109 protein-coding genes and 1 tRNA gene (1 of these 110 only partly in view) are annotated in these 113397 nt (G+C 67.6%); 65 read left to right on the top strand and 45 right to left on the bottom strand.

What is annotated here, in order from left to right; genetic code table 11:
• Positions 1-457: the 5' portion of a DUF4188 domain-containing protein gene (locus OXR00_RS14155; RefSeq protein WP_267388926.1), read on the bottom strand. The gene continues 11 nt to the left of window position 1, outside the view; only the first 457 of its 468 coding nucleotides appear in the window; the start codon lies at positions 455-457; its stop codon lies beyond the left edge, outside the window.
• 56 nt (positions 458-513) lie between these two features.
• On the opposite strand from OXR00_RS14155, the gene OXR00_RS14150 reads away from it, so the two are divergent.
• The 5 genes from OXR00_RS14150 (at position 514) to OXR00_RS14130 (ending at position 4233) form a co-directional block, all read left to right on the top strand.
• The gene (locus OXR00_RS14150; protein WP_267388924.1) at positions 514-1077 is read left to right on the top strand and encodes a TetR/AcrR family transcriptional regulator; all 564 of its coding nucleotides are present in this window, start codon (positions 514-516) and stop codon (positions 1075-1077) included.
• Between the two features lie 18 nt (positions 1078-1095).
• A complete protein-coding gene (gene recQ / locus OXR00_RS14145) occupies positions 1096-2853 on the top strand; it encodes a DNA helicase RecQ (protein ID WP_267388922.1) in 1758 nt (585 codons plus the stop codon).
• A gap of 14 nt (positions 2854-2867) precedes the next feature.
• Positions 2868-3296: a TIGR01244 family sulfur transferase gene (locus OXR00_RS14140; protein ID WP_267388921.1), complete on the top strand. Its 429-nt coding sequence runs from the start codon at positions 2868-2870 to the stop codon at positions 3294-3296.
• Entirely contained in the window at positions 3293-3736 is a 444-nt protein-coding gene (locus OXR00_RS14135; RefSeq protein WP_242148119.1) for a hypothetical protein, read from the top strand. The genes OXR00_RS14140 and OXR00_RS14135 overlap by 4 nt, the downstream gene beginning before the upstream one ends.
• A gap of 98 nt (positions 3737-3834) precedes the next feature.
• Positions 3835-4233, top strand: a complete 399-nt coding sequence (locus OXR00_RS14130) for a hypothetical protein (protein ID WP_242148117.1) — start codon at positions 3835-3837, stop codon at positions 4231-4233.
• A gap of 36 nt (positions 4234-4269) precedes the next feature.
• Here OXR00_RS14130 and OXR00_RS14125 read toward each other — a convergent pair whose 3' ends face one another.
• Positions 4270-4644, bottom strand: coding sequence for a hypothetical protein (locus tag OXR00_RS14125; protein ID WP_242148115.1), 375 nt, complete (start codon positions 4642-4644; stop codon positions 4270-4272).
• Positions 4641-5318 (bottom strand): EI24 domain-containing protein, encoded by a 678-nt coding sequence (locus OXR00_RS14120; RefSeq protein ID WP_267388918.1) that lies wholly within the window; start codon positions 5316-5318, stop codon positions 4641-4643. Before OXR00_RS14120 ends, OXR00_RS14125 begins: the two co-directional genes overlap by 4 nt.
• A gap of 102 nt (positions 5319-5420) precedes the next feature.
• Between OXR00_RS14120 and OXR00_RS14115 the strand changes: the two genes are divergently transcribed.
• Entirely contained in the window at positions 5421-6419 is a 999-nt protein-coding gene (locus OXR00_RS14115) for an adenosine kinase (protein ID WP_267388916.1), read from the top strand.
• 102 nt (positions 6420-6521) lie between these two features.
• Positions 6522-7610, top strand: a complete 1089-nt coding sequence (locus OXR00_RS14110) for an FUSC family protein (protein WP_267388914.1) — start codon at positions 6522-6524, stop codon at positions 7608-7610.
• Between the two features lie 111 nt (positions 7611-7721).
• Here the strand turns inward: OXR00_RS14110 and pyk are convergent, their stop codons facing one another.
• Positions 7722-9179, bottom strand: coding sequence for a pyruvate kinase (pyk, locus tag OXR00_RS14105; protein WP_267388912.1), 1458 nt, complete (start codon positions 9177-9179; stop codon positions 7722-7724).
• A gap of 71 nt (positions 9180-9250) precedes the next feature.
• On the opposite strand from pyk, the gene OXR00_RS14100 reads away from it, so the two are divergent.
• The 5 genes from OXR00_RS14100 to ruvA all read left to right on the top strand — a co-directional run bounded on the left by OXR00_RS14100 (position 9251) and on the right by ruvA (position 11812).
• Positions 9251-9547 (top strand): DUF1244 domain-containing protein, encoded by a 297-nt coding sequence (locus OXR00_RS14100; RefSeq protein WP_267388910.1) that lies wholly within the window; start codon positions 9251-9253, stop codon positions 9545-9547.
• Between the two features lie 90 nt (positions 9548-9637).
• The gene (locus tag OXR00_RS14095; protein WP_242148102.1) at positions 9638-9877 is read left to right on the top strand and encodes a DUF2312 domain-containing protein; all 240 of its coding nucleotides are present in this window, start codon (positions 9638-9640) and stop codon (positions 9875-9877) included.
• A gap of 60 nt (positions 9878-9937) precedes the next feature.
• The gene (locus tag OXR00_RS14090) at positions 9938-10681 is read left to right on the top strand and encodes a YebC/PmpR family DNA-binding transcriptional regulator (protein ID WP_242148100.1); all 744 of its coding nucleotides are present in this window, start codon (positions 9938-9940) and stop codon (positions 10679-10681) included.
• Complete coding sequence (gene ruvC, locus OXR00_RS14085; protein ID WP_242148311.1) at positions 10678-11184, top strand: crossover junction endodeoxyribonuclease RuvC; 507 nt, start codon at positions 10678-10680, stop codon at positions 11182-11184. The genes OXR00_RS14090 and ruvC overlap by 4 nt, the downstream gene beginning before the upstream one ends.
• A 31-nt stretch (positions 11185-11215) precedes the next feature.
• Positions 11216-11812, top strand: a complete 597-nt coding sequence (ruvA, locus tag OXR00_RS14080; RefSeq protein ID WP_267388908.1) for a Holliday junction branch migration protein RuvA — start codon at positions 11216-11218, stop codon at positions 11810-11812.
• A 44-nt stretch (positions 11813-11856) separates the two neighbouring features.
• Here the strand turns inward: ruvA and OXR00_RS14075 are convergent, their stop codons facing one another.
• Positions 11857-12189: a UrcA family protein gene (locus OXR00_RS14075; RefSeq protein WP_267388906.1), complete on the bottom strand. Its 333-nt coding sequence runs from the start codon at positions 12187-12189 to the stop codon at positions 11857-11859.
• Between the two features lie 462 nt (positions 12190-12651).
• Here OXR00_RS14075 and ruvB point away from each other — a divergent pair, with 462 nt between their 5' ends.
• The 6 genes from ruvB (at position 12652) to ftsH (ending at position 21219) form a co-directional block, all read left to right on the top strand.
• Positions 12652-13674: a Holliday junction branch migration DNA helicase RuvB gene (gene ruvB / locus OXR00_RS14070; protein ID WP_267388904.1), complete on the top strand. Its 1023-nt coding sequence runs from the start codon at positions 12652-12654 to the stop codon at positions 13672-13674.
• Between the two features lie 73 nt (positions 13675-13747).
• Positions 13748-16015, top strand: a complete 2268-nt coding sequence (gene ptsP / locus OXR00_RS14065) for a phosphoenolpyruvate--protein phosphotransferase (RefSeq protein WP_267388903.1) — start codon at positions 13748-13750, stop codon at positions 16013-16015.
• A gap of 115 nt (positions 16016-16130) precedes the next feature.
• A complete protein-coding gene (locus OXR00_RS14060; protein ID WP_267388901.1) occupies positions 16131-17075 on the top strand; it encodes a helix-turn-helix domain-containing protein in 945 nt (314 codons plus the stop codon).
• 62 nt (positions 17076-17137) lie between these two features.
• The gene (locus OXR00_RS14055; protein WP_267388900.1) at positions 17138-18121 is read left to right on the top strand and encodes a hypothetical protein; all 984 of its coding nucleotides are present in this window, start codon (positions 17138-17140) and stop codon (positions 18119-18121) included.
• Between the two features lies 1 nt (position 18122).
• Positions 18123-19184 (top strand): tRNA lysidine(34) synthetase TilS, encoded by a 1062-nt coding sequence (gene tilS, locus OXR00_RS14050; protein WP_267388898.1) that lies wholly within the window; start codon positions 18123-18125, stop codon positions 19182-19184.
• Positions 19185-19254: 70 nt separating this feature from the next.
• Complete coding sequence (ftsH, locus tag OXR00_RS14045; protein WP_242148084.1) at positions 19255-21219, top strand: ATP-dependent zinc metalloprotease FtsH; 1965 nt, start codon at positions 19255-19257, stop codon at positions 21217-21219.
• 92 nt (positions 21220-21311) lie between these two features.
• On the opposite strand, the gene OXR00_RS14040 is transcribed toward ftsH, so the two are convergent.
• Positions 21312-21887: a helix-turn-helix transcriptional regulator gene (locus tag OXR00_RS14040; RefSeq protein ID WP_267388896.1), complete on the bottom strand. Its 576-nt coding sequence runs from the start codon at positions 21885-21887 to the stop codon at positions 21312-21314.
• Positions 21888-22002: 115 nt separating this feature from the next.
• Positions 22003-24858: a DUF2339 domain-containing protein gene (locus tag OXR00_RS14035; protein ID WP_267388894.1), complete on the bottom strand. Its 2856-nt coding sequence runs from the start codon at positions 24856-24858 to the stop codon at positions 22003-22005.
• A gap of 92 nt (positions 24859-24950) precedes the next feature.
• Between OXR00_RS14035 and dapF the strand changes: the two genes are divergently transcribed.
• From dapF to OXR00_RS14015, 4 genes are all read left to right on the top strand, one after another.
• Positions 24951-25895 (top strand): diaminopimelate epimerase, encoded by a 945-nt coding sequence (gene dapF / locus OXR00_RS14030; RefSeq protein WP_267388981.1) that lies wholly within the window; start codon positions 24951-24953, stop codon positions 25893-25895.
• A gap of 85 nt (positions 25896-25980) precedes the next feature.
• Positions 25981-26538 (top strand): glycine zipper 2TM domain-containing protein, encoded by a 558-nt coding sequence (locus OXR00_RS14025; protein ID WP_267388980.1) that lies wholly within the window; start codon positions 25981-25983, stop codon positions 26536-26538.
• The gene (locus OXR00_RS14020; protein ID WP_267388892.1) at positions 26529-27425 is read left to right on the top strand and encodes an ROK family protein; all 897 of its coding nucleotides are present in this window, start codon (positions 26529-26531) and stop codon (positions 27423-27425) included. Before OXR00_RS14025 ends, OXR00_RS14020 begins: the two co-directional genes overlap by 10 nt.
• A gap of 4 nt (positions 27426-27429) precedes the next feature.
• Complete coding sequence (locus OXR00_RS14015) at positions 27430-28233, top strand: DUF72 domain-containing protein (protein WP_267388891.1); 804 nt, start codon at positions 27430-27432, stop codon at positions 28231-28233.
• A gap of 542 nt (positions 28234-28775) precedes the next feature.
• Here OXR00_RS14015 and OXR00_RS14010 read toward each other — a convergent pair.
• Genes OXR00_RS14010 through hemC form a run of 3 tightly spaced genes read right to left on the bottom strand, consistent with a single transcriptional unit; the run spans position 28776 to position 31322 of the window.
• Positions 28776-29765: a hypothetical protein gene (locus tag OXR00_RS14010; protein ID WP_267388890.1), complete on the bottom strand. Its 990-nt coding sequence runs from the start codon at positions 29763-29765 to the stop codon at positions 28776-28778.
• Positions 29749-30417, bottom strand: a complete 669-nt coding sequence (locus OXR00_RS14005) for a uroporphyrinogen-III synthase (protein WP_267388888.1) — start codon at positions 30415-30417, stop codon at positions 29749-29751. Before OXR00_RS14005 ends, OXR00_RS14010 begins: the two co-directional genes overlap by 17 nt.
• Positions 30414-31322, bottom strand: a complete 909-nt coding sequence (gene hemC, locus OXR00_RS14000; RefSeq protein ID WP_267388886.1) for a hydroxymethylbilane synthase — start codon at positions 31320-31322, stop codon at positions 30414-30416. The genes OXR00_RS14005 and hemC overlap by 4 nt, the downstream gene beginning before the upstream one ends.
• Before the next feature lie 64 nt (positions 31323-31386).
• Here hemC and tsaD point away from each other — a divergent pair, with 64 nt between their 5' ends.
• Together tsaD and OXR00_RS13990 are read left to right on the top strand one after the other, a co-directional pair.
• On the top strand, positions 31387-32427 hold the full coding sequence (tsaD, locus tag OXR00_RS13995) for a tRNA (adenosine(37)-N6)-threonylcarbamoyltransferase complex transferase subunit TsaD (RefSeq protein ID WP_267388885.1): 1041 nt from the start codon (positions 31387-31389) through the stop codon (positions 32425-32427).
• Entirely contained in the window at positions 32424-33401 is a 978-nt protein-coding gene (locus OXR00_RS13990; RefSeq protein ID WP_267388884.1) for an NAD(P)H-dependent glycerol-3-phosphate dehydrogenase, read from the top strand. Before tsaD ends, OXR00_RS13990 begins: the two co-directional genes overlap by 4 nt.
• Positions 33402-33406: 5 nt before the next feature.
• Here OXR00_RS13990 and OXR00_RS13985 read toward each other — a convergent pair whose 3' ends face one another.
• The gene (locus tag OXR00_RS13985) at positions 33407-33565 is read right to left on the bottom strand and encodes a DUF1674 domain-containing protein (RefSeq protein ID WP_242148064.1); all 159 of its coding nucleotides are present in this window, start codon (positions 33563-33565) and stop codon (positions 33407-33409) included.
• A 69-nt stretch (positions 33566-33634) separates the two neighbouring features.
• On the opposite strand from OXR00_RS13985, the gene OXR00_RS13980 reads away from it, so the two are divergent.
• The 4 genes from OXR00_RS13980 (at position 33635) to purH (ending at position 39023) form a co-directional block, all read left to right on the top strand.
• Complete coding sequence (locus OXR00_RS13980; protein ID WP_267388883.1) at positions 33635-34915, top strand: transcription antitermination factor NusB; 1281 nt, start codon at positions 33635-33637, stop codon at positions 34913-34915.
• Positions 34916-34972: 57 nt separating this feature from the next.
• Positions 34973-35635 (top strand): ribulose-phosphate 3-epimerase, encoded by a 663-nt coding sequence (gene rpe, locus OXR00_RS13975; protein ID WP_267388882.1) that lies wholly within the window; start codon positions 34973-34975, stop codon positions 35633-35635.
• Positions 35632-37380, top strand: a complete 1749-nt coding sequence (locus OXR00_RS13970; RefSeq protein WP_267388880.1) for a heparinase II/III family protein — start codon at positions 35632-35634, stop codon at positions 37378-37380. The genes rpe and OXR00_RS13970 overlap by 4 nt, the downstream gene beginning before the upstream one ends.
• A gap of 77 nt (positions 37381-37457) precedes the next feature.
• Positions 37458-39023 (top strand): bifunctional phosphoribosylaminoimidazolecarboxamide formyltransferase/IMP cyclohydrolase, encoded by a 1566-nt coding sequence (gene purH, locus OXR00_RS13965; protein WP_267388879.1) that lies wholly within the window; start codon positions 37458-37460, stop codon positions 39021-39023.
• A 230-nt stretch (positions 39024-39253) separates the two neighbouring features.
• On the opposite strand, the gene OXR00_RS13960 is transcribed toward purH, so the two are convergent.
• On the bottom strand, positions 39254-40762 hold the full coding sequence (locus OXR00_RS13960) for an oligosaccharide flippase family protein (protein WP_267388878.1): 1509 nt from the start codon (positions 40760-40762) through the stop codon (positions 39254-39256).
• Positions 40759-43518: a DNA polymerase I gene (gene polA / locus OXR00_RS13955; protein ID WP_267388877.1), complete on the bottom strand. Its 2760-nt coding sequence runs from the start codon at positions 43516-43518 to the stop codon at positions 40759-40761. The genes OXR00_RS13960 and polA overlap by 4 nt, the downstream gene beginning before the upstream one ends.
• 171 nt (positions 43519-43689) lie before the next feature.
• Between polA and OXR00_RS13950 the strand changes: the two genes are divergently transcribed.
• Positions 43690-43902 carry a hypothetical protein gene (locus OXR00_RS13950; RefSeq protein ID WP_267388876.1) on the top strand — a complete coding sequence of 71 codons (213 nt, stop codon included), beginning with the start codon at positions 43690-43692 and terminating at the stop codon, positions 43900-43902.
• A 3-nt stretch (positions 43903-43905) separates the two neighbouring features.
• Here the strand turns inward: OXR00_RS13950 and OXR00_RS13945 are convergent, their stop codons facing one another.
• Positions 43906-44271 carry a hypothetical protein gene (locus tag OXR00_RS13945; RefSeq protein WP_267388875.1) on the bottom strand — a complete coding sequence of 122 codons (366 nt, stop codon included), beginning with the start codon at positions 44269-44271 and terminating at the stop codon, positions 43906-43908.
• A gap of 108 nt (positions 44272-44379) precedes the next feature.
• Positions 44380-46437 (bottom strand): S9 family peptidase, encoded by a 2058-nt coding sequence (locus OXR00_RS13940; RefSeq protein ID WP_267388874.1) that lies wholly within the window; start codon positions 46435-46437, stop codon positions 44380-44382.
• 118 nt (positions 46438-46555) lie between these two features.
• Between OXR00_RS13940 and OXR00_RS13935 the strand changes: the two genes are divergently transcribed.
• Entirely contained in the window at positions 46556-48352 is a 1797-nt protein-coding gene (locus OXR00_RS13935) for an aminopeptidase P family protein (RefSeq protein WP_267388873.1), read from the top strand.
• A 111-nt stretch (positions 48353-48463) separates the two neighbouring features.
• On the opposite strand, the gene OXR00_RS13930 is transcribed toward OXR00_RS13935, so the two are convergent.
• Positions 48464-48616, bottom strand: a complete 153-nt coding sequence (locus OXR00_RS13930) for a hypothetical protein (protein ID WP_267388872.1) — start codon at positions 48614-48616, stop codon at positions 48464-48466.
• A gap of 65 nt (positions 48617-48681) precedes the next feature.
• On the opposite strand from OXR00_RS13930, the gene OXR00_RS13925 reads away from it, so the two are divergent.
• Both OXR00_RS13925 and OXR00_RS13920 read left to right on the top strand, forming a co-directional pair.
• Positions 48682-48756: transfer RNA gene (locus OXR00_RS13925), tRNA-Thr, on the top strand.
• Positions 48757-48978: 222 nt separating this feature from the next.
• Complete coding sequence (locus tag OXR00_RS13920) at positions 48979-50421, top strand: DUF2029 domain-containing protein (RefSeq protein WP_267388978.1); 1443 nt, start codon at positions 48979-48981, stop codon at positions 50419-50421.
• Here the strand turns inward: OXR00_RS13920 and OXR00_RS13915 are convergent.
• From OXR00_RS13915 to OXR00_RS13905, 3 genes are read right to left on the bottom strand one after another with little or no spacing between them, the layout of a single operon-like run.
• Positions 50408-51598 carry a glycosyltransferase gene (locus OXR00_RS13915; RefSeq protein WP_267388871.1) on the bottom strand — a complete coding sequence of 397 codons (1191 nt, stop codon included), beginning with the start codon at positions 51596-51598 and terminating at the stop codon, positions 50408-50410. The genes OXR00_RS13920 and OXR00_RS13915 overlap by 14 nt on opposite strands.
• Before the next feature lie 6 nt (positions 51599-51604).
• Positions 51605-52156, bottom strand: coding sequence for a DUF2141 domain-containing protein (locus tag OXR00_RS13910; RefSeq protein ID WP_242148041.1), 552 nt, complete (start codon positions 52154-52156; stop codon positions 51605-51607).
• The gene (locus tag OXR00_RS13905; RefSeq protein ID WP_242148039.1) at positions 52143-53096 is read right to left on the bottom strand and encodes a hypothetical protein; all 954 of its coding nucleotides are present in this window, start codon (positions 53094-53096) and stop codon (positions 52143-52145) included. The genes OXR00_RS13910 and OXR00_RS13905 overlap by 14 nt, the downstream gene beginning before the upstream one ends.
• A gap of 202 nt (positions 53097-53298) precedes the next feature.
• On the opposite strand from OXR00_RS13905, the gene OXR00_RS13900 reads away from it, so the two are divergent.
• The gene (locus OXR00_RS13900; RefSeq protein WP_267388868.1) at positions 53299-54462 is read left to right on the top strand and encodes a glycosyltransferase; all 1164 of its coding nucleotides are present in this window, start codon (positions 53299-53301) and stop codon (positions 54460-54462) included.
• Here OXR00_RS13900 and OXR00_RS13895 read toward each other — a convergent pair.
• Genes OXR00_RS13895 through pyrE form a run of 5 tightly spaced genes read right to left on the bottom strand, consistent with a single transcriptional unit; the run spans position 54389 to position 58145 of the window.
• Positions 54389-55480 (bottom strand): AI-2E family transporter, encoded by a 1092-nt coding sequence (locus tag OXR00_RS13895; RefSeq protein WP_242148035.1) that lies wholly within the window; start codon positions 55478-55480, stop codon positions 54389-54391. The genes OXR00_RS13900 and OXR00_RS13895 overlap by 74 nt on opposite strands.
• Positions 55477-56361 (bottom strand): signal peptidase I, encoded by an 885-nt coding sequence (lepB, locus tag OXR00_RS13890; RefSeq protein WP_267388866.1) that lies wholly within the window; start codon positions 56359-56361, stop codon positions 55477-55479. The genes OXR00_RS13895 and lepB overlap by 4 nt, the downstream gene beginning before the upstream one ends.
• Complete coding sequence (acpS, locus tag OXR00_RS13885; RefSeq protein ID WP_267388864.1) at positions 56358-56774, bottom strand: holo-ACP synthase; 417 nt, start codon at positions 56772-56774, stop codon at positions 56358-56360. Before acpS ends, lepB begins: the two co-directional genes overlap by 4 nt.
• 37 nt (positions 56775-56811) lie before the next feature.
• Positions 56812-57564: a pyridoxine 5'-phosphate synthase gene (locus OXR00_RS13880; protein ID WP_267388863.1), complete on the bottom strand. Its 753-nt coding sequence runs from the start codon at positions 57562-57564 to the stop codon at positions 56812-56814.
• Positions 57561-58145 (bottom strand): orotate phosphoribosyltransferase, encoded by a 585-nt coding sequence (gene pyrE / locus OXR00_RS13875; protein WP_267388862.1) that lies wholly within the window; start codon positions 58143-58145, stop codon positions 57561-57563. The genes OXR00_RS13880 and pyrE overlap by 4 nt, the downstream gene beginning before the upstream one ends.
• Positions 58146-58336: 191 nt before the next feature.
• Here pyrE and coxB point away from each other — a divergent pair, with 191 nt between their 5' ends.
• The 11 genes from coxB to OXR00_RS13820 all read left to right on the top strand — a co-directional run bounded on the left by coxB (position 58337) and on the right by OXR00_RS13820 (position 67959).
• The gene (gene coxB / locus OXR00_RS13870; protein WP_267388861.1) at positions 58337-59443 is read left to right on the top strand and encodes a cytochrome c oxidase subunit II; all 1107 of its coding nucleotides are present in this window, start codon (positions 58337-58339) and stop codon (positions 59441-59443) included.
• A gap of 3 nt (positions 59444-59446) precedes the next feature.
• Complete coding sequence (gene ctaD, locus OXR00_RS13865) at positions 59447-61138, top strand: cytochrome c oxidase subunit I (protein WP_242148024.1); 1692 nt, start codon at positions 59447-59449, stop codon at positions 61136-61138.
• Between the two features lie 78 nt (positions 61139-61216).
• Positions 61217-62122, top strand: coding sequence for a heme o synthase (locus OXR00_RS13860; RefSeq protein ID WP_267388859.1), 906 nt, complete (start codon positions 61217-61219; stop codon positions 62120-62122).
• Positions 62122-62256, top strand: coding sequence for a hypothetical protein (locus tag OXR00_RS13855; protein ID WP_267388858.1), 135 nt, complete (start codon positions 62122-62124; stop codon positions 62254-62256). Before OXR00_RS13860 ends, OXR00_RS13855 begins: the two co-directional genes overlap by 1 nt.
• Positions 62253-62786 carry a cytochrome c oxidase assembly protein gene (locus tag OXR00_RS13850; protein WP_267388857.1) on the top strand — a complete coding sequence of 178 codons (534 nt, stop codon included), beginning with the start codon at positions 62253-62255 and terminating at the stop codon, positions 62784-62786. Before OXR00_RS13855 ends, OXR00_RS13850 begins: the two co-directional genes overlap by 4 nt.
• Before the next feature lie 34 nt (positions 62787-62820).
• The gene (locus OXR00_RS13845; protein ID WP_242148020.1) at positions 62821-63735 is read left to right on the top strand and encodes a cytochrome c oxidase subunit 3; all 915 of its coding nucleotides are present in this window, start codon (positions 62821-62823) and stop codon (positions 63733-63735) included.
• A 70-nt stretch (positions 63736-63805) separates the two neighbouring features.
• Positions 63806-64135 (top strand): DUF983 domain-containing protein, encoded by a 330-nt coding sequence (locus OXR00_RS13840; protein WP_267388976.1) that lies wholly within the window; start codon positions 63806-63808, stop codon positions 64133-64135.
• Positions 64132-64755, top strand: coding sequence for an SURF1 family protein (locus OXR00_RS13835; RefSeq protein WP_267388854.1), 624 nt, complete (start codon positions 64132-64134; stop codon positions 64753-64755). Before OXR00_RS13840 ends, OXR00_RS13835 begins: the two co-directional genes overlap by 4 nt.
• 91 nt (positions 64756-64846) lie before the next feature.
• On the top strand, positions 64847-66250 hold the full coding sequence (gene thrC / locus OXR00_RS13830; protein WP_267388853.1) for a threonine synthase: 1404 nt from the start codon (positions 64847-64849) through the stop codon (positions 66248-66250).
• Positions 66241-67122 carry a class I SAM-dependent methyltransferase gene (locus OXR00_RS13825; RefSeq protein WP_267388852.1) on the top strand — a complete coding sequence of 294 codons (882 nt, stop codon included), beginning with the start codon at positions 66241-66243 and terminating at the stop codon, positions 67120-67122. Before thrC ends, OXR00_RS13825 begins: the two co-directional genes overlap by 10 nt.
• Before the next feature lie 195 nt (positions 67123-67317).
• Entirely contained in the window at positions 67318-67959 is a 642-nt protein-coding gene (locus OXR00_RS13820; RefSeq protein WP_267388851.1) for an outer membrane beta-barrel protein, read from the top strand.
• A 30-nt stretch (positions 67960-67989) separates the two neighbouring features.
• Here the strand turns inward: OXR00_RS13820 and OXR00_RS13815 are convergent, their stop codons facing one another.
• Both OXR00_RS13815 and ccmA read right to left on the bottom strand, forming a co-directional pair.
• Positions 67990-68640 (bottom strand): heme exporter protein CcmB, encoded by a 651-nt coding sequence (locus OXR00_RS13815; protein WP_267388850.1) that lies wholly within the window; start codon positions 68638-68640, stop codon positions 67990-67992.
• Positions 68637-69230 carry a heme ABC exporter ATP-binding protein CcmA gene (ccmA, locus tag OXR00_RS13810; RefSeq protein ID WP_267388848.1) on the bottom strand — a complete coding sequence of 198 codons (594 nt, stop codon included), beginning with the start codon at positions 69228-69230 and terminating at the stop codon, positions 68637-68639. Before ccmA ends, OXR00_RS13815 begins: the two co-directional genes overlap by 4 nt.
• A gap of 56 nt (positions 69231-69286) precedes the next feature.
• Between ccmA and OXR00_RS13805 the strand changes: the two genes are divergently transcribed.
• Entirely contained in the window at positions 69287-69577 is a 291-nt protein-coding gene (locus OXR00_RS13805; RefSeq protein WP_242148005.1) for a 4a-hydroxytetrahydrobiopterin dehydratase, read from the top strand.
• A gap of 408 nt (positions 69578-69985) precedes the next feature.
• On the opposite strand, the gene OXR00_RS13800 is transcribed toward OXR00_RS13805, so the two are convergent.
• Both OXR00_RS13800 and OXR00_RS13795 read right to left on the bottom strand, forming a co-directional pair.
• The gene (locus OXR00_RS13800; RefSeq protein ID WP_267388846.1) at positions 69986-71056 is read right to left on the bottom strand and encodes a GGDEF domain-containing protein; all 1071 of its coding nucleotides are present in this window, start codon (positions 71054-71056) and stop codon (positions 69986-69988) included.
• A gap of 100 nt (positions 71057-71156) precedes the next feature.
• The gene (locus tag OXR00_RS13795) at positions 71157-72278 is read right to left on the bottom strand and encodes a phospholipase A (protein ID WP_267388845.1); all 1122 of its coding nucleotides are present in this window, start codon (positions 72276-72278) and stop codon (positions 71157-71159) included.
• Positions 72279-72352: 74 nt separating this feature from the next.
• On the opposite strand from OXR00_RS13795, the gene hisN reads away from it, so the two are divergent.
• On the top strand, positions 72353-73135 hold the full coding sequence (gene hisN / locus OXR00_RS13790) for a histidinol-phosphatase (RefSeq protein WP_267388844.1): 783 nt from the start codon (positions 72353-72355) through the stop codon (positions 73133-73135).
• A 58-nt stretch (positions 73136-73193) separates the two neighbouring features.
• Here hisN and OXR00_RS13785 read toward each other — a convergent pair whose 3' ends face one another.
• A complete protein-coding gene (locus OXR00_RS13785) occupies positions 73194-75335 on the bottom strand; it encodes an AsmA family protein (RefSeq protein WP_267388843.1) in 2142 nt (713 codons plus the stop codon).
• Between the two features lie 147 nt (positions 75336-75482).
• On the opposite strand from OXR00_RS13785, the gene rpmI reads away from it, so the two are divergent.
• From rpmI to OXR00_RS13745, 8 genes are all read left to right on the top strand, one after another.
• Positions 75483-75686, top strand: a complete 204-nt coding sequence (gene rpmI, locus OXR00_RS13780; protein ID WP_069203665.1) for a 50S ribosomal protein L35 — start codon at positions 75483-75485, stop codon at positions 75684-75686.
• An 18-nt stretch (positions 75687-75704) separates the two neighbouring features.
• The gene (rplT, locus tag OXR00_RS13775; protein WP_242147995.1) at positions 75705-76070 is read left to right on the top strand and encodes a 50S ribosomal protein L20; all 366 of its coding nucleotides are present in this window, start codon (positions 75705-75707) and stop codon (positions 76068-76070) included.
• A 100-nt stretch (positions 76071-76170) separates the two neighbouring features.
• A complete protein-coding gene (locus tag OXR00_RS13770; RefSeq protein ID WP_267388839.1) occupies positions 76171-76791 on the top strand; it encodes a LysE family translocator in 621 nt (206 codons plus the stop codon).
• Positions 76792-76849: 58 nt separating this feature from the next.
• A complete protein-coding gene (pheS, locus tag OXR00_RS13765) occupies positions 76850-77932 on the top strand; it encodes a phenylalanine--tRNA ligase subunit alpha (RefSeq protein ID WP_267388837.1) in 1083 nt (360 codons plus the stop codon).
• Positions 77929-80304: a phenylalanine--tRNA ligase subunit beta gene (pheT, locus tag OXR00_RS13760; RefSeq protein WP_267388836.1), complete on the top strand. Its 2376-nt coding sequence runs from the start codon at positions 77929-77931 to the stop codon at positions 80302-80304. Before pheS ends, pheT begins: the two co-directional genes overlap by 4 nt.
• 12 nt (positions 80305-80316) lie before the next feature.
• Complete coding sequence (locus tag OXR00_RS13755) at positions 80317-81189, top strand: aldose 1-epimerase family protein (RefSeq protein WP_267388835.1); 873 nt, start codon at positions 80317-80319, stop codon at positions 81187-81189.
• 76 nt (positions 81190-81265) lie between these two features.
• Positions 81266-81682: a hypothetical protein gene (locus tag OXR00_RS13750; protein WP_267388833.1), complete on the top strand. Its 417-nt coding sequence runs from the start codon at positions 81266-81268 to the stop codon at positions 81680-81682.
• 35 nt (positions 81683-81717) lie between these two features.
• Positions 81718-83289: a peptide chain release factor 3 gene (locus tag OXR00_RS13745; RefSeq protein ID WP_267388832.1), complete on the top strand. Its 1572-nt coding sequence runs from the start codon at positions 81718-81720 to the stop codon at positions 83287-83289.
• A gap of 254 nt (positions 83290-83543) precedes the next feature.
• Here the strand turns inward: OXR00_RS13745 and OXR00_RS13740 are convergent, their stop codons facing one another.
• The 5 genes from OXR00_RS13740 to rpmF form a co-directional block, all read right to left on the bottom strand.
• Positions 83544-83918 carry a MerR family transcriptional regulator gene (locus tag OXR00_RS13740; RefSeq protein ID WP_267388975.1) on the bottom strand — a complete coding sequence of 125 codons (375 nt, stop codon included), beginning with the start codon at positions 83916-83918 and terminating at the stop codon, positions 83544-83546.
• Positions 83919-83959: 41 nt separating this feature from the next.
• Positions 83960-84256 carry an integration host factor subunit alpha gene (locus OXR00_RS13735; protein ID WP_313931914.1) on the bottom strand — a complete coding sequence of 99 codons (297 nt, stop codon included), beginning with the start codon at positions 84254-84256 and terminating at the stop codon, positions 83960-83962.
• 140 nt (positions 84257-84396) lie between these two features.
• Entirely contained in the window at positions 84397-85368 is a 972-nt protein-coding gene (locus OXR00_RS13730) for a beta-ketoacyl-ACP synthase III (protein WP_276593103.1), read from the bottom strand.
• 21 nt (positions 85369-85389) lie between these two features.
• Positions 85390-86421 carry a phosphate acyltransferase PlsX gene (gene plsX / locus OXR00_RS13725; protein WP_267388831.1) on the bottom strand — a complete coding sequence of 344 codons (1032 nt, stop codon included), beginning with the start codon at positions 86419-86421 and terminating at the stop codon, positions 85390-85392.
• A gap of 23 nt (positions 86422-86444) precedes the next feature.
• Positions 86445-86624, bottom strand: a complete 180-nt coding sequence (gene rpmF / locus OXR00_RS13720; protein ID WP_267388972.1) for a 50S ribosomal protein L32 — start codon at positions 86622-86624, stop codon at positions 86445-86447.
• Between the two features lie 201 nt (positions 86625-86825).
• On the opposite strand from rpmF, the gene OXR00_RS13715 reads away from it, so the two are divergent.
• Positions 86826-87257, top strand: coding sequence for an MAPEG family protein (locus OXR00_RS13715; protein ID WP_267388830.1), 432 nt, complete (start codon positions 86826-86828; stop codon positions 87255-87257).
• Here OXR00_RS13715 and OXR00_RS13710 read toward each other — a convergent pair whose 3' ends face one another.
• Positions 87258-87917, bottom strand: coding sequence for an MBL fold metallo-hydrolase (locus OXR00_RS13710; protein ID WP_267388829.1), 660 nt, complete (start codon positions 87915-87917; stop codon positions 87258-87260). It abuts the gene before it with no gap.
• 109 nt (positions 87918-88026) lie between these two features.
• Between OXR00_RS13710 and pabB the strand changes: the two genes are divergently transcribed.
• The gene (gene pabB, locus OXR00_RS13705; RefSeq protein ID WP_267388828.1) at positions 88027-89793 is read left to right on the top strand and encodes an aminodeoxychorismate synthase component I; all 1767 of its coding nucleotides are present in this window, start codon (positions 88027-88029) and stop codon (positions 89791-89793) included.
• A 34-nt stretch (positions 89794-89827) separates the two neighbouring features.
• Entirely contained in the window at positions 89828-91027 is a 1200-nt protein-coding gene (locus OXR00_RS13700; RefSeq protein WP_267388826.1) for a pyridoxal phosphate-dependent aminotransferase, read from the top strand.
• Positions 91028-91280: 253 nt separating this feature from the next.
• On the opposite strand, the gene OXR00_RS13695 is transcribed toward OXR00_RS13700, so the two are convergent.
• Entirely contained in the window at positions 91281-92942 is a 1662-nt protein-coding gene (locus tag OXR00_RS13695; RefSeq protein WP_267388824.1) for a formate--tetrahydrofolate ligase, read from the bottom strand.
• Positions 92943-92966: 24 nt separating this feature from the next.
• Positions 92967-94250, bottom strand: coding sequence for a UDP-N-acetylglucosamine 1-carboxyvinyltransferase (gene murA / locus OXR00_RS13690; RefSeq protein ID WP_267388822.1), 1284 nt, complete (start codon positions 94248-94250; stop codon positions 92967-92969).
• A 186-nt stretch (positions 94251-94436) separates the two neighbouring features.
• Between murA and OXR00_RS13685 the strand changes: the two genes are divergently transcribed.
• Complete coding sequence (locus OXR00_RS13685; protein WP_267388971.1) at positions 94437-95138, top strand: Crp/Fnr family transcriptional regulator; 702 nt, start codon at positions 94437-94439, stop codon at positions 95136-95138.
• 87 nt (positions 95139-95225) lie between these two features.
• Here OXR00_RS13685 and clpS read toward each other — a convergent pair whose 3' ends face one another.
• The 3 genes from clpS to phaC all read right to left on the bottom strand — a co-directional run bounded on the left by clpS (position 95226) and on the right by phaC (position 98399).
• Entirely contained in the window at positions 95226-95552 is a 327-nt protein-coding gene (gene clpS / locus OXR00_RS13680; protein ID WP_242148293.1) for an ATP-dependent Clp protease adapter ClpS, read from the bottom strand.
• A 176-nt stretch (positions 95553-95728) separates the two neighbouring features.
• Positions 95729-96559, bottom strand: coding sequence for a phasin family protein (locus OXR00_RS13675; RefSeq protein WP_267388821.1), 831 nt, complete (start codon positions 96557-96559; stop codon positions 95729-95731).
• Between the two features lie 133 nt (positions 96560-96692).
• On the bottom strand, positions 96693-98399 hold the full coding sequence (gene phaC, locus OXR00_RS13670) for a class I poly(R)-hydroxyalkanoic acid synthase (protein WP_267388968.1): 1707 nt from the start codon (positions 98397-98399) through the stop codon (positions 96693-96695).
• 151 nt (positions 98400-98550) lie between these two features.
• On the opposite strand from phaC, the gene OXR00_RS13665 reads away from it, so the two are divergent.
• The gene (locus OXR00_RS13665) at positions 98551-99756 is read left to right on the top strand and encodes an LL-diaminopimelate aminotransferase (protein ID WP_267388820.1); all 1206 of its coding nucleotides are present in this window, start codon (positions 98551-98553) and stop codon (positions 99754-99756) included.
• A gap of 68 nt (positions 99757-99824) precedes the next feature.
• Entirely contained in the window at positions 99825-101597 is a 1773-nt protein-coding gene (locus OXR00_RS13660; RefSeq protein WP_267388819.1) for a diguanylate cyclase, read from the top strand.
• 48 nt (positions 101598-101645) lie between these two features.
• On the opposite strand, the gene hisC is transcribed toward OXR00_RS13660, so the two are convergent.
• The 5 genes from hisC to OXR00_RS13635 form a co-directional block, all read right to left on the bottom strand.
• On the bottom strand, positions 101646-102743 hold the full coding sequence (gene hisC, locus OXR00_RS13655) for a histidinol-phosphate transaminase (RefSeq protein WP_242147959.1): 1098 nt from the start codon (positions 102741-102743) through the stop codon (positions 101646-101648).
• A 98-nt stretch (positions 102744-102841) separates the two neighbouring features.
• Positions 102842-104554 carry a DEAD/DEAH box helicase gene (locus OXR00_RS13650; RefSeq protein WP_267388818.1) on the bottom strand — a complete coding sequence of 571 codons (1713 nt, stop codon included), beginning with the start codon at positions 104552-104554 and terminating at the stop codon, positions 102842-102844.
• 152 nt (positions 104555-104706) lie between these two features.
• Positions 104707-105894 (bottom strand): NAD(P)/FAD-dependent oxidoreductase, encoded by a 1188-nt coding sequence (locus tag OXR00_RS13645; protein ID WP_267388817.1) that lies wholly within the window; start codon positions 105892-105894, stop codon positions 104707-104709.
• 43 nt (positions 105895-105937) lie between these two features.
• On the bottom strand, positions 105938-107668 hold the full coding sequence (locus tag OXR00_RS13640; protein ID WP_267388816.1) for a hypothetical protein: 1731 nt from the start codon (positions 107666-107668) through the stop codon (positions 105938-105940).
• A complete protein-coding gene (locus OXR00_RS13635; RefSeq protein ID WP_267388815.1) occupies positions 107665-109362 on the bottom strand; it encodes a molecular chaperone HscC in 1698 nt (565 codons plus the stop codon). The genes OXR00_RS13640 and OXR00_RS13635 overlap by 4 nt, the downstream gene beginning before the upstream one ends.
• Before the next feature lie 111 nt (positions 109363-109473).
• On the opposite strand from OXR00_RS13635, the gene OXR00_RS13630 reads away from it, so the two are divergent.
• From OXR00_RS13630 to OXR00_RS13610, 5 genes are all read left to right on the top strand, one after another.
• Positions 109474-110739, top strand: a complete 1266-nt coding sequence (locus OXR00_RS13630; RefSeq protein WP_267388814.1) for a glutamate-5-semialdehyde dehydrogenase — start codon at positions 109474-109476, stop codon at positions 110737-110739.
• Between the two features lie 95 nt (positions 110740-110834).
• Positions 110835-111872 (top strand): aldo/keto reductase, encoded by a 1038-nt coding sequence (locus OXR00_RS13625; protein WP_267388813.1) that lies wholly within the window; start codon positions 110835-110837, stop codon positions 111870-111872.
• Positions 111873-111878: 6 nt separating this feature from the next.
• The gene (locus OXR00_RS13620; protein ID WP_267388812.1) at positions 111879-112511 is read left to right on the top strand and encodes a nicotinate-nucleotide adenylyltransferase; all 633 of its coding nucleotides are present in this window, start codon (positions 111879-111881) and stop codon (positions 112509-112511) included.
• Between the two features lie 77 nt (positions 112512-112588).
• On the top strand, positions 112589-112936 hold the full coding sequence (gene rsfS, locus OXR00_RS13615; RefSeq protein ID WP_267388967.1) for a ribosome silencing factor: 348 nt from the start codon (positions 112589-112591) through the stop codon (positions 112934-112936).
• A gap of 68 nt (positions 112937-113004) precedes the next feature.
• Positions 113005-113397 (top strand): 23S rRNA (pseudouridine(1915)-N(3))-methyltransferase RlmH (locus OXR00_RS13610; RefSeq protein WP_267388811.1); only part of this gene is annotated, 393 nt, incomplete at its 3' end.

Here is a 113397-nt window from a genome sequence, read left to right as displayed (position 1 = left end):
CGGCTTTGGCTTCGATCCGCGCGCGTGCCGACAGGAACGGCCCCCGCGGATCGCGCGGTGCCGCGAAGTGGCCGAAGCCGACCGCGCCGGGCATGTCGACATACACGCCCTCCATCCCGCCGCGCATCCGGTATGCCTCGTGCCAGAAACCGGCGCCGCCACTGTCGCGCAGGAAGTCGCGCCACCAGGTCGCGTGCGGCTCGCTACGGGTGAAGCGTTCGAGGCTGTCGTAATCGCGCCAATATTGCCGCATCCCGACGTGGGTGAGCGAGAAGAAGAACTGCTCGTGGTGAAGCAACCCGTCTGGCCGATCACGCTGGATCTCACCGAGACCACGCCCGATCCGCAGCATCGACAGCACCCCGCGCCAGCGCCGGATGCGGAACCCCAGCATCACCACCACCAGATCCGGCGTGGCGGACAGATCGATCGATTCGCGTTTGACCGGCTTTTGCATGGTGTGGCTCCGATGTGTATGCCGTAAACATAAGATAGAAAGTGTACGATGTAAACATGGCAGAGACGTATCATCATGGCGCGCTGCGCGAGGCGCTGGTCACGGCCGCGCTGGGGCTGCTCGACGGCGGCGACACCGCGCCAAGCCTGCGCGAAGTCGCCCGTGCGGCAGGCGTGTCGGCGATGGCACCGTACCGGCATTTCGCCGATCGCGGCGCGCTGCTGCGGGCGGTTGCGGAACGCGGCTTCGCGCAACTGCGGGAGGTGCTGCTCGTCGCCGATGCCGCAGAAAATGCGCGCGCGGCGTTGATCGCGCAGGGCCGCGCCTATGTCGATTTCGCGCGCGCGCATCCGGCGTTGTTCCGGCTGATGTTCTCGGGCGAGAAGACCGGCGGCATGCCGGAGGGCGAAACCGCCTACACTGTGCTTGCCCGCCGCGTTGCCGGGATCGCGCCCCGACGCGCCGAGGTTGCCACGCTCGCGGCATGGGGGCTGGTGCACGGCCTCGCCACCCTGTTGCTGGATACGCGGGTCGGCACGCTGCCGCCGAGCGCGGTCGACGCGGCGCTCGACCTGTTGGTCGACGGCATGGCCGCGCAAGGCTCGACAGCGGCGGGGTAATCCGCGTAACCGGGCCTCGTGATCGACCCGCTTCCGATATTGCAGGATACGTTCGGCTTCCCCGGTTTCCGCGGCGTGCAGAAACAGGTGGTGAGCCGCGTGCTCGCCGCCGAAAATACGCTGGCAGTGATGCCGACCGGCGCGGGCAAGTCGTTGTGCTACCAGCTTCCCGCCGTCGCGCTGGAGGGGACGTGTATCGTCGTCTCACCGCTGATCGCGCTGATGCACGACCAGTTGCGTGCGGCCACCGCGATTGGCATCCGCGCCGCCACGCTCACCTCGGTCGATACCGATCAGATGGAGACGATCGCCCGCTTCCGGCGCGGCGAGCTCGATCTGCTGTACGTCGCGCCCGAGCGCGCCTCCAACGAGTCGTTCCGCAACCTGATCGGCCAGTCGCCGCTTGCCCTGTTCGCGATCGACGAGGCGCATTGCGTGTCGGAATGGGGGCATGATTTCCGGCCCGACTACCGGCTGCTGCGCACGATGCTTGATGCGTTCCCGCACGTGCCGCGCCTCGCGCTGACCGCGACCGCCGACGCGCACACCCGCGCCGACATCCTCGAACAGCTCGGTATTCCGCACGACGGGATGATCGTGGCGGGGTTCGACCGGCCCAACATCCAGTACCGGATCAGCCCGAAGGACAATATCACCCGCCAGATCGCCGACATCGTCGCCGAACAGCCGGGGCCGGGCATCGTCTACGCGCAAACCCGCAAGGGCGTGGAACAGCTCGCCGAGCGGCTGGCGGCGACCGGGCGCAAGGTGCGGCCCTATCACGCCGGGCTCGATCCGCATGTGCGAGCGCGTAACCAGGCCGATTTCGTGGCGAGCGAGGACATGGTGATCGTCGCCACCGTTGCGTTCGGCATGGGCATCGACAAGCCCGACGTGCGCTTCGTTGCCCACGCCGGCCTGCCCAAGTCGATCGAGGGATATTACCAGGAGACCGGCCGCGCCGGGCGCGACGGTGATCCGTCGATCGCGCATCTGTTCTGGGGGGCGGAGGACTTCGTCAAAGCGCGCCAGCGCATCGCCGAGGTCGAGCCGCACCGCCAGCCCGGCGAGCGTGCCCGCCTTACGGCTCTGGGTGCACTGGTCGAAACGCCGACCTGCCGCCGCCAGATCCTGCTGCGCCATTTCGGCGATCCCGCGCCGGACAATTGCGGTAACTGCGACAATTGCCTCAGCCCGCCGGGTGCGATCGATGCGACGGAGGTGGCGAGGAAATTCCTCTCCGCGGTGTTTCGCACGGGGCAAAGCTTTGGCGTCGGTTATATCGAAAGCATTCTGATCGGCCAGTCGACCGAGCGCAGCCTGATGAACGGGCACGAAGCACTCGGCGTCTTCGGTATCGCTTCCACCCCGGAGGAGGTCGCGCTCATCAAGCCGGTGAGCCGCGCGCTGCTGCTGCGCGATGCGCTCCGCGCCAACGATTTCGGCGGGCTGGAGTTCGGCCCTGGCGCGCGCGGTATCCTGAAGGGCGAGACTTCCGTCTCGTTGCTGGTTCCACCCAAGCGCGAACGCCGGCGGCGTGGCGGCGCGGCCGAGAACCCGGCGGGCGATCCGCTGTTCGAGGCGCTGCGCACGAGACGGCGCGAGCTGGCGGCGGCGGCAAGCGTGCCGCCCTATGTCATCTTCCACGATTCGGTGCTGCGCGAGATGGCGACGCTGAAACCGACCAGCCGCGCCGCGCTCGCCCACATCACCGGCATCGGCGCGCGCAAGCTGGAGACCTATGGCGACGCCTTTCTGGAGGTGTTACGCGGATGAACGAGAGGACTGCCATGCTACGCAAAATTGACGACTCGATCTCGGTCGCCCCGCAGATCACGCCGGAGCAAGTCGCGGAAATCGCCGCCGCCGGCTTCGTCGGCATCGTCAACAACCGCCCCGATGGCGAGGATGCCGGTCAGCCCGAAGGTGCCGCGATTCGCGCGGCGGCGGAGGCGGCGGGCCTGAGCTACACCGAGATCCCGGTCACGCAGGCAGGCTTTTCGCACCCGCAGATCGACGCGATGGTGACGGCACTCGAAGGCGCGGGCGGGCCGGTGCTGGCCTATTGTCGTTCGGGTACGCGGTCCTGCAACCTGTGGGCACTGGCGCAGGCCAAGCAGGGCCGCGATCCCGACGTGCTGATCGCCAAGGGACGCGAGGCGGGGTACGACCTGAACGGGTTGCGTCCGCTGCTTGAGGCACTGTCCGGTCGGGCATGATGCACTTGCCGCTCGATCTGCGCTGGTATCAGCTGATCGCGGGCGTGATCGCGCTGGTCGGGATCGGCCTGTTCGCGCGCAAGCTGCGGCGCGACGACAGCAAGATCACCAGCATCGACAAGGCGCGCGAGCAGGCGGAGGAGCGGCTTGCCGGCTTCATCGGCCGCGCCGGGCTGGTGAGCGGCGATGGCGGTGCGGCGGTGGTCGCGGGCAACGGCACGATCGCGGTGCTGCGTAGACAGGGTATCCGCGTCGACGCGCGTCGTCTGGTTGCCCCGCTGTCGCTCAGCACGTCGGTGGAGGGCGTCCGGATCGATACGGGCGAAAGCGTGCTCGGCAGCGTGACGTTGTTCGGCGTGCTGGAGGCCGACGTGCGCCGTATCGAGGCGATCGCGCAGGCCGGCAATGTCGTCGACATCCGACAGTTCCGCGCGAACTGAGCACGCCACTCAAGCTGAACGAACGTTGCACGACCGGTTCAGGACCGGTTCGGACGCGAATCGGTAAACCGTCTTCATCACCTGGAAGGAGACGTACGATGTTGAAGCAAAAGTTCGCCGCCGCTGCCCTCGCCGCCGCAGCGATCATGCCGATGGCCGTCGCGGCACCGGCACAGGCCCAGCGCTATGGTTATGATAATCGCGCTCAGTATCAGCGCAGCTATGACGACGGGCGCGGGTACAGCAATTATAACCGCGGCTACCGCGGTGACTACAGCCGCAGCTACCGTGGCAACGATCGCCGCTATTATCAGGATTGCCGCCGTTCCAGCGGCACCACCGGCCTGATCGCCGGCGGCGCGGGCGGGGCGGTGCTCGGCTCGGTGCTCGGCGGCGGTACGCTTGGCACGATCCTTGGCGCGGTCGGCGGTGGCCTGCTCGGCAAGAACCTCGACCAGAACCACGATCGTTCGCAGAACTACCGCAACGGTTGCTGATCCAGATGCGCAGGGCCGGTCACACGACCGGCCCTGTTATTTGCGTTTGCCGATCTGAAGCGCGCCGACGCAACTTGCCCGATCGATCGGACTGCCATCGGCCTGCCGCGCGTCGACATAACTGACGACCGGCTGGCCTTTGCCGTTGGGGTAGAGATAGGCATCCAGCACGCACGTCGCATTGCCATATTGCAGCTTCTGCGCGGTGCCTTCGCGCACATCGGCGATCGGCGCGCCGAACATCTGCGTCAGCGTCGGCCCGGTCTGCCCCATCACCCGCTCCAGCATCGGCCCGCCACGTGGCACCGGTACGAAGCTTGCCGGTCGGGCGGTCGGCGCTCCCGTGGCGGCGCAGCCGCCCAGCGTCGCCAGCCCCAGCAGAGTCGTAAGTTTTGGGGCGGTCCGTTTCATGCTTTCCTCCCGTGGAACAGATGCGTCGCCATTGCCGCGCCCAGCACGGGTGCTGCAAGGTTGAGGATCGGAACCATGAACAGCCCGGTGCCCGCAACCCCCAGCGTGAAGCGCTGCCACGCGGTCGCCTTGCGCCAGCCACGCATCGCCGCAGCGGGCAGGTGCCGCGCCGCCACCATCTCGGCGAGATCGCGCCCGAGCAGCCAGCCGTTGACGACGACGAACAGCGCGACTGTGCCCACCCCGGTCACCAGCAGCATGATGTAGAGCGGCAGGACCACCACGTTGACGAGGATCGCGCGCGCTGCCGACGCGAGCCCCATCAGCGCCGCCCGTCCCATGCCGACATGTCGCGCCTCCGCCAGCGCCTGCGGGTAATGCTTGCGCTCGACCGCGACGACGATCTCCTCGACGAACAGCATCAGCACGCCGACCGCGATCGCGCGAAACAGCAGCCACCCGGCCGCGAACACCGCCACCAGCGCGGCGAACCCGGCGAGTGCCGACAGCCACCCGTCCGCCCCTTGCGTCGCCGCCAGCCCCTGCGCCCACCACCACGCACCGCCGCCGAGCAGGATGAACAGCGCAAAGGTGATCGCCAGCGACTTTGCGAACACGATCAGGAAGGCGCGATCGCCGAACTGGCCGATCGACAGGAAGAAGGCGCGTAGCATCGCGCAACCGTTGCGGCGTGACGGCGGCCACGTCAACGCGGTTGCGTCACGTCGCGCGGCACCGTACCCGCCGAACTTTCAGTTTCCGCATGGAGAGAACCCTTGAGCGCCCCAACCTACGACGTCGTCGCGATCGGCAATGCCATCGTCGACGTGCTGGCCCAGTCCACCGACGCCTTCATCACCGAGGCCGGCATGAACAAGGGCTCGATGGCGCTGGTGTTCTCACCCGAGGAGGCCGACGCGCTCTACGCCAAGATGGGCCCGGGGATCGAGGCGAGCGGCGGTTCGGCGGCGAATACCGTCGCCGGCATTGCCGCGCTCGGCGGCAAGTGCGGCTTTATCGGTCAGGTCGCGAATGACGAACTCGGCCAGATCTTTGCGCACGATATCCGCTCGGTCGGGATCGACTTCACCACCGCCGCGCGCGATGGCGAGCCGACCACGGCGCGTTGCCTGATCTTCGTGACGCCGGATGGCCAGCGCACGATGAACACCTTCCTCGGCGCATCGCAGTTCCTGCCCGAAACCGCGCTCGACCGCGAGATGATCGCCGCCGGTGCGATCCTGTACCTCGAAGGGTATCTGTGGGACCCGGAGGAGCCGCGCGCCGCGATGCGTGCCGCCATCGAGATCGCGCGCAAAGCGGGCCGCAAGGTCGCCTTCACACTATCGGACACGTTCTGCATCGGCCGCCACGGTGGCGATTTCCGCGATCTGATGGCGAAGGGCCTGATCGACATCATGTTCGCCAACGAGGCCGAACTGCTCGCGCTGATGGACACGCAGGATTTCGAGGCAGCGGTATCGGCCGCCTCGGCGCAGGTGCCGACCCTGGTCGTCACGCGCGGCGCGGACGGTGCGATTGCAGTGTCGGCCGGGCAGCGCGTCAGCGTCGGCGCGGAGCCGATCGCGCGCGTGGTCGACACCACCGGCGCGGGCGATCTGTTCGCAGCCGGCTTCCTGCACGGACAGGCGCAGGGCATGGGGCTGGAGCGCTCGCTACGGCTCGGCGCGCTGTGCGCGGCGGAGATCATCTCGCATTACGGCGCGCGCGCGCAGACCGACCTGAAGGCGCTAACCACGCAAAAGCTGGGGTGAGCGCCGGGCGGGCGCTATATGTGGTCGTATGACGCGCCCGCCGGCTTCTTGCTTCCTCCCTCCGGCGTCCGCCGGGGGAGATAGAAGGTGGGGAGGCGTGCTGTGAAAGCGTTCGCCACCACCCTTCGCGGGCACATCACCGCGCGCACCATCGATGCTGTCGAATGCGTCGCCTCGGTGCTGCTCGCCATCCTCGTTGCGCATCTGCTCGGCGCGACCAACGTGTCCTGGGCGGCGTTCTCCGGCTACATGGTGATGCGCGGCCATGTCGGCGAAACGGTGCAGCGCGGTTTGCTGCGCATCGTCGGCACGCTCGTCGGTGGTGTGATGGCGCTCGCCGCGATTCCGCTGATCGCGCCGCACTGGCCGCTCGCCGCGCTTGGCATCTTCGCGGTCGGTACGGTGACGCTCTACCAAGCGATCACCGCGCGCCGCGCCTATGCGTGGCTGTTCGTCGGCCTCACCTTCGCGATGGTGCTGTTCGACAAGCTGCACGATCCCGAGATCCCGCTTGGTACCTTCGTGCAGACTCGCATCCTCGAAACCAGCGCCGGTACGCTCGCCTGCGTGGGCGTAAGCCTGATGTCGGCGGTGACGTTGCGTCGGCTGTGGCCGGGCGTGCGCAACGCCGCCACCGGCATCGACGGATGGAGTCGTCCTGCGGCGCGCCACGCCGTGCAGGGTGGCGTGGCGCTGGTGCTGCTGGTGGCGATCTCGGCATGGCTCGACGTGCCCGCGCTGTCCGGCGGCGCGATCACGATCATGGCGGTGATGCTGGTGCCGATCGCGGGGCTCGGCGCGAGCGGGTTCGTGCCGGTGAGCTGGCGGCTGTTCTACCGCTTCGTCGGTGGGCTGGCCGGGGCAGGGTTCGCCGCCGCATTCCTGTTCGCTGCGCACGGCAACGCGCCGATACTGATTTTCGGAACGATGATCGGTGTCGCGCTCGGCCGGCGGGTCGAGAACGGCGATCATGCCTACCGCTATGCCGGTACGCAATTCACGCTCGCGGTGCTGGTGACGCTGGTGCCGGACAGCTACGTGAGCGCTGCCATCGCGCCCGGGCTGGAGCGGCTGGTGGGGACTCTGGTGGGCATGGCGGTGATCGAGCCGGTGCTGCTCGCGTGGCATCTGCTCGCGCCTGCGCGCCGCGAGCGCGTCGAGACGGCACGCGGCGAGATCGGCGGAGTTTAGGCCGGAGCGAGATGCCCGCCACGGGCAAGCCCGTGGCGTCGGACGCGGCTTTGCCGCGCCGGCCGGCGCTGCGCGTCGCTGGCGCGAACGCGGCTTTGCCGCTCGCTTGCGCTAGCTCGCGTAACCCTTCAACTCGTCGCCGACGATCCGCACGACATGCAGCACGTTGGTCGAGCCCGGCGTCCCGAACGGCACGCCCGCCATGATGATGACCCGGTCGCCGGCGACCGCGAGGCCGTGCCGCAGCGCCATCCGCTTTGACTTGGACACCATCTCCTCGAACGAGCCGACATCCTTGGTGTGGACCGCGTAGGCACCCCACAACAGGCCGGAGCGGCGTGCCGTCTCGGGCTTCGGGGTCAACACCATCAGCGGCACGCCCGGCCGCTCGCGCGCGACCCGGCGCGCGGTCGATCCGGACGAGGTGAAGCAGATGATCGCAGAAGCGCCGGTCGTCTGGGCGATGTTCTTCGCCGCCTCGGCCAGCGCATCGGCGGTGGTCGGGTCGGGCCGCGTCACCGTGAAGTGGATGCGGTCGCCATGGGTTGGATCGCGCTCCACCGAAGTGCCGATCGCGTCCATCATCGCGACCGATTCGATCGGCCACATGCCCGAGGCGCTTTCCGCCGACAGCATGATCGCATCCGCGCCGTCATAGATCGCGGTCGCCACGTCGGACACTTCGGCGCGAGTCGGCGAGGGCGAGGTGATCATCGATTCGAGCATCTGCGTCGCCACCACAACCGGGCGGCCAAGCCGGCGCGACACCTCGATGATGCGCTTCTGGAGTGGCGGCACCGTTTCCGGCGGCAGTTCGACGCCGAGATCGCCGCGCGCGACCATCACGCCGTCGCACATCTCGACGATCTCCTCGAGCCGCTCGATCGCGCTCGGCTTCTCGATCTTGGCGAGCAGCGCGGCACGCCCCTCGATCAGCTTGCGCGCTTCGGCGAGATCCTCGGGGCGTTGCACGAACGACAGCGCGATCCAGTCGACACCCTGATCGCACGCAAAGGCGAGATCGCTGCGGTCTTTCTCGGTCAGCGCCGCCATCGGGATCACCACGTCGGGGACGTTGAGGCCCTTGTTGTTCGACAGCATCCCGCCGACGATCACTTGCGTGACGATGCGGTCGGCATCATGTTCGGTGACCTTCAGCACGAGCTTGCCGTCGTCCAGCAGCAGCCGCGCGCCGACCTCGATCGCCGCGAAGATCTCGCGGTGCGGCAGTTCGGCGCGGGTGGCGTCGCCCGGCTCGGACGATCGATCGAGGATGAAGGTCGATCCCGTCACCAGCTCGACCTTGCCGTCGGCGAACTTGCCGACACGCAGCTTCGGCCCCTGCAGATCGGCGAGGATCGTGGTGGGCCGACGATAGGTCTTCTCCATCGCGCGAATCGCGGCGATCACCGCGACCTTGGATTGCTGGTCACCGTGGCTCATGTTGATGCGGAACGCGTCGGCGCCCGCTTCGTACAGTGCGGCGATCTTCTCCGGCGTGCTGCTCGCCGGGCCGAGCGTGGCAAGGATGCGGACCTTGCGCGAGCGCGGAAGGATGGTCTTGGTCATGGCATATCCCGTCGGTTTGCGCGGGCCGCTCTAAACCCTATCTATCCTCGATCAACCTCGGAAAGACACGGATGAACACGATCGACCAACTTGACGACCAGATTGCCGCCGCCGCGTTCCGCCGCTTGGTGCATCATTTGCAGTACCGCAAGGATGCGCAGAACGTCGATCTGATGGGGCTGGCCGGCTTTTGCCGCAACTGCCTCGGCGATTGGGTGGCGGAGGCAAGCAACGGCACGCTCGACAAGGATGCCGGCCGCGCGGTCGTGTACGGCATGCCTTACAGCCAGTGGAAGGCCGAGCATCAGGCCCCGGCCACGCCCGAACAGATCGCGCGCATGAACGAAAGCGTTGCGAAGAACGGCTGATCGCACGACCATGATCTCGGGGGGTGACGGCGCGGGGCTGGTCGCCTAAAGGCGCTCGCTTTCAGCCATTCATACCCCCGGGGAAACACCATGAGCGAGTCCATCGCCGCCGACCAGCTTCGCCTTCTCATCGAGCGTATCGAGCGTCTCGAGGAAGAAAAGAAGGGCATCGCCGACGACATAAAGGACGTCTACGGCGAGGCCAAGTCGACCGGCTTCGACGTTAAGACGATTCGCACCATCGTCCGCCTGCGCAAGATGGAGAAGCACCACCGCGACGAGGCGGAGATGCTGCTGGAGACGTACAAGCAGGCGCTCGGGCTGGCGTAAGCCGGGCGCTTTCCCTATCCCCGGCCCGAACACGAACCGAACAAGCAGCGGACGCGACCCATGGCAGGCCATTCCAAGTTCAAGAACATCATGCACCGCAAGGGTGCGCAGGATAAGAAGCGTTCGGGCATGTTCTCGAAGCTCAGCCGCGAAATTACCGTCGCGGCGAAGATGGGCCTGCCCGATCCGGACATGAACCCGCGCCTGCGCGCCGCCGTCAACGCCGCCAAGGCGCAGTCGGTGCCCAAGGACAACATCCAGCGCGCGATCGACAAGGCGTCGCGCAGCGATGCCGAGACCTACGAGGAAATCCGCTACGAAGGGTTCGGCCCGGGTGGCGTGTCGCTGATCATCGAGGCGCTGTCGGACAATCGCAACCGTACCGCCACCAACGTCCGCGTCGCGGTGTCGCGCAACGGCGGCAACCTCGGCGCATCTGGGTCGGTCAGCCATGCGTTCGACCGGGTCGGCCTCATCACCTATCCGGCGGAAGTGGGTGATGCGGAAAAGGTGTTCGAGGCGGCGCTCGAGGCCGGCGCCGAGGACGTTTCGTCGAGCGAGGACGGCCACGAGATCTGGACCGCGCAGGGCGACCTGCACGAGGTCGTCAAGGCGATCACCCCCGTGCTGGGCGAGCCGGAAGGCGCCAAGCTCGCGTGGAAGCCGCAGACCATGGTCGAGGTCGGCGAAGAGGACGCCGCGTTGCTGTTCAAGCTGATCGACACGCTCGACGACGATGACGACGTGCAGACCGTGTGGGGCAATTACGAAGTGTCCGACGCCGTGATGGAAAAGCTCGCCTGATTATCCTCGGCCTCGATCCCGGTCTGGGCACGACGGGCTGGGGCGTGATCCGGGCTGAAGGCAACCGCTTGAGCCACATCGCCAACGGGCAGGTTCGTACCGATCCGTCGATGCCGCTGCCGCGCCGGCTGACCAACCTTCACGCCGCGCTATTGGACGTGATCCGGGCGGAGCGGCCCGACAGCGCGGCGGTGGAAGAGGTGCTCGGCAATACCAACGCGCAGTCGACGCTGAAGCTCGGGCAAGCGCGCGGCGTGGTGTTGCTCGCCGCGGCGGGGACCGGGCTGGTGATCGGCGAATATCATCCCAGCGTCGTAAAAAAGGCGGTGGTCGGCACCGGCGGCGCGGAGAAGCGCCAGATCCAGGCGATGATGGCGCACCTGCTGCCCGGTGCGAAACTTGCCGGCGCCGATGCGGCCGATGCGCTCGCCGTGGCGATCACGCACGCGCACCACATGGCGAGCGCGGCCGGGCTCGCGCGCCGGATCCGCGCGCAGGCGTGACGCGCGGCGGCAAATCGCCTAACGCCGCGCGATGATCGCGCATCTCAAAGGCAGGCTGGTGGACACCGGTATCGATTCCGCCGTCATCGACGTCGGCGGAGTCGGCTATCTGGTCGGTGCATCGGCTCGCACTCTGTCGGCGATCGGTCCGGTCGGCGAGGCCGTCATGCTTCATACCGAGATGCTGGTGGGGGAAGACTTCATCCGGCTCGTCGGCTTCGCGACCGGTGCCGAGCGGGACGCCTTCAGACTGCTGACCGGTGTGCAGGGTGTCGGCGCGCGCGTCGCGCTGGCGATCCTGTCGACGCTCGATCCCGGCGAACTGGCCCGCGCGATCGCGTCGCAGGACAAGGCCGCCGTGGCGCGCGCCAACGGCGTCGGCCCGAAGCTGGCCGAGCGGATCGTGCGGGAGTTGAAGGATCGCTTCGGCGGCATCCCGCTGGCGGCAGGCGTGGCGACGATGGCGGCGCCTAAGGGTACCGGCGCGGACGCGGTGTCGGCACTGCTCAACCTCGGCTTCCGCCCGGCCGAAGCGGCAAGCGCCGTCGGGGCGGCGGAGGAAGAGTTGGGTGCAGGCGCGACGCTCGACGCGCTGGTGCGTCTCGCATTACGCAAGGCGGCGAAATAACCGGTCGCCCGCCGCCGGGATAGGCAGCGGGCAAAGCGGATCAGTTATTGCCCGGCGCCGCTGCCCCAACGGCTGCTGAGCTGCTCCATCGCGGTCGCATAGCTATCGCGGAAGCATTGCGACCGCCGCACCGCCTGGCGATATTCGGACAGGCTGCGCTGGTCGGAGCCGCAGGCGGCCTCGGCCGCGTTGGCGATCTTGAACCGCACCACCGCCTGTTCCTGCGGAGTGGTCGGCTGGGCGAGGTTGCCGACGCGCACGGTGGTCAACACGTCGATAGGGTCGGCGAATGCGGGCGTGGTGAGCGCCGCTGCGCCGATGATCGCGCCGGTGAAAAGGGCTGAACGGGCGATCGTCGCCCCGAACTTGCCTGCCATTGTTCTGGTCTCCTGCGCGCCGCCTGCTATGCCAGTGCCGAAGGACGGTCCGGATCGCGCCGTTTTAAGCGCGCCCTCGCCCCCATGTCAGCCGCCAGCCCGCGGCGCGGGGGTCCGCAACTGTTCCATGGAACTGGAGCGGCCGCTGTACGCCTTCGGCCCATTTGGGGGCAAGTGCGTGAGGTTTCGCGCCAAAGCCGCGTAAACCCGTGTTAACGCGTCGTTCGCCGTCACCGCGTTGCAGCAACCGCAGGTGAATATCGCTCGGCGCGATCACCGCCGCGTCCGGACGATCGAGTCGATCTGCGCGCGTCGTGCATTCGCCGTGGCACCGCGCTGATCCGCACGCTCGCGCGCAGGATCACATGGCCGCGATCGGCTCGATGTCGGCCGACGCCTGATTGCGCCGACGCTACGTTGCCGGCTCGACAGCGATAGGGGTGAACAGGTAGGGAACGGCGGATGGACGATCCCGACCGCCTGCTTGCGCCCACCCGACGCCCCGAGGATGTCGACGCTGCGCTCCGCCCGAAGTCGCTCGACGACTTCGTCGGGCAGAGGGCGGCGCGTGAGAATCTGCGCGTGTTCATCGCGGCGGCGCGGGCGCGCGGCGATGCGCTCGACCATGTGCTTTTCTTTGGTCCGCCGGGTCTCGGCAAGACCACTCTCGCGCAGATCATCGCGCGCGAGATGGGGGTGGGCTTCCGCGCCACCTCCGGTCCGGTGATCGCCAAGTCGGGCGACCTCGCCGCGTTGCTCACCAACCTCGAAGACGGCGATGTCCTGTTCATCGACGAAATCCACCGCCTTCAGCCCGCCGTCGAGGAGGTGCTGTACCCGGCGATGGAGGACCGCGCGCTCGACCTGATGATCGGCGAGGGGCCGTCCGCGCGATCGGTGCGAATCGACCTGCCGCGCTTCACGCTGGTCGGCGCGACCACGCGCCAGGGCTTGCTGACCCAGCCGCTGCGCGATCGCTTCGGCATTCCGGTCCGGCTGACCTTCTATACGGTGGACGAACTGGAGCGGGTCGTGACGCGGGCGGCGGCGCTGCTCGGCCTGCCGGTGTCGCCCGATGGCGCGCGCGAGGTCGCGCGGCGCTCGCGCGGGACGCCGCGCATCGCCGGGCGGCTGCTGCGCCGGGTACGCGACTTCGCGCATGCCGCTGGGCACGACACGGTCGACGCACGTTCGGCGGACGGTGCGCTCAACCGGCTGGAGGTCGACTCGCTTGGGCTCGACGCGATGGACCGGCGTTACCTGATGATGATCGCCGACATCTATCGCGGCGGCCCGGTCGGCGTCGAGACGCTTGCGGCGGGCCTAAGCGAGCCGCGCGACACGATCGAGGAAGTGATCGAGCCCTATCTGATCCAGCTTGGTCTCGTCGCCCGCACCGCGCGCGGACGATGCCTCAACGCGGGCGGCTGGAAACATCTTGGCCTCAATCCGCCCGCCGGCAGCCAGGACGGGCTGTTCGACTGAGACAAGCGTTCTTTTACCGAAATGGTGCGCCGCAAGATGGATCGCACCCCGCCCTTCTGATAGCGAGTCGCCCATGCTCACGGCCGTCGCCTCCGCCCGCGAAATCCTGGTTCGCCTTCACGATGTGATGGCGTCGCGCAACCCCGCACAGGCCAAACTCAATTCGGTCGTCCAGATCGTCGGTGAGGCAATGGCGAGCGAGGTGTGTTCGATCTATCTGCTGCGCGACGGGGTGCTTGAACTGTTCGCGACACGCGGTCTCGCGCAGGAGGCGGTGCATGTCACCAAGCTGGCGCCGGGCGAGGGGCTGGTCGGCACGATCGCCAACAATGTCGAGACGCTCAACCTCGACGAGGCAGCGTCGCATCCCGATTTCGCATACCGGCCGGAGACTGGCGAGGACAAATATCACAGCTTTGCCGGCGTGCCGATCATCCGGCGCGAGCGCGCGGTCGGCGTGCTGTGCGTCCAACATGCCGATCCGCACCGCTATGACGATGTCGAGATCGAGGCGTTGCAGACGGTGGCGATGGTGTTGTCCGAGCTGATCGCCAACGCCGATCTGGTCGATGGCGCAGGTACCGCAGCGGCGAAGGTGCAATCGACCGCGCCGATCCGCATCGACGGACTTAAACTGGTCGACGGCATGGCGATTGGCTTTGCGGTTTATCACCAGCCGCGCATCACCGTCGAACACACCGTCGCCGAGGATGTCGAGGCTGAACGCCACCGCGTCTACGCCGCGTTCGACAAGATGCGCGAGCAGATCGACCGCATCGCGCGCGAGGCCGAGTTCGGTGTCGGCGGCGAGCATGAGGAGGTGCTCGCCACCTATAAGATGTTCGCCTATGACGAGGGCTGGGCACGACGCATCAACGAGGCGATCGACAGCGGCCTCACCGCCGAGGCTGCGATCGAGCGTGTGCAGCAACGCACGCGGATGCGGATGCGCCAGATCGACGATCCGCTGCTGGCCGACCGCATGCACGATCTCGAGGATCTGTCGAACCGGCTGCTGCGGATCGTTTCGGGCCAGCTTGGCACCGCCGCGCAGATGGGGTTGCGGCAAGACACGATTTTGATCGCGCGCAATCTCGGCCCGGCCGAGCTGCTCGAATACGACCGGCGGCGCCTGAAGGGTGTGGTGCTGGAGGAAGGCTCGCTGACCGCGCACGTCACCATCGTCGCACGGGCGATGGGCGTGCCGGTATTGGGCCGGGTGAAAAGCGTGCGGCGGCTCATCAGCGAAGGCGATGCGCTGCTGCTCGACGTGACGGCAGGGCATGTGTTCGCGCGGCCGTCGAGTTCGATGGAAGAGGCGTTCGAGGCCAAACTGCAGGCGCGTCAGAAGCGCCGCGCCGCGTTCGCCTCGTTGAAGAACGAGTTGCCGGTGACGAAAGACGGACACCGTGTGACGGTGATGGTGAACGCAGGGCTACGTGACGACGTGGCGGCGCTGGACGTCACCGGGGCAGACGGCATCGGCTTGTTCCGCACGGAATTCCAGTTCCTGATCTCCTCGACGCTGCCCGCGCGGGAGCGGCAGCAACGGCTGTACCGCGACGTGCTGGACGCGGCGGGCGAGCGCCCGGTGATCTTTCGTACGGTCGATATCGGCGGCGACAAGGCGCTGCCGTATCTCGCCGAGGACGAGGACGAGGAGAATCCGGCGATGGGCTGGCGCGCGCTTCGGCTCGCGCTGGAACGGCCCGGGCTGATGAAGGCGCAAGCGCGCGCGCTGCTCGAGGCGACCGCCGGGCGCACGCTCAACGTGATGTTCCCGATGGTGTCCGAACCGTGGGAGTTCGACGAGGCGCGTGCGTTGTTCGAGCAGCAGCGCGCATGGCTGGCGGGACGCGGCAAGATGCTGCCGACCACGATCCGCTATGGCGCGATGCTGGAGGTGCCGGCGCTGGCCGAGCAGCTCGATCTGTTGCTTCCCAATGTGGACTTCCTTTCGGTCGGCACCAACGACCTGACGCAATTCCTGTTCGCCGCCGATCGCGCCAACCCGAAGCTTGCCGAACGCTACGACTGGCTGAGCGCGGCGATCCTGCGCTTCCTCAGCCGGCTGGTCGCACCGTGCCGGGCGGCAGGCGTGCAACTTGGCGTGTGCGGCGAAATGGGCGGCCGCACGCTGGAGGCGATGGCGCTGATCGGCCTGGGGATCGACCGGCTGTCGATCACGCCGGCGGCGGTCGGCCCGGTCAAGGCGATGGTGCGGTCGCTCGATCACGGCGCGCTGACGGAGAAAATGGCCGAGCTGCTGGCGGCGCCGCCACGTGACATGCGCGCGGCCTTGCTCGATTGGGCGAGTGTGAGCGGCGTCGAACTGGCGTAATTGCGTGATCTGGCGACAGGCGGGGGCGTTGCGCTGGCGCGTGTGCTGGTGCAACAGGCAGATCGTTACGCGCAGGTTGACCATCAGCCGCAACCGCCTGCGCCGGAGGATGTGAATGACCGACACCGATCCTACGGTCGAACCGGCCAAGCCGATCCCGACGACGCCCGGAGCGCGCCTGCGAGAGGCACGCGAGGCGCAAGGCCTCTCGCTTGACGAGATCGCGGCGCGCACGCGCGTCCCGTTGCGCCAGCTCGAAGCGATCGAGGAGAGCAATTACGCGGCGCTCCCGTCGATCACCTATTCGATTGGCTTTGCGAAAGCATATGCGCGTGCGGTGGGGATAGACGAGGTCGCGATCGCACGCGACGTTCGCAGCCAGAACAGCCTACAACCGGCAGTCCGGCGGACCGAATACGTCGCGTACGAACCCGATGAACCACGGCGTGACCCAAGCGGCCTAGTCGCGGTGATTGGCGTGGCGGTCGCGCTGCTGTTGCTGGTCGCGGCCGGTTTGTGGTTCGGCACGACCTGGTTTCGCGGCGAGGGGGGCAGTTCAGCCGCCGCACCGGCGGTCACGGCAGCGCAGGACGCGGTGCCCACTGCGCCCGTCGCACCGGCGCCGGCTGCTGGCGGACAGGTCGTATTGACCGCCACCGACGACGTGTGGCTACGGATCTATGATGCCAGTGGCACGGTGTACGAGCACACCATGAAGTCCGGCGATACCTATTCGGTGCCGCAGGACAAGCCGAACCTGATGATCAACATCGGGCGCCCCGACAAGCTGAAGGTGACGATCAACGGGAGTGCGGTGCCGGCGCTCGGCGATGGCCATGTCGCAATCAAGGACGTGCCGATCACCGCCGCCGCATTGCTGGCGCGCGGAACGCCCGCAGCCACGGCCACCCCGTCGGTAGCCGCGCCGCATGCCGCGCGGCAGGCGACGCGCGCACCGTCGCATCGCCGTGAGAGTACGGACGCTGGTGCCGCCACGCTCAACATCGCCGCGCCCGCCACGTCGAACGTGCCGGCGCCGGCTGCGACGCCGGCGCCTTAACGCTGGAGACAGGCGGCGCGGCTTAGCTATACCGGCTTGAAAAGGTTTGCGGGGAAGTGACGATGCGGAAGCACATGGTGGCGTTGGTCCTGCTGGCGAGCAGCGCGATGGGGGCGGTACCGGCGGTTGCCCAGTCGGGCGTGGAAGGTCGCGTCAGCCGGCTGGAGAGTGAGATGCGCGCGGTGCAGCGCAAGGTTTTCCCCGGTGGAGCGGGCCAGTACATCGAACCGGACATCAAGCCGACCGATCCTAATGTAATTCCGGGCACTCCGGCGAACAGCCCCGTCGCGGACCTCAGTACGCGCGTAAACGCGCTGGAAAACCAGCTCAGCAACGTCACCGGCTCGATCGAGACGACGCAGCACCGTGTGCAGGTGCTCGAGGACGCGTTCAACGCCTATAAGCGCAGCACCGACGCGCGGTTGAAGGCTTTGGAGGATACTGCGTCGTCCACCGGCGGCGGTTCCAACGGCGGCAGCGGCGCGCCTGCGCCGACCATGGGCGACGACGGCTCGGCACCGCCATCCCGCTCGGGAAGCGGGGCGGTGAAGCAGCCCGCGCGCTCCGGCGCGAATGGCGATGACGCGACGTCTTCGGGTGGCGATACGGATCGTCAAGCGCGCATCGCGGCACTTCAGCGGCCGCCGTCTGGCGACAAGGCGGAGGACGCCTATCTTTACGGTTACCGGCTGTGGCAGGCGAAACTGTATCCGGAAGCCGAGGCGCAACTGAAGCTCGTCACCACGACGTACCCCAAGCACAAACGCGCCAGCTATGCGCAGAACCTGCTCGGCCGCTCGTATCTGGAAGACGGCAAGCCTTCGCTCGCTAGCCTCGCTTTCTACGACAATTACAAGAAATGGCCGGATGGCGAACGCGCGCCCGACAGCCTCTATTATCTCGGCCAGTCTCTGGTGAAGCTCGGCAAGCCCAGTGCCGACGTGTGCAAGGTCTACCGCGAGCTAGAGGACGTGTACGGCACGAAACTGAGCGAGACGATGAAGGCCGATGTCGCGCGCGCCAAGACGCAGTCGAAATGCGCTTGATGTGACACCTGAGCCAGCGCTGATCGCGCGGTTTCGGGACGATTGCGCGCGGTTGTTCGGCGCCGCGCCGCGTGAGCAGCGAATCGCCCTGGCGGTATCGGGCGGGCCGGACAGCATGGCGATGCTCGCGCTGGCAACGGCGGCATTTCCGGGTCAGGTGGTCGCGGCGACGGTGGATCATGGCCTGCGCGCGGACAGCGCGGCCGAGGCGGCGATGGTCGCGCGCTGTTGTGCGGCGCTGGGCGTATCGCACGCTACCCTGCCGGTCACCGTGGCGCCCGGTACGACGGGAAATCTGCATAGCTGGGCGCGACAGCAACGCTACCGCCTGCTGTATCGCTGGTGTGTCGCCGAAAGCGCCGGTTGCCTCGCCACCGCGCACCACGCCGACGATCAGGCCGAGACCTTCCTGATGCGCGCGGCGCGGGGCTCCGGTGTGGCCGGGTTGGCGGCGGTGCGGGCGCGGCGCGAGATCGCCGTGCCTCGTGAGGACCAGCACGACGGCACGGCGGTCGACGTCGGCACCTCTGTCGAAGACGCCCCCCTCCTGCTGTTGCGCCCGCTGCTCGGCTGGCGGCGCGGGGCGTTGCGGGGAGTCGCGGTCGCTGCGGGGCTGCCGTTCGTTGATGATCCCAGCAACACCGCCGAGCGGTTCGATCGGGCGCGCTTCCGACGGTGGGTCGAGGATGCGGACTGGATCGACCCGCTCAATATCGCGCGCGCTGCCGGCTATGTCGCCGAGGCGGAGGCAGACCTTGCCACCATCAGCGGGTGGTTCTGGTCGGACCGCGCCCGCCCGGCGGAACCGGGCGAGGTCCGGATCGATATGGCCGGCCTGCCGCGCGAAATCCGACGCCGGCTTGTCAGGATCGCGATCGAATCGGTGCGCACGGCGCAGGGACTTGGCGGTCCGTGGACGGCAGCGTCCAACGTCGAGTCGTTGCTCGACGCGCTCGGTGCGGGGGGCAGATCGGCTACACAAGCCGGTGTCATGGCGTCTGCCGCCGGCGACATTTGGCACTTTCGCGAGGCGCCGGCTCGCCGATCACACTCATCGGCGTAAGTAGTGTTCCTGTTCCATTGCCATTAACCTCGGGCTGCTTATCTTGTAGGTTCGAAAGGTAACGTAATCCATGAACGACAACGAGAAGCGGCCGGCTCCCGATAATGGCGGTGGCAACCCCTGGATGAAGAGCCTGCTGATCTGGGTCGGCATTCTGGTGGCGTTGGCGCTGTTCGTGATGATGCTCGATACGCGCGATGTCGCGACCGGCAACAACACGATCGCCTATTCGCAGTTCCTCGACAAGGTCGAGGCGCATGGCGTCAAGGATGTGAACGTCGCGGGTGAAGTCATCACCGGTACGCAGACCGATGGCACCAAGTTCCGCACCTATGCGATGCAGGATCCGCAATTGACCGACCGCCTGCGCAAGGCTGGCGTCGAGATCAACGCGAAGCCGGAAGAAGGCGCGCCGATCTGGCAGTATCTGCTCGTTCAGTCGCTGCCGTTCCTGCTTTTCCTCGGCATTGCGTATTTCGTTCTGCGCCAGATGCAGAAGGGTTCCGGCTCAGGCGCGATGGGCTTTGGCAAGAGCCGCGCGAAGATGCTGACGCAGCGCGAGGGCAAGGTGACGTTCGACGACGTTGCCGGCATCGACGAGGCGCGCGAGGAGTTGGAGGAGATCGTCGAGTTCCTCAAGGATCCGACGAAGTTCGCCCGCCTGGGCGGCAAGATCCCCAAGGGCGCGCTGCTGGTCGGGTCGCCCGGTACCGGCAAGACGCTGCTCGCCCGCGCGATCGCGGGGGAGGCGGGCGTGCCGTTCTTCACCATCTCGGGCTCCGACTTTGTGGAAATGTTCGTCGGCGTCGGCGCGAGCCGCGTGCGCGACATGTTCGAACAGGCCAAGAAGTCCGCTCCGTGCATCGTCTTCATCGACGAGATCGACGCGGTTGGCCGCCATCGTGGTGCGGGCCTCGGCAATGGCAATGACGAGCGTGAGCAGACGCTCAACCAGTTGCTCGTCGAGATGGACGGTTTCGAGGCGAACGAAGGCATCATCATCATCGCGGCGACGAACCGCCCCGACGTGCTCGATCCCGCGCTGCTGCGTCCGGGTCGTTTCGATCGGCAGGTGCAGGTGCCGCGCCCGGACATCGAGGGTCGCGTGAAGATCCTGCAGGTCCACATGAAGAAGGTGCCGCTCGCGCTCGATGTCGATCCGCGCACCATCGCGCGCGGCACGCCGGGCTTCTCGGGTGCGGATCTCGCCAACCTCGTCAACGAGGCGGCGTTGCTCGCCGCGCGACGCAGCAAGCGGCTGGTCGCGGCTGCCGAGTTCGACGATGCGCGCGACAAGGTGATGATGGGTGCCGAGCGTCGCTCGATGGTGATGACCGACGACGAGAAGCGGATGACCGCCTATCACGAAGCCGGCCACGCGCTGGTCTTCGCGCACGAACCGACCGCAGACCCGATCCACAAGGCGACGATCATCCCGCGCGGCTTCGCGCTCGGCATGGTGCAGCCGCTGCCGGAGCGGGACACTTACAGCTACCACCGCGACAAGATGCACGCCGATATTGCGGTGGCTTTCGGTGGCCGCATCGCCGAGGAACTGGTGTTCGGTTTCGACAAGGTGAGTTCGGGTGCGTCGAACGACATCATGCAGGCGACCCGTCTCGCCCGCGCGATGGTGACCAAGTGGGGCCTGTCCGATCGGCTTGGTCCGCTCGACTTCAGCGAGAGCGAGGATAGCCCGACCGGCTATTCGATGCAGCGCGGTAAGGCGATGTCGGACGAGACCGCCCGGATGATCGATAGCGAAGTGAAGCGCTTCGTCGAACAGGGCTTGGAGCGTGCGCGCCAGATCCTGACCGATCACGTCGACCAGCTTCACCTCATCGCCAATGCGCTGCTCGAACTCGAGACACTGACCGGTGAGGAGATCAAGCGGTTGATCGCGGGCGAGGATATCGACCGTCCTGACACGAGCGCCACCACTGCGGTGCTGCCGAGCAGTGGCACCTCGATCCCCAAGACGCGGCGGCCCAAGGGGCCGGGACCGTTCGGGAACCCGCTGCCGCAAGGCGCCTAAGCTACAGACCGGCGGGGCTCTACGGAGGTCCGCCGGTTCCGTATGGAGCGGAGGTAATCACAGGCCGCTCCTTTTCAGTCTGAGCAGCGGCGCTACAACCCGCGCGAGAGGCGGACCGCCTGTGCGATCCACGGCGGACTGATGACGGTCTGTTGGCGTGCACCGTGTTCCAACGACAGGATCTGTAACCGGCTTGTCTCTCCGGTCGTCTCTTGGCCGATCAACCGGCCGAACGAAAAGCGCCCGGCGGCAAGCGGCACCAACACGTCGCGATTGAGCGCGGAGGCAAAACACTCCGGCATCAGCCGCTCGCACCAGATCTCATCGCCCGCGCGGTAATCGCCGACGCCGACCCCGACCATCACCGCGATCAGACCTGGCGTGGGTGCTGGCGGCACCACCGTGGCGGGTCGGCGGGGCGCGACGGCGCCGCCGGATTCAAGCACCGCCGCCACCGATATGTCGGTACGCTCCGGCAATTGCACCAAATCCGCCGCTACCACGCCGAGCGCGGCAGCGATGCGGTTCAGCCAGGCGACCGAAACGGTGCGCGTGCCGGTCTCGAGCCGCCCGATCGTCTGTGCGGTGGTGGGAGGCAGGCAGGCGCGCGCCACGTCGTTGAGCGTCATCCCCTTGGCACGGCGAACCTCGCGGATGGCTGTAATCATGCACGTTTCCTAACCAGATCGGTTCTGGCCTGTCGTACAGAAGGCTCGCCGTGGCAACCGCTATCAGAACCTGCGGTACAGCTGCGGGCGTTCGTCGATGCCAGCCGGCGACGCGTTACGACGTGACGGGATCCGCCACCGCCGGTTCGGTGACGATCAGGCGGCGATAGGCCCAGCCGATGCCGATCAGGGCGAAGCCAAGCCCCATGAACGACAGGATGCGCAGCACACCTGCCAGCGCCGCGGCATCGATCAGAAACACCTTGAGCGTCACCGCCGTCAGCAGGCCTAGCCCGGCGACGCGCAGCTCGGCGGTGCGATTGCGCAGCCCGGTTCCCAGGCACAGGATCGCGAGCGCCAACAACGCCGCGGAGTACAGCCAGTTCTCGGTACGGCCGATCGCACCGGTGAGGATGGTGCCGTGCGTAACCTGCCGAATGCTGGCCGCAACGCTCAGGGTGACCGCGGCGAGGACCGCGAAGCGTCCGATCCGTGCACCCCGCCAGCGCCAAAGCCACGCCGCCACCAGAGCCGCGTCGAGTGTCGCCGCATTCAGCAGCGGGAGCGGCCCGACCGCCTGCGGCACGATCACCGGATCTAGAATGACGAGATCGAACCAGACAAAGCGCGCCATGCCGATGACCGTCAATGCGCGGCCAAGACCCGGCTGCCGCGCACGGAGCGCCCAGCCGCCGGCGAGCAGCGCCTGTGTGATGGCAACGCGTTCCGCCATGCCGAGCGCGGTGAAGCGCGTCACGTCCCCAATCGCGAGCGGCTGCTTGGCGACCGCGTAGAGCGTAACGATGCCGATCGCTGCCACTGCCAAGTTCGCGCGCTGTCGCCATGCCGGCGCAAGCGACGCGCGAAGCGCGAGCGCGGCTGCGATCAGCGCGGCGGGCAGGGTCAGCGTACGCAGTACGTCGGCGATCGGCGGGAGCAGCCGCCAAGGCAGACGATCGCCAAGGATCGCGCGGCCGGCGAGATACAGCAGATCACCGATCGGGTGCCATGCGAACGCGAGTGTCACCAGTGCCGCCGCCGCGCCTGCGCCGGGCAATGGCACGCGCCCGGCGATCACAAGTGCGGCTGCCAGTCCAAGTCCGGCCGCGTGCCACGGCGCGGGCAACACCGCCGGGACCAGCGACAGCGCGACGGCCAAGGCAATCCAGCCGAGCACGCGGCGACTGGTCGAGCTGGTCAGCAGCCAGCCGGTCGCGGCGATCAGCGCGGCGGGGAACAGTCCGATCGCGATCAGATCGGCGAGCGGCGGCGCCGCGTGGTCGGTGAGGACACTCAGCATATAGCCATGCGTCAGTCCGAAATTCGCGGCGATGGCGAGCGTGGTCACCACCAGCGGGACCAGCGCGAGCCGGTCCAGCGCGGCGTCGCCGGTGCGGCGGGACCAGCCGGCGATCGCGACGCCAATCGCAAGCCACGCGCTCCAGCGCCACGGTTCCGGCAGCGCCTGCGCCGCCGCCACGCCGGCAAGCAGCGCCGCCGCCGCCGCACCACCGACAACGCCGGGACCCAAACGCACCGCGGCGTTTGCCATGTCACGTGTGCGCCAACTGACCAGCGCACAGGCGGCGGACAGCGCCAGCAACAGCATCGTCCACGCAGAAGGCGTGAGCAGCGCGGAATCGGTAGCGATGCTGACCAGCACCGGGCCGGCGCTGCCGCCGACCGCGAGCGCGGCCCACAGCGGCCCACGGCGCAGCAGTGCCTGGCCGGCACCAGCGAATAGCACCGTGATGACGATGGCTGCCGCCGGTGCAGCGGGATGCAACGGTTGAAGCAATGCGGCCGCCAGCAGCACCAACACCAGAGCAAGCGCCGCGCCAGCGCCCGCAGCCAGCTTTGCGTCACGCCAGCCCAGCCATACGGTCGCCGCGCTCAGCAGCAGATACAGGCCCCATGACAATGCCGAAAAATCGAGCGCCGGGGCCAGGATCAGCAACTGCACCAAGCCGGCGATCAACGGCACCAGCCGCAACCACGGCCGCGCTGCGGTGCGGCCGGTGCCTGGCAGCGCCAGCGTCGCGCCGATCGCAAGCAGCAGCACGAATCCACCGACGCCCGCCAGCCCGCCGCCCGGCAGCATCACGATCAGCAGATTGGCCCAGGCGAACCCCCCGCCACACGCCGCCAATGCAAGCCACGCCCAGCCGCGCCGGATCGAGAGGCCGAACAAGGCTGCGATCAGAAGCGCCAGATACACCAGCAACGGGCCGACCCCGCTTTCGCCGAACCCCGCCAGCAGCGGCGCGACGAACCCGCCGATCAGCGCCAAGATCGCGGTCGGCGAACCGTGCCGCAACGCAAGTCCGAGTGCCGCCAGCGTCACCACGACCATCAACGAAAACGCGATGCTCACGCCAATAAGATGGTATAGCGCCGCCCCGACATACAGCGTCCCGTAGAGGCTGGCGGTGCCTGCGCCGGCAAGCGCCTGCCCGACACGCGCATCATCCCGCGTCGCCGGAATCCGCCGCGCCAATTCGCTGCCGGCGATCAGCACCAGAGCGAACAGCCCGGCGAGCAGCGTCCGCGCGAACGGCCCAAGCAGCCCGCTATCGATCGAGTAGCGCACCAGGAAAAAGCCCGACAGCACCAGTGCGGCCGCGCCGATCCAGATCGGCAGCTTGCCACCCACGATCGTTTCGAACGTCATGCGCGGCTTGGGGCTGCGTGGAGGTGGTGCTGGCTTCGGTTCCGAGGCTGTGGGTTCGGGACGTGACGGCACGACCGGCGTGACCGGAGGTGCTATGTCCTCCGGTGTTATCGTCGACACGTTCTCGGCCGGTACCGCCAGCGGTGTGGTCGTCGTGGTCGTCGTGGTCGGCGCCACCTCCGGTAGCGTCCGCTCCAGCCGCAAATCTCGGACCTGCGCCTCAAGCGTGCGCAGGCGGCGGAACAGCGTCCGCACCAGCACGCCGAGCGTGACGACGGCGATCAGCAACACTCCCGTCATCGTCACTCCGGCTTAAACCCCCGCGTACCATAGCATACCGAACGCGCCGCGCACGCTATCGGCGCGGATCGGCTTGGGCTATGTCCCTTGGCATGCAGATCGACTTCATCAAATGCCATGGTTCGGGCAATGATTTCCCGCTGATCGACGCGCGGGATGGAACGGTGGCGGAGCAGACATGGCCTGCGATCGCCCGTGCGCTCGCGGATCGGGCCGGGCCGGTCGGTGGCGACGGCGTGCTGTTGCTGACCGCGGGCCAGGCCGGCCACGCGTTCGGGATGCGGATGTTCAACAGTGATGGCAGCGAGGCGGAAACCTGCCTCAACGGTTTGCGTTGCGTCGCGCGTGCCGGGTTCGAGAGGCTTGGGCTGGACCATGCACGCGTGGCGCTCAAGACCTCGGCCGCGAGCGTCGCGCGCGATCCTGATCTCGCACCGGGCGTGGTGACGATCCGCGAGGTGGCAGGACCAGCGACGCGGGACGTCGCGACGTGGCCGCTTATCGGTGCGGGCGCCGAGATCACCGACGCGCCGATTTCCATGCTCCCCACCGACCGGGCCTTCACCGCGATCGCCATGCCCAATCCGCATCTCGTCAGCTTCGTCGATACCGTGGATGAGGCGGAACTGGTCGCGATCGGCACGGTCTGCGAGGCTGCGCCGACATGGCTTCCGAACCGCGCGAACGTCAGTTTTGTCGAGATCCGCGATACCGGGCTGTTCGTCCGGACGTTCGAACGCGGCATTGGTCTCACCAACAGTTGCGGCAGCGCGATGGCAGCGTCCACCTATGCCGCCTGCCTGACCGGCCGGCTCACGTTTGGCCGCGAAGTTACTGTGTTCAATCGTGGCGGGCTGGTGCGCGCGCAGGCCGAAGCGGACGGCATGGTGCGGTTGTCCGGCAATGCGACGTTCCAATGGGCTGGCACGGTTGTGGTGGATGTCGAACAGGCAGCGGCGCGCGACCTCGTCATCACCGACCGCTACGATGCGGAAACCCAAGCATGGGCGGACACGCTTGCGGCGATAGCTGGCTAGGCCACTCGCTCGTGGTTCAGAAGACGAATGCAACCAATCCGACCAAATCTCGTTACCCGGCCATAACGAAAGGATGGATGCCGTGATGAGAATTTCCCGTGCGACTCCACGCTGGTTCGCGTTGGCGGCGACCGTCTCGTTTGCGCTTTCGGCACCCGCTGTTGCGCAGACCCGCGATGACGATGCCCGCTTCCAGGCGGCGCAGCAGCGGTTCGATGACGAACTCAACATCTTCCGGCAGGAGTTCGACCGCTATCAGGCGGCGCGCGCGCGCGGCTATCGCGATCAGGGCTATTATGCCGGCCCGAGAAACGCGCCGCCGCCGCCCAATGCGCAGCCCTATGCCGACGACCGGGACGAAGGCAATTACGACCCGGCGCGCTACTACCGCGACGGAGCGAACTATCAGGAACGCACGCTTGGCAGCAACGACCGCGTCTATCGTGGCGATGACGGGCGCTATTACTGCAAGCGGAGCGACGGGACGACCGGCCTCATCATCGGTGCGGCGGGCGGCGGCATCCTCGGCAACGTGATCGACGGCGGTCATTCGCGGATTGTCGGCACGCTGATCGGCGGCGCGGCCGGCGCGCTGGCGGGCAAGGCGATCGACCAGAACAACAGTCAGGTCCGGTGCCGCTGAACGAGCAGCCCCGCGTCGCGGCGATCGAGCTGGGCGGCACCAAATGCATCGCGGCGATCGCGCGTGGACGCGAGATCATCGCCCGCGAACGCTGGTCCACGCGTGCGCCCGAGGAGACGCTGCCGGCGATGCTCGACTGGATCGCCGACGCCCCCGGTGGCCCGCTCGCCGCGATCGGCATCGCCGGGTTCGGGCCGCTGGTTGTCGATCCGCGCCATGCGAACTATGGGCGGATCGGCTCGACGCCGAAACCGCACTGGACCGGCTTTGATTTGCGCGGGTCCGTGGCGGCGCGGTTCGACATGCCGATCGGCTTCGATACCGATGTCGCCGGCGCCGCGCTCGCGGAAGGGCGGTGGGGCGCGTCGCAAGGCTGTGCAACCCACGTCTATGTCACGATCGGCACCGGAGTCGGCGCCGGCATCGTCGTTGACGGCAAACCGCTCCACGGGGCGGCACATCCCGAAGTTGGTCATATCCGCGTGCGGCGCGACCCTGGCGATACTTTCGCGGGTGCCTGCCCGTTCCACGGCGACTGTCTGGAGGGGCTGGTCGCCGGCCCTGCCATCGCCAAACGCGCTGGGATGCCTGCCGAGCAGCTCCCCGGCGACGACCCGTTGTGGGACCGTATCGCCGGGGAGATCGCCGAGCTGGTGATGACGCTGGTGCTGACCGTACCGCCGCAGCGTATCGTGATCGGCGGCGGTGTCGGCGGCGCGCCGGGCGACCTGCTCGGCAAGGTTCGCGCGCGCGCGACGGAACGGCTGGCGGGCTATGGTCCGGGCAGCGATGCGGGCGCGATCGACCGGTTGGTGGTGGCGCCCGGTCTCGGCGCCGATGCCGGGCCATTGGGTGCAGTCGCGCTCGCGCTCGACGCTTTGGAGTGACGGCATGAGCGAAACCCCTGCGATCCGCGTCGGCATCGGCGGCTGGACCTACGAACCGTGGCGCGGGAGCTTCTTCCCGGAGAAATGGCCGCACAAGCGCGAACTGGAATATGCCGCCGGCCAGCTCACCGCGATCGAGGTCAATGGCACTTATTACGGCAGTCAGAAACCGGCGACCTTCGCGAGTTGGGCAAAGGCGGTGCCGGACGGCTTCGTCTTTACACTGAAAGCGTCCCGCTATTGCACCAACCGCAAGGTGCTGGCCGAAGCCGGCGAATCGATCGCCCGGTTCGTCGGTCAGGGCATCGTCGAACTAGGCGATCGGCTCGGCCCGATCCTGTGGCAGTTCATGGCGACCAAACAATTTGACCCCGACGATTTCCGCGCCTTCCTCGCGCTGTTGCCCGCGCAGCAGGACGGCGTCGCGCTGCGCCATGCCGTGCAGGTGCGGCACGAGAGCTTCGCGGTGCCCGAGTTCGTCGCGATGGCGCGCGCGGCAGGTGTCGCGCTGGTATATGCCGATTCGGCGGACTACCCCGCGATCGCCGACGTAACCGGGGATTTTGTCTACGCACGGCTGGAGAATGCGGTGGAGGCGGAGGCAACGGGATACGCCTCGGCCGCGCTGGACGACTGGGCGGAAACGGCACGGGCGTGGGCGAAGGGCGAGCAGCCGGATGGCCTACCGTATGCCTCGACCGAAGCGCCCGCCAAACGACCGCGCGACACGTTCGTGTTCTTCATCAACGGTGCCAAGGTCCGCGCGCCGCACGGCGCGATGGCGTTGATCGAGCGCCTTCGGACTTGAGGCTGGTTCGTCTGCTGTCGCCCATAGCGGACGTGCAAGCCTCTTAAGTTTACGGCTCACAAACGCTCCCGATTACAGCCGACGAGGCACCTATGAATAGGCATTGGTTTCGATGGCGGCGGCCTGATGAGGGGCGAGGATATTCTGTCGCGAGCCGAGAGGGCTGGTTTGCCGTTGCCGCATTCATAACTGCGGTCACAGTCGCCATTGTTCTTCCTATACGGCTTGGAGGTTCGGCTAAACTCGATCACCGCTGGTGTGTTTCTGTTAGCGATCTCGACGGGTTAATTTGCGCGATCCGTGCGGCTTCATTGTGAGCGGTGAGGGTAAAGAGCTTCTGGTTTAGCCGTGCTCAGTCTCTAAGCGGGCGTTCCGCCTTCCACTATTCAAGATGTTCATTCTCACCCGGCAGGCCGACGCTCACTTGGCCAGCCCGATATGCATGTGTGCTCGTGTGCCCGACACCATCAACGGTACCAAGGTCCGTGCGCCACAGGGGGCGATGGCGCTGATCGGGTGCGCGGGCGGATAGCGCCCAGGCGTTACCGCGCGTCGGCAGCCGCAGTCGGTGTCGGGGTTGGTGTCGGCGCTGTTGCCGGAACATCCGGGCGCACTGCCGGCGGCGCGACGCTCCCCGCCGCTTGTCCCGCCAGCGCTGCCCATTCGAGGATGTCGAGCGCATGTCGCGAATCGACGTAGCGTCGCGCCGCCTCGGTCCAGCGGCCCGCGTCGGCCGCACCCGGTAACCGCGCGACCTCGCCCAGCGCGGCTTCGATCCGGCCGCTCTCCACCAGTCGACGCGCGCGCGCCAGCCGGTCTGCCGGCAGCGGCGAGGGCGATCCGGCGCGGTGCAGCGCAACGAGGTTGGCCAGCTCGCGCCGGAAACTGGCGACGATGCCGTCCTGCAATCCGCCCGTCACCAAATCCGGACCGATGGTATCGAGCCCGCCGCGCAGATCGTCCAGCGTCACCGGTTCACGCGCGGCCTGAACAATCATCGAAACCGCACCCGGCTGGCTCGCGCCGAACCGGTAGCGCAGCCGTTCCTCGAGATAGCCGAGGCCAACCCCACGATCCAGCGCGCGCCGCGCGGCGAACGCGACCAGCATGCCCTCCGCACGCGCCGCATTGCCAGCGGCCGCCTGCGCATCCGCACCGACGCCGGCGGTGCGCTCCTCCAGCGTATCCAGTTGCGCGGACAATGCGGCCTCGCGCGCGGACAAGGCGTCGAGATCGATCGTGGACCCTTGCGCATTCCCTTTGGCCGGCACGATCACCACCGGCGCCTGTGGCGTACCGGACGCATCGTTGCCGACCGGCAGCGTCAGCGTGGCCGTCTTCGGCGCTGGGCCGAGGCCGAAGGCACGAAACAGCAGGAACGCGCCGCCGGCACCCGCCAGCAGCAACAGGATCGCGACGAGGGTGATCGTCCGCCAGCCCGCTCGGCGTGCGGGAACCATCGGCATCGGCGGCATTTGATCCATGCCGGTCTTATCCGCGCCGAACGCGAAACGGTCAACGCCCAAGCGCATCGATCGCCGCGAACAGCGCGGCATCGCTCGGGGTGGGCGCGATCGCCAACGCCTGCCAGCCAGTCCCGGCGGCAGCGGCGATTGCCGGGCTGAACGCCGCGATCCTGATCCCGTCGCGCGCAATCGCCGCCGTATCGAGCAACGTCGCCAGCCGCCGCGCCGCGCGGGCCGAGTGCAGCAGGGCGGTCTGCCCGGCGATCCGCGCGAGAGCGCCGGGCGCCACTTCGACCGGCTCGCTTGCGTACACCGCCACCGCGCGTGACACGCCCGCTACCGCCGCGTGGTCCCGGCCGCCCAGATGCAGCGCCCGGGCGATGCCGCGTTCGGCAAGCAGCGTCGCCAGCGCACCCGCATCGCTCGTCCCGACCGCCGCCACCTCAAGCCCCGCACTCCGAGCGGCGGTGGCGGTCTGCTCGCCGACCGCGATAACCGGCAGCGCGCCAAACTGGTTGATCGGGGTACCGGCATGTCGCACCGTGTTGGCGCTGGTCAGCACCAGCCCGTCGTGGTTGCGCGGATCGGGCGGGGCCCACGCCACCGGCACGACCGTGAACAACGGTAGCCGCAGCACCGCGTAACCGGCGGCTTCGGCGCGCGCGGCGGTGGCGGCGTTGCCCGGTTCGGGCCGCAGCACCGCGAGCAGGCCGCTCACCCGCCGAACAGCCGCCGCACGTCGTCAGGCGCCCGCGCGAGCAGATCGCGTGCCAGCGCCTCGGCGAGCGCGGCGCCCGGCTCTCCGCGCACTTCACCGCCGACGTGCGCGCTGCCGTCGCCGGCGAGCAGTTCCGCGACGATGTGCATCACCCCGCCCTCGATCGTCGCGAGCGCCGCCACCGGCGAGTGGCAGTCCGCCGCCAGCCGCGCGAGCAGCGCACGTTCCGCCCCCACGCACGCCTGTGTCACACCGTCGCCGATCGCCTCCACCGCCAGCCCGGCAGCATCGTCCTCCGCGCGCACCTCGATGCCGACCGCGCCTTGCGCGGGTGCGGGCAACATCACAGCGGGATCGATCGCCACGCCGACATCGGCGCGTCCGAGCCGCTCCAGCCCCGCCGCCGCCAGCAGCGTCGCATCCGCCTCGCCCGCCGCCAGTTTGGCCAGCCGCGTCGCGACGTTGCCGCGAAACAGGATCGTCGTCACATCAGGCCGCAACCGCTTCACCTGCGCCGCGCGGCGCGGCGAACTGGTGCCGAGTACCGCGCCCGGCTTCAAGGCGGCGATGCTGTCCGCGCCGACCAGCCGGTCGCGCACGTCGGCGCGCGGCAGCATCGCGGCGATGCGGATCGCCTCCGGGCGGATCGTCTCGACATCCTTCATCGAATGCACCGCGCAGTCGATCTCGCGATCGAGCAGCGCGCGGTCGAGTTCCTTGGTCCACAGCGCTTTGCCGCCGATTTCGGCGAGCGCGCGATCCTGCACGCGGTCGCCGGTGGTGCGGATCGGCATGATCGAGACCTGTTCCGCCGTCCAGCCGTGCGCCGCGCACAGGGCGTCACGGACCAGCCCGGCCTGAACAAGCGCCAGCGGCGAACCGCGCGTACCGATACGAAACGTCATGCCCGCGCCCTAAGCCCAAGCGCCGCCCTTCGACAAGCGGCGGGTGATGCGATAGGGCGACACCATGACTGCCAAGCTTATCCTCGGCCTAGAATCCAGTTGCGACGAGACGGCCGCCGCGCTCGTCACCTCCGACCGGCGCGTGCTCGCGCACCGCGTGCTCGGGCAGGAGGCGGCGCATCGCCCGTTCGGCGGTGTCGTCCCCGAAATCGCCGCACGCGCGCATGTCGAGGCGCTGATCCCGCTGGTCGAGGGGGTGTTCGCCGATGCCGGCCTGACGCTCGCTGATGTCGATGCGGTCGCCGCGACGGCGGGGCCGGGGTTGATCGGCGGGGTGATGGTCGGCCTCGTCACCGGCAAGGCGCTGGCCCATGCGGGTGGCAAGCCGCTGGTGGCGGTCAATCATCTTGAAGGCCATGCGCTGTCGCCGCGATTGAGCGATCCCGATCTGGATTTCCCCTATCTGCTGCTGCTCGTGTCGGGCGGGCATTGCCAGGTGCTGCTGGTCGAGGGTGTCGGCCGCTACCGCAGGCTCGCCACCACGATCGACGATGCGGCGGGCGAGGCGTTCGACAAGACCGCCAAGATCCTCGGCCTGGGCTTCCCCGGCGGCCCGGCGGTGGAGCGTGCCGCCGCGCTCGGCAACCCGAAGGCGGTGCCGCTGCCGCGTCCGCTGAAGGGGTCGGCGGAACCGCATTTCTCGTTCGCCGGGCTGAAAAGCGCGGTGGTGCGCGCGCATGATTCGGGACGCTATTCGCCCGAGGACATCGCCGCCTCGTTTCAGGCGGCGGTTGTCGAGTGCCTGATCGACCGCACCACGCGCGCGCTGCACCGCGCCGAGGATGCGACCGCGCTTGTGGTTGCTGGCGGGGTCGCCGCCAATCAGGCGGTGCGCGCGAGCTTGCAGGATCTGGCGAGCGCCAACGCGCTGCGCTTCGTCGCGCCGCCGCTGTGGCTGTGTACCGATAATGCCGCGATGATCGGCTGGGCCGGCGCGGAACGCTTCGTCGCTGGCCTCACCGACCCGCTCGACATGCCGGCGCGCCCGCGCTGGCCGCTCGACCCGTCGGCTGAAACGGTACGCGGCGCAGGGGTAAAGGCATGAAGATCGGGGTTCTGGGTGGCGGCGCGTGGGGCACCGCGCTCGCGCAGGTGATGGCGGCCGGCGGTCACGGCGTGACGCTGTGGGCGCGCGAGGCGGAGGTGGTCGATGCGATCAACGATGCCCACGAAAACCCGCTGTTCCTCGCCGGGGTGCCGCTCTCGCCCGAGATCCACGCGACCGGCGACATCGCGTTATTGGCGCACGCCGATCTCACGCTGGTCGTCACGCCCGCGCAGCACGCCCGCGCGGTGCTGAGCGGGTTGGCGCAGACCGGCCGGCCGCTGCTGCTGTGTTCCAAGGGGATCGAGGCGGGCAGCCACAAACTGCTCAGCGAGGTCGCGGCAGAGGCGCACCCGGACTCGGCGATCGGCGTGCTGTCCGGCCCGACCTTTGCGGGCGAGGTCGCACGCGGCCTGCCCACCGCCGTGACGATCGCGATGGAGCACGCGCGAGACGCCGAGCGGATGGCCGAAGCGCTCGCGCTGCCGACGTTCCGCACCTATGCGTCGGACGACGTGATCGGCGCGGAGATTGGCGGCGCGGTCAAGAACGTGCTGGCGATCGCATGCGGCGTGGTGGAAGGGGCCGGCCTTGGCCAGAACGCCCGCGCGGCGCTGATCGCGCGCGGTTTCGCCGAGATGACGCGCTTCGGCCTGGCGCGGGGCAGCCGGGCCGAGACGCTCGCCGGGCTGTCTGGGCTGGGCGATCTGGTGCTGACCTGTTCCTCCACCAGCAGCCGCAATTTCTCGCTCGGTCTGGGGCTGGGGCAGGGCCGTTCGGCGGCGGAGCTGATGGCGGATCGTCGTACCGTTGCGGAGGGTGCGTTCACCGCGCCGGTGCTGTGCGCGGCGGCGGAGAGCGCCGGCGTCGACATGCCGGTCGCGCGTGCGGTGGCGGCGCTGCTCGATGGCGCCGAGGTCGGCGCGGAGATCGGCACCTTGCTCGCCCGTCCGCTGACGCGCGAACACGGTTGAGCGCGTCAGAAGTCGATCGCAATGCCCTTCAGCGTCCAGTCGCCATAGCGGGTCGGATCAAGGTCGAGCGGGTCTTTGGTCTTGTGCTGCGGCTCCGGTGCAGGAACCGGCGGATTGGGGGAAAGATAGGCGGGTGGCTTCACATGCGGCGGTCGGCGGCTCATGGAGGTTCCTTTAGACGGCGTCCGTGACGATATGACACAGATTGCCCGCCTGCTTTGCGAGTTCAAGCCTTGAAGACCCCATCCGCGACCAAACCCAATGATCCCCCCGGCGTTCCGGCCCGCCGTGCCGCGCTGAAACTGCTCGACGCGGTGCTGCGTCAGGGCCTGCCGCTGGAGGCGGCGCTCGGTCGCGCCACCGCCGGAATCGAACGCGCCGACGACCGTGCGCTCGCCCACGCCATCGCGGCCGAGGTGTTGCGCCGCCTGCCCGATCTCGACGCGCTGATCGACTCGGCGACGCCGCGCGCGCTGCCGGAGGATGCCAAGGCGCGCTTCGTGCTGCGCATCGCGCTGGTGCAGACGCTGTCGCTCGGCACACCCGCGCATGCCGCGATCGCGACGGTGCTGCCGCTGGTTGATGGTGGCCCCAAGAAGCTCGTCCACGGCGTGTTCGGTGCGCTCTCCCGCCGGGGTGACACGCTGCCCGAGATCCCCGCCTTGCCGGACCCGGTGGCGATCCGCTGGCATGCCGCCTGGGGTGACGACATGATCGAGGCGGCCGAACAGGCGATCTCGGCCCCGCCGCCGCTCGATCTCACGCTCGCCGACCCTGCCACCACGGCGGCTTGGGTCGAGCGACTCGGCGGCACGTCGCTGCTGCCCGGCCACGTCCGGCTTGAATCCGCGCACGTTCCCGAGTTGCCCGGTTTCGAGGAGGGCGCATGGTGGGTGCAGGACATCGCCGCTTCGCTGCCCGCGCGCCTTATCGGACGCGGTGAGGGGACTGCGCTCGACCTGTGCGCGGCGCCTGGTGGCAAGACGATGCAGCTCGCCCACGCCGGCTGGTCGGTGATCGCGGTCGATGCTTCCGAGGCACGCCTCACCCGGCTGCGCGCCAACATCGCGCGCACCGAGACGAAGGCGCGCGTCATCACCGGCGACGTGCTGCACTGGTCCCCGCAAGAGCCGGTCGATGCCGTGCTGCTCGATGCGCCGTGCAGCGCGACCGGCATCTTCCGCCGCCACCCGGATGTTTTGTATCGCACGCGCCCCTTGGTGATCGCGCAGATGGCGGTGACGCAGGCCAGATTGCTCACCCGCGCCGCCGCCTGGGTGAAGCCGGGCGGTACGCTCGTCTACGCCACGTGTTCACTCGAACGTGAGGAAGGTGAAAGCCGGATCGAGGCGTTCCTTGCGGAACAGGGCGACTTCACGCTCGACCCGGTCCGTGCGGACGAGCTTCCCGCTGGCGTTATGCCGCACGAACGCGGCTGGTTGCGGTTGCTGCCGGGGCAGGTGACGCCGGGTGGTAACGATGGCTTTTTCATCGCACGGTTACGGCGCGCTTAACCGTCGCGATTGATACGTAGCTTGCGGCTACTCCCGGCCATGCCTACAGATTCCGGCATGCCGAACCACGTCCGCATCGCCCCGTCGATCCTCTCGTCCGATTTCGCACGCTTGGGCGAGGAGGTCCGCGCGATCGACGCCGCCGGCGCCGACTGGATTCACATCGATGTGATGGACGGGCATTTCGTCCCCAACATCACGATCGGCCCGCAAGTGGTGAAGGCGCTGCGCCCGCATACGCCCAAACCATTCGACGTCCACCTGATGATCCAGCCGGTTGACGCGTTCCTCGACGCGTTTGCGGAGGCCGGTGCCGACACGATCAGCATCCACCTGGAGGCCGGGCCGCACACGCACCGCAGCCTCCAGCACATCCGTAACCTCGGTAAGCGCGCCGGTGTGGTACTGACCCCGCAGACGCCCGCGAAGGCGCTGGAATACCTTATCGACTCGGTCGATCTCGTCCTCATCATGAGCGTTAACCCGGGCTTCGGCGGGCAGAGCTTCATCCCGAGCGCGCTGCGCAAGATCGCGGCGGTCAGGTCGATGATCGACAAGGGCGGCTACCGCGTCGATCTCGAGGTCGACGGCGGCATCGACGTGGAGACCGCACGCGACGCGATCGAAGCGGGTGCCGACGCGCTCGTCGCCGGCACCGCCACCTTCCGCGGCGGACCCGACCAGTATGCCGCCAACATCCGGGCGCTGAGGGGCGCGTGAGCGACCGCTTGCCCGCCGACGACCTGCTCGAACTGGGCGCGCTTGAGCCGGTCGAGGGCAAGTGGCTGGTCCGTGCCGGCGGCGACAAGGGACTGTCGCTGGCGGAGCGACTGGCCGAACAGTTCCACCGCCTGACCTGGCGCACGCCGCTCCACGGCATGCGGCTGAAGGGTCGCTACCCGCTCAAGCTGCTGGCGGTGCCGGACGATCCCTTCCTTGGCGACTTCAAGCGCGGGCAGGCGCTGCTTGGCGGGCAGATGATGTTCCGTGGCGAAACCCGCGCGATCGAGTCGCTCAACCTCGCCAAGCCCGATTTCTCGGCAGACTTCGCCGAGTATTTGCACAGCGCTGCGTGGCTGCGCGATCTGTCGAGCGTAGCGACACGCGTGCAGGGCGTACCCGTTGCCGAGGCGATCATGCGGCAATGGCTCGTCGCGCATGCCGACACGATCAGCGAGCCGGCGTGGCGCGCGGATCTGTGCGGGCGGCGTATCCTTGCATGGTCGGCACATGCGCCGCTGATCCTGTCCTCGACCGATCTTGTCTATCGCAGCAAGGTGCTCAACACCTTCGCACGCGGTGCGCGCCATCTCGACCGCGGTGCCGACAAGATCGCGCCCGGCGCGGCGCGCGTCGCCACCGCCTGCGGCGTGGTGGCCGGCGGAATGCTGCTGCCCGGCGGCGATCCGCGCCGGCTCGCCAACGAGGCCGCGCTGACCCGCGCGCTGGCGGTGTCGGTGTTCGAGGACGGCGGGGTCGTCTCGCGCAGCCCGGCGACGCAGCTCGACGTCATCATGCTGCTCACCGCACTGCGCGAGGTGTATGAGGCGCGCCGAATCGAGCCGCCTGCGCTGATCGCGGACACGCTCGGTCGACTCGTGCCGGCGCTGCTCGGCGTGTGTCTCGGCGATGGCGGACTGTCGAGCTGGCAGGGCGGCGGCCCAGTGCCGGGCGAAACCGTCGCGGAGATCGTCGCCGCTACCGGCGTGCGCACCCGCCCGCTGCGGCAGGCACGCGAATGGGGGTATCAACGGCTTTCCGCCGCACAGGCGGTGGTGGTGTTCGATGCCGCACCGCCTCCGGTCGCGCGGGTGGTGAAGGGCGGCTGCGCCTCGACGCTGGCGTTCGAGTTTTCGGACGGGCCACACCGCATCGTCGTCAACTGCGGCGGCGCTCGGGCCGGCATCGCGCAACTGCCGGGCGCGCTGGTCGAGGGGCTGCGCACCACCGCCGCGCATTCGACGTTGGTGGTCGGCGACAGCAATTCCACCGCGGTTCAGCCCGACGGCACGCTTGGGCGCGGCGTCGGTGCGGTCGAACTCGCCCGGCAGGAGAGTGAAAACGCCAGCCGTGTCGAGGCGAGTCATGACGGCTACGCGCGCCGCTTTGGCTTCGTCCACCGCCGTCAGTTGATCCTTACCGGCGATGGTCGCGAACTGCGCGGCGACGACATGCTGCTGCCCGCGAGCAAGCGCGGGCGCGTGGTCGCGACCGGCTTCGTGCTGCGTTTCCACCTTGGTGACGGCGTCGAAGTCTCGCCCACGGCCGACGGCATGGCGGCGCTGCTGCGGCTGCCCGGCGGCACGCTCTGGCAATTCCGTTGCAAGGGCGGCGCGCTTACGGTCGAGCCGAGCCTGTGGGTCGACGGCGCGGGACGACCGCAATCGACCTTCCAGCTCGTCGTCACCGGCGAGACGCCGGCTGGCGGTACCAATGTCGGCTGGGTCTTGAAGCGCGCAGGCTAAGCGGGCAGGGAGCGCGCGACCGCACATTCCCGGTTCGTCCTGCGTCAGCTTACGACGAACGCTGCTAGGATCCTCGTATGACCGCCATCCCCATCCGCCGCGCCCTCCTGTCAGTGTCTGACAAGACCGGCATCGTCGATCTCGGCAAGGCGCTTGCCAAATTGAACGTCGAACTGGTCTCGACGGGCGGCACCGCCAAGGCATTGCGGGACGCCGGCCTCACCGTGCGCGACATCTCCGATCTCACCGGTTTCCCGGAAATGATGGACGGTCGTGTCAAGACGCTCCACCCCAAGGTGCACGGCGGTCTGCTCGCAGTGCGCGACGATAAAGCCCATGCCGCCTCGATGGCGGAACACGAGATCGGCGCGATCGATTTGGTGGTGGTCAACCTCTACCCGTTCGAGGAAACCGTCGCGCGCGGTGCCGAGCGTGACGAGGTGATCGAGAATATCGACATCGGCGGCCCGTCGATGGTGCGCTCCGCCGCGAAGAACCACGCCTATGTCGCCATCGTCACCGATCCCGCCGATTACGCGCTCGTCGCGGGCGGCAGCACCACGCTGGAAGACCGCAAGCGCCTCGCCGCGAAAGCCTATGCCGCCACCGCCGCCTATGATGGCGCGATTGCGCAGTGGTTCGCGTTCGTCGACCAGCGCGAGTCGTTCCCGCAGGTGCTGCCCGTTACGCTGACGCTCGGTTCGGCGCTGCGCTATGGCGAGAACCCGCATCAGCAGGCGGCGTTCTACGCGACGCACAAACCGTCCGCGAACGGCGTCGGCCAGGCGCGGCAGGTCCAGGGCAAGGAATTGTCGTACAACAATTTCAACGATGCCGACGCCGCACTCGACCTCATCAGCGAGTTCCGCGATGCCGACCCGAGCGTGGTGATCGTCAAGCACGCCAACCCCTGCGGCGTTGCCACCGCCAAGACGATCGAGCAGGCCTATGCCGACGCGTTCGCCTGCGACACAGTGTCGGCGTTTGGGGGCATCATCGCGCTTAACCGCAAGCTCGACGCGGCGACCGCGCGGGCGATCACCGGCATCTTCACCGAAGTGGTGATCGCGCCCGACGCCGATGACGAGGCGCTTGCGCTGTTCGCCGCCAAGAAGAACCTGCGCCTGCTGCTCACCGGCGATCTGCCCGATCCCGCACGCGGCGGGTTGCTGGCCAAGGCGATCACCGGCGGCTGGCTGGTGCAGGGCCGCGACAACGCCTCGGTGCCGGAGATGAAGGTCGTCACCAAGCGTGCACCGACCAAGGCCGAACTGGCCGATTGTCGCTTTGCGTGGACGGTGGCCAAGCACGTCAAGTCGAACGCGATCGTCTATGCCAAGGACGGCGCCACCGCCGGCATCGGCGCGGGTCAGATGAACCGGCTCGAATCGGCGCGCATCGCCGCGTGGAAGGCTAAGGACGCGGCGGACAAGGCGGGCTGGGCACAGCCGCGCACGATCGGCTCGGCCGTGGCGTCGGATGCGTTCTTCCCGTTTGCCGACGGCCTGCTGGCAGCGGTCGAGGCGGGTGCTACGGCGGTTATCCAGCCGGGCGGCTCGATCCGCGACGACGAGGTGATCGCCGCCGCAGACGCCGCCAACCTGGCGATGGTGTTCACGGGCGTGAGGCATTTCCGGCACTGAGGCCGATCGCTCCAAGCCGGAGCAAAGCTCCGGCGCGGGTCTCCGCGATCGACCAGGCCGGCGGCACTAAAGTGCCGTCCGACGAGTGACAGGTGCAGGATGCCCCGCATCCTGCAGGTCATGCCGTGGGCATGACCGACCTGTCACTGGCTTCGCCCATGACCGGCCGTGAGCACCTGCGACGTTTACCTAAGCCGCCTCGGCCGGAAGCCGACGTGCGCCGCGACCGTTCAGGCCGTCGCCGCCGCAGGCGTCTTACGCAACAGCGCGCGATCCTCCGGGCCGGTGGCGAACTTCCACAGCACGAACAGGTAGCTCGCGGCAATTGCCGGTTCGCCGAACACCAGTTCCGCCCATTCGTAGCGGTGCGGCAGCGAGGTGAAGATCGTCCCCACCGCGATCGCCGCCGCCGCCGCGCCCAGCATCTGCCAGCGCCAGCCGCGCACCGGCGCACCCAGCATCTTCGCGAGAACGCTCGACTTCACCAGCGATGACGCGCCCATCGCGAGGAGCAGCGCCACAGCCGGCCCGGCTGCCTGATAATTTTCCGGCCAGCCGATCCATCGCATCGCGAAAATCAATCCGAAACTCAGCGCCACCTGCAAGGTCAGCGCGCCGATCGACAGCATCAGGTTGAGGTGCCGTGCAATATAGACCAGCGCGCTTTCGCACACCGCGCCGGTCGACGCCGCCACCTCCGCGCAGAGCAGGAACGCCATCGCCGCCGTGCCGGCGACGAACTGCGGGCCGACGACGCCCATCACCGCCTTGCCGGGGATCGACCCCATCAGCGCAAGGCCCAGCTGTGCCGACATGATCCAGAACCCGACCTGTCGGACCTGCTGCGCCACCGCCTTGCGGTCGTTCTGCGCGAGGCTGGAGGTTATGACCGGGCTGAGGATCGGATCGAAGCTGGTTTTCAACTTGCCCGGCAGCGTGGCGATCTGCACCGCCATGTAATAGATGCCGACGATCTTCGGCTCGAACATATAGCCTAGGATCGCGCGATCGACATTGCGCGATCCCCATTCGATCGCGTCGGCGCCCGCCAGCGGCACGTTGTGCCGCGCGAGCGCGACCAGCCGCCCGGGCTCCGGGCGCCAGCCATAGGGCAGGCCGTAGCTTTTCAGGAACGGAACGAACGCCGCCAGCAGCGCCCCGACCATCGACAGCATGTACGACAGGACCAGCCCGTCCGGTTTCGCGATGAACGAGAAGACCAGCGCGGCGATGCTGATCGTCCACGGCTCGACGATCGCACGGGCGGTGACCGATGCACCGACGTTGCGGCGGTAGGCAAGCGCGGCGAGGCTGATCTCGGTCCACGCCCATGCCACGATGACGACCGGCAGATACCGTTCGAACCCGCCGGACAGCCCGCTGGGGAACATGATTTCGGGCAACGCGAACAGCACCACGCTGGCGATCGCCGAGGCGACGAACGCCACCGCCAGCGCGTCCCACGCGACATGCGTGTGCGACCGCTCTCCCGACTTGGCGAACGCCTGCGCAAGTCCGCGCTTCAGCCCGAGCGTGCAGAGCTGCGCGGCGAATTCCACCACCACCACCGCCAGCGCGAACCGCCCGACCAGATCCGGGCCATAGCTGCGACCGGCGATGAACAGGAACGGAATCCGCGCGGCGAGCCGCAGCAGAAAGCCGAAGATGTTGGTGCGCCCACCCTTGGCGAGCGCGTCGATGTCGTCTGGCGCCCCCGCCGACCCAGCGGCGTTGGTCAATGCGCCGCGCCCCAGCTCAGCCCCACGCCGATTTCGACGCCGAGCGGCACCGACAGCGTAATGGCGGGCTCGGCGGCGGCTGCCATTACGCGCTCGATCACCGGGCGTGCGGCGTCGACGTCGCCTGCGGGCAGTTCGAACACCAGTTCGTCGTGTACCTGCAGCAGCATGCGGACGTGGCCGAGACCAGCCTCCGCCAGCGCCGGCTCCATCCGCACCATCGCGCGCTTGATGATGTCGGCGCAGGTGCCCTGGATCGGCGCGTTGATCGCGGCGCGTTCCGCACCCTGCCGCTCGTGTTGGACCTTGGACTTGATGCGCGGGAAGTGGGTTTTCCGCCCGAACAACGTCTCGGTGAAGCCGCGCTCGCGGACGAACTCGGTGGTCGCGGCGATGTAGTTGCGGATGCCGGGGAAGCGCTCGAAATAGCGGTCGATCATCGCCTGCGCCTCGTCAGCGGTGACGTCGAGACGGCCCGCCAGCCCCCAGCGCGAGATGCCGTAGAGGATCGCGAAGTTGATCGTCTTGGCGCGTCCGCGCGTGTCGCGGTTGACCTCGCCGAACAGTTCCTGCGCGGTGAGGCTGTGGATGTCCGCGCCGCTCGCGAACGCCTCGCGCAGTTGCGGCACGTCGGCCATGTGCGCGGCGAGGCGAAGTTCGATCTGCGAATAATCCGCCGCGAGGATGACGTTGCCGTCCTCCGCCACGAACGCGTCGCGGATCTGGCGGCCGATCTCGGTGCGGATCGGGATGTTCTGGAGGTTGGGATCGGTCGAGGACAGCCGCCCGGTCTGCGCGCCGGTCAGGCTATAGCTGGTGTGGACGCGGCCGGTCGCCGGGTTGATCTGCGCCTGTAACGCATCGGTATAGGTGTTCTTCAGCTTGGTAAGCTGCCGCCATTCGAGCACCTTGGCGGCGATGCCGGAGCCGACCGAGTCCTTATCGGCGGCAATCCGTTCCAGTTCGTTGACGTCGGTGGAATAGACGCCGGACTTGCCCTTGCGCCCGCCCTTGATGCCCATCCGCTCGAACAGCACGTCGCCCAACTGCTTGGGACTGCCGATCGTGAACGGGCCGCCGGCGATCTCGTGGATTTCGATTTCCAGCGCGGCGATTTGCGTCGAGAATTCGCCCGACAGGCCGGCCAGCTTCTCGCGATCGACCTTGATGCCCTGCCGTTCCATCCGCGCGATCACGGGGGCGAGCGGGCGGTCGACCATTTCGTACACGCGCGTCGCAGCCTCGGCGGCGAGACGCGGTTTGAAACGGCGCCACAGCCGCAGCGTCACGTCGGCATCCTCGGCGGCGTAACGGGTCGCGGCGACGAGATCGACCTCGTTGAACTGGCGCTGCGTCTTGCCGACGCCGACCACGTCCTTGAAGGCGATGCAACTGTGCGACAGGTGCGTCGCGGCAAGCTCGTCCATGCCGTGCCCGTGCAGGCCGGCGTCGAGATCGAAGCTCATCAGTATGGTGTCGTCGAATGGCGCCACGGCGATGCCCAAACGCCCGAGCACGATCATGTCGTATTTGAGGTTATGACCGATCTTTAGGACGGAGGCGTCCTCGAACAGCGCCTTCAACTTGTCGAGCGCCAACGCCGTGTCGATCTGTACGGGCCGCTCCGCAAACAGGCCGGTGCCGCCGTGGCTGAGCGGAATGTAGCATGCGCGATTGGGTTGCAGCGCCATGCTGATGCCGACCAGTTCGGCGCGCGTCGCGTCGATGCCGGTGGTTTCGGTATCGACCGCTACCCAACCCTGGTGCCGCGCGGCCGCAATCCACGTATCGAGCGCGGCCTCATCCACCACCGTCTCGTAGCCGTCGTGATCGCACGCCGGTTCTTCGTCCGGCGTCAGTACGCTCTTGGGCGTTTCGACCGGCGCATCCGCCACCGCCGACAATTTGGTCAGCAGCGACTTGAAGCCGTGATGTTCGAGGAACGCGCGCAGCGGCGCATCGGGGATGCCCTGCAGCGCAAGATCGTCGAGCGGTTCGGGCAGGGTGCCGTCGCACTTCAGCGTGACCAGCACCTTGGATAGCCGGGCATTGTCGGCCTGCTCGATCAGATTATCGCGCAGCTTGCCCTTCTTCATCCCCTCGGCAGCGGCGAGCACGCCTTCGAGATCGCCATGTTCGAGGATCAGCTTGGCGGCGGTCTTGGGGCCGACCCCGGTGACGCCGGGCACGTTGTCGACGCTGTCGCCCATCAACGCGAGCACATCGCCGAGCCGCTCCGGGCCAACGCCGAACTTCTCGACGACATGATCCGCGCCCAATCGGCGGTTGTTCATCGTATCGTACATGTCGACCGACGGATCGGTCATCAGCTGCATGAGATCCTTGTCCGAGGACACGATCGTCACCGACCAGCCCTGCGCCAGCGCGGCCTGGGTGTAGCAGGCGATGATATCGTCCGCCTCCAGCCCCTCTTCCTCGATGCACGGCAGCGAGAAGGCGCGGGTAGCGTCGCGGATCATCGGGAATTGGGGCTTGAGATCCTCGGGCGGGGGCGGGCGATGCGCCTTGTACTGATCGTACAGGTCGTTGCGGAACGTCTTGGAGGACTTGTCGAGGATCACCGCCATGTGCGTCGGGCCATCGGCGGTGTTGAGTTCGTCGACCAGCCGCCACAACATGGTGGTATAGCCATAGACCGCGCCGACCGGCTCGCCATGCTTGTTGGTGAGCGGCGGAAGCCGGTGATAGGCGCGGAAGATGTATCCCGAGCCGTCGACAAGATAGAGATGTGGCATTGTGCGCGCGGGATAGCCCAGCGTGGCGGGCGACACAAAGGCTTAAGCGCGACACGCCAGCGGCATGTGGTTTTTGGGTAACGCAGCGGACGGTGAGCTGGCGAAAGCGCGCTGCGGCGTTAACCAGTTCCGCCAATCCTTGCTTGACCGACCGGCGCTAATCCCGGCGGCATGCCATATGCCAAACTCTTCCGCAGCCGCTGGGCGGCGTTGCTCTGGGCGGGCGGCATCCTGTGGACGGCGGTGGATTTCGTCGGTGTCGCGCCGCGCCACGATGCGGTCGCCGCCTCGAACGCGAGCGACCCCAGCACACAAGCCGATGCGAACGGCATGCCGGTCAACAGTGTCGATCTCGCCACGCTCGCCAACGCGATGGGCAATTGAGGTTCAGCGCGCTTTCGGCTTGATCGGCGCGCGCGGCCGGCGCGTCTCGACGGTGGGCGGCCCGGATTTCGAGCGCGGGCGCGGCGGCGGCGTCGGGCTGCGCGGCGCAGGCGGCGGCGTGGTGCCGCGACTCGGCGCGACGGTGTAGCCCTCCTTCAACAACCGCGAGAACGCATCGCGCACGCTCGCGGTGATCGCCGACTGCACCTCGGCCGGCAGATCGGCGAGGGTGGTGTTGGCGTGCACCGCGTTGAGATCGCGCACCAGCGCGTTGGGCAGCCCGCCCGACGATTTCTTGAGCGCCATGAACGCATCGAGCGTCGCGGCGACGAGGATATCCTGCATCAGGTCGGTTGCGGACTTTGCCATGCGCGCCCCAACGCACGAGGCGCGATTCGGTGCAAGTCCCTACGTCTTGCTAGGCGAGACTTTATCCACCTTTCCTGGTGCGATCCGCAGCGGAAGGGCGAGACTGGTCTATTCCTCGATCCCCAACTGCCACAACACAAAGGCATGTTCCTCCGCCGCCTCACGCAGCGATTCGAACCGGCCGGACTTGCCGCCATGCCCCGCGCCCATGTTGGTCTTGAGGAACAGAACATTGTCGTCGGTCTTGGTGGCGCGCAGCTTGGCCGCCCATTTCGCCGGCTCCCAATAGGTCACGCGCGGATCGTTGAGGCCGCCGCTGATGAACAACGGCGGATAGGCCTGCGCCTTCACCTGATCGTAGGGCGAGTACGACCGGATCAGCTCGAACGCCGCCTTGTCCTCGATCGGGTTGCCCCACTCCGGCCATTCGCCCGGCGTCAGCGGCAACTCGGCGTCGAGCATGGTGTTGAGCACGTCGACGAACGGCACGTCGGCGATCACCGCGCCCCATAAGTCGGGATCGGAGTTGACCACCGCGCCCATCAGCTCGCCACCCGCCGAGCGGCCCGCGATCGCGATTCTGCCCGCGCTGGTCCACCCCCCCGCGATCAGCCCCTTCGCCACGTCGACGAAATCGTTGAACGTGTTGGTACGCTTTTCGAGCTTGCCGTCGTGATACCATTGCTGGCCGAGATCGTCGCCGCCGCGAATATGCGCGATCGCATAGGCGAAGCCGCGATCGAGCAGCGATAGCCGCCCTGTCGAGAAGCCCGGCGGAATGGCGTGGCCATAGGCGCCGTAGGAGTAGAGGTAGAGCGGCGCGGAGCCGTCCTTCACGAAATCCTTGGGGTAGACGATCGACACCGGCACCTCTGTGCCGTCGCGCGCGGTAATCTTGAGCCGTTCGGTGCGATAGCCATCCGCGTCATAGCCGGACGGGATCTCCTGCACCTTCAGCACGGTCATTTCACCGGTGGCGACGTCATAGTCATAGGCGGTGCCCGGCGTGACCATCGATTCGTACCCCAAGCGGAGCACGTCCATCGCATATTCGGGATTGTCGCCGAGGCCCGCGTCATAGCTCGCCTCCGGGAACTTGATGCGCTGGGGAGCGCCACCCTCGTAGCGGTGGATCTCGACCTGATCCAACCCGTCCTCACGCCCGTCGACGATGAAGAAGTCGCGGAAGCACGACACGCCGGTCATGTAGAAATGCGCGGAGGGTGCGATCCGCTCGGACCACTCGCCCGGCGCGTTGGTCTGCGCGGTGCACAGCCGCCACATCGGATCGATGTCGTTGGTGTGGATGAACAAAGTACCGTCATGCTCGTCCACGTAATACTCGCGGCCCGGCTGCCGCGCCGACACCAGCAGCGGCTTGGCGAGCGGATCGTTCGCGGGCAGCAGATACACTTCGCTGGTGACATGATCGCCGGTAGCGATGATGATCCAGTTGCGCGCGCTCGTCTCTGAAATGCCGACGCGGTAGCCCTCGTCCGCCTCGCGGAACAGCTCCACATCGTCCTTGGGGTCGCTGCCCAGCCAGTGCAGCCGGGCGTTGTCGGTGCGCCACTGTTCGTTGGCGAGGCCGTAGAGGAAGCCTTTGTCGTCCGCCGTCCACACGATCTCGGACAGCGTGCCGGGGATCACATCCGCGAGATGCTCGCCGGTTTCGAGGTTCTTGACGCGCAGCTCGAACCGCTCCGAGCCGTTATCGTCGATCGCATAGGCGAGCAGTTTGCCATCGTTGCTCACCGACAGCGTACCGAGCCGGAAATATTCCTTGCCCGCCGCCAGCGCCGGCTCGTCCAGCATCAACTGGTCCTCCCCGCCCGCCACCGGCTTGCGCCACCATTGGCGATATTCGCCGCCGGTTTCGAACGCAGTCCAGTACAGCCAGTCGCCATCCTTCTGCGGCACCGACGATTCGTCTTCCTTGATGCGGCCCTTCATCTCCGCATACAGCCGGTCGACCAGGGCTTTGCGCGGCGCCATCAACGCCTCGAAATAGCTGTTCTCGGCTTCGAGGTACGCCAGCACGTCCGGGTCGGTCACGTCTGGGTAGTTCGGGTCCTTCAGCCAGGCATAGGGATCCTCAACGGTGATGCCGTGGCGCGTGAAGCTGTGCGGGCGGCGTTCGGCAATCGGCGGTGCAATATCGGTCATGTCCGCAGACCTAGGGTGCGTCGACGGCGGCGGCAATGCCCGGGCGAAACCCCTCGCGTGCGCGTGCCAGCGCCGATACAGTGGCCGACCTTCTCCGATCGCCCGCCAAGGATCCCGCATGTCGACCTACTCCGCCCGTCTCGCCGCGCTTCGCGAACACCTCGCCGGCGTGCCGCTCGACGGCTTCGTCGTGCCGCTCACCGACGAGCATATGAGCGAATATGTCGGCGCGTACGCGCAGCGCCTCGCCTGGCTGACCGGCTTCCAGGGCTCGGCCGGCACGGCGGTGGTGCTGCCGGAAGTGGCGGCGGTCTTCACCGATGGCCGCTATACGCTCCAGGTGCGCGAACAGGTTTCGGCCGACGACTGGCAGTATGTCGCCGTGCCCGCCACCAGTGTGTCGGCGTGGCTGGGTGCCAACGCGGGGCAGGGCGGGCGGATCGGCTATGATCCGTGGCTGCACACCCGCGCATGGGTGGCCGAAGCGTCGCGTGCACTCGCCGAGCGCGGCGCGACTCTGGTGCCGGTTGACACCAATCCGATCGACGCGGTGTGGTCCGATCGACCCGCCCCCTCACGCGCGCGGCTGGCCGTGCAGGACGATACCACCGCCGGTGCCTCCTCGGCGGAAAAACGTGGGGCGGTCGCCGACTGGCTGACGACGCGCAAGGCCGACGCGGTGGTGCTGACCGCGCTCGATTCGATCGCCTGGGTCCTCAACGTGCGCGGCACCGATGTCGCGCATACGCCCGTCGCGCTGGCTTACGCGATCATCGATGCCGACGGCACTGCCGAGCTGTTCGTCGCGCCTGAGAAGGTCGACGATGCCGTCCGCCAACATCTCGGCAATGCGGTGCGGGTGCGCGACCGCGCGGAGTTCGCTGCCGCGCTCGGCAGTTTCTCCGGCAAGCGCGTCGCCGCCGATCCCGAACGCGCGGTCGCCGCGATCTTCGACGTGCTCGAAGGCGGCGGGGCAAGCGTGTTGCCGCTGCGCGATCCCACCGTCCTTGCCAAGGCGATCAAGAACCCCGCCGAGATCGCCGGCCACCGTGCCGCCTCCGCGCGTGACGGCGCCGCGCTCGCGCGCTTCCTGCGCTGGGCGGAGACCACGCTGCCGGCTGGCGGCGAGACCGAACTCTCCGCCGCCGCCAAGCTACAGGCGTTCCGCGAAGCGACCGGTGTATGGCTCGACAGTTCCTTCGACACCATTTCCGCCACCGGCGCCCATGGCGCCAGTCCACATTACAAGGTGACCGAGGAGTCGAACGCCGCGATCCTGCCGGGCCAGCTCTACCTCGTCGATTCCGGGGGCCAGTACCGCGACGGCACCACCGATGTGACCCGCGTTATCCCGGTCGGCACGCCGAGCGAGGAGATGCGCGACCGCTTCACCCGCGTACTGCGCGGCCACATCGCATTGGCGACGGCGGTCTTCCCGACCGGGACCACCGGCGGCCAGCTCGATGGCTTCGCGAGGCGCCCGTTGTGGGAGGCTGGGCTGGACTATGGGCATGGCACCGGCCACGGCGTCGGCGCGTATCTGTCGGTGCATGAAGGGCCGCAGCGCATCGCTCAGCCGTTCTATCCCGGCGGCGGCCCGTCCGAGCCGCTGCGTACAGGCATGATCCTGTCCAACGAACCCGGCTATTACAAAGCCGGCGAATACGGCATCCGCATCGAGAACCTCATCCTGGTCGAGTCGCGCGGGATCGCCGGCGCCGAGCAGGCGATGCTCGGCTTCGAGACGTTGACCTTCGTGCCGATCGAACGCTCGCTGATCGTCGCGGACATGCTCACCCCGCCCGAGCGGGCGTGGCTCGACGCCTATCATGCGCAGGTGCTCGGGCTGCTCGGACCGCAGATGGACGATGCGGAGCGGATGTGGCTCGCCGCAAAGTGCGCGCCGATCGCGTAGCGAGGGCGTAGCGCCTGTTCGTTGGTGTCGATCGCGGTCGAGATCGCGGGCGCAGTGCTGGTAGCATGCGCCGCGACTGCGCACGACACGGACCAATCGCGGGCGGCGCCCTCAATCCGGCACCCCTTGTGTGTCGGGCGACGTGGAGGCGGCTTGCGCCGTGCTTGCCGCATCAGCCTCGCCCCGCGCCCGCGCCTTCCTGCGCCGCAGGTTCTCGCGCAGCGCCGCCGCCAGCCGCTCCTCGCGTGTTTCCTTGTCGTTCATTCGCTTACAGCCTTGACAATCCGGTCCGCCTCGTCTCTTACGCCGCTTCCGCGATAACCGGAAATGCTGCCGTAGCTCAGTGGTAGAGCGCATCCTTGGTAAGGCTGAGGTCGTGAGTTCAATCCTCACCGGCAGCACCATTTTTTCCGCGTTCGAGGCGGATCAGGCGAACGCCGCGTAAGTGCGGGTGATCGCTGCGGCGGCTGGGCCGGTGCGACGCGTGTTCACGCAGTCGCGGCCTTTCATCTGCCCACCTCCTGTCGCACCCCGATCAGGCGCGCGGCAGCGCCGGGAGGCATGTCGCGATCTCCCGTGCCATCGCCGTTGTTTCGCCGCGGTCACGGGGTAAGGCCGGATCTGTGATGAAGCTCTCCCTGCGTGGTGCCCCGGTGTGGTTCGGGCTGGCCGTCCTGTTCTGCGCGCTCGCGCTGCTGCGCCCGCTCGATCATGACGAGAGCCAGTATGTCGCCGCCGCCACGCTGACCGCGCGCGGCCACCTGCCGTATCTCGATTACCTCTATCTACAGGCGCCGCTTCAGCCGCTGCTGTTCGCACCGCTGGCCTGGGCGGCGGGCATGTGGGCATGGCCGGCGCTGCGTCTCGTCAACGCGCTGCTCGGCGTCCTCGCGCTCGCCGGCGTGTACCGCGCAGCCCGCGCCGCAGGGGCGGGGGAGCGTGCCGCCGCCAGCGCAACGGGGCTGTTCGCGTGCTGTGACATCCTGCTGTTCAGCATCGGCACCGCCCGCAACGACGCGCTGCCGCTCGCGCTGTTCGCTCTGGCGCTGCCGGCGCTGGTGCGCGGAAGCCTGGGGCGCACGACCACCGGGTCGGCGCTGCTCGCCGGGTTTCTGCTCGCGGCGGCGGCGGCGGCGAAAGTGTCCTATGCGGTGCCTGCGCTGGGCTATGGCGCGCTCGCGCTGGTCGACCGGCGGCACCGGCCAGCGCTGGTGGCGGCGGGTGCGGCGCCCGTGGCGGCGCTGGTCGCCGGGTTCTACGTCGCCGATCCGCCTGCGTTCCTGTTCGGTGTGCTCGGCTTTCCGACCCGCGCGCCGGTGGAATATTATCTCGGCGGCGCGCGTGCGTGGAAGCTGGGGTGGTTCGCCAAGCTGCTCGACACGCTCAAGTTCCTCGCGCTCGGCCCGGCGCTGCTGGCGATCGTCACGGTGCTGCGCGACCGGCGGCGTGATCCCGTACGGGTGCTGCTCGACCTGTTGGTGGTCGCCGCCTTCGTCGGTGCGCTGATGCCCGCGCCGACTTGGCGGCAATATCTCGCACCGGTGCTGCCGGTGGTGTTCGTGCGGGCGGCGATGGCGCTGGAGGTGCACCCGCCGGGGCGGACCGCGAAGCGGCTGGCGGCGGTGTTCGTCATCGCCGGCCTCGCGCCGAGCCTCGTCGCGCTGGCGGGGCTGGTGCGCGGCGTGCCGATGGTCGAAGCGATGCGCCAGTCGCTCGCGATTCGCGCGGCGCTCGATCACGCCGGCAGCACCGGGGCGGTCGTAACACTGTCGCCGCAGTTCCTGCCGGCCGCCGCCCGCGCGGTGGACCCGCGTTTCGCCGCCGGGCCGTTCTACTTCCGCAGCCACGCGCTGCTCACGCCCGCGCAGGAGCCGGCGCTGCACGCGGTGTCCGGTGATCGCCTCGTCACACTCGGCGCGCCGGCGGCGATCCTGCTGGGCGGGGAAGGCGAATGGACGAGCGGCGACCCGGCGCTGGAGCGCCCGCTGGAGGCGTGGGCACAGGGCCACGGCTACCGTGCGCGAGCGGTGCCCGGTGGTCGCTTCCGCCTTTACGTCAGGCCGCGTTGAGCCGCTTGCCGTCACGCTTGGCGCGCACCAGACCCTCGTAGTAATTCATCAGGTCGACGGTATGCTCGCGGTCGCTGCGTACCTTGCCGGCTGCCACCCGCGCCACGCGCCGCAGCATCGGCTGGTCACGCGCGAACAGCCGGGCGATCGCCAGCGCCGCCGCACCGGCATCACGCGCGGTGTAGAGTTCGGACGACAGCGGATCGGCCACCTCCGCGCAGCCGCCGGTATCCGGCACGATCAGCGGCAGGCCCGCCGCCACCGCCTCCGATGCGACCAGCCCGAACGGCTCGGCTTCGGACCCGTGGATCAGCGCATCGCAGCTTGCCATGATCCGCGCCAGCCGCTCGCGGTCGTAGACGGGTCTGAACATGCGGATGTGCGGGCTGCCCGCGACGCGCTTTTCGATCTTCTGCGTCTCCACGCCCGCGCCGAGCAGGATCAGCCCGACCGGCAGCCCCGCACCGGCACGCTCGACCGCGTCGATCACCAGCCGCCAGCGCTTCTCCGGGTGATGCCGCCCGAGCCCGAGCAGCAGATGCCCGTGCGGCGGCAATCCGCACTGCGCCAGCAAAGCGACACGCAGCCGCTCGTCACGCAGATCGGGCGAGAAATGGCCACGCTCGATCCCCAGCGGCATCGACGCGTCGATCCGCACGCCACGTGCGGTCAACCGTTTCTCGAGCGCCGGGCCATTGGTGACGACCGCATCGAACGCGCCGAGGAACTTGTCCATGTAGCGGCTGTACCACAGGAACGCGCGCTCGATCCGCTCGGTCGGCGCGAGGTTCTCGAACCAGCGCAGCGCGTAGGCCGAGACATTGTCGTTGTGCATGAAGAACGTCTTGACCGCGTCACTCTGCCACTGGCCGACCACCCACGGCGGCCGCCACGGCGAGGATGTCTCGACCAGGTCGGGCTGCAACCGGTCGAGCGCGTGCGTGATCGGCGCGGGATCCCAGAACAGCCCGTAATTGTGGTCGAACGGCAGCCGCCCGGCCTTGAGGTAGATGATCCGCCCCCCGCCGGGACGTTCCTCAATCGCATTTTCGCGGCCCGGCGCGATCACGATCAGTTCGTGGCCGAGGTCGGACATCGCACCCATCTTGCGGTCGATATAGGTGCGGACGCCGCCGCCCGTCGGTGAGTAGAACTCGTTGACGTCGACGATTCGCATCGCGGCTCAGCTCCCCTTGGGTGCCGGTGCGAAGCCGCCCAGCCCGCGCAGATACTGAGCGTGAATGTCGGTGGTGACCACCCCTTCGGGCACGTTGATCGTCGCCATTTCGAGCTTGGGGCGCGAGCGGCCGAGCCGCTCGTTGCTGGGGAAGCCCGCGCCGTCGGACCAGAAGTTGAACTTGTTCTTGCCGTCGCGGTTGTGCGTGAACAGCAAGGCGTAGCGCCCGGGCGTCGGCGCCTTGATGCACAGCGAGATCGGACCGGTCGCCGGGGTCGGCACCCGCACGCGGCGGAAGAACTTGCCTTCCTTGATGAGGTCGCGGTCGTCCTTCAGGAAATCGGCGTCATTGGCGGGGTAGAGTTCAAGCTTCAGCTCGCCCGCCCGGTCCTTCAGGCCATCGACGTTGACGCGGATCGCCGGCCCGCCGCCGCTCATGCAGGCGGCGCTGTCGCTGCCCAGCACGCCGGCCTGCGCCACCGCCGGCGTGACGAGGATCGCGACGCCAAAGATCGCAAGGGGAGTGGCGGCAAGCGCCGCGAGACTAGGAAACCGCATTTCTTTTCCTCAGCAGCCCATGCAGGCTGAACAGCGCGACCAGCACCACATGGACGACGAGCGTGAGGCCCGCGGTCAAGGCGATGAGGTTTCTCACATCATCACTCTGACCGATCAAAGGAGTGGATAAGGCGAAAAAAAGGTCTTTGTTTGGCACCAGCGGCAGCCGCGATACGATCATCCGGAGCGCGGCGAGGAGCAGCCACATGCCGACCGTCTGAGTCGGCATCCCGAAATGCCAGGTCAGCGCGACCAGCACCGAACCCGCGATCAACCGCACCAGATGCACGCCGAAGATCCACCACAAGGTGTGGCGATCAAGCGAGAAAACCCGTTTCGAGAAGATCAGGAACGGTACCGACATCAGGAACACGATGACGCTGGACCAGATCGCGATCTGTTGCTGGTGATGCGTGAGCAGACCGAGATACAGGGAGAGCGCAAGTACGGTGATGCCGAACGTCACCGCATTGCCCGCGATCGCGGAGAGGATGCTGACGTCCTTCACCGCCCCGAACGGCGCCGCCACCAGCGACGTGCGTTGCCGCGCCCAAGCATAGAAATATGCCTCGCCGGAGTAGTTGAGCATGTCGTTGGCGATCCGCTTCTTCGCCAGCGCGATGAAACCTTCCGGCGGGATTTTCCACAGTTTCCGGAAGATGACATAGTCGCCGGTGACCGGCGAGAAATACAGCAGCAGGAAGAACACGTAGAACCACGGGCTCGTCGGAAAGGCATGAGCAAGGCCGGCAAGGCCGGTGGACAGCAACTGCCGCGCGAGCAGCGCGACCATAACGATCGTCAGCGCGGCACCGAGATAGGACGGCCAGCGCCGTTTAAAGGTCTGCACCGGCTCGAGACCGGCAAGATCGGGAGCGAGGGATGCCGGAGCATCGACAGCACGTGTCGATGCCGCTGCCCCGGAGCGAAATTTGTCCACCGTGGGATCGTCCGTAACCGCTCGATCGCGTCGAGCACCCGGCGGCGCTTAGCTGGATATTGTGCGCTCGGCAAACCGGAACGGAGAACACGAAGTCGTCACATCGTGCCACATTACTGTCTAGTTCCAACGATATCGCAGTGCAACGATTTCCATCTCGCCTGCGAAACTTTTGCGACAATCGTTGGTTACGGATCAGCTTATGCTCAGCCCGCGCGCGCCTTCAGCACACATTCTGGCATATGCGCAGACGTTGAACGGTGGCGGGGTCGAACATGCGTTGATGCGGCTGATGCGCGGCTGGATCGCGCTTGGTCGGCGCGTCACCTTGGTGGTTGGCGACATCAGCGGCCCGCTCGCGGACGAGCTGCCGCGCGGCATCGACGTCATCGTGCTGGGCGACGCGCGATATACCGGGATGGTCTGCGTCGCCGAGATCGTCGAGCAGATCGCCCCCGATCTGATCTTCTGTCCGGGCAATCACTACACCGCCGTCGCCGCCTGGATCCGCTTGCGGCTGGGTGCGGCGTGCCCGCCGATCGTGGCCAAGGTCTCAAACGCGCTCGACCGCCGCGATCAGGGTTGGCTGTTGTCGCCGGCATACCGGGTGTGGCTCAACTGGCATCGTCATTTCGTCGATCATCTCGTCGCGATGACGCCGGCGATGCGAGACGAAGCGATCCGCACCACCGGTATCGACCCGTCGCAGATGAGCGTGATCGCAAATCCGCCGGTGCGCCGCGCGGACGGGCCGGCAATGACGTTGCCGCTACCGACCGGGCGTTTCCTGCTCGGCGTCGGCCGGCTTGCGCCGCAGAAACGGTGGGACCGCCTGATCGCATCCTTCGCGCGACTGGCCGATCGTGACGCAAGCCTGATGATCCTTGGCGAGGGTGCGGAACGCGGTGCGTTAGAGGCGCAGGTCGCGGCACTCGGCCTCGGCGGTCGGGTGACGATGCCCGGCCATGTCGCCGATCCGACGTTCGCGATCGAGCGGGCCACCGCTCTTGCGCTGACCTCCGACTTCGAGGGCGTGCCGGGCGTGCTGCGCGAGGCGCTGGCGGTCGGCACGCCGGTCGTTTCCACCGATTCGAGCGTGGCCGTGCGCGAGATCGTCGCATCGCCCGCGTTAGGGTCGGTGGTCGCGCCCGACGATAGTGCGGGTCTCGTTGCCGCGCTCGATCATTGGCTTGCCCCGCAGCAGCCACGCCCGGCGCCGGTGCCGCCGCCCGGCGCGGACTCTGCCGCCGCGTATCTCGACCTGTTCGATCAGGTCGTGCTGGCGCGTCGCGTCAGGCGGCAGGCGCCGCGTCGCTCGCGTCCCGCTTCGCGGCTCGCTCCGAGTTGCGTTCCAGCGCGACCTTGATCATCGCCGTCATCGGATCCGCGAGCGCAAGGCCCATCACCCCGAACAGCGTGCCGGTCAGGATCTGCGCCGACAACGTGAGCGCCGGCGGCAGGTCGACCGTCTTGCGCGCGACCATCGGGATGACGACGTAGCCGTCGAACGTCTGGATCACGCAGTAGATGATGATCGCCAGCACGCCGGTGTGAACGCCAGCACTGAACCCGACCGCGATCATCATCAGCCCGGACACGATCGCGCCGATGTTGGGGATGAAGGCGAGCGTGCCGGTGATGATGCCGAGCACCAGCGCCATCGGCACGCCGGCGAACATCAGCGCGACGCCGGTCATCACGCCTTCCAGCGCCATGCCGAGCAACCGCCCGGCGAGCAGGCTGCGCAGCGTCTTGGACATGCGCTCGATCGTGATGGCGAATTCGCGGCGTGAATCGGTCGGCAACATCCATTGCAGGCCGGCTTCGTACAGGCGCGGCTCCATCGCGATGAACAGCCCGATCACCAGGATCATCACGAGGCTGGTGAGCGCCCCGAGCGCGGTTCCGACGTAGGACGTGATCTTGCCGAACGAGCCCAGCGCCTGCTGGATCATGCTGTTGATGTCCGACTGTCCCGGCATCACGCCAAGGCTCGACAGCCACGCCATCAGACGCATCGCCTGCGCCATCAGGGTCGCGCGCAACTGCTCGAACTGCGCCGCCACCTGCACGCCGGTAAGATACGCAGTGCCGATCACGAACACCACGACGAGCAGCACCACGATCACCAGCCGCCAGATGCGCGGGATCGGCAGCACCTTGCCGAGCAGCCGCACCCCGCCGTCGAGCATTGCCGCGAACACGAGCCCGCCAAAGATAATCAGCAACGGCTGGATCAGCAGAACGACCAACGCGATCGCGCCGGCCATGCCAAGCCAGACGGCGGCCTTCTTCATCTCCTTGCGCACCATCGGGTCACGCATTTCGTTCGGGCCGGGTTCGGAGGAAATCTCGAACGGAACGTCGGCGGCGTGATCGGTCATTGCGGGTTCCGTGCGGGATGGAGGGAGGTGCCGGCGCGGCCGCCGCGGAACGACTGGCCCCAGGTCAGCGGATTCCAGGTGCCGTTACCGCTCTTGGAGAAGGTGATGAACTCCGCGCGTCCGCCGAGATATTCCCACGGCACCGGCCCGCCGAGGCCGAAATCCGGGGCTGCGAGCGGGAAGCGGCTGTCCGAGCTGCGATCGCGGTTGTCGCCCATCAGGAAGACGTGATTGGCCGGGATCTTGACCGGGCCGTAATCGTCGCCGCGGCTATAGCCCAGCTCGACCGTGTCGTAATGGCGGCCGTTGGGCAACGTCTCGGTGACAAGCGGCAGGCGGCAGTACATCTTGCCGTCCGTACCCGTCTCCAGCGCGCCGGGATAGACGTCCGGGCTGCACTTGGTGTTGGCGTCGACCGGGATCAGCACGTCGTGGATCGGCCCGCGCTTAATGGCGACGCCGTTGATGAACACCACGCCGCCCTTCACCTGCAATGTCTCGCCAGGCAGGCCGATCAGTCGCTTGATGTAATCGGTCTCGGTGCCCGGCGGCGTGACGATCACGACGTCGCCACGCTCGGGCATATGGCCGAACAGCCGGCCGTGGATGAACGGCAGCAGATGGAAGGTGGGCGAGATGAACGACCAGCCGTACGGGAACTTGCTCACCACGAGTTGATCGCCGATCTCGAGCCCGGGCAGCATGGATTCGGACGGGATGTAGAACGGCTTGGCGATGAAGGTGTGGAAACCGAGCACGGCGAGGATCAGCCAGAAGATGCCACGCACTTCCGCCCACCAGTCGGTCCGGCGCTTGGGCGTGGCCCCGTTTTGGGTTTCGACCGGGTCCTGTCCGGAGTCCAACGCTACGTCCTCACTCATGCACGCATTCCTGTAAGCGGTACTGCCTCGATGATGACGAACGCCTGTGCCCAAGGGTGATCATCGGTCAACGTCAGATGTATCGAGGCCGCGTGGCCGTCGGGGGTGATCGCGTCAAGCCTCGCCCATGCGCCCCCGGTCAGCGCCAGCGTCGGCGCGCCCGAAGGCGCATTCACGACGCCGATATCTTTCATGAACACGCCAGCGCCGAATCCCGTTCCGACCGCCTTGGAAAAAGCCTCCTTGGCGGCGAAGCGCTTGGCGAGCGTTCCCGCCTTGGTAAAGGGGCGCCGCGCCGCTTTTGCGCGTTCGAGATCGGTGAAGACGCGGCTCTCGAACCGCTCGCCGAACCGGTCGAGCGAGTTCTGGATGCGCTCGATATTGCACAGGTCTGAGCCGAGGCCGATAATCATGATAATCCTACCCGTTTCGGGCAGAACCGCCCGCCGATCACCGGGCCGCGTCCATCGCGTCGCGCATCCGCCGGACGCTTTCCGCGATGCCGATGAAGATTGCCTCGCCGATCAGGAAATGACCGATATTGAGTTCGCGGACCTGGCGGATCGCCGCGATCGGCGCGACATTGTCATAGGTCAGGCCGTGGCCGGCATGCACCTCGATGCCATTCTTGGCGGCAAGCGCAGCAGCATCGGTGAGGCGACGCAGCTCGTCCGCCTGCGCCGCGCCGAACAGTTCGCAATAGCGCCCGGTGTGCAGTTCGACCACCGGCGCGCCCATACGGATCGCCGCGTCGATCTGCCGGGCGGACGGTTCGATGAACAGCGATACGCGGATGCCGGCATCGCGCAGATCCGCCACCAGCGGGGCCAGCGCGGTGAACTGTCCGGCCGCATCCAGCCCACCTTCGGTCGTGCGCTCCTCGCGTTTTTCGGGCACGATGCAGGCGGCGTGCGGGCGGTGGCGCAGCGCAATGGCACGCATCTCGTCGGTCGCGGCCATCTCGAAATTGAGCGGGATGGTCAGCTCCGCCGCGAGCCGGGCGATATCGTCGTCGGTGATGTGGCGGCGGTCCTCGCGCAGATGCGCGGTGATGCCGTCCGCACCCGCCTCTGCGGCCATCAGACCGGCGCGCACCGGATCGGGGTAACCCGCGCCGCGCGCGTTCCGCACGGTCGCGACATGGTCGATGTTGACCCCAAGCCGGAGGCGACCTTCATCGGCGCGGCGGAGGCTGTCGCTCATGCCGCCGCCCGGCTGCCGGGCTTGATCGCCGGGATCGCCGCCAGTTCGGGCGGCAGCATATCGGCGGCGTAGGTTGGCACGTCGATCCGGACCAATGGGTAGAACGGCACGCCAAGATCGGCGGTGCCGCCCGAGCGATCGACCAGCGATGCCGCCGCCACCGTTTCGCCACCCGCGCGGCCGATCGCGGCGATCGCCTCGCGCGAGGAGAGGCCGGTCGTCACCACATCCTCCATCATCAGCACGCGCGTGCCGGGGGTAAGACGAAACCCGCGGCGCAGTTCGAACACGCCGTCGGGCCGTTCCAGAAACATCGCCTCGACACCCAGCGCACGACCCATCTCGTGACCCGCGATGACCCCGCCCATCGCCGGCGATACCACCGCCTGGATGCTGTCGCGCACCGCGTCGGGCAGGCTGGCGACCAGCGCCTCGGCCAGCCGCGCGCCGCGCCGCGGGTCCATCAACACGCGCGCGCATTGCAGGTAGCGCGGGCTGCGCAGGCCCGAGGACAGGATGAAATGCCCTTCCAGCAGCGCGTCGGCAGCGCGGAACTCGGCAAGGACTTGGTCTTCGGTCATACGCGGCAGGCCCGGTTAAGAATGCGCCTGATTAGGCACCGCGCCACGGCTAGGCAACGTGTGCGTCAAATAAACCCCGGCTTCGTGCTTGAGGGCGGCGAGCCGCCCGCGTATAGGTCAAGAAAATTGGGCGTAATCTCGCCCGACGTCGGAGCAGGATTTCGGCGTAGCTACAGGGGCGAGGATACGGGATGCGGATCATGCGCTTGAAGAGTATCTTGCTCGCGGCGTTTCTCGCAGTGGCGGGGTCAGCCCCCGTTTCGGCGCAGATCGTCCCGCCCGCCGCGCCGCAAACCACCCCCGCACCCGCGATCGTGCCGACCAAGGCCGACCCGATGCTCGCGCTCGACGGTGCCCCGCTCATGCTGCCGACCGCCGGCGTCGGCATGCCGGTCGACGGCAAAGTGACGATCCAGCCGCAGGTCACGCCCAATGGGCGTCGCGCCTTGTGGTTCCACAATGTCATCCTGTTTCCGCTCATCACCATCATTTGCCTGTTTGTGCTGGCGCTGCTGGTGTGGGTGGTGATCCGGTATCGCCGCGCTGCCCACCCGGTCGCCTCCAAGACCGCGCACAATACCGTGATCGAGGTGTTGTGGACGGCGCTGCCGGTGCTCATCCTCGCCTGTATCGCGTTGCCGTCGATCGGCCTGCTGCAGGCCCAGTTCAAGCCCGCGCCCGACAATGCGGTGACGCTGAAGGCGATCGGCAACCAATGGTATTGGTCGTATCAATATCCTGACAACGGCGGGTTCGAGATCACGTCCAACCTGCTCAAAGAGAAGGATCAGGTCGGCAAGGGCGAGCGTGCCCGCACCGATGCCGACGGTCCGCGCCTGCTCGCCACCGACAATCGCGTGGTGCTGCCCTACGGCGTGCCGATCCGGCTTATCACCACCTCAAACGACGTGATCCATAGCTGGGCGATCCCCGCGTTCTGGATCAAGCTCGACGCGGTGCCCGGGCGCCTCAACGAGACGAGCTTCACTATCGAGAAGCCGGGCGTCTATTACGGCGTGTGTTCGGAACTGTGCGGCGCGCGCCACGGCTACATGCCGATCACCGTCGAGGCGGTGTCGCCCGCCGTCTTCGCGCAGTGGGTGAAGGCGAAGGGCGGCACGATGCCGACCGGCAAGCCCGCCGCCGTCGTCGCCGCCGCGCAGCCGCTCCCGGAAACCGGCGCTGCGTTCGAAGCGGGCAATTCCTCCGCGCCGGTCGAGAACGCGACGGCGCAGGCACCGACCGTTACCCAAGGCGCGACGGGCAACCCCGCCGGCGCCGGCAATGTGGGACAATAAGGCATGACCGACACCGCGCTCCACCCGTCCGCCTTCGAGGCGCATGGCGATCACGGCCACGGCCATGCCGACCATGACGCGCACCACACGCCCGGTTTCTTCGCGCGCTGGTTCATGTCGACCAACCACAAGGATATCGGCACGCTGTACCTGATCTTCGCGATCTGCGCGGGGATCATCGGCGGCGGCATTTCCGGGCTGATGCGCGCCGAGCTTGCGCATCCCGGCATCCAATATTTGACGACATGGGCGGCCTATCTGCCGGGCGGCGAGCAGGGGCTCGACCATTCGCTCCACCTGTGGAACGTGCTCATCACCGCGCACGGCCTCATCATGGTGTTCTTCATGGTGATGCCGGCGATGATCGGCGGGTTCGGCAACTGGTTCGTGCCGATCATGATCGGTGCGCCCGACATGGCGTTCCCGCGCATGAACAATATCAGCTTCTGGCTGCTGATCCCGTCGTTCACGCTGCTGCTCGCCTCGCCGTTCTTTGGCGGCGCCGGCACCGGCTGGACGCTGTACGCGCCGCTCTCCACCTATGGCGAGCCAGGGCCGAGTGTCGACATGGCGATCCTGTCCCTCCACCTTGCCGGCGCGTCGTCGATCCTTGGCGCGATCAACTTCATCACTACCATCTTCAACATGCGCGCGCCGGGCATGACGCTGCACAAGATGCCGCTGTTCGTATGGTCGGTGCTGGTCACCGCGTTCCTGCTGCTGCTGTCGCTGCCGGTGCTCGCCGCCGCGATCACGATGCTGCTGACCGATCGCAACTTCGGCACGACCTTCTTCGATCCCGCCGGCGGCGGCGATCCGATCCTGTACCAGCATCTGTTCTGGTTCTTCGGCCACCCCGAAGTCTACATCATGATCCTGCCGGGCTTCGGCATCGTCAGCCACGTCATCTCGACCTTCTCGAAAAAGCCGATCTTCGGCTATCTCGGCATGGCCTATGCGATGGTGGCGATCGGCGTGGTCGGCTTCGTGGTGTGGGCGCACCATATGTTCACCACCGGGCTCAGCGTGAACACCAAGATGTACTTCACCGCCGCGACGATGGTGATCGCGGTGCCGACCGGCATCAAGATCTTCTCGTGGATCGCGACGATGTGGGGCGGGTCGCTGTCGTTCAAGACGCCAATGCTGTGGGCGATCGGCTTTATCTTCATGTTCACCGTCGGCGGCGTGACCGGCGTGGTGCTGGCGAACGGCGGCATCGACGATTACATGCAGGACAGTTACTACGTGGTGGCGCACTTCCACTACGTGCTGTCGCTCGGCGCGGTGTTCTCGCTGTTCGCCGGCTTCTATTACTGGTTCCCGAAGATGTCGGGGCGCATGTATAACGAGGTGCTTGGTCAGATCCATTACTGGATCTTCTTCCTCGGGGTGAACATGTTGTTCTTCCCGATGCATTTCCTCGGGCTGCAGAACATGCAGCGCCGCGTGCCGGATTACACCGATGGGCTGGAATATTGGAACCACTTCGCCTCGATCGGCTATATGATCATGGCGTTCTCGATGATCTTCTTCTTCGTCAACATCATCTGGTCGTTGTTCGCGGGCAAACCGGCGGGCGACAGCCCGTGGGGTGAAGGCGCGACGACGCTCGAATGGACGCTGTCGAGCCCCCCGCCGTACCATCAGTTCGAGACGCTGCCGGTGATCGATGGCGGTGATGGCCATCATTGAGCTGACCGGAAAGGCCGCGATCGTTTCACGTCGCGGCCTTTTCGCTTCCAAGGCAGGCGAGTATAGCGCCGGTCGATCATGAACACCGCAACCACCGCTTCGCCAGCCTTGCCCGCCCATTGGCGCGACTTCCTCGCGCTCACCAAACCGCGCGTGATGACACTCGTCGTCTTCACCGGCCTGTGCGGGATGCTCGCCGCGCCGACCCATATCGATCCGGTGCTTGGCTTCACCGCGATCCTGTGCATCGCGCTCGGCGCGGGTGCGGCGGGGGCGCTCAACCAATGGTATGAGTCCGATATCGACGGCAAGATGCGCCGCACCGAACGCCGCCCGCTCCCCGCCGGCCGCATGGACCGCGAGACTGCGCTCCAGTTTGGTGTCGGGCTGGCGAGCTTCTCGGTGATCCTGATGGGGCTGGCGATCAACCTCGCCGCCGCCGCGATTCTCACCGTGTCGATCCTGTTCTACGTGCTGATCTACACCGTCTGGCTGAAGCGCCGCACCCCGCAGAACATCGTCATCGGCGGGGCCGCCGGTGCGTTCCCGCCGCTGATCGGCTGGGCGGCGGCGACCGGCAGCGTCGCGCCGTTGCCGCTGCTGCTGTTCGCTTTGGTGTTCCTGTGGACGCCGCCGCATTTCTGGGCGCTCGCGCTGTTCATGAAGAGCGATTACGGCGCCGCCGGCGTCCCGATGCTGCCGGTGGTCGCGGGCGAGCGCACCACCCGCACGCAGATCGGTCTCTACACGATCCCGATGGCGATCGCCGCGCTCGCGCCTTGGGCGCTTGGGGTGTCGGGGATGTTCTACGGCGTCGTCGCAGCCGTCGCGACGACGGTGTTTGCCGTGCTTGCCGCGCGCGTAGCCATGCGCACCACGGGCGCAGCCGACACGATGAAGCCGGAAAAGCGCCTGTTCGCGTGGTCGATCCTATACCTCTTCATCGTGTTCGGCGCGGTCGTCGCCGACAAGTGGATCGCCTGATGGGCAAACATGACGACGAGATCCGCGCCCGCCAGCGGCAACGCGCGATGGTGCTCGGGCTGATCCTCGGCGCGTTCGTCGTCCTCGTGTTCGCGATCACCATCGCCAAGATCAAAGGCGGGATGCCGCATTGAGCCCGAAGATCCGCACCGCGCTGCTGGCGATGATCCCGCTGGTGTTCATGACCGGCCTCGCCAGCGCGAGCGTGCCGCTCTACCGGATGTTCTGTCAGGCGACCGGGCTGAACGGCACGACCCAGCGTGCCAAGCTCGCGCCGGGCGCGGTCGATCACAAGATCCGCATCGACTTCGACACCAACGTCGCGCCCCACATGGGGTGGAAGTTCGCACCCGAGTCGCCCAGCGACACAGTCGACGTGGGCGCGCGCGACATGGCGTTCTTCACCGCCACTAACACCACCGATCACACCATCACCGGCAGCGCAACCTTCAATGTAACGCCGTATCAGGTCGGCAAATATTTCACCAAGATCCAGTGCTTCTGCTTCACCCAGCAGACGCTCAAACCCGGCGAGACCGCGCGGATGCCGGTGATCTTCTTCGTCGACCCGAAGATCCTCGCCGATCCGGACGCGAACGACGTCCAGACGATCACCTTAAGCTATACGTTTTACCCGGTGGATTCCGCCAAACCGAAGAGCTAGGGTACCACAAACCGATAAACGGGGGATGAGAGAGATGGCCGGCGCGAAGAACCACGCATATCATATCCTGCCCCCCGACATCGCACCCATCATGGGCGCAATGGCCGGTGGCGTGATGGCGGTCGGAGGCATCATGTGGATGCACTCGGCGGCTTACGGCGGCGCGGTGTTCTTCCTTGGTGTCGCGCTCGTCATCGCCACCATGTTCCTGTGGTGGAGCAAGGTTCTGACCGAAGCACATGCCGGCGATCATACCCCCGTCGTTCAGCTGCATCTGCGCTACGGCATGGTGCTGTTCATCGCCTCCGAGGTGATGTTCTTCGTCGGATGGTTCTGGGCGTTCTTCGACTTCTCGCTGTTCCCCAAGCCGCTGATCTATGACGCGGTTAGCCACACCGTCAGCCTCGCCACTGATGCGGCGGCGGCGAATGCGGCATGGCCGCCCAAGGGCATGGAGGTGATCGACGCGTTCCGCTTCCCGTTGCTCAACACGCTGATCCTGTTGCTGTCGGGCACGACGCTTACCTGGTCGCACCACGCGCTGATCCACAACCAGCGTGGTGGCGCGTTGAAAGGCCTTTGGGGCCTCATTGGCGTCGGTGATCGCGACAGCGTGAAGAAAGGGCTGTGGCTGACGATCCTGCTCGGCATCACCTTCAGCTCGATCCAGGCGTATGAATATTCCGACGCGCCATTCCCGTTCAAGGGGATCAACTACACCTCGTCGTTCTTCATGGCGACCGGGTTCCACGGCTTTCACGTGATGATCGGCACGATCTTCCTGATCGTGAATCTGGTGCGCGTGTACCGGGGCGACTTCACCCCGCGCCAGCATTTCGGCTTCGAGGCGGCGGCGTGGTACTGGCACTTCGTCGACGTGGTGTGGCTGTTCCTGTTCGCCGCGATCTACGTGTGGGGCGGCTGGGGCGCGCCGGTTCACGCGGGCTGACGGCGATGCCGGCACGCGTTTGACCGACGATCTACCCTCGGGGTCGCAGCCAGGCGTCGTCGCGGTTTCGATGGGCGGTCTGTGCCCGCGCTGTGGGGCGCGCACGCTGTTCGTCGGTTGGACTGCGTTCGCCGGGCGGTGCCGTGCCTGCGGACTGGATCTCGCCGCCTTCAACGTCGGTGACGGGCCCGCGGCGTTCCTGATCCTGATCCTCGGCGCGATCGTGGTTGGGCTGGCGATCTGGCTGCAGCTCGCGTTGGCGCCGCCGTTCTGGTTACAAGCCGCGATCTGGGTTCCGGTCACGTTGGCCGGCACCGTCGGATCGCTGCGCGTGACCAAGGCCGCCTTGCTCGCGCTAGAATATCGCAATGCTGCGCGGGAAGGGCGGATCACATCGTGACGCGACGTGTGCCGGTGGTCGCCAGCATCCTCGTCGCGTTGGCGGTGGCGGCGATGATCGCGCTGGGCGTATGGCAGTTGCAGCGCCGCCACCAGAAGGATGCGCTGGTCGCGCGACTGTCGGCCAATCGCGACCTGCCGCCGATCGCGTTTCCGCGCGTGCCCATAGGCGACGACCTGCTGTTTCGCCGCGCGGTTGCGCACTGCCTGCAGCCGACCGGCTGGCAGAGCGAGGGCGGGCACGACGCAAGCGGCAAGCCCGGCTGGCGCCAGATCGCGCAGTGCCGCACCGGCGCGGAAGGGCCGGGGTTCGCGGTGCAGATCGGTATCGCGGGTGCGCCCAACACCAGGTCGGATTGGGCGGGGGGTGTGGTGCAGGGGTACATCGCGCGTGCGCCGGATCACCAGCCGCTGATCGCGGGACTGTTCGGTAAGGGCGCGCCCAAGACGCTGATGCTCGTCGCCGATCCGCCGCTCGCGCGACTGGCGCCGAACCCGCCGGCCGATCTGTCCTCGGTGCCCAACAACCATCTCGCCTATGCGGTGCAGTGGTTCGTGTTCGCCTTCATCGCGGCGGTGATTTATGCGCTGGCGTTGCGCAAGCGCGCGGCGCGGGAGTAGAGCGGGGGCCGCTCGCGTAAACCCAGCCTTGCCGCGCGTGAAGCACTTCGCCGCTTGTTCCGTCGGCAGCGCGCCGCTAACCCCGCCGTCCATGCGCTACATCAGCACGCGCGGGGATGCGCCCGCTCTTGATTTCGAACAGGTCACGCTCGCCGGCCTCGCCAGCGACGGCGGCCTGTATGTGCCGGAAACGTGGCCGACGCTCTCGCATGATGAGATCGCTGATCTACGCGGTGCGTCGTACGTCGATACCGCCGTCGCAGTGATGGCGCCGTTCGTCGCAGGCACGCTGTCACGCGACGATCTGCGGAGCTTGTGCGAGCAGGCCTATGGCCGCTTCGCCCACGTCGCCGTCACACCGCTCGTCCAGCTCGACCATCAGCACTGGCTGCTTGAGCTGTTCCATGGCCCGACGCTGGCGTTCAAGGATGTCGCGTTGCAACTGCTTGGGCTGTTGTTCGAACGGTTCCTCACCGGTTCGCAGCACCATGTCACCGTGGTCGGCGCGACCTCGGGCGATACCGGCTCGGCAGCGATCGACGCGTTGGCGGGCCGCGCCGGCGTCGACATCTTCATGCTGCATCCCAAGGGGCGCGTGTCCGACGTGCAGCGCCGCCAGATGACGACGGTGTTCGCGCCCAACGTCCACAACATCGCGCTGGAAGACGCCAGCTTCGACGATTGTCAGGCGCTGGTGAAGGCGATGTTCAACGATCCCCAATTCTCCGGCACGTTCGCGCTGTCGGCGGTCAATTCGATCAACTGGGCGCGGCTGATGGCGCAGGTGGTGTATTATTTCTACGCTGCGCTCCGGCTCGGCGCGCCGGAGCGGCCGGTCGCCTTCTCGGTGCCGACCGGCAATTTCGGCGATGTGTTCGCAGGATACGTTGCCGCCAAGATGGGGCTGCCGGTCGCGAAGCTGATTGTCGCCACCAATGTCAACGACATCCTCCACCGTGCGCTCAGCGCGGGTGATTATTCGCAAGGCACGGTGGTGCCGACGCCGAGCCCGTCGATGGACATCCAGGTTTCGAGTAATTTCGAGCGGCTGTTGTTCGATCTTGGCGGGCGTGACGGCACGGCGATGCGCACTCAGATGCACGGCTTTGAAGCGAGCAAGGCGATGCGGCTCACCAACGCACAGGCCGAAGGCGCGTCGGTCATGTTCACAAGCGATGCGGTCGATCTAGACGACATGACGCTGGCGATGCGCTGGGCGAGCGAGGATGCCGGGCAGGTGATCGACCCGCATACCGCGATCGCTCTTGCCGCCGCACGCCGCGCCGGGTTGCCGGCGGACGTGCCGGTGGTGACGCTCGCCACCGCACACCCCGCAAAATTCGGCGATGCGGTGGAGCGTGCGAACGGCATCCGCCCGAGCCTGCCGGCCCGCATGGGCGACCTGTTCGAGCGTGAGGAACGCTACGCCACCTTGCCCGGCACGTTCGAGGCGGTGACGGCGTATATCGCCGAACGCGCGGTGCCATGCGCGTGACGCCGTTGCAGACCCTCATCGCGGAACCGTGGGCCGATTACGGGCTGCTCGACTCCGGCAACGGCCGCAAGCTGGAACGCTACGGCCGTTTCCGCTTCATCCGCCCTGAGCCGCAGGCGATGTGGGCGCCCGCCTCCGATTCGTGGGAAGCCGATGGCGACTTCATCGGCGCTTCGGACGAGGAGGGCGGCGGTCGCTGGCACCTGTCGCGCGATGTGCCGCGTGGCGGCTGGCACGTGCGCTGGAACGAACTGCTGTTCATGGCGCAGAACACGCCGTTCCGCCATCTTGCGTTCTTCCCGGACATGGCGCCGCAATGGGCATGGATGCGCGGGGCGGTGGCGGAGGGCGATCAGGTGCTTAACCTGTTCGGCTATACTGGTGTCGGCTCGCTTGCGCTGGCGGCGAAGGGGGCGGCGGTGACGCACGTCGATGCATCAAAGAAATCGGTCGAGGCGGGCAAGGCCAACGCCTTCCTGTCGGATCTCGCCGATCGCCCGATCCGCTGGATGGTGGATGATGCCGCCAAGTTCGCCGCGCGCGAGGTGCGTCGCGAGAAGCGCTACGACGGCATCTTCCTCGATCCCCCCAAGTTCGGCCGTGGCCCGGATGGCGAGGTGTGGCGGCTGGAGGAGGGCTTGCCCGGGCTGATCGCGGATTGCCGCCGTCTGCTCGACAAGGACAGCAAGTTCCTGGTGCTGACGGTCTATGCGGTCCGCATGTCGGCGCTGGCGATCGGCGAGGTGGTGCGGCAGGCGCTCGGCGATCTTGGCGGCACGATCGAGGTTGGCGAGATGGCGGTGCGTGAGGAAGCGCGCGGGCTGTTGTTGCCGACGGCGATTTTCGCGCGGTGGAGCGCCGACCGGGCCTGAGCCCGACGACGCGCCACCCGCAATCGCCCGGCCGGCGGCGCTACAGCGCCGTCCGACGACGCGGCTTTGCCGCGGCGGGCTCGGAGCAAATAACCCACCAACACCGGAAGCATTCGCAATAGAACGTTGCGCGTGATTAACAGTCAATCAACCCATCTCCGTTAGTCCCCATCCAGACACTGTACCGGGGGGACTATGATGAAGATGCTTCTGTTCGCAGGCGCCGCCCTGCTTGCCGCCACACCTGCCGTCGCACAGGAAGTGGCACCGGCCGGCGGTGCGCGGATCGAATTGCGCGGCGGCTGGGACAATGTCGCGCCGGTCGTGACCTACACCGACCAGACCGGTAGCCAGCGCATCAGCGGCGGCCAGAGTGGTTTCACCTACGGCACCGAACTAGGCTATGACGCGGTGTTCGGTAACGGCGGTTTTGTCGGCGCCTATGCCGGGATCGCCGGGTCGACCACCAAATCGTGCGCTTCGGATGGCATCATCGATGAATGCCTCAGCGCCGGGCGCAACATCACCGCCGGCGTGCGGGTCGGCTTCGTGCTGCCCCATGCATCGATGGTGTATATCAAGGGCGGCTATTCCAACGGCAACCTGAAGATCCGCGAAAGCAGCCCGGTCTTCTCGCAGGATCTGGTCGAATCGCAGGATCTGAACGGCTTCCATGTCGGTGCCGGCGGCGAACTCGGCCTGACGCCGCATTTCTATACCAAGCTCGAATACGTCTACACGCATTACGAGATCGGCAGCATCGAGCTTGCCAATGCACGGTTGCGGACAACGCTGGATCGGCATCAGGTGGTCGGCGGCGTCGGCTACCGCTTCTGATTTGGGGAGGGGCGGGGCTGACGCTCCGCCCTATTCCATCGCAACCCGCATCGCAGCACCCGTTACGAACGGCGCACCGGCGACCAGCACCAGGCTAACCGCGCCAAGCAGTTTGAACGCGCCCGCGCCGCCGCCGGGATCGAGCGCGCCGGCACCGAAGATCAGCAGCGGCACCGCCAGCGGCAGCATCAGCAGCCCGGCGAGCGCACCCGCACCGCGCAAGCCGGCGATCAGCGCCGACACCGTCACCGCCAGCGCGGCCAGCCCCGGCGTGCCGATCAACAACCCCAGCTCCACCCGGCCAAGCGCCCCGCCCGACAGGCCGAGCAGCCCGGCCGCGATTAACGCCGCCAGCATCAGCGGCGGCGCGAACGCGAGCCAGTGCGCGATAATTTTGGCGGCGGCCACCCAGCTCATCGAGAAACCGCGCACGCTCAACTGATCGAACATGCCCGCCTCCGCATCTGGGCCGATCAGACGGTCCACCGGCAGCAGCGCCGCCAGCAGCGCAGCCGACCAGATCACGCCGCCGCCAACACGGGCGAGCAGCGCCGCATCCGGCCCGATCGCGAATGGAAACAAAATCGCGACGAGCAGGAAGAACGCGATCGGATTGCCCATGCCGCCGCCCGCCCACGCCAGCCGCAGATCGCGCGCGATCAGGCGAGCAAGCGCGCTCAAAGTGCGATGGTCCGGGCGTCTGGCACGGAGATCGCGGTATGTGTCGCCACGACCGCGACCCCGCCGCGCGTGCGGTGCGCGGCGATCAAGCTCTCCAGGAGAGCCAGGCTGGCTTTGTCCAAGCCGTTGGCCGGCTCGTCCAGCAGCCACAGCGGGGCGCCGCTGGCGACGACGCGCGCAAGCACCGCGCGACGGCGCTGCCCGGTGGAGAGCAGCCGGACCGGCACCGCCGCAAGCGCCGCCAGCCCGGTCGCGGCGAGCGCATCGGTCACGCGGCGCGCGGAGTCGGGCACGCCGTCGAGCGCCGCCCAGAACGCCAGCGCGTCGGACAGTCGAAGACCCCCATCGAGTGCGGCGGCGTCCGCCATCAGCGCGCACCGCGCCGCCTCCACCGCGCCCGAAGCGGGGGCGAGCAGTCCGGCGGCGATCCGCAACAGGCTCGATTTGCCGATACCGTTCGGGCCGGTCACCAGCGCCGCCTCGCCGGCTGCGAGCGTGAAGGTCAGCCCGGCGAACAATGCACGCCCGCCGCGTACGCACGTGACGTCGCGAAAGGCCAGGTGTGCAGGCGGTTGATCAAGCGCGGCCATCGGCTATGCCTTAGGCGAGAAGGCGGACCCCACGCCAGCCATGAGGATGCGCGAAGATGATCGAACAGCTCAGCGATGCGGACCGTGCGGACGCGCTCGATGAACTCGACGAATGGGATTATGACGAGGCGCGCGACGCGATCACGCGCAGCTTCACCTTTGCGGACTTTTCCGGCGCTTTCGGGTTCATGACGCGCGTGGCGTTGCTGGCGGAGCGCGCCGACCACCATCCGGAGTGGAGCAACGTATGGAACCGCGTCGATATCGCCTTGACGACGCATGATGCCGGCGGCCTCTCCCACCGCGACGTCGATCTCGCCCGAGCGATCGAGGCGTTGCTGGCGTAGTCGCCGGGCGTCAAATCAGCCCGGCGGGTTCGACGTGACCGAGCAGCATCACGCCGGTCAGCAGGAAGGATATGGCGGCTAGGGCGATCGGGCGAGCGATGTCGCCACGACCGATGAGGCGCATCGCCGTCACGCGATCGGCGCGGCAGTAACGGCGGTGCCGGCGAGCAGCACGGTGAAGACCAGCGCGCCGAGCAGTGAGGCGGCGATCTGCTGAAGCGAAGCGAAACGGTTGGTCATGGCAGTGGTCCCATTTAGCGGCGGCCGGACCATCCGGCTGCCGATGCAAAAAGGTTTGCAGGGAGTGTGCCAAGTCTAAAAACGGTTTCAAATGATAAGCTTAGGGAAATCCGCCGCGCGGTTCCTGGTATTTCGCTGGTGGAACGCACCACAGATTGGCGCAAACCGCTAACCGGCGCGAAGCTGGTCTCTCCCGGCATGCTTCGCCGCGTACAGCAGCGCGTCGGCACGGGCCAAAACGGCACTGAGATCCTCTGCGCGCGAAGTGCCGCTTATGCCGGCGGAGAAGGTCACCGCGCCGATCTGAGCGTCGGATTCGCGCACGCGGAAACGGCGTGCCGCAACCTGCGCACGCGCCGACTCCAGCGTTGCCACCGCCTCGTCGCGATCGACGCCGACGAACAACACCGCGAATTCCTCACCGCCGTGGCGCGCGACGAGGTGCCCCTCGCACGCGCTGCTCAGGGCCGCCGCGATCGCCTTCAGCACACGGTCGCCGACCGCATGACCGAAGCGGTCGTTCACCGACTTGAACCGATCGATATCGCACAACGCGACGTGGATCGGCCGACCGGCGCCTGCGCGAGCGAACGCCTCCTCGAAGGCGCGACGATTCGGCAAATCCGTCAGCGGGTCGCGCCGGGCATTCTCGCGCGCTTCCTCAAGCGCGACGCGCAGTTCGCTGGCCTCAACCGTTGCGTCGGCTAGCCGGCTTTCCGCGGCCTGCACATGCGCCAGCATCACGCTGGTCAGCCGCACGACCTCATCCACGTCGGATGTGGCATGGATCGCATCCGCGCTCGCGGCGAGATCGCGGCTGAAATCCTCTGTTTCGGTCCGGATCGCATGCACCATGTCGGAAAAGCCGGCGACCTGCGCCTGGGTGCGTGCGATCAGCCCATCGGCGAGCGCAGCCGCATCAGGCATGGCAGCGACCGACTCGTGGCGCTGTTCGGGCGCGCGGGGGGGCGGGGGCACCACTGACAAAGGCGGCGCGACAGCGGCTTCGCCGCCCAACTTTTCGATATCGCGCGCCGTCAGGCGAAATCCGCCCTCGGTCAACGTCTGCACCGAACGGGCGAGTACGCCATCGGTTTCGGTCATTATGCGGTATGCGAACTGGTAATGGCGCGGATCGGCGCTGAGCCGTTGATCCAGCAGAAAATCGCGGATCCGCTCGAACAATGCCGCCGAGCCCTCGTCAGTCGCTGTGGCGTGCCTGCGCGCTCCGGTCTTCACGGATCGTCCACCCCTTACCCATGCGGCCGCGCACGCGCGCGACCCTGTGGTCCCCGCCGGTTGTGTAGAGCGCAAACTGCTAACAAGGCGTGACCGCGGTTCAGCGGGTGAAGGCGATGCCGAGCCTGGCTCGCGTGGTGCGCCGGTTATAATCGTCGATCGCCTCGCCATAGCCGCTCCACGCCTGGCCAAAGAGGTAGATGTGCGGCCAGCCCTCGCCCAGCGCCGCGAGCGGATACGACAGGAACGCCTCGGCCGCGCCCTTGCCGGTCGCGGGATTGCCGCGCGCGGTAAGGGCGAGCTTGATGCCGTCCTGCCGCCCGATCGCGGCCGTGATCGCGCTATAGCCCCAATAGCGACCTATGTTGTCGGCGATGCCGCGGTTGCGGATAAACAACCACGCTTGCGGGGTGAGATCGAGCCGCCATCCGTCCCCCAGCGCCACGGTCTTGTTGAGCCGGAGATACGCGCGGTTGATGTCGATCGAGGTGGCCGGGCCGCCGCCGTTCGAATCGTGCCGGACACCGATCGCGGCGGCGGTGGTCGCATCGAGCGGCATTTCGACATAGAGTTCCGGGTTGTAGGTCGTCGAGCGGAACGGCACCGATGGTTGGTTGAGTGCCCAGAACATCGTCTGCGTGTACGCGAAATCGAGGTGCGGCCCGTCCTCGTGTCCGAGCCCCCGGAACGCGAAGCTGAACTGCAATTTGCCGCCTGCATCGTTCAGTCCGAAAGCGCCGTAGATCGGCGCGTAGGCATGGAAGCGGTCCAAGAACGCCCCCGATGTGCCCGCCGACGTCGTAACGACGTTTTCCGCAACCGCCGGCGCGGGTCGGTGGTCGAGCATCGCCGCCGCTTCGACCGGTGCGGCGGTCTGATCCTGCGGCGGCGCACTGGCGACCAACGTCGCAGGCGCGACGGCGGCGAGACGGTAATGTACGCGCGCGAAGCCACCCGGCGCGACCGGGCCCTCGCCATCGGGCGCGGCGACGAGGTGGAGATGCGACCCGTCGCGCGCGATCGTGTCGATCTCGGCCGGGCCTTGTGCGGGCGCGGCCTGCGCGCCTTCGTTGAGCAGGAATACCTCCACGCCATTTCGCGCCGCATCGGCGGAAGAGGGCGGCTCGACCAGCGGACGGAGTTGCGCGGCGGCCGGCAGCGCTACGGCGGCCGGCGCGATGCCCACGATCAACCAGAACTTCGGCCACCAGAACTTTGGCATGGCAGGCTCCCCCGGCGTCGGCTATCCAATTCTCAACGCTGGCGGTTTAGTGGCAGCGCGGCTAGGCGATGGCAATGCGCGTTTCCCCTGCCGATCTCGATCTCGCCGCCCAACTTGCCGACGCGGCGGGTGCGGCGATCCTCCCTTATTATCGCAAGCCCCACGGTCTGGAGGCGAAGGACGACGCGTCGCCGGTCACGCTCGCCGACCGCGCGGCGGAGGCGGCGATGCGGACGCTGATCGAGCGACGCTTCCCCGAGGATGCGATCATCGGCGAGGAATATGGCGTGCGCGAGGGCACCAGCGGCCGCGCCTGGGTGCTCGATCCGATCGACGGCACGCGCGCATTCATCTCCGGGCGGCCGATCTTCGGCACGCTGATCGCGCTGGTGGCGGAAGGGTGGCCGGTGCTCGGTGTGCTCGATCAGCCGATCCTGAAGGAGCGCTGGGTCGGCACGGTCGGGCGGCCGACCACGTTCAACGGCGCGCCCGCGCAGACGCGACGTTGCCCCGAACTCGCGAAGGCGCTGCTCGGCACGACGTCGCCCGCGTTGTTCGATGACAGCCAGTTGCACGCGTTCGAGCATCTCGACGGCGCGGTGATGAGCACGGTGCTGGGCGGCGACTGCTACAATTACGGCTGCGTGGCGAGCGGCTGGCTCGACGTGGTGGTCGAGGCCGGGCTGAAGTTGCACGATTTCGCCGCCTTGGTGCCGATCGTCGAGGGCGCGGGGGGGCGGATGTGCGACTGGCAGGGCGATCCGCTCACCGCCGACAGCATCGGCGAAGTGGTCGCGGCGGGAGACCCGGCGCGGATCGAGGAGATCCTCGAGGCGCTCGCCTGCAAGGGGCATTGAGGCTCGCCACAGACGCGGGCTTTTAAACCTGCCTCTCCTGCACAAAGGCAGCGGCGGTTCAGAACAGCCCGAAGAACTTCTTGTGCTGCTCCTTGCGCTCACCCGGCGCCTTCTTGCCATCCTCGGCCTTGGCGGTGGTGCCGTGGCCGACATCGTCGCGCGGTTTGCCCTTGGTGGTGCGTTGCGCCGTCGCGGTCGCCCCGGCCAGCACCGGGCCGCATTGCGCGGCCTTGGCATCGCCCACGTCGACGAACGCCAGCACCGCCGCCAGTGGCGTGCCGACCAGCCCGAGCGCGACACCCGCACCGGCGCGCGCGACCAGATCGGGGCTGATCGGGTTGATGCGGGGCTTGGCGAAGCTGCCTTCGATGCCGATCGGCGACTGGGCCGAGAACAGGCTGATCTTCTTGGCATCGGCGCGGAACGCCATGTCGATCGCCTCGGTGCCGAAGCCGAAGCCGCCGCGCCCGATCATCACGTTCTTGGTGGTGTCGATCAGGATCGGGTCCGCCGCCGCGACGCCGTGCCGTACGGTGAAGCCGATCAGCCCGCAGTTGATATGGACCGGCTCCTTGAGCTTGTCCTGGAACATCTTCTGCACGAACGTGCCGATATCGAGCTCGGCGAGCTGCACGTTGCGCGTCCAGAACGTGCCTTCGGGCAGGATGAACGCGATTCGACCATGCGAACTCGCCAGCGAATCGTGCAGCGTGTCACCATCGCCGGCCAGTGTTATATGGCCTTTGACGACGCCGCTCGTCCCCGCCTCGTCGACGCCATAGCCGGCGAGCAGCCTGCCCATCGGCGTCGGCGCGAGGCGGATGTCGTAATCGGTGTGCATCGGCGCGCGACGCTCGTCCATGATGATATCCGCGGCGACATTGCCGCGCGCCATCGAAAAGGTGAGCGGCGACAGCTTGAGCAACCGGTCGACCAGCGACACGGTGAGGTCGATATGCGAGATCGGCACGTTGCGCGATCGCACCACGCCGACTGTCCAGTGCGCATCGGCATCGAAGTTCTTGATCGATTCAACCCGCAGGTTTGCGTCCGGCAGGATGTGCGAGGCGCCCGCGCCGGTTTCCGCCGCGGCGGCGATCGCGCCTTTGGCGGCGACGGTATCGGGGTTGTAGCCGATGAACGGCGCGGCATCGACGATATCGAGCTTGCGCGTGGCGAGCTTGGCGTCGATCTTGAGGCGCGGCTTCACGTTGCGGATCGTGAAATTGCCCGACAGGTCGCTTGCACCGAATGTTCCGGCCAGATGCGTAAATGCATATTCCTCGCCGGTCTTCACCAGCGTCGCACGGGCGGTGTAGGTGCGGGTGCGCGGGATCACCACGCCGATGATGTCGAGCAGTTCGGCGGCATTTCGCCCACGCGCCTTCACGGCAAGCGGTACCCCCTCGATATCGGTCAGGCCCGGCAGCGTGCCTGACACGTCGACGATGTTGTGCGCGGCATTCGCCGTCAGTTGCAGTTCGTTCTTGCCGCGTGCGACCGTCGCATTGGGCGACAGCATCGCGCCCGACAGGGTGAATGGCGTATCGCGCACCACCCCGTTGCCGGTGAAGCGGATCGCATCGGTGATGCTGGTGCCCTGCGACCGGATCGGCTCGAACGACAGGTCGGTCACCAGCCGCATCTGCGGATCACGGTAGCGCAAGGTCGTCTGTGCGACGAGCGCGCGACGGATCAGCGGCAGCGTCAGCGGCTTGCCGCCCTTGCCGTCACCGAACGTCCAGCTGTTGTGCTTGTGCGCGGCATCCCATTCGAGATCGATCGCACCCTTGGTAAGATCGAGGAAGTGCAACCGCTTGCGCCCCCAGATCATCGAGAGCGGCGCGATGCGTGTGTCGATCCGCCCCGCCTCGAACAGGTTGGGCCTGGTCGCCCACGACGGATTCGAGATCGTGATCCCCTCGGCAAGAAACTTGATGTCGAGCGGATCGAAATAGAGCTGGAAATCGCCCCGCACTTTCAGGTCGCGGTGGAGCAGGCCGGCGGTGATCCGCTCGAACGGGTGCTTCAGGAATCGACCCTTGGTGATGTACAGCACCAGCCACACCAGGAAGATCGCCGCGACCAGCCCGATCGCGATGTTGCGGACGATCCGCCATGCGCGGCGGTGGCGACGGGGTGCAGGTTCGCCGTGATCGGCGATCCGGTCCTCGGGGGTGATGGGGCCGGCTGTGTCCATGGCGCCTCAATGCGCGCAAAGCGGTTCGGGTTGCAATCCCCGGCACGAATCGCTATGCGCCCCGCTTCCCGCGAGTAAGAGGAACTGCCCGGCCGGTATGGGCTGCCGTGGCCGTTCATAGATCGTCGCGATATAGAAAGGACGAAAATGCCCAAACTCAAGACGAAGAGCGGCGTTAAGAAGCGCTTCAAGTTCACCGCCACCGGCCTGTTGAAGCACGGCGTCGCCGGCAAGCGCCACCGCCTGTTGCATCACAACGGCAAGTACATCCGCCAGAACCGCGGCACCAAGGTTCTAGCCAAGGCGGATACCGCAGCGGTTAAGGCCTGGGCGCCTTACGGCCTGCGTTGAGCGGAAGGATATAGATAGATGGCACGCGTAAAACGGGGTGTTACCACCCGCGCCAAGCACAACCGGATTCTCGATCAGGCGAAGGGCTATTATGGCCGTCGCAAGAACACGATCCGCATCGCCCGTCAGGCCGTCGAGAAGGCCGGCCAGTACGCCTACCGCGATCGCAAGGTTAAGAAGCGCACGTTCCGCGCCCTGTGGATCCAGCGCATCAATGCGGCCGTCCGCGTCGAGGGCCTGACCTATGCGACGTTCATGCACGGCCTGAAGCTCGCCGGCGTCGAACTCGACCGGAAGGTCCTGGCCGACATCGCGATGCACGAGGGTGCGGCGTTCAGCGCGATCATCGCGCAGGCGAAGGCGGCTCTGCCCCAGGCCGCCTGAGCGATCTGTCGCGAGACGAGACAGGGGCGTCGGTGGCAACACCGGCGCCCTTTTCGTATTTGAAGCGGTGGCTTTGCCGGCGGAGCGAAGGGGAGATATCATGGCACTGCAAACCTGGTGGCTCTACGTCACCGTCGTCTTCCTGATCTCCGGCACGCCCGGCCCCAACATGCTGCACGTCATGGTGCAGAGCATCCAGCACGGCCCACGCCGAGCGCTTGCCTCAATGGCCGGGTTGATGAGCGCGGTGCTGCTGTGCCTGCTCGCCTCGGCGGCGGGGCTGGGGGCGCTGCTGAAGGCGTCGCCGCTGCTCTACACCGCGATCCGCTACGTCGGCGTGGCCTATCTGGTGTGGCTCGGCATCAAGGCATGGCGCGCGCCGGTCGGCATCGCCGAGGAGGAGGCGGCCACCCCGCAGCGGTCGCTGCGTGCGCTGTATCTCACCGGACTCGGCACCGGCCTGTCCAACCCAAAGCTCATCATCTTCGCCGCCGCGCTGTTCCCGCAGTTCGTCGATCTGCACCGCCCGCTCGCGCCGCAGCTCGGCGTGCTAGTGGCGAGCTTCGTTGCGATCGAAGGGGCGTGGTACAGCGTCTATGCGCTCGGCGGCCGCAGCCTCGCGGCGTGGCTGGCGCCCGCCAACCGGCGGCGGCTGTTCAACCGCGCGTCCGGTGTCCTCTTCATCGGTTTCGGTGCCGCGCTGCTCGGCGCGCGCGTCTGACCGCTTGACCTGAGCCGCGCGCTCGGCTTCGAGGCGTGGCGACCAAGGAAGTATTGCGATGGCTGATCTCGACCAACTTCACTCCGACCTGATCGCGCAGGTGCATGCCGCCGACAGCCTTGATGCGCTCGATGCGGTGCGCGTCGCCGCGCTCGGCAAGCAGGGCGCGGTGACGGCGCTGCTCAAGACGCTCGGCGGCATGTCGCCCGACGAGCGTCAGGTGCAAGGCCCGCGCATCCAGGCGGTGCGCGAGGGGCTGACCACCGCGATCGCCGACCGCAAGGCCGCGCTCGATCGTGCCGAACTCGACGCGAAACTGGCGCGCGAGACGCTCGACATGACGCTCCCCGCCGAAGCTGCGCCGCTCGGCAGCATCCACCCGGTTTCGCAGGTGATGGACGAACTGGCGGAAATCTTCGCGGACCTCGGCTTCGCGGTTGCGACCGGCCCGGAGATCGAGACGCAGTGGTACAACTTCACCGCGCTCAACATGCCCGAAACGCATCCCGCGCGGGCGATGCACGACACCTTTTATCTCAACGCGCACGACGGCGAGGAAGCGCGCGTGCTGCGCACCCACACGTCGCCGGTCCAGATCCGCGCGATGCAGGCGGCGGGCGGCACCAAGCCGATCCGCATCATCGCGCCCGGCCGCACCTATCGCAGCGATTCGGACGCGACCCACACGCCGATGTTCCATCAGGTCGAGGGGCTGGTGATCGACAAGGGGATCACGCTCGGCCACCTCAAATGGACGCTCGAAACCTTCCTCAAGGCGTTCTTCGAGCGCGACGATATCGTCCTGCGCCTGCGCCCGAGCTACTTCCCATTCACCGAACCCTCCGCGGAGGTCGACGTCGGCTTCTCGGTCGTGAACGGCAAGCGCGTGATCGGCGGATCGGATGGCTGGATGGAGGTGCTCGGCTCGGGCATGGTCCACCGCTCGGTCATCGCGGCGGGCGGGTACGATCCCGATGAATGGCAGGGCTTCGCGTTCGGCTGCGGGATCGACCGGCTGGCGATGCTCAAATACGGCATGGACGATCTGCGTGCCTTCTTCGACGGCGATGCGCGCTGGCTCAAGCATTACGGCTTCTCCGCACTCGACGTTCCCACTTTGTCCGGCGGAGTCGGCGCATGAAGTTCACGTTAAGCTGGCTGCACGAGCATCTCGACACGGCAGCGACCCTCACCGAGATTACCGATACGCTTACCCGCATCGGCCTCGAGCTTGAGAGCGTCGAGAACCCCGGCGCGAAGCTCGCCGCGTTCCGCGTGGCGAAGGTGCTCACCGCCGAACGCCACCCGCAGGCGGACAAGCTGCAAGTCCTCTCGGTCGATGCGGGTGACGGTCCGATGCAGGTCGTGTGCGGCGCCCCCAATGCGCGCGCCGGCCTTGTCGGCGTGTTCGGCACGCCCGGCGCGACCGTGCCCGCCAACGGCATGGTGCTCAAGGTCGCGGAGATTCGCGGCGTCGTGTCGAACGGCATGATGTGTTCGACGCGCGAGCTCGAGCTTGGCGACGATCACGACGGCATCATCGAACTGCCCGCCGATGCGCCGATCGGTACGCCCTATCCGGACTATGCCAGCCTCAACGATCCGGTGATCGACGTCGCGATCACCCCCAACAAGCAGGATTGCATGGGCGTGCGCGGCATCGCCCGCGATCTCGCCGCCGCCGGTCTGGGGCGCCTCAAGCCGCTGGTCGTACCCGGCACCGGCCAAACGCCCGCGCCGGTCGCGGGCGAGGGCGCGGGGCCAGCGATCCGCATCGAAGACACTGCGGGTTGTCCGGCATTCTACGGCCAGAGCGTGAGCGGCGTCGCCAACGGCACCGCGCCCGAGTGGATGGCGCGCCGGTTGAAGGCGATCGGCCAGAAGCCGATCTCGACGTTGGTCGATATCACCAACTACGTGTCGTTCGATCTCGGCCGCCCCTTGCACGTCTACGATCGCGCCAAGCTGTCCGGCGGTCTCATCGCACGCAAGGCCGCAGCCGGCGAGCAACTCCTCGCGCTCAACGGCAAGACCTACCCGCTCGACGAAACCATGACCGTGATCGCCGACGATAGCGGGGCGCTTGGTATCGCCGGCATCATCGGCGGCGAATCGTCGGGGTGTGGCGCCGACACCACCGACGTGGTGATCGAGTGCGCCTATTTCGATCCCGAAAGCATCGCCCGCACCGGCCAGAAGCTCAGCGTCACCAGTGACGCCCGCCAGCGGTTCGAGCGCGGCGTCGACCCGGCGTTCGTCGAGGACGGCCTCGCCATCGCCACAGCGCTGGTGGTCAGCCTGTGCGGCGGCAGCGCCAGTGGCATAACCCGCGCGGGTGAGCCGCCCGTGCCCGCCACCGTCATCAAGTACGATCCGGCGCGTGCGGAAACGCTCGGCGGCCTCGCCGTCGCGCCCGAGCGGCAGCAGGCGATCCTCGAAAGCCTAGGCTTCACCGTCTCGGCGGACTGGCATGTCGGCGTGCCGAGCTGGCGCCGCGATGTCGAGGGCGTGCCCGATCTGGTCGAGGAGGTGATCCGCATCGAGGGGATCGACCATGTCCCGCCGGTGCCGCTGCCGCGCATCCCCGGCGTCGCCACGCCGACCGCAACGCCCGAGCAGAAGATCGAACGCCGCGTCCGCCGCGCCGCCGCCGCGCGCGGCCTGAACGAGGCGGTGACGTGGAGCTTCCTGTCCGAGGCGGAGGCCGCGCCGTTTGGCGGCGGGGCGTGGAGCCTCGCCAATCCGATCAGCGAAGACCTCAAGATCATGCGCCCGTCGTTGCTGCCCGGCCTGCTGTCGGCTGCGGCGCGCAACCTCAAGCGCGGCGCGGACGGCGTGCGGCTGTTCGAACTCGGCCGCCGCTATCTGGCGGATGCCGAACGCGCGACGCTCGGGGTCGTGCTCGCCGGAGAGAAGCACCCGCGCGGCTGGCAGGGCGGCAAGGCGCAACCCTTCGACGCGTTCGACGCCAAGGCGGAGGCGATCGCGCTGCTCGCCGCGGCCGGCGCGCCCGTCGACAATCTCCAGATCTTCGGTGAAGCCGGCGACTCGTGGCACCCCGGCCGGTCCGGCACGCTGCGCCTCGGGCCGAAGACGGTGCTCGCCGCGTTCGGCATCGTTCACCCGCTGACGGCCCGCGCGTTCGATCTCGACGGGCCGATCGCGGCGGTCGAGCTGTTCCTCGATGCGATCCCGGCCAAGCGCGGCGGGGCGGGCTTCATGCGCCCGGCCTATGCCCCGCCCGCGCTCCAGCCGGTGCGGCGTGACTTCGCCTTCACCGTCCCCGCCGGGCTCGCCGCCGATGCGCTGGTGCGCGCGGTGAAGGGCGCGGACAAGGCGAGCATCACCGCGGCGCGGCTGTTCGACGTGTTCGAGCGCGAGGGTGTGCGTTCGGTCGCGATCGAGGTGACGCTGCAACCCGGTGACAAGAGCTTCACCGACGAGGCGCTCAAGGCGATCGCCGCAAAGGTGGTCGCGGCGGCGGCGAAACAGGGCGCGGTGCTGCGCGGCTGAGGGAGACGGCGAATGGCGGACCTGATCGAGATCGCAGGCGATGGGCTCAGCGCGGCGATCAACCCGTATGGCGCGGAATTGACCCACCTGCGCGACCCGGAGGGCCGCGAGTTGATGACCGACGCCGATCCGAAGTTCTGGACCGGTCACGCGCCGCTGCTGTTTCCCTTCGTCGGCCGCCTCAACGGCGATATGCTGCGCCTCGACGGTGCGGAATATCCGATGAAGCAGCACGGTTTCGCCCGCCGCCACAACTTCGCGCTGGTCAATCATGACGCGGCCAGCGCGCACTTCCGGCTGGTGGATGATGCGGAGACGCGCGCGGTCTACCCGTTCGCCTTCACGCTGGACGCCACCTACACGATCCATGGGGCCGCGCTGACCGTCGACATCGTCATCACCAATCGCGGCGATGTCGCCATGCCGGCCAGCTTCGGCTTTCACCCCGCGTTCGCCTGGCCGCTCCCCTATGGCGCGGCGCGCGAGGATCACCGTATCGTCTTCGCCGACGACGAACCCGCTACGCTGGTCGAACTCAAGGACGGCCTCGCCACCTCTGCCGATCGCGCCTCGCCGCTCGATGGGCGCGTGCTCCATCTGAAGGAGGGCCTGTTCGACGACGACGCGCTGATCTGGAATGGCCTCGCCTCGCGCAGCGTCCGCTACGGCGCGTCGACCGGCCCGCAACTGGAGGTCGCCTTCGACGCCGACAAGCTCGGCATCTGGAGCAAGCCCGGGGCGGCGCGCTTCGTCTGTATCGAGCCGTGGCACGGCATCGCCGACCCACAAGGCTACACCGGCGATTTCCGTGACAAGCCCGGCGTGTTCGAGATCGCGCCCGGCGGCACATGGTCGTGCCAGTTGCGCGTCACGCTCACCGCCTGATCTTTTCAGCGAGGGCGCGCCTTTATCGCAGCATCGATTGCAACCATCTCCACCCCGTAACAAAAAGGGGGCGGGAATGTTCGCAAGCTGGCTGACGGTGCTGTTGCTGATGCTATGGGCGCGTCGCGAGGTGAACGCCGGGCGCGCATTGTTCGCCGCCCCGCGCCGCCGGCTGGGGCGACTGGGGCGCGGGCATGTGCTGTTTGCCGTCGCAATGGCCGGAGTGATGATCGGTCTGGTGTGGCTGATGAAGGCGGACGGCGCGATGCTCGTTGCGTTCGGCTGGCCTGAGGTCGCCGCGCTTTCCACCATGATCGATCTGCCCGCGCTGATCGACATCGCGGTAATCGCCCTGGTTGCGGCGGGGCAGGCGGGGTTTGGTCGCGTTGCAAGAGCCGCGCGCCCACACCCGCGCCAGCGCCGCACGCTGCGCAGCCCGACGCGGCGGACACCCGTCAACGACGACGAGGGCAGACTGCGCCGAGCCGCTTAGTTGAGTTGCCGCGCCGCTGCCGCTAGGCCGCAGCGATGAATCACATCTCCGACCGCCGCACCTTCGCGATCATTTCGCACCCGGATGCCGGCAAAACCACACTCACTGAAAAACTGCTGCTGTTTGGCGGCGCGATCCATCTGGCCGGCGAGGTCAAGGCGCGCGGCGCCGCCCGGCGTGCCCGCTCCGACTGGATGAAGATCGAGCAGCAGCGCGGCATCTCGGTCACCTCCTCGGTGATGACGTTCGAGCGCAAGGGCACTACCTTCAACCTGCTCGACACGCCGGGCCACGAGGATTTCAGCGAAGATACCTACCGCACGCTCACCGCGGTCGATTCGGCGGTGATGGTGATCGACGTGGCAAAGGGTATCGAGAGCCAGACGCGCAAGCTGTTCGAGGTGTGTCGCCTGCGCAACGTGCCGATCATCACCTTCGTCAACAAGGTCGATCGCGAAGGCCGCGAGGTGTTCGCCATCCTCGACGAGGTGGCTGAGCTGCTCCAGCTCGACGTGACGCCGATGACCTGGCCGGTCGGGATGGGCAGCGACTTCGAGGGCATCTTCGATCTCGCCAGCAACCGCCTGCTGATGCCCGAGGGGCCCAGCCGCGAATTCCAGGGCAAGGTGATCGAGACCAGCGGACTCGACGATCCGCAGCTCGATTCGCTGCTGTCCGCGCAGACCCTTGCCAAGATGCGCGAGGATGTCGAACTCGCGCAGGTCGGTTACCCCGAGTTCGATGCCGAGGCGTATCGCGCGGGCAACCTTACGCCGGTGTATTTCGGCTCCGCGCTGAAGGAGTTCGGCGTCGATTCGCTGATCGAGGCGCTCGCCGCCTTCGCCCCGCCGCCGCGCGCACAGCCCGCCGAGCCCGCCGCCGTCGAGCCGACCCGCGACGAGGTCACCGGCTTCGTGTTTAAGGTGCAGGCCAACATGGACCCCAACCACCGCGACCGCATCGCCTTCATGCGGCTGTGTTCGGGCACGTTTAAACGCGGCATGAAGCTCACCCCCAGCGGCCACGGCAAGCCGATCGCGATCCATTCGCCGATCCTGTTTTTCGCGCAACAGCGTGAACTGGCGGACGAGGCGTATCCGGGGGACATCATCGGCATCCCCAACCACGGCACGCTGCGGGTCGGTGATACCTTGTCGGAGCGTGCGGACGTGCGCTTTACCGGGCTGCCCAATTTCGCGCCCGAAATCCTCCGCCGCGTCCAGTTGAAGGACCCGACCAAGACCAAGCAGCTCCGCAAGGCGCTCGACGATATGGCGGAGGAAGGGGTGACGCAGGTGTTCTACCCGGAGATTGGTTCGAACTGGATCATCGGCGTGGTCGGCCAGCTACAGCTCGAAGTGCTGCTGTCGCGGCTCGATGCCGAGTATAAGGTTGCCGCCGGGCTGGAGATGGCGCCGTTCGAAACCGCGCGCTGGGTATCGGCGGAGGATGCGGCCGACCTCAAGGCGTTCACCGATCTCAACCGCAGCGCGATGGCCAAGGATCGCGATGGCAACCCGGTATTCCTCGCCAAATCGGCGTGGGAGGTCGGCTACATCGCCGATCGCTATGCCAAAGTTAAGTTTGCGGCGACACGCGAGCGGTAAAAGTCTGGCTCGGCCACGGTGATCAGGCGCGGCCGTAGCCAGGCTTCGGGAACAAGGACCAAACGGCGGGGACACCGCGCGGCCCGGATCTTCCGTAATGCTTGGGGGCGTCGGAAGCTGAGGTGGTGCTACGCGATTCGCTCCCTTGACTCGATTCCGGTGCTTAACGAATCGTTAAACTACCTAGGTCACGCCGCAGCGGGAAAAATGAGCGTTCCCAAATCACTATCAGCCGACTCTGGCAAAGGGAGCGGCTATTGCGAAATCCGCTGGCTTTCGGTTGCCGCGTCATCGCTGGCGAGGGCTTCTGCCAACGCGTTTCGCACAGCACGCACCGCCTCCATGGTTGCGGCGCTGGATGGTGCACGCTTACGCTCATCGGCGAGGAGTTTCTGTACGCCACGAATCGTATAGCCTTCGTGGGTCAGCAGGCTATTGATGCGCTGCACCAACGCGACATCTTCCGGCCGGTAATAACGCCGATTGCCTGCGCGTTGCAGCGGCCGAAGCTGGGGGAAGCGCGTTTCCCAGTAGCGCAGGATATGCTGGGGCAGCCCGGTTTCACGGGATAATTCGCCGATCGTCCGATATGCGCCCGCGGCCTTGTCCCCCGCCTTTGCTCCCGCCATCCTCTCGCCCGCCGCCTGTTCCGGCGTGTCGGGGGCCGTCATCAGCCGGCGTCCACGATACGGTCGCGCATCATCTGGCTGGCGCGGAACGTCAGCACACGGCGGGGTGCGATTGGCACCTCGACACCGGTCTTCGGATTGCGCCCGACCCGCTCACCCTTGTCGCGCAGCACGAACGTGCCGAAGCCTGAAATCTTGACGTTGGCGCCCTGCGACAGCGCCTCGCACATATGTTCGAGAATTTGTTCGACCAGCTTGGACGAGTCCGCGCGCGACAACCCGACTTGATGATGCAAGGCTTCCGATAGATCGGCCCGCGTCAGTGTTCCTGTAGACACTTAGTCCTCCCCCTTTCCCCAAAGGTGACGGCCTGCGTATCACGCCGCGAAAGGTGCCGGAAGGGCTTAGTTCCTCAATGACAACGAAGAATTCCGAGACGGTACCGTGCTGTCGCAACCTCAAAACGCCGACAACGCTGTCAGAAGCGCACCACTGCCGCGCCCCAGGTGAAGCCGCCGCCCATCGCTTCGAGCACGATCAGGTCGCCGCGTGTGATTCGTCCGTCTCGAACGGCGGTGTCGAGTGCGAGCGGCACCGACGCGGCGGAGGTGTTGGCATGGCTGTCCACCGTCACCACCACCTTGTCGGGGGACAGGCCGAGCTTCTTGGCGGTGGCCTCGAGGATGCGCGCGTTGGCCTGATGCGGCACCAGCCAGTCGATCGCGGATGCGTCGAGCCCGGCGACTGCCATCGTCTCGCTCAACACTGCCGCCAGATTGGTGACGGCGTGGCGGAACACCTCGCGGCCCTTCATGCGCAGCTTGCCGACCGTACCGGTGGTGGAGGGGCCGCCATCGACGTAGAGCAGCCCGTTGTGGCGCCCGTCGGCGTGCAGCCGCACTGCGAGGATGCCGCGATCGTCAGGCGCGCCTGCGCTCTCCTGGCCTTCCAGCACGATCGCGCCCGCGCCGTCGCCGAACAGCACGCAGGTTGCGCGGTCCTCCCAGTCGAGGATGCGGCTGAACGTCTCCGACCCGATCACCAGCGCGCGGCGTGCCGAACCGGCGCGGATCATGCTGTCCGCCACCTGCACCGCGTAGAGGAAGCCCGAACATACCGCCGCCACGTCGAACGCGACGGCATCGTCGATGCCCAGCATCGCCTGCACCTTGGTCGCGCTCGACGGGAAGGTTTGGTCGGGCGTGGCGGTCGCCAGCACGATCAGGTCGATGTCCTGCGCGGTGCAGCCCGCCGCCGCGATTGCGGCGCGTGCGGCATCGGCGGCGAGCGTCGCGGTGGTCTCATCGGGGCCGGCGATGTGGCGGAACTTGATGCCGGTGCGTTCGACGATCCATTCGTCGGTGGTGTCGACGGTTTCGGCAAGCTGCGCGTTCGAAACCCGCCGCGCGGGGAGCGCGGAGCCGGTTCCGGTGATGACGGCGCGAATCATGGCTAGTTCCTTCGAGCCCGGTCAGGCTGCCTTTGCTTCGAAATTGCCGAGATCCTCGGCGATGCGGCGCGTCAGGTCGTCGCGCACCATTTTGGCGGCCACGCCGATCGCGGTGGCGACGCCGATCTCGTTGGCGCTGCCGTGGCTCTTCAACACGAGACCGTTGAGGCCGAGGAAGACTGCGCCATTGTGGTTGTTCGGATCGAGATGGTGACGCAGCAGGTCGGTCGCCGGCTTCGAGATCAGGAAGCCGATCTTCGAGCGGGTCGAGCTTTTGAACGCACGGCGCAGCAGGTCCGCCACGAACCGCGCGGTGCCCTCCGCCGTCTTGAGCGCGATGTTGCCGGAGAAGCCGTCGCACACCACCACGTCGACCTCGCCGCGCGACAGCCGGTCACCCTCGATAAAGCCGGTGAAGGTCATCGGCAGGTGCGTGGCGAGGCGAAGCGTCTGCGCGGCATCGCGGATCTCGTCAGTGCCCTTCTGGTCCTCGCTGCCGATGTTGAGCAGCGCGACGCGGGGACTCTCGACCTCCAGCGTGGTGCGGGCATAGGCGGCGCCCATCACCGCGAACTGCACGAGGTTGCGAGCATCGCATTCGGTATTGGCGCCGAGATCGAGCACCACCACGTCGTTATCGCCGAGCGAGGGCAGCATCGCCGCCAGCGCTGGCCGGTCGATACCGGGCATGGTGCGCAGGCTCAGCTTCGCCATCGCCATCAGCGCGCCGGTGTTGCCCGCCGATACGCAGGCCGAGGCACGACCCTTTTTCACCATATCGATGGCGATCCCCATCGACGTGGTCTTGGCGCGACGAATCGCCTGGCTCGGCTTGTCGGAGGAACCCACCACCTCGGGGGCGTGGACGATCTCCGAATGCGCGGTCAGGTTGGGGTGCTTCTTCAGCCCCTCGGTGATCGCCGCTTCATCCCCGACGAGGATGAAGCGCAGCTCCTCGAACTGGCGACGCGCGCGCGCGACGCCGGCGAGCATGACTGCCAGCCCCTCGTCGCCACCCATCGCATCCACGGCAATCCGGGAGCCGTTCATCACTGCACCCCCTTGTTCCGTGGAGATCAGGCTTCGACCGAGACGATCTCGCGGCCGTTATAATGGCCGCACGCGTTGCACAGGTTGTGCGGGCGCTTCAGTTCGCCGCAGTTCGGGCATTCCTGGAACGACGCGATGCTCAGCGCATCGTGCGCGCGACGCATGCCACGCTTGGACGGGGTGGTTTTTCTTTTGGGGACGGCCATTTCGGCGAAACCTTGTGCTTGTTGCGTATCGATGCGAGTCGATCCGCCCGGACCATGCCCAAGCGACCGACGGTAAGTCGGCCGCGGAAGGCACCAGCGGCCGAACGCATCGCGAAGCACCGCGCCTATAGCGATTTCGGCCGGCGTTGCAAGCGCCGCGCTCCGGTGCCACAGCCGCCACCTCTCTTGAAAGGAACGAAATTGGCGTCTGTCCTGCTGCCGATCACGCTTGCCGCCGCCGGTGGCGCCGGCATCATCAACTTCTGGCTGGCGGTGCGCACCGGGCTGATTCGCCGCGCCACCGGGGTGGAACTCGGCGATGGCGGCAGCGCGCCGCTGATTCGGCGGATGCGCGCGCACGCCAATTTCGTCGAATACACGCCCTTCGTATTGCTGCTGATCGCGCTGATCGAATTCAACATCGGCAGCCCGGCGTGGCTGTGGGTCGTCAGCGCCGCCTTCCTGCTCTCCCGCGTCGCACACGCGCTCGGCATGGACGGCATGCCCGCCGGACGCGCGATCGGTACCGCCGTCACCTTCGCGACGCTGGTCGGCCTGTCGGCCTATGCGGTGGCGCTGCCGTTCATCGGTGGCGCCCATACGGCTGCGGAGACGATGATCCGCATCCGGTAATCACGCCGCCAGCGCGCGATCGCTCACATACGGGTTGGTCGCGCGCTCCTGCGCGAAGGTGCCGGGCTGGCCGTGCCCGGGCAGGAAGGTGGTGTCGTCCCCCATCGGCCACAGCTTGGCGACGATCGCATCGAGCAGATCCTGATGGCTGCCGAGCGGAAAGTCGGTCCGCCCGATCGACCCTGCGAACAGCACGTCGCCGACGATTGCCAGTTTGGAGGCGGGGTGGTGGAACACGACGTGCCCCGGCGTGTGGCCGGGGGTGTGATACACGTCGAGCGTGAGGTTACCGACCGTGACGGTATCGCCCTCGACCAGCCAGCGGTCCGGCTCGAACGGGGTACCAGGGACGCCGTAGGCGCGACCGTCATCCTCCAGCCGCGCGATCCAGAAGCGGTCCGCCTCGTGCGGCCCCTCGATCGGCACGCCGAGTTCCTTGGCGAACGGCCCCGCCGCGCCGCAATGGTCGATATGGCCGTGGGTGAGGATGATCTTCTCCACGGTGACGCCGTGTTGCGCCGCCGCCGCGCGCAGCTTGGGCAGGTCGCCACCGGGATCGACGAACGCGCCGCGCATCGTCTGCGTACACCACAGCAAGGTGCAATTCTGCTGGAGCGGCGTCACCGGCACGATCGCCGCGCGGAGGGGTGGGTTGGCCATACCGGGACACCTAAGCCCGCCGTACCGGGCAGACAAGGGCGTGGGTGACGGCATGGGTCGCGGCAGGGCTTGCTCAACCGGGCATAAACGCTGCATCTGTCGCCCGGATATGCTGCCGGCCGCCCCCTTTGTCCTGCTCGACGATGCGAGCGATGCCGGTGAGGTCGCGCGGCTCTATTGCGATCCGGTGCAGATCGTCACGGCGCACAGCATCGCGGAGGTGTGGCCGGCGCTGGCGGCGATCCGGGCGGGGCAGCGCGAAGGGCTGCACGCCGCCGGCTACCTCGCCTACGAAGCCGGCGGCGCGTTCGAGCCGACGCTGGCGCCGCCACCGGCAACCGATGCGCCGCTGCTGTGGTTCGGCCTGTTCGCCGGCTGGGACACGGTGGCGGACGTGCCCGCGCTGCTGCCCGATCCCGCCGGCGCATGGATCGGCCCGAGCGAACCCGCAATCGACTATGCCACCTATGCGGAGCGGTTCGCGGCCGTGCGTGAGCTGATCGCGGCGGGTGACGTCTATCAGGCCAACCTGACCTATCCGGCGGCGGTGCCGGTGCAGGGCGATCCGTGTGCGCTATATGCGCAACTGCGCGGGCGGGCGCGGGCGGGGCATGGCGCGCTGATCCACGACGGCGCGCGCTGGCTGCTGTCGCTCTCGCCCGAGCGGTTCTTCGCGCTGTCGGGCCGCGATCTCGTCTGCACGCCGATGAAGGGTACCGCGCGGCGCGGCGCGACGGCGGCAGAGGATAGCGCGCTCGCTGACGCGCTCGCCGGCGATCCCAAGCAGCGCGCCGAGAATCTGATGATCGTCGATTTGATGCGCAACGATCTCGCCCGCGTTGCCGTGGCGGGCAGCGTCGCCGTGCCCGACCTGTTCGCGGTTGAACGCTACCCGAGCGTGCAGCAGATGGTCTCCACCGTCACCGCCACGCTCGCGCCCGAGCAGGACGCGATCGACGTGCTCGCCGCGCTGTTCCCATGCGGTTCGATCACCGGCGCGCCCAAGCTGCGCGCGATGGAGGTGATCGCCGAGGTCGAGGGTGCCCCACGCGGCCTCTACACTGGCGCGATCGGCCGGATCGACGCGGGCGGCGATGCCGCCTTCAACGTCGCGATCCGCACGCTGGTACTGGCGGACGGGCACGCCACGTTCGGCGTCGGCGGCGGCATCGTCGCCGATTCGCGAGCTGCCGAGGAATGGGCGGAGACGCAGGTGAAATCCGCCTTTCTCGCCACGCCCGGCCGGGGTTTCGACCTGATCGAGACGATGGCGTTCGATCCGGTCGCCGGGCTGGCGCAACTCGAACGCCACCTCGAACGATTGAAGGCGAGCGCCACCGCGTTCGACTTCGCGTTCGATCGCCACGATACGCGCAACGAACTCCAGGCGGCGACCTTCCGCTTGCGCGACGCCCGTCGCATCCGCCTGCTGCTCGCGCGCAGCGGCGCGATCGCCATCGAGGTATCGCCGCTGCCGTGCACCCCCGCCGGCCCGGTGCCGGTCGCGGTGGTGCCGCTGCCGGTCGATCCCAGCGATTTCCGCCTGCGCCACAAGACCACCGATCGCGGCTTCTACGACGCCGCCCGCACCGCCGCCGGTACGTTCGAGGTGGTGTTCGCGCGCCCGGACGGCCTGCTCACCGAAGGCAGCTTCGCCGCGCTGTTCGTGCCGCGCGGCGACCGGCTTGTCACCCCGCCGCTGGCGCGCGGGTTGCTGCCCGGCGTGCTGCGCGCCGCGCTGCTCGACAGCGGCGAAGCGGTCGAGGGCGATCTCACCGCCGCCGACCTTGCGGACGGCTTCTTCGTCGGCAATGCGGTGCGCGGGCTGATCCCGGCGGTGCTGGCGGTTGCGGAAGGCGCGGACGCCAGTCTATAGCCGCGCCGCTTGTCCCCGATAGAGGCGTTTCCCCATGCACCCATCCGCCGCGCTTGCCCGCATCAAGCCTTCGCCCACGCTCGCGATCACCTCGCGCGTGCAGGAGTTGAAGCGCGCCGGCGTCGACGTGATTGGTCTGGGCGCCGGCGAACCCGATTTCGACACGCCCGACTTCATCAAGGAAGCCGGCATCAAGGCGATCCGCGACGGGCAGACCAAATACACCAACGTCGACGGCACGCCCGAACTGAAGGACGCGGTCGTCGCCAAATATCTGCGCGACAACGGCCTCACCTACACGCGCGATCAGATTACCATCAACGCGGGCGGCAAGCACACCCTGTTCAACGCGATGGTCGCTACGCTCGACGCTGGCGACGAGGTGGTGATCCCCGCGCCCTACTGGGTGAGCTACCCGGACGTGGTGTTGTTCGCGGGCGGCACCCCGGTGTTCGTCGCGGCGGGCGCGGACCAGAACTACAAGATCACGCCCGAGCAGCTCGATGCGGCGATCACGCCGAAGACCAAATGGGTCATCATCAACTCGCCGTCGAACCCGACCGGCGCCGCGTACAGCGAATCGGAGCTGAAGGCCCTCGGCGAAGTGCTGGAGCGGCATCCGCATGTGTGGATCTTCGCCGACGATATGTACGAGCATATCCTGTTCGACGATTTCAAGTTCACCACCATCGCGCAGGTCTGCCCCTCGCTGTACGAACGCACGCTGACCGCCAACGGCTGTTCCAAGGCCTATGCGATGACCGGCTGGCGGATCGGTTTCGCCGGCGGCGCGCCGTGGCTGATCAAGGCGATGTCCAAGCTGCAATCGCAATCGACCAGCAACCCCTGCTCGATCGCGCAGGCCGCGAGCGTCGCCGCGCTGACCGGCGATCAGGGCTTCCTCAAGGACAATGCCGCGCTGTTCCAGCGCCGCCGCGATCTCGTCGTCGGCATGCTCAACCAAATCGAGGGCATGACCTGCCCGAACCCGGAGGGGGCGTTCTACGTCTACCCGGAATTCTCCGGCCTGATCGGCAAGAGCACCCCGAGCGGCAAGCGCATCGACACCGACGAGGATTTCGTCGGCTATCTGCTCGACGATGCCAAGGTCGCGGCGGTGCAGGGCGCGGCGTTCGGCCTCTCGCCGGCGATGCGGATCAGCTATGCGACCAGCGACGAGCTGCTGACCAAGGCGTGCGAGCGGATTCAGGCGGCCTGCGCGGCGCTGAAATAACGGGCGGGGCGCGGCGAGGGCGACGGACCCGCGCCCTTCTGCCTTTCTCGGCGCAGGCCGGGGTCCGGTTGCGGAGCGACGATAGGCTTGTGGCGCTGCGTTATGGTCGCGCTTTTAACTCGGCGCCGGGGGTTAAGGCGCTTCCCCCCACTTCGCGGGGTGGCGAAGCCACGCCTTCGGTCCTCGCTGGCGCGAGGCCGGCCGCGCTTCTCGCCGAGACGCGGATTAGCTTTTGCTAATCCGCTGCGAGAAGCTAGAACAACCCCTCTATCTCGCCCTCATCCCCAAACCGGATAGCCTCCGCCGCAGGCACGCGCGGCAGGCCCGGCATCGTCATCAGGTCCCCGCACACCGCCACCACGAAGCCAGCCCCCGCCGCCAGCCGCACCTCGCGGATCGGCACGACATGGCCGACCGGCGCGCCGAGCAGCGTCGGATCGGCGGAGAAGCTGTACTGCGTCTTCGCCATGCACACCGGCAGATGGCCGAACCCCGCCGCTTCCCAACGCGCAAGCTGCGCCACTACCTTGGCATCCGCCGCCACGTCGTCGGCGCGGTACAGCCGCGTCGCCACCGCACGCATCTTGTCGAGGAGCGGCAGGTCGTCGCCATAAAGCGGCCGGAACTTCGCACCGCCCGCGTCGATCCGCGCCACCACCGCCTCGGCGAGATCGACCGCGCCCGCGCCGCCGTCCGCCCAATGGCGGCACAGCACGCCCTCGGTACCGTGCGCGGTGGCGATCGCACGGATCGCGTCGATCTCGGCGTCGCTGTCGGTGGCGAAGTGGTTGATCGCCACCACCACCGGCACGCCGAATTGGCGCACGTTCTCGATATGCCGCGCGAGGTTCACCCCGCCACGCTGCACCGCCGCCACGTCCTCACGGCCGAGATCGGCCTTGGCGACGCCGCCGTTCATCTTCAGCGCGCGCACCGTCGCGACGATCACCGCTGCGTCCGGCGCCAGCCCCGCTTGACGGCACTTGATATCGAAGAACTTCTCCGCGCCGAGGTCCGCGCCGAACCCCGCCTCGGTCACCACGTAATCGCCGAGCGCCAAAGCCGCGCGCGTCGCGATCACCGAATTGCAGCCGTGCGCGATATTGGCGAACGGCCCGCCGTGCAGCAGCGCGGGGTTGCCCTCCAGCGTCTGCACGAGGTTGGGCTTGATCGCTTGGCCCAGCAGCACCGCCATCGCGCCATCCGCCTTGAGGTCGCGCGCCGTCACCGGGCGGCGGTCTCGCGTCTCCGCGACGATGATCCGCCCGAGTCGCGCTTCCAGATCGGCGGCATCCTCGGCGAGGCACAGCACCGCCATAACCTCCGACGCGACGGTAATGTCGAACCCCGACGCGCGGGGGAAGCCGTTGGCGACCCCGCCGAGCGACTGGGTGACCTCGCGCAACGCCCGGTCGTTCATGTCGAGCACCCGCTTCCACGTCACCCGCCGCACGTCGATATCGAGTGCATTGCCCCAATAGATGTGGTTGTCGATCATCGCCGCGAGCAAATTGTGCGCAGAGGTGATCGCGTGAAAATCGCCGGTGAAATGGAGGTTGATATCGACCATCGGGCCGACCTGCGCATAGCCGCCGCCGGTCGCACCGCCCTTGGTGCCGAAACACGGCCCCAGCGACGGCTCGCGCAACGCCAGCACGGTCTTGCGCCCGGTGCGGTTGAGCGCATCGGCGAGCCCGACTGAGGTGGTGGTCTTGCCCTCGCCAGCCGGCGTCGGGTTGATTGCGGTGACGAGGATCAGCTTGCCCGGGGTGCGCGGCGGCAGCACGGCGGGATCGAACTTCGCCTTGTCGCGGCCATAGGGCTCGATCTGCTCCGGCGTGAGCCCGAGATCGGCGGCCACGTCCACGATCGGGCGTAGCGTCACCCCCCGGCTGATGTCGATATCGCTCGGCATCGTCATTCCCCCCAAGCGCCGGCCTCAGCCGTCGCTCGCCCGCTCGATATCCGCGCCGACTGCGCTCAGCTTCTCCTCAAGCCGCTCGTAACCGCGATCGAGGTGATACACCCGCGCCACCTGCGTCTCGCCCTCCGCCGCAAGCCCCGCCAGGATCAGGCTCATCGACGCGCGCAGGTCGGTCGCCATCACCGGCGCGCCGACCAGCCGCTCGACCCCGCGCACCACTGCGGTGCGGCCCGAGACGTGGATGTCTGCGCCCATCCGCGCCAGTTCCGGCACGTGCATGTAGCGGTTCTCGAAGATCGTCTCAGTCAGCACGCTGGCGCCGTCGGCCTTGGTCAGCATCGCCATGAATTGCGCCTGCATATCGGTGGCGAAACCGGGGAACGGCGCAGTCGACAGCGTCAGTGGCTTCAGCCGCTCGGGCGCCGCGACGTGGAGCACGTTGTCGCGTTCCTCCACGGTCACGCCCGCCTCGATCAGCGCGGTGATCGTCGCGCGCATATCCTCCGCCACGACGCCGACGAGATCGAGCGTACCACCGGTGATCGCCGCCGCGCAGGCGTAGCTGCCCGCCTCGATCCGGTCGGGCATCACCGCATAGGTCGCGCCGTGCAGGCGGTCGACGCCGGTGATCTCCAGCGTCTCGCTGCCGATGCCGGTGATCTTCGCGCCCATCGCCACCAGGCAGTTGCAAAGGTCGACGATCTCCGGCTCGCGCGCGGCATTGCCGATCCGGGAGACCCCGCGCGCCAGCACCGCCGCCATCACCACATTCTCGGTCGCCCCGACCGATACGATCGGGAACACATAGTCGCCGCCCGGCAACCGCCCGCCCGGCGCGCTCGCCTTTACATAGCCCGCCGCCAACTCGATCTCCGCGCCGATCGCCTCGAGCGCCTTGAGGTGGAGGTCGATCGGCCGATTGCCGATCGCGCAGCCACCTGGCAGCGAAACGGTCGCCTCGCCCGCCCGCCCGACCAGTGGGCCGAGCACCAGAATCGACGCGCGCATCTTGCGTACGATATCGTACGGCGCCTCGGTCGAGGTGAGCTTGCCGGCACGGATTGTCATCACCCGGCCGAAGTCTTCCGGCCGCGCGCCCTCGATCTGCGTCGAGGCGCCGAGCTGGTTGAGCAGGTGGCCGAAACTGTCGACGTCCGCCAGCCGCGGCAGGTTGCGCAGCGTCAGCGGCTCCTCGGTCAGCAGCGCGCACGGCATCAGCGTGAGCGCAGCGTTCTTGGCACCGGAAATGGGGAGACGGCCCGACAGGCGCTTGCCGCCGCGAATGATGATACGATCCATCCTCCGGCTCTTATCGCTTCGTCCCGCGCGCGCAAGCGAACGCACGAGATTGAAAGGGGAATGTGACCGGTTTGAAGCCCTATTGATCGACTTTAATGCGCTGATCCCCCCGCGCTGCTTTGGATGGGCAACCAAGGGGGATTGTACCGAGTGTCAGGGAGTTGCTTCGCCGAACGTCTGAGCGAGATCGTTGTGCTGACCGAGGCCGAGCATCGTGCGCTGCAGCGGCTTGAAGACCGGGAACGGCATCTTCGCCGCGGCGCGACGCTCCAGCGCGAGAACGATCGGGTCGCCGAGATGTTCGTCCTGCGCAAAGGGCTGATGATGAGTTCGGTGCTGCTCGATGACGGCAGCCGCCAGATCCTGCGAATCCACTTTCCCGGCGATCTGCTCGCGGTGTCGAGCCTGATTTACAACGACGCGCCCGAGACGATCACGGCGCTGTCCGATTGTACCGTCGCACCGTTCGAACGTGCGGCGTTGAGCGCGCTGCTGGTCGATCATCCACGCCTCGCCGCGCTGGTGCTGGTCTACAGCCAGATCGAACGGGTGGCGCTGACCGACCGGCTCGCCGCGCTGGGGAGGACGTCAGCCAAGGCGCGAGTCGCCGCGATCCTCATCGAACTGCGCAATCGTATGCGGATGCTCGACAAGAGTATCGGCGAAAGCTTTGTGCTGGGACTGACGCAGGAGGAGATCGGCGACGCCACCGGTCTCACCGCCGTCCACGTCAACCGCATGTTGCGCCAGCTTGAGGAAGAGGGGCTGATCGCGCGCGAGGCGGGGCGTGTGCGTTTCCTCAACGAGCGCGCGCTCGCGCGTTCCGCGAACTTCGTGGATCGCTACGCCGGGCTAGACCTGGGATGGTTGCCGCCGTCGCGAGGATGAACCGGCCGATCGCCGCGTCGTCCGTGTGGCCCAGGCGGCAGCGGTGCGCGGGCAGGCGGCGTCAGGCCAATATAAAGCGACCTCGAATCAGGCTTTTTCCAGCATGCATTGCAGCGGGTGCTGGTTCTGACGGGCGAACTCGGTGACCTGCGCGACCTTGGTTTCCGCCACTTCGTAGCTGAAGATACCGCACACGCCGACGCCCTTCTGGTGGACGTGGAGCATCACCCGCGTCGCCGCTTCCATGTCCATGCGGAAGAAGCGTTGCAGCACGAGCACGACGAATTCCATCGGCGTGTAATCGTCGTTGAGCAGCAGCACGCGGTACGGCGTCGGCTGTTTGGTGCGCGAGCGGGTCCGCGTCGCAATGCCGAGGCCGGTGCCGTCGTCATCGCCGTCGGTATGCTCGGCCATCGTCGGGTTCATATATGTGTCGATCATGGCGAGACGAAAATATGGCATCGCGGGCAGCAAGGGCAAGGGGCGTTCGGCACGGCTCTTGGTTTTTGCGTCACAATGCTCAACACCAGGATGCAAAAAGGGGCCGCCCCATGCGGAGCGACCCCTCTGTTACCGAATCGGTAGACCGATCAGGCGGCGATCTTCGCCTTTTCTGCGGCAAGCGCGACGCGGTTCGACAGCGGCTGCGCGATCTCACCGACCAGCTTCAGCATCGCCTCGGTGTTCTTCGACGATTCGGCGACCATCGAGTCGAACGACTGACGGATGAAATCGCTCTGCATCTTGAACAGCTCGGTCGGCGACTTCACCGAAGCCATGCTCTTCATGATGGCGGTCGTGTTCTCGAACTGCTTGCGCGTGTATTCGGCAGCGTCCTGGCCGAGCGTCTCGAGGCCCTTGGCCGCGATCTTGCCCGATTCGACCATCGCCTCGACGTTGCCCTTGCCGAAGGCGTTCATCTCTTCGAACATCTTGCTGCTCTTTTCCATCGCCGACTTGGCGCGCTCGTTGACGTCGCCGAACATGGCCTGGGTCTTAGTGGTGGCGTCCTGCATCGTGGCTTCCATGGTCTCTTCCTTCTGGACATGCGCCACGGAGAAGACCGGGGCGGTGGGTTGCGGGTTGGTAAAGGCGGGGGCCGTAGCGACCGGTTCGGGCGCTGGCGACGGGGTGCTGACGGGTGCGGGTGCGACCGGCTCAGGAGCCGGCGCGGCAGCGACCGGTTCCGGAGCACTGGTGTGCGGCATCGGCTCGTGCGCAACGTCCAGTACCGCGGCGGCGACGACGGCGGGGGTGATCGCGTCCGGCAGACTCGGTGCCGGCATCTCGCTGGCAGCCGCCACCGGCAGCTTTGCCTTGGGACCGCGCTTGGCCGGGGTGGCGGCGCCGGGAAGGCCCGGCAACACATCCTTGGCGACCGGCTTGCCGCGCATCACGGGCTTTGGTCCATCGCTGGCCATATCACCATCTCCTACGGAATTGCTGCGTCGCAATATAGCGCAGGCGATGACATGCTGCAACAGATTTGTTGCAGTGCAACATAGACCATATCGGAGTGATCACCGGCGGCAATGCAGCCGTTTGGAGGCGGCGCTAGCGTTCCCGAACGTAGCGGCCCGGCGCCTCCTCGATCGCCGCGAGGGCGCCCGCGCCCGGCACCCGTGCACCCGCCGCCGGCACCGTTTCCGGGTCGATCGCGCGAAGCCATGCAGCCCAGTCGGGCCACCAACTGCCCTTAGTCTCGTGCGCGGCGGCGATGAAATCCTCCAGCGTGTCCTTCGGTTCCGTGTTCGTCCAATATTGGTATTTGTTCATACTCGGCGGGTTCACCACCCCGGCGATATGCCCCGATCCGGCCAGCACGAAGCGCACCGGCCCGGCGAGATGGCGGGTCAGTTTCCACACGCTGCCCGCCGGCGCGATATGATCTTCGCGCCCCGCCTGCACATAGGCGGGCGTCTTGACCTGGCTGATGTGGATCGGGGTGCCGTCCACGCTCAAGTCGCCGTCGGTGGCGAGCCGGTTGTCGCGGTACAGATCGGTCAGGTAGCTGATGTGCCACTTGGCGGGCAGGTTGGTGGTGTCGCTGTTCCAATGGAGCAGATCGAACGGCGCATAATCGTTGCCGAGCAGATAATTGTTGGTGACGTAGTTCCAGATCAGGTCGCGCCCGCGCAGCAGGTTGAACGTTGCCGCCATGTACCGCCCGTCGAGATAGCCGTCCGGGGTCAGTTCCTTGAACATCGCCAGTTGCGTATCGTCGACGAAGTGGAGCAGTTCGCCCGCATCCGCGAAATCGACCTGCGCCGTAAAGAACGTCGCGCTCGCCACCATGTCGGCTTCCCCGCGCGCGGTCAGCACCGCCAGCGTCGCGGCAAGCGTGGTGCCCGCCACGCAATAGCCGATCGCGTGGACGTGTTTCGCCGCCAGCGCGGTCTTGGCAACGGTGATCGCGTCGATCTGCGCGGCGACGTAGTCGTCCCACACCACGTCCTTCATGGTCGCGTCGGCGGAGCGCCACGACACCATGAACACGGTGATGCCCTGTTCCACCGCCCAGCGCACGAAGCTCTTCTCCGGCGTCAGATCGAGGATGTAGAAGCGGTTGATCCACGGCGGGAAGATCACCACCGGCGCGGCCAGCACGTCCGGCGTGGTCGGCGCATATTGGATCAGTTCGTACAAGGGCGTGCGATGCACCACCTTCCCCGGCGTCATCGCCAAATTGCGGCCGACCTCGAACGCGCCCGGCGCGACCTGCGTCATCTGCCCCTTGGACATGTCGGCCAGCATGTTCTGCAAGCCCTTGACGAGGTTTTCGCCACGCGTCTCGATGGTCTTTTCGAGCACCTGCGGGTTGGTGGCGGGGAAGTTGCTCGGGCTCATCGCATCGATGAAGGCGCGGGTCGCGAAGCGGAGCTGTTCCTTCTGCTTGTCCTCAAGTCCCTCCACCGAATCGACCGCGCGCAGCATATGGTCGGAAATCAGGAAGTAGCTTTGCCGGATCCAGTCGAACACCGGGTTCTCGCGCCACGCCGAATCGCGGAAGCGGCGATCGGCGGCCTGTTCTGGCTTTTCGGCGGTACGCTGTGCGGCGGGGACAAGCATCTGCTGCCACATCGCCACGCTGTCGCGCCAGAAATCGGTGACGCGCCCGACCGTCGCCGGGTCGGTCACGCCGGGGATCGGCGGCACCGCCGTCTCGACCGGCTTCATCGCGGCTATGCCGTTCTCCAGCAGCAGTTGCTGCATCCGCCCGAACACCAAAGTCCAGCGCTGCATCTCCTCGAGACTGGGCATCGTAGGAATAGCGGCCGAGCTGGTCGGCTTGGTGTCGGTTTCGCTCACGCGGGCACTCCTGCTCGTGCGCGGGTTTTGCTTTACGTCCGCGCCGCTTCGGTTTCTATATGCCCGCGTTCGCACCTTGGCGAACCTTATTGGGGCTGATCCCGTGTCCGACGAATTCTACCGCATGAAGCGCCTGCCGCCCTACGTCATCGCCGAAGTGAACGCGATGCGGGCGCAGGCGCGCGCAGGCGGCGAGGACATTATCGATCTCGGCATGGGCAATCCCGATCTGCCGCCGCCGCCGCACGTCATCGCCAAATTGTGCGAAGTGGCGATGAAGCCCGACGCGCACGGCTATTCGCAGTCCAAGGGCATCCCCGGCCTGCGCCGTGCGCAGGCGAACTATTACGGCCGCCGCTTCGGCGTCGAGGTCGATCCCGAGACGGAGGTGGTCGTCACGATGGGATCGAAGGAGGGGCTCGCCAGCCTCGCCACCGCGATCACCGCGCCGGGCGATGTCGTGCTCGCGCCCAACCCGTCCTACCCGATCCACACGTTCGGCTTTATCCTCGCCGGCGCGACGATCCGCGCAGTGCCGACCACGCCGGACGAGGCGTATTTCGAATCGCTCGACCGCGCGATCGCCTTCACCGTGCCGCGCCCGTCGGTGCTGGTGGTGAACTATCCGTCCAACCCTACTGCCGAAACGGTGGACATCACCTTCTACGAACGGCTGGTGGCGTGGGCGAAGGAGAACAAGGTCTGGATCATCTCCGACCTCGCCTATTCGGAGCTGTATTACGACGGCAAGCCGACCGTCTCGATCCTCCAGGTGCCCGGCGCCAAGGACGTCGCGATCGAGTTCACCTCGCTGTCGAAGACCTATTCGATGGCGGGCTGGCGGATCGGCTTCGCGGTCGGCAATGCCAAGCTGATCGCGGCGATGAGCCGGGTGAAGTCCTACCTCGATTACGGCGCGTTCACGCCGATCCAGGCGGCGGCGTGCGCCGCCTTGAACGGCCCGCAGGATATCGTCGAGGCCAACCGCGTGCTGTACCACAAGCGCCGCGACGTGCTGGTCGAGAGCTTCGCCCGCGCCGGCTGGGATATCCCGGCACCCCCCGCCAGCATGTTCGCCTGGGCGCCGCTGCCGCCCGCGCTTAAGCACCTAGGCAGCCTGGAGTTCTCCAAGCAGCTCCTCACCCACGCCAAGGTCGCGGTCGCGCCCGGCGTCGGCTACGGCGAGAACGGCGAGGGGTTCGTGCGCATTGCCATGGTCGAGAACGAGCAGCGGCTGCGGCAGGCGGCGCGCAACGTGAAGCGCTACCTGCAAAGCATGGGCGTCAACACGCCCGCGCGCACCGGCTGACGCGTCCGGGGGCGGCGATCCGCCGCAACCGCAACGCCGCGTTAAGGCGGCGGCGCTATTGAAGGCGGATGAGCATCCGGGAACAGTCGCGCGCGATGGCGCTGCCCGTCGTTTCGACGATGCTGCTGTATGCTGCGCTCACGGCGGCGGGCGGGCTGCTGACCCGGCTCAATCACGGGATCGCGCTGATCTGGCTGGCGAACGGCCCGTTGCTCGCAATGCTGTGCAAGACGCCGCCAAGGCAATGGCCCGCCTATGTGGTCGCCGCGTGGACGGGCATGTTCGGCGTCGTGTTGGCGGTGTCCGGGTGGCACCCCATCGCGATGCCCTATGCGATGGTCGATGTCGGTGAGGCGGTGATCGCGGCTGCCCTGCTGCGGCGTTGGCGCGTGAACGATACGCTGTTCCGCTCCATTGGCACGATGCCGGTGTTCGTCGCCGCCTGTTTCGTCTCGGTCGCGCTATGTGCGCTGCCGGGCGCGGCGGTGGCAGTGGTCGCGTATCAAGGCAGCCTGTTCTGGCCGGTGTTTGTCGACTGGATCATCGGTCACGGTCTCGGCCTGCTGCTCGGTACGCCGCTTGCGCTGGTGGCGCGGCGCGACGAGGGCGTGTGGGCGGAACTCGCGCGTCCGCGCCACGCCGTTATCGCGGTCGGCGTCGTGTTGCTGGTCGCCGTCACCACGCTTGCGACGTTCTGGCAGGATGCGCTGCCGCTGTTGTTCCTGCCGGTGCTGCCCGTCGTGATCGCCACCTTCGCCTTGCACCGCGCGGGCGCCGCCGTCAGCATCGTGATCGTCGCCGCGATCGGCGGCGTATTGACGGTGCAGGGCCACGGCCCGGTGATGCTGATGCACGGTGACGCCGCCGCGCGGCTGCAATTCTTCCAGTTCTACCTGGCCGCGCTGTTCGTCACCGCGCTGCCGATCGCGGCATTGCTCAAGCAGCGCGAGGCGCTGTCGCAAGCATTGGCCGAGAACGAGGCGCGCTATCGCCTGCTTGCCGATAATGCGACCGACATCATGGTCACGCTCAATCCCGATGGCACCATCCGCTTCATTTCTCCGTCGGTGCGCGAGATCGCGTTGTACGAGCCCGAGGTGCTGATCGGCACCAGCCTGATCGACATCATCTCGCCCGAGGATCGCGACCGGGTCCGCGCCTATTACCACGCCGGTCTCGCCGCGCCGGAGCGAACCGTGGTGCTCGAGTTCCGGGCGGTGAAGGCGGATGGGGTGGCGAGCTGGTTCGAGGCCAACAGCCGCATCGTCATCGATGCCGACGGCCGACCCGCCGCAGTGGTGTGTATCCTGCGCGACCTGGACGGCCGCAAACGCCGCGAGGCGGAACTGGAACACGCCGCCTCGACCGATCCGCTCACCGGCGTGCTCAACCGCACCGCTTTCCGCCTCTGCGTCGAGAAGCGGCTGCGTGCCGATGCGCCGCCCGGCACGCTTGCGCTGATCGATGTCGATCACTTCAAGCGCGTCAATGACGTTTACGGTCATGCCACCGGAGATGCCGCGTTGCTGGTGCTGGCCGATCTGCTGCGCGCCAACCTGCGAACGGACGATGCGGTCGGCCGGATTGGCGGTGAGGAATTCGCGATCCTGTTCGCCGGGCGTGACTGCGGCGCCGCAGTGGCGATCTGCGACCGGCTCCGCGACACGCTCGCCCGCACGGATATTCCAGCGGGCAAGGGTAGTCTGTCGATCACGATGAGCGCGGGCGTGATGCCGCTGCGCCGCGACCTCACCATTGACGCGCTGTTCAGCCGCGCCGATGAGGCGCTGTACCGTGCCAAGGCGCTGGGCCGGAACCGCACCGAGCGCGCCGTCGGATAGCGGTTCGCGGCTGCCCCGTGCACCGCTCAACCGGCGCTGGCTCGGAGATCAGGCCCGCGCGACGATCTCGTGAAGCGCCGCCGCCAGCCCGCGTGTCTCATCCTCGGTGCCGATGGTGATGCGCAGCCCGTTCGCCAGCCCCTGATTGGGCAGCCAGCGCACGATATAGCCGCGCTCCATCAACTGGTGATACGCGACCTCCGCGCTCACCGCGCCGTCGAACAGCACCAGCAGGAAGTTGGCCTCGCTGGGCACGGCGCTAAGCCCGGCCGCACCCAGCTTGGCGATCTCCCCGGCGAGCCACGCGCGCCATTTGCGGTTGTGCTCGCGCGTCCGGTCCATCCAGGCGTCGTCCTGCACCGCCGCGATCGCCGCGGCCTGCCCGGCGATCGTGCAGCAGAACGGCGCACGGATACGGTGCATCGCCGCCACCGCCTCGGCCGAGCCATAGCCCCAGCCGATCCGTTCGGCGGCAAGCCCGTGGATCTTGGAGAAGGTGCGCGTCACGATCACGTTGGGGGCGTGGCGGGCAAGCTCCAGCGCGCCGTCGTCGTCCTCCGCCTCCAGGAATTCGGCATAGGCCTGGTCGATCACCAGCATCACCCGGTTGGGCAGGTTTGCGTGCAGCCGCGCGATTTCGGCGCGCGGCGTGAACGTGCCGGTCGGATTGTTGGGGTTGGCGAGGAAGACGATGCGGGTCTTGTTCGTCATGCAGGCGAGGATCGCGTCGACGTCGGTGGCATAATCCTTGTCGCGTGCGATCACCGGCAGCGCGCCGACACGCCGGGTCGCGATCTCGTACACCGCAAAGCCGTAGCGGACGTGGATGACCTCGTCGCCCTGGCCGGCATAGGCGCCGGCGATCAGATGGAGAATCTCGTCCGATCCGGTGCCGTAGATGATCCGTTCGGGATCGAGATCGTACTTCGCGCCGATCGCGTCGCGCAGGTCGGCGGCGCTGGCATCGGGATAGCGGGCGAGATCGCCGGCATGCGCCTCAAACGCCGCGATCGCCTTCGGGCTGGTGCCGAGTGCGTTCTCGTTGGAGGAGAGTTTGACGACCTTTGCGTCGCCGTCGATCGACGACCGCCCCGGTACGTAGGGGGCGATCGCCATGATCCAGTCTTTGGGTTTCGGTGCCAGCATGACACGTCGCTTAGCCGTCGCCGTGGGGCTGCGCTAGTGTCGTTCGATCGCTCGATCACCTTCGTTTCGCCGCACCTGAACGGCGCGGCGAAACCGCCTCAGCGCTGCGGGCGCTTGTTGGTACGCAGCGTGGGGCGGGGCGACGCGTGGCGCACCGGTGCCGGCCCATTGTTCGATCGGCGCGGGCCGCCGCGCGGCGCCTCCTGCGGCGCGCCGGCAAGCTGCTCGAACTGCACGTTGCCCTCGGCCTCTTCACCCGCGGTGCGCTTGACGGAGGCGATGAACTTGGCGGCAAGGCCGCGCGGGATTTGGAACGCGGTTTCGTTCGGGGCGATGCGGATCGCGCCCACTTCGTTCTTGGTGATGTGCCCGCGACGGCAGATCAGCGGCAGGATCCAGCGCGGATCGGCGTTCTGGCGACGGCCGATGTCCATGCGGAACCATACCACGTCGTCGAAACCTTCGCGGTGATGTTCCTTGCCGGGCGTACGCTCGGCCGGGCCTTCCGCCAGCATCTCCTCGGGCGCGGGCATGCGCGCGCGGTAGCTGCGCACCAGCGCGGCGGCGATGTCCTCGGGTGACTTCTGTTCGAGCAGCTTGGCGGCGAGCTCGCGGTCATGCTCGTCGACCTCGACCGGCTCGAGCAACTGCGTCATCAGCCGCTCGCGATCGGCCTTGCGGATATCGTCGACGCTCGGCACCGGCAGCCATTCGACCGCGATGCGCGCGCCGCGCAGCATCATCTCGACGCGGCGCTTGCGCTGGTACGGCACGATCAGGACGGCGGTGCCCTTCTTGCCGGCGCGGCCGGTGCGGCCGGAGCGGTGCTGAAGCGTCTCGGCATCACGCGGCAGTTCGACATGCACGACGAGCGTGACGGTCGGCAGATCGATGCCGCGCGCCGCCACGTCGGTGGCGACGCAGACACGCGCACGCTGGTCGCGCAGCGCCTGCAATGCCGCGTTGCGCTCGTTCTGGCTATGCTCGCCCGACAGCGCCACTGCGGAGAAACCGCGCTCGATCAGCCCGGCGTGGAGGTGGCGCACATTATCGCGCGTCGCGCAGAACAGAATCGCCGTCTCGGCCTCATGCAGACGCAGCAGATTGACGACTGCGTTCTCGATGTCGGCCGGCGCGACCGTGACCGCCTGATAGCTGATGTCGCCGTGCCCGCGATCCTCGCCGACCGTGGTGATGCGCAAGGCATCCTTCTGGTAGCGCTTGGCAAGCGCGACGATCGACTTCGGCATCGTCGCCGAGAACATCAACGTGCGGCGGCCGTCCGGCGTCGCGTCGAGGATCTGCTCGAGATCCTCGCGGAAGCCCATGTCGAGCATCTCATCGGCCTCGTCGAGGATCGCCGCTTGCAACTGCGACAGATCGAGCGCGCCGCGTTCGATATGGTCGCGCAACCGCCCCGGCGTGCCGACGACGATATGCGCGCCGTGGCTGAGCGAGCGGCGCTCGCGAGAGGCGTCCATGCCGCCGACGCAGGTCGAGATGCGCGCGCCGGCCTTACCATACAGCCATTCGAGTTCGCGGCTGACCTGCAGTGCCAGTTCGCGAGTCGGTGCGATGGCTAGCGCGAGCGGCGCGCGCGCCGGCGGCAGCGTGCCGTCCTCGCCAAGCAGTTGCGGCGCGATGGCGAGGCCGAACGCGACGGTCTTGCCGGAGCCGGTCTGCGCGGACACGATCAGGTCGCGGCCCTCGGCCTCGGGGGCGATGACGGCGGCCTGGACGGGGGTCGGCGCGGCATAACCACGCGCGGTGAGCGCTTCGCCAAGAAGCGCGGGAAGATGAGTAAAGGGCATGATTTTCCGAATGCTGGACGCGCCTGTCGCGCGATTGAGCGCGCTTCCATAGCAGACAAACCGCCGGAAAGCACGCCCTTACCGAATCGTGCCTCGGGCGCTATCCGCGAAGACGCCTGCAAATGCGCCTTCGCCTAGCCTGCTCGACAGCGTTACGCGCCGGCGATCGCCATGCCCGCCGCCCAGCCGCTCGCCCACGCCCACTGGAAATTGTACCCGCCAAGCCACCCGGTCACGTCCACCGCCTCGCCGATCGCATACAGGCCCGGCACCTTGCGCGCCGCCATCGTCTTGGAGGACAGGTCTGCGGTGGAAATGCCCCCCGCCGTCACTTCGGCCTTGGCGAATCCTTCCGTCCCGTTCGGCGCGAACCGCCAGTCCGCCAGCCGCCGCTCGGCCGCGGCCACGCGCTTGTCGGTGAAGGTGCCGAGCTCGCCGTCGAGATCGAGCCGGTCGGCCAGCGTCACTGCCAGCCGCGCGGGCAGATGCCGGTCGAGCACATGCTCCAACGTCGCGCGCGGCCGCGCGTGCTTGGCAGCGACCAGCCAGCCGTCCGCCAGCGCGGGCAGGAAATCGATGCCGACGCTCTCACCATGCCGCCAATAGGAGGAAATCTGGAGGATCGCCGGCCCGGACAGCCCCTTGTGCGTGAACAGCGCCGCCTCGCGAAAGCCGGTCTTGCCGGTTTTCGCGGTCACTTCGGTCGCCACGCCCGACAGCGAGCGGAACAACGTCTCCTCGCCGCCCAGCGTCAGCGGCACCAGCGCCGGGCGCGGCTCGACCACCTTGAGCCCGAACCGCCGCGCCAGATCGTACGCGAAGCCGGTCGCCCCCATCTGCGGGATGGACGGGCCGCCGGTCGCGATCACCAGCGCGGGCGCGGTCGCGGTGCGGGTGCCGACGGTGATGCGGTAGCCGCCGTCCGCGTGCCCGATGTCGCCGATCGCCTCGCCAAGCCACAGCGTAGCCTGCGCCTTGTCGCACTCGGCCTGCAACATCGCGACGATCTGTTTGGCGGAGCCATCGCAGAACAACTGCCCGAGCGTCTTCTCGTGCCAGGCGATGCCATAAGCCTCCACCAGCGCGAGGAAGTCGGCCGGTGTGTAGCGCCCCAGCGCCGACTTCGCATAATGCGGATTGGCCGACAGGAACCGGTCCGGAACGGTATCGCGGTTGGTGAAGTTGCACCGCCCGCCACCTGAGATCAGGATCTTCTTGCCGACCTGATCGGCATGGTCGATCAGCAGTACGCGGGCCCCACGCTGGCCCGCGGTTGCCGCGCACAACAGCCCCGCCGCGCCCGCGCCGAGGATGATCGCATCAAAAGGTGTCGTCGTCATCGCAGCGCCCCTAGCCGCAAAAGTCGCCCGCAGGAATGGCGCGTCAGGTCATCGGCAGCGTGACGGGAGGTGGAGACGAAGTGTCCGGCGGCTGGTCCCCGATGCTGATGATCGTCGTGAACAGGAATGCGCCGATCAGCCCCACCCGCAGCAGCCGCAATGCCAGATATTCCCGGTTGCCACGCACGCCGCCGATCTGCGCCGCCGCGACCACGACGCTCCCGGCGATCAGCGTGAGCGTGGCGGCGTAGAATAGCCGCGTATCTTCGCCGGCCACGGAGAAGCAGGCGCAGCCATACGCCATGCCTGCGATCGCCAGCACCAGCGGTACGGCGAACCCTGCCCGCCAATGCGGCAGGCGCGCCAGCAGGTCGGCGATCGGGGCCAGTGGTGCCGCCATCAGCGTCGCGCCCAGCGCCAGCATGAGCGCGAGGGCGCCGCGGTGCACCGGATGCAGCAACGTCGCCGCCGCACCACCGAACAGCGCGCACAGCAGGATCGGCAGCCAGCTCGTGCGCAGGCGAGCGATCCGCTCGGCACGCAATGCCTGCCCGGCGGCAATCGCCATCCACCCCCACGCCAGCGCGCTCGCAACGGTCAGCACCAGCAGCGCGAGCGGCGACGCCGGTAGCAGCATCGCGCCAAGCAACACCGTCGCCAGTGCGCCGATCCAGCCTTGGGTCAGCCAAACGGGCTGGTCCCGCCGCAGGAAGCGCGCCCGCGCGACGCGCGCCGCGAACGGCGCGACGGGGCTGAGCAGGATGACGGCAAAGGTACCCCAGCGCGCGACCGGTCCGTCGCCGGGCCAAGGCAAGCCAAGAGCATCGGACAGGAAGATCGAAAGCAGCGCGATCAGCGGGATTGCGGCCGCCATGCTGCGCGTCCAGTGCGGCCGATCGAGCAAAGCGCGCCAGCGCGCGACCGATGCGGCCTGAAACGAGTAGGACAGTCCCGGCGCGACCGGACCGTCGATCCCGAGCAACGTCGCGACGCCGGCCTCCACCCCCGGCCGTAGCGCCGCGATCCGCCACCGCCAATAGGGGCCGGGCGGGCGTGTCAGGCTGCGCCACGCCCGGCGCAGGGGATGACCGGCGCGCTGGAACGTCTCGATCACGCGCCATTCGTCGAGACGCGCCAGCACAGCGGCGACCGCTGGGGAGACCGCGCCCGGCCGCGCGGCGACCCAGCCGAACGCCCGCGCCGCCTCGAACAGGATCGTGTCGCTGCGCGGGATCGTCGCGGCGAGCATCCCCGCGATCACCTGTTCGACATCGGCGTAGAGCGCGATCTCGCCGAGCACCGGCTGCGCGAGGATCGCCGCCAGCGTCTCGTGCAGGCTCGCCTCGTCCGCGTTCCACGGGCCGTGCAGCGCCTGAGCCAGCGTGCCGAGCAGATCGTTCAGCCGCGTGATCTCGGCGTCGCGCTCGGTGCGTAGGTCGGCAAGCTCGGGCGCGACATCGTCGACGGCCTCGCTTCGAAACCGCGGTGCCGCGGGCGTGGCGAGGGGCAAAGGCTCGGCATCTTCGATCAGCTCGGCAAGCGCGGCCTCGCTGAGCACGATCTGCACCGCGGCTTCGGGCGCATCCCGGTCGGCGTCGTCCCACGCGGCGGCGTTGTCGGCATAGGCGAGCGCCAACTCATAGGCGGCGCGCAGTTGCTTGAACCCCTCGGCATCGTCCTCCGGGTTGGTGACGCGCAGCGCCTTGGCATAGGCGCGCCGGATCACCGCGCGATCGGTGGTCGCCGCGATGCCGAGCGTCGCCCAGACGTTCACAGGAAGCGCTCACCCTCGATTCCGTCGAGCGCGGCATGGAACGCGTCGCGCGCCTGCTCCGCCGCGCGCGGGTCCTGCGCATCCAGCGTGTGCTGGAACACCGCGATGAGATGGTCGATGCGTGCGCGATCCTCACCCAGGAAGTTCTCGTAACATTTCTCGCCGCGCGCCAGTGCCGCGCGGTTCAGTTCCTCGTCGCGGGGATGTGTCTTCAGGCCGGCGAGCAGCGCGCGCCGTTCGGCGATCTTCGCATCGTCGCCGACATGATCGTCGTTGATGACGAGGCTGGTGCGCTCGCCGGTCTGCTCGACTACGATATCGACCTCGAGCAAGCCGCTGACATCGTAGGAGAAGCGCACGTCCATCCGCTGCCCGGCTGGGCCGCGCGGCACCTTCACGCGGGTCTTGCCGATCTCGACATTGTCGCGCACCAGCCGCGCCTCGCCCTGGTAGATGCCGAACACCACTTCAGTCTGGTTGTCGTTGAGCGTCTGGAAGCTGTGCACACGGCTTGCCGGGATGACGGTGTTGCGCTCCAGCACCGGCGCGAAGATGCCCTCCTCATAGCCGCCGCCCGGCTGTGCGCGGCTGACGTTCACGCCCAGCGAATAGGGACATACGTCGGTGACGACGACTTCCTTCAGCGCCGCGTCGCGCGCCTTCAGCCCGGCCTGCACCGCCGCGCCGAGCGCGACCGCCTCGTCCGGGTTGATCGTCGCGTTTGGGAAGCGCCCGAACATCCGCGCGACGGCGCGGCGCACCAGCGGCATCCGCGTACCGCCGCCGATCAGGATGATCTCGGACAGCGCATCGGGCCTGAGGCTGCTGTCGCGAAGCGCGCGCAGCACCGGGTCGCGCAACCGCTCGATCAGCCCGCTCGCCTGCGCCTCGAAAGTAGCGGCCTCGACTTCCATCTCGTAAACACGGTCCTGCCACACCACGCGCAGCGTCGCGGCGGGGGCGCTCGACAGGTCGCGCCGCGTCCGCTCGGCCGCCTCGCGCAGCCGCTGGTAGAGGCGGTCGTCGCGTGCCGCCGTACCCCATTCGGCGGCAAAGCGATCGCGCATCAGGCCGATCAGCACCTCGTTGAAATCCTCGCCGCCCAGCTGGTTATCGCCGGTCGAGGCGCGCACCTCGATGATGCCCTCGAAAATCTCGACGATCGACACGTCGAACGTTCCGCCGCCAAGATCGAACACGAAGAACCGCGCCTCCGCCTCCAGATTGTGGATGCCGTAAGCCAGCGCGGCGGCGGTCGGTTCGTTGATGAGCCGCTCCACCCGCAAGCCAGCGAGTTCGCCCGCGCGGTGCGTCGCCTTGCGTTGCTGGTCGTTGAAATAGGCCGGCACGGTGATGACCGCCTCGGTCACGGGCGCGCCCAGGTACGCCTCGGCATCTTCCTTCAGGCTGCGCAGCACCAGCGCTGAAAGCTCCTCCGCACTGTAGTCGCGCCCGCCAAGTTTGGTCGTCCGCCTAGTTCCCATATACCGTTTGAACGCGGTGGCGGTGGCGTCCGGGTGGCTCGCCTGCCGGTCGCGCGCGGCGACGCCGACCAGCACCGCGCCGCCCGCATCGATGCTGACGGCGGAGGGGGTGAGCGTCTGGCCGAGCCGGTTGGGGATCAGCGTCGCCGCGCCGTCCTTCCACACCGCGCAGGCGCTGTTGGTGGTGCCGAGGTCGATGCCGATAATCATGCGCGTGGGGTCCGTACCTTGGGTTGCGCGTCCCGCTTACCCGCGCGGGCGGTGTGGGTGAAGCCGTCGTGGTTCACACCGACCCGCCACCGTGATAGCACCGCGACCGTTATGACCGAGCAAATCGCCCTACCGAAAGCCCTTGTCGCGGATCTCGGCGCGCGCGCGCGCGCCGCCGCCGCCGCGCTCGCCGCCGTGCCGAGCACGGCAAAGCAGGATGCGTTGCGGCACATCGCCGCTTTGTTGCGCGCCGCCGCGCCTGAGATCGAGGCCGCCAATACGCTCGACATGACGCGCGCGACCGCAGCGGGCCTGTCGAACGCGCTGCTCGACCGGCTGCGGCTCGACGCAAAGCGCATCGCCGGCATGGCGGACGGCGTCGCGGCGGTGGCGGACCTTACCGACCCGGTCGGCGGCGTGATCGACACGGCCGAGCGGCCCAACGGTCTTGTCCTGTCGCGGGTGCGCGTGCCGATCGGCGTGATCGGTATCATCTACGAAAGCCGCCCCAACGTCACCGCCGATGCCGCCGCCTTGTGCATCGCATCGGGTAATGCCGTCATCCTGCGCGGCGGATCGGAAGCGATCGAGAGCAACCGCGCGATCCACGCGATCTTCGCGCGCGGTCTCGCGGAAAGCGGCCTCCCCGCCGATGCGGCGCAACTCGTCCCCGTCACCGACCGCGCCGTGGTCGGCGCGATGCTCACCGCCGAGGGGCTGATCGACATGATCGTGCCGCGCGGCGGCAAGAGCCTCGTCGCGCGCGTGCAGGCCGAGGCGCGGGTGCCGGTGCTCGCACATCTCGACGGCATCAACCACATCTTCGTCCACGCCGCCGCCGATCAGGCGATGGCGGAGCGGATCGTCGTCAACGCCAAGATGCGCCGCACCGGCGTGTGCGGCGCGATGGAGACGCTGCTGATCGACCGCGCTTATCCGCACATCGCATCGCTGGTGGCGGCGCTCCGCGCGACCGGCTGCGAGGTACGCGGTGGCCCCGGCCTGCGCGCGATCGTCCCCGGTCTGGTGCCGACCACCGATGCCGACTGGGACACCGAATATCTCGACGCGATCGCCTCGGCCGGGCTGGTCGACGGCATCGACGGCGCGCTGATCCACATCGCCCACCACAGCTCGCACCACACCGACGCGATCGTGACCGAGGATGCCGCCGTCGCCGAACGATTCCTCCGCAGCGTCGACAGTGCGATCGTGCTGTGGAACGCCTCCACCCAGTTCGCCGATGGCGGCGAGTTCGGTCTGGGCGCGGAAATCGGCATCGCCACCGGCCGGCTGCACGCACGTGGCCCGGTCGCTCTGGAGGGGCTGACCACCTATAAATGGATCGGGCGCGGCACCGGGCAGGTACGGCCGTAACTGCCAAGAAACCACCGCGAAGCCATTGCCGCACCGCGCCTGCGTGAACATATCCCGTCCGGGCCGGGCTGACTTCGATCGGGACGACAAACATCATGCGCTACAACCCACTCGGCCGCACCGGCCTGTACGTGTCCGAACTGTGCCTCGGCACGATGACCTTCGGCGGCGAGGGCTTCTTCGCCTATATGGGCCAGGTCGGGCAGGACGAGGCGGACGGGCTGCTCAAGGCAGCGGTCGATGCCGGCGTCAACTTCATCGATACCGCCAACGTCTATTCGCAAGGCCTGTCCGAACAGATCACCGGTCAGGCGATCAAGAACGTCGGGCTGAACCGTGCCGACGTCGTGGTCGCCACCAAGGTGCTCGGGCCGATGGGCGACGGCCTCAACAGCCGCGGCGCGTCGCGCGTCCACATCATCGACCAGTGCAAGGCGAGCCTCAAGCGGCTCGGTACTGATTACATCGATCTTTACCAGATCCACGGTTTCGACAGCGCGACGCCGATCGAGGAGACGCTGCGCGCGCTCGATATCCTCGTCCAGCACGGCCATGTCCGCTATGTCGGCGTGTCGAACTGGGCGGCGTGGCAGATCGCCAAGGCGGTCGGCATCACCGAGCGGCTCAACCTCGCGCGGCCGCAGTCGGTACAGTCCTATTACACGGTAGCCGGCCGCGACATCGAGCGCGAGATCGTGCCGATGCTGCAATCGGAAGGGCTGGGGCTGATGGTGTGGAGCCCGCTCGCCGGTGGCTATCTGTCGGGCAAGTATCGTGACGAGGGTGCCGAAGGCCGCCGCGCCACCCGCCAGTTCCCGCCGGTCGACGAGGCGCGCGGCAACGCGGTGCTCGACGCGATGGCGCCGATCGCTGAGAAGCACGGCGTGTCGGTGGCGCGGATCGCGTTGGCGTGGCTGCTCCATCAGCCGGTGGTGACCAGCGTCATCGTTGGTGCCAAGCGCCGCGAGCAGCTCGACGACAATCTCGCCGCCGCGCAGATCGTGCTGTCGGCGGACGATCTCGCCACGCTCGATGCGGTCAGCAAATTGCCCGGCGAATATCCCGGCTGGATGCTGGAGTTGCAGGGCGGCTACCGCGACAATGTGCTGAAACAGCCGGCGCGGGGCAGCTAAACACGCATGACGGCGACCCGCATCGGCGTTCTCGGCGGGTCGTTCAACCCGGCGCACAGCGGCCACCGCGCAATCAGCCTTGCCGCGCTCGATGCGCTCGGGCTGGACGAAGTGTGGTGGCTGGTGTCGCCGGGTAACCCGTTGAAGGCGGCGCGCGGCGACATGGCGCCGCTCGCCGCACGGCTCGCCTCCGCGCGGATGATGGCGCGGCACACGCCGATCCGGGTGAGCGATCTGGAGGTGCGGCTGGGTACGCGCTACACCGTCGACACCATCGCGAAACTTACCCGGCGCTACCCGAAAAAGCACTTCATCTGGCTGATGGGTGCGGACAATCTCGCCCAGTTCGACCAGTGGCGCGGGTGGCGGCGGATCGCGCGCGAGGTTCCGATTGCGGTTATCGCCAGACCGGGCTATGAGCATGATGCTCGCGCGGCCCCCGCGATGGGTTGGCTGCGGCGCTCGATCCGGCCCGCACGCCAGGCAAAACGCTGGACGAAGTGGAGATTGCCGGCACTCGTGCTGTTGCGCTTCCGTCTCGACCCGACCTCGGCGACCCGGCTGCGTGCAGCCGATCCCGCCTGGCAGCTTCGTTTCGCCGAATCACCCGGGAATCCCCCGATCCTCAACGTATCATAGGAACCAACTTGGCTTCAGCTTCCCCATCGTATCGCGCGTCCGAACCCGAGGAGGTCGCGGCACTGCACGCGCTCGTCATGACGTCGCTCGACGACGATCAGGCGGTCGAGACGATCTCGATCCCGCTCGCCGGCAAATCGACCATCGCCGATTACATGGTGATCGCGAGCGGCCGCTCGACCCGGCAGGTCGCGTCGATGGCGCAGAAGCTGGTCGAGAAGATCAAGGCCGAACTCGGTCGCATCGCGCGGATCGAGGGTCTGCCGACCGCCGACTGGGTGTTGATCGACGCGGGCGACGTGATCGTCCACCTGTTCCGTCCGGAAGTGCGCAGCTTCTACAATCTGGAGCGGATGTGGGCGTTCGGCGATGCGCCGACCCCGCCGCCCGTACCGGGTGCGACGCCCGAGGCGCCGGAGGCCTGAAGGCTTCGGCGCATTCCTCCCGTTAGCGTCGCTTCCCCGGCCTGCGCCGGGGAAGAATAGAGGCCAAAATGCTGCTCCACATCGTCGCACGCGGGCGGATCGGGCGTGGGCCCGAGGCGGAGCTGGTCGAGCGCTATGCCAAGCGGCTCGCCTGGCCGTTCCGCATGACCGAACTCCCCGACACCGGCGGCAAGATGCCGGCGGTCGATCCGGGCACTCGCATCGTCATGCTCGATGAAACCGGCGAGATGCTCGGCTCGCGTGATTTCGCCGGCCGGCTGGAGAAGTGGCGCGACGGCGGCGTGCGTGAAACGCGCTTCCTGATCGGCGCGGCGGACGGTTTCGACGATGCGCAGCGTAGGGCTGCCGACCTGTTGCTGTCGTTCGGCCGCGCGACGTGGCCGCATCTGCTTGCCCGCGCGATGCTTGCCGAACAATTGTGGCGCGCGACGAGCATTCTT

This window comes from Sphingomonas sp. GC_Shp_3 (genome assembly GCF_026540945.1).
Classification (GTDB): domain Bacteria; phylum Pseudomonadota; class Alphaproteobacteria; order Sphingomonadales; family Sphingomonadaceae; genus Sphingomonas.
This window is presented reverse-complemented; position numbering and strand designations above follow the sequence as displayed.

Excerpts from the sequence above, each read along its gene's own strand:
- lepB (WP_267388866.1), bottom strand. The coding sequence starts at position 56,361 with ATGAGTGAGGACGTAGCGTTGGACTCCGGACAGGACCCGGTCGAAACC.
- OXR00_RS14100 (WP_267388910.1), top strand. The coding sequence starts at position 9,251 with ATGAACACGATCGACCAACTTGACGACCAGATTGCCGCCGCCGCGTTC.
- OXR00_RS13940 (WP_267388874.1), bottom strand. The coding sequence starts at position 46,437 with ATGACCGATATTGCACCGCCGATTGCCGAACGCCGCCCGCACAGCTTC.
- OXR00_RS14060 (WP_267388901.1), top strand. The coding sequence starts at position 16,131 with ATGACCGACACCGATCCTACGGTCGAACCGGCCAAGCCGATCCCGACG.
- thrC (WP_267388853.1), top strand. The coding sequence starts at position 64,847 with ATGCGCTACATCAGCACGCGCGGGGATGCGCCCGCTCTTGATTTCGAA.
- ruvA (WP_267388908.1), top strand. The coding sequence starts at position 11,216 with ATGATCGCGCATCTCAAAGGCAGGCTGGTGGACACCGGTATCGATTCC.
- OXR00_RS14095 (WP_242148102.1), top strand. The coding sequence starts at position 9,638 with ATGAGCGAGTCCATCGCCGCCGACCAGCTTCGCCTTCTCATCGAGCGT.
- OXR00_RS13820 (WP_267388851.1), top strand. The coding sequence starts at position 67,318 with ATGATGAAGATGCTTCTGTTCGCAGGCGCCGCCCTGCTTGCCGCCACA.
- rplT (WP_242147995.1), top strand. The coding sequence starts at position 75,705 with ATGGCACGCGTAAAACGGGGTGTTACCACCCGCGCCAAGCACAACCGG.
- OXR00_RS13895 (WP_242148035.1), bottom strand. The coding sequence starts at position 55,480 with ATGACCGATCACGCCGCCGACGTTCCGTTCGAGATTTCCTCCGAACCC.
- tsaD (WP_267388885.1), top strand. The coding sequence starts at position 31,387 with ATGACTGCCAAGCTTATCCTCGGCCTAGAATCCAGTTGCGACGAGACG.
- polA (WP_267388877.1), bottom strand. The coding sequence starts at position 43,518 with ATGCCACATCTCTATCTTGTCGACGGCTCGGGATACATCTTCCGCGCC.
- ftsH (WP_242148084.1), top strand. The coding sequence starts at position 19,255 with ATGAACGACAACGAGAAGCGGCCGGCTCCCGATAATGGCGGTGGCAAC.
- OXR00_RS13785 (WP_267388843.1), bottom strand. The coding sequence starts at position 75,335 with ATGGACACAGCCGGCCCCATCACCCCCGAGGACCGGATCGCCGATCAC.
- OXR00_RS14015 (WP_267388891.1), top strand. The coding sequence starts at position 27,430 with ATGAGCGAAACCCCTGCGATCCGCGTCGGCATCGGCGGCTGGACCTAC.
- OXR00_RS13915 (WP_267388871.1), bottom strand. The coding sequence starts at position 51,598 with ATGCGAATCGTCGACGTCAACGAGTTCTACTCACCGACGGGCGGCGGC.
- OXR00_RS14040 (WP_267388896.1), bottom strand. The coding sequence starts at position 21,887 with ATGATTACAGCCATCCGCGAGGTTCGCCGTGCCAAGGGGATGACGCTC.
- OXR00_RS13795 (WP_267388845.1), bottom strand. The coding sequence starts at position 72,278 with ATGCCAAAGTTCTGGTGGCCGAAGTTCTGGTTGATCGTGGGCATCGCG.
- hisC (WP_242147959.1), bottom strand. The coding sequence starts at position 102,743 with ATGCTGGCACCGAAACCCAAAGACTGGATCATGGCGATCGCCCCCTAC.
- OXR00_RS13900 (WP_267388868.1), top strand. The coding sequence starts at position 53,299 with ATGCTCAGCCCGCGCGCGCCTTCAGCACACATTCTGGCATATGCGCAG.
- OXR00_RS13700 (WP_267388826.1), top strand. The coding sequence starts at position 89,828 with ATGCACCCATCCGCCGCGCTTGCCCGCATCAAGCCTTCGCCCACGCTC.
- OXR00_RS13740 (WP_267388975.1), bottom strand. The coding sequence starts at position 83,918 with ATGGCGGGAGCAAAGGCGGGGGACAAGGCCGCGGGCGCATATCGGACG.
- OXR00_RS13625 (WP_267388813.1), top strand. The coding sequence starts at position 110,835 with ATGCGCTACAACCCACTCGGCCGCACCGGCCTGTACGTGTCCGAACTG.
- murA (WP_267388822.1), bottom strand. The coding sequence starts at position 94,250 with ATGGATCGTATCATCATTCGCGGCGGCAAGCGCCTGTCGGGCCGTCTC.
- ptsP (WP_267388903.1), top strand. The coding sequence starts at position 13,748 with ATGCTCACGGCCGTCGCCTCCGCCCGCGAAATCCTGGTTCGCCTTCAC.
- ctaD (WP_242148024.1), top strand. The coding sequence starts at position 59,447 with ATGACCGACACCGCGCTCCACCCGTCCGCCTTCGAGGCGCATGGCGAT.
- rsfS (WP_267388967.1), top strand. The coding sequence starts at position 112,589 with ATGACGTCGCTCGACGACGATCAGGCGGTCGAGACGATCTCGATCCCG.
- OXR00_RS13695 (WP_267388824.1), bottom strand. The coding sequence starts at position 92,942 with ATGCCGAGCGATATCGACATCAGCCGGGGGGTGACGCTACGCCCGATC.
- rpmF (WP_267388972.1), bottom strand. The coding sequence starts at position 86,624 with ATGGCCGTCCCCAAAAGAAAAACCACCCCGTCCAAGCGTGGCATGCGT.
- OXR00_RS13750 (WP_267388833.1), top strand. The coding sequence starts at position 81,266 with ATGTTCGCAAGCTGGCTGACGGTGCTGTTGCTGATGCTATGGGCGCGT.
- OXR00_RS13730 (WP_276593103.1), bottom strand. The coding sequence starts at position 85,368 with ATGATTCGCGCCGTCATCACCGGAACCGGCTCCGCGCTCCCCGCGCGG.
- OXR00_RS13675 (WP_267388821.1), bottom strand. The coding sequence starts at position 96,559 with ATGGCCAGCGATGGACCAAAGCCCGTGATGCGCGGCAAGCCGGTCGCC.
- pheT (WP_267388836.1), top strand. The coding sequence starts at position 77,929 with ATGAAGTTCACGTTAAGCTGGCTGCACGAGCATCTCGACACGGCAGCG.
- OXR00_RS14125 (WP_242148115.1), bottom strand. The coding sequence starts at position 4,644 with ATGAAACGGACCGCCCCAAAACTTACGACTCTGCTGGGGCTGGCGACG.
- OXR00_RS13985 (WP_242148064.1), bottom strand. The coding sequence starts at position 33,565 with ATGAGCCGCCGACCGCCGCATGTGAAGCCACCCGCCTATCTTTCCCCC.
- ruvB (WP_267388904.1), top strand. The coding sequence starts at position 12,652 with ATGGACGATCCCGACCGCCTGCTTGCGCCCACCCGACGCCCCGAGGAT.
- OXR00_RS14135 (WP_242148119.1), top strand. The coding sequence starts at position 3,293 with ATGATGCACTTGCCGCTCGATCTGCGCTGGTATCAGCTGATCGCGGGC.
- OXR00_RS14025 (WP_267388980.1), top strand. The coding sequence starts at position 25,981 with ATGAGAATTTCCCGTGCGACTCCACGCTGGTTCGCGTTGGCGGCGACC.
- OXR00_RS13910 (WP_242148041.1), bottom strand. The coding sequence starts at position 52,156 with ATGCGGTTTCCTAGTCTCGCGGCGCTTGCCGCCACTCCCCTTGCGATC.
- OXR00_RS13855 (WP_267388858.1), top strand. The coding sequence starts at position 62,122 with ATGGGCAAACATGACGACGAGATCCGCGCCCGCCAGCGGCAACGCGCG.
- OXR00_RS13645 (WP_267388817.1), bottom strand. The coding sequence starts at position 105,894 with ATGACGACGACACCTTTTGATGCGATCATCCTCGGCGCGGGCGCGGCG.
- purH (WP_267388879.1), top strand. The coding sequence starts at position 37,458 with ATGACCGCCATCCCCATCCGCCGCGCCCTCCTGTCAGTGTCTGACAAG.
- coxB (WP_267388861.1), top strand. The coding sequence starts at position 58,337 with ATGCGGATCATGCGCTTGAAGAGTATCTTGCTCGCGGCGTTTCTCGCA.
- pabB (WP_267388828.1), top strand. The coding sequence starts at position 88,027 with ATGCTGCCGGCCGCCCCCTTTGTCCTGCTCGACGATGCGAGCGATGCC.
- OXR00_RS14055 (WP_267388900.1), top strand. The coding sequence starts at position 17,138 with ATGCGGAAGCACATGGTGGCGTTGGTCCTGCTGGCGAGCAGCGCGATG.
- OXR00_RS13770 (WP_267388839.1), top strand. The coding sequence starts at position 76,171 with ATGGCACTGCAAACCTGGTGGCTCTACGTCACCGTCGTCTTCCTGATC.
- OXR00_RS13660 (WP_267388819.1), top strand. The coding sequence starts at position 99,825 with ATGAGCATCCGGGAACAGTCGCGCGCGATGGCGCTGCCCGTCGTTTCG.
- OXR00_RS13825 (WP_267388852.1), top strand. The coding sequence starts at position 66,241 with ATGCGCGTGACGCCGTTGCAGACCCTCATCGCGGAACCGTGGGCCGAT.
- OXR00_RS14130 (WP_242148117.1), top strand. The coding sequence starts at position 3,835 with ATGTTGAAGCAAAAGTTCGCCGCCGCTGCCCTCGCCGCCGCAGCGATC.
- OXR00_RS13930 (WP_267388872.1), bottom strand. The coding sequence starts at position 48,616 with ATGAACGACAAGGAAACACGCGAGGAGCGGCTGGCGGCGGCGCTGCGC.
- OXR00_RS13860 (WP_267388859.1), top strand. The coding sequence starts at position 61,217 with ATGAACACCGCAACCACCGCTTCGCCAGCCTTGCCCGCCCATTGGCGC.
- OXR00_RS14010 (WP_267388890.1), bottom strand. The coding sequence starts at position 29,765 with ATGCGCTTGGGCGTTGACCGTTTCGCGTTCGGCGCGGATAAGACCGGC.
- OXR00_RS13635 (WP_267388815.1), bottom strand. The coding sequence starts at position 109,362 with ATGATTATCGGCATCGACCTCGGCACCACCAACAGCGCCTGCGCGGTG.
- OXR00_RS13950 (WP_267388876.1), top strand. The coding sequence starts at position 43,690 with ATGCCATATGCCAAACTCTTCCGCAGCCGCTGGGCGGCGTTGCTCTGG.
- OXR00_RS13990 (WP_267388884.1), top strand. The coding sequence starts at position 32,424 with ATGAAGATCGGGGTTCTGGGTGGCGGCGCGTGGGGCACCGCGCTCGCG.
- OXR00_RS13630 (WP_267388814.1), top strand. The coding sequence starts at position 109,474 with ATGACCGAGCAAATCGCCCTACCGAAAGCCCTTGTCGCGGATCTCGGC.
- OXR00_RS13710 (WP_267388829.1), bottom strand. The coding sequence starts at position 87,917 with ATGGCCAACCCACCCCTCCGCGCGGCGATCGTGCCGGTGACGCCGCTC.
- dapF (WP_267388981.1), top strand. The coding sequence starts at position 24,951 with ATGCAGATCGACTTCATCAAATGCCATGGTTCGGGCAATGATTTCCCG.
- OXR00_RS13620 (WP_267388812.1), top strand. The coding sequence starts at position 111,879 with ATGACGGCGACCCGCATCGGCGTTCTCGGCGGGTCGTTCAACCCGGCG.
- pyrE (WP_267388862.1), bottom strand. The coding sequence starts at position 58,145 with ATGACCGAAGACCAAGTCCTTGCCGAGTTCCGCGCTGCCGACGCGCTG.
- phaC (WP_267388968.1), bottom strand. The coding sequence starts at position 98,399 with ATGCCCAGTCTCGAGGAGATGCAGCGCTGGACTTTGGTGTTCGGGCGG.
- pheS (WP_267388837.1), top strand. The coding sequence starts at position 76,850 with ATGGCTGATCTCGACCAACTTCACTCCGACCTGATCGCGCAGGTGCAT.
- OXR00_RS14140 (WP_267388921.1), top strand. The coding sequence starts at position 2,868 with ATGCTACGCAAAATTGACGACTCGATCTCGGTCGCCCCGCAGATCACG.
- OXR00_RS14090 (WP_242148100.1), top strand. The coding sequence starts at position 9,938 with ATGGCAGGCCATTCCAAGTTCAAGAACATCATGCACCGCAAGGGTGCG.
- clpS (WP_242148293.1), bottom strand. The coding sequence starts at position 95,552 with ATGGCCGAGCATACCGACGGCGATGACGACGGCACCGGCCTCGGCATT.
- acpS (WP_267388864.1), bottom strand. The coding sequence starts at position 56,774 with ATGATTATCGGCCTCGGCTCAGACCTGTGCAATATCGAGCGCATCCAG.
- OXR00_RS13650 (WP_267388818.1), bottom strand. The coding sequence starts at position 104,554 with ATGCCCTTTACTCATCTTCCCGCGCTTCTTGGCGAAGCGCTCACCGCG.
- OXR00_RS13745 (WP_267388832.1), top strand. The coding sequence starts at position 81,718 with ATGAATCACATCTCCGACCGCCGCACCTTCGCGATCATTTCGCACCCG.
- ccmA (WP_267388848.1), bottom strand. The coding sequence starts at position 69,230 with ATGGCCGCGCTTGATCAACCGCCTGCACACCTGGCCTTTCGCGACGTC.
- OXR00_RS13880 (WP_267388863.1), bottom strand. The coding sequence starts at position 57,564 with ATGAGCGACAGCCTCCGCCGCGCCGATGAAGGTCGCCTCCGGCTTGGG.
- rpmI (WP_069203665.1), top strand. The coding sequence starts at position 75,483 with ATGCCCAAACTCAAGACGAAGAGCGGCGTTAAGAAGCGCTTCAAGTTC.
- OXR00_RS13845 (WP_242148020.1), top strand. The coding sequence starts at position 62,821 with ATGGCCGGCGCGAAGAACCACGCATATCATATCCTGCCCCCCGACATC.
- OXR00_RS14035 (WP_267388894.1), bottom strand. The coding sequence starts at position 24,858 with ATGACGGGAGTGTTGCTGATCGCCGTCGTCACGCTCGGCGTGCTGGTG.
- OXR00_RS13935 (WP_267388873.1), top strand. The coding sequence starts at position 46,556 with ATGTCGACCTACTCCGCCCGTCTCGCCGCGCTTCGCGAACACCTCGCC.
- OXR00_RS14120 (WP_267388918.1), bottom strand. The coding sequence starts at position 5,318 with ATGCTACGCGCCTTCTTCCTGTCGATCGGCCAGTTCGGCGATCGCGCC.
- hemC (WP_267388886.1), bottom strand. The coding sequence starts at position 31,322 with ATGACGTTTCGTATCGGTACGCGCGGTTCGCCGCTGGCGCTTGTTCAG.
- OXR00_RS13840 (WP_267388976.1), top strand. The coding sequence starts at position 63,806 with ATGGGCGGTCTGTGCCCGCGCTGTGGGGCGCGCACGCTGTTCGTCGGT.
- OXR00_RS14075 (WP_267388906.1), bottom strand. The coding sequence starts at position 12,189 with ATGGCAGGCAAGTTCGGGGCGACGATCGCCCGTTCAGCCCTTTTCACC.
- OXR00_RS13755 (WP_267388835.1), top strand. The coding sequence starts at position 80,317 with ATGGCGGACCTGATCGAGATCGCAGGCGATGGGCTCAGCGCGGCGATC.
- pyk (WP_267388912.1), bottom strand. The coding sequence starts at position 9,179 with ATGACCAAGACCATCCTTCCGCGCTCGCGCAAGGTCCGCATCCTTGCC.
- OXR00_RS13805 (WP_242148005.1), top strand. The coding sequence starts at position 69,287 with ATGATCGAACAGCTCAGCGATGCGGACCGTGCGGACGCGCTCGATGAA.
- OXR00_RS13945 (WP_267388875.1), bottom strand. The coding sequence starts at position 44,271 with ATGGCAAAGTCCGCAACCGACCTGATGCAGGATATCCTCGTCGCCGCG.
- rpe (WP_267388882.1), top strand. The coding sequence starts at position 34,973 with ATGCCGAACCACGTCCGCATCGCCCCGTCGATCCTCTCGTCCGATTTC.
- OXR00_RS14150 (WP_267388924.1), top strand. The coding sequence starts at position 514 with ATGGCAGAGACGTATCATCATGGCGCGCTGCGCGAGGCGCTGGTCACG.
- hisN (WP_267388844.1), top strand. The coding sequence starts at position 72,353 with ATGCGCGTTTCCCCTGCCGATCTCGATCTCGCCGCCCAACTTGCCGAC.
- OXR00_RS13920 (WP_267388978.1), top strand. The coding sequence starts at position 48,979 with ATGAAGCTCTCCCTGCGTGGTGCCCCGGTGTGGTTCGGGCTGGCCGTC.